This is a genomic window from Paenibacillus sp. GCM10027628 (assembly GCF_042676385.1).
In the GTDB taxonomy this organism is placed as follows: Bacteria; Bacillota; Bacilli; order Paenibacillales; family NBRC-103111; genus Paenibacillus_E.
The window spans coordinates 173,015-288,357 of record NZ_JBHTHA010000002.1; the positions used below are offsets into that span (position 1 = coordinate 173,015).

A 115,343-nucleotide genomic window follows, 5' to 3' on the forward strand; every position below is an offset into this window, starting at 1 on the left:
CTGTCCGCTTCCTCCAGATAGTGTGTCGTTAAAATGATCGTCCGGCCTTGAGCAGCCATCCCGCGAACTGTTTCCCAGAAGTGCTGCCGCGCCGTAATATCCATCCCTACGGTCGGCTCATCCAGGAATAAGACAGAAGGATCACCGGCCAGCGCTAAGGCAAAACCTAATCTGCGTTTTTGACCTCCGGATAGCGAGGAAGCCCGTTTGTTCTTCTCTGCTTCCAAGCCGGAAATCTGTATCAGTTTTTGTAAAGGCATCGGTTTGGAATAATAGCTGCGAAACAAATCTATTGTCTCTAATACGGACAAGCCTTCTATTACATTCACATCCTGCAGCATAGCGCCCATGCGATCGCGTACGGATCGATCTTGGGGCTTGCCGCCAAGCAAGCTTATCGTTCCTTTAGTAGGCTGCAGCAGTCCGAGTATCATCGAGACCGTCGTCGTCTTGCCCGCTCCGTTCGGACCGAGAAGCGCAACGACGCTTCCCTCTTCGATCGATAAAGATAAGTTATCGACACCCAGCTTTCCTTTAAAATCTTTGCTTACATGATCTAATGCAATGATTGGTTTCAATCGTTCCACCCCATATCGATTTGTCATGCTTTTATCTTACCGCGTTTCGATTCCCATCGTAATTCACGCGTATCATCATTTCGAGATGACAAATGTCATATCCGTTTAATTCCAGTCAAAGAAGAGAATATTGTTAAGAAGGCTTGTCGAAAGGAGGGACTTCAGCATGTTTAAACAACTATTCGGCAAAAAATCATTGGCAAGGAAACTTCATGCTGCGACACAGCCCCCGTCCATCAGTCCGGAACAAAGTAAACCGTTGCTTCCTCAATTGCAGGAAAACCTGAACATGATTCAAACGTTGCTTCACCAACCGAGCGATCTGATCATCCGCCAGTTCATTATCGGAGAAGCCCAGTTTTCTTGCGCACTCATAAGCATTGACGGACTTGTCGATACGGCCCTTATTAATGAACAGCTGCTTAAACCGATGCTGCATTCCTTTGATTATTTGGTTGTTTCACCAGATGAACTGCTTACGACACTGGAACAGCAAGTTCTGACCGCGTATCAGGTGGAGTATCAACAACAACTTGATGAAGTCCTGCATGCGATCTTATCCGGCAACACCATATTCCTCGTCGGTGGAAGCATGCAGGCATTGGTCATTAGCAGCAATGGCTGGAAGTCGCGAGCCGTCGAGGAACCGCAGAATGAGTCTATCATACGTGGGCCAAGGGTTGGATTTACCGAAGATTTGCGCACCAATACAGCGATGCTCCGGCTAAGAATCAAAGAGCCTAATCTGGTTTTAGACACCTATAAACTCGGAACAAGGAGTAAAAAAGAAGTTATCGTCGCCTACGTCGAGGGGATTGTACACCCTGATCTAGTCCGAGAAGTTACCCGGCGTCTTCAATCCGTCAACATTGATGACATTGAAGGTTCCGGCCTGTTGGAGCAGTGGATTTCGGACAGCTTTCTCAGTCCCTTTCCGCTCATTTTAAATACAGAACGTCCTGATAAAGTATCAGGGGCGATCCTCCAGGGGCGAATTGCAATTCTCGTTGCCGGGGATCCCTTTGCACTCATCTTACCTATCACTTTCTCTTCGAGCTTACAATCGCCGGAAGATTATTATCAGCACTGGTTGATCTCAACGCTTACACGCATTTTGCGTTTGTTAGCAGCTTTCATCGCCACGTTTTTGCCGGCGCTTTATATCGCTTTACTTGAATTTCATCATGGGATGATCCCATCCAAGCTTGCTTTTTCCATTGCGGGAGCGCGCGAAGGCGTTCCTTTTCCAGCGGTGGTGGAAGCTTTCGTGATGGAAGTCACCCTGGAAATGCTAAGGGAAGCTGGACTACGCTTGCCTAAACCGATTGGCCAGACGATCGGCATCGTAGGCGGTTTAGTTATCGGCGAAGCGGCTGTTTCCGCGGGAATTGTAAGTCCGGTTATGGTTATCGTCGTAGCCGTAACGGCGATATCTTCTTTTGCGTTGCCGTCATACTCGTTTGCGATCTCACTGCGGATGATTCGTTTCGCCATCATGATTGCGGCGGCCTTTTTTGGCTTGTACGGGGTCATTTTGGCCTATATCATGATCAACATACATCTGGTAAACCTGATGAGTTTCGGCATCCCTTATTCAACGCCATTTGCACCGCTTTTCATCAGTGATTGGAAAGATTTGGTTCTGCGCTCGCCGATTATGTTTGCGAAAAAACGTCCTCAAATGATGCAAACAATAAATCAGGACAAAATGAAAAAAGGAGGTCGGTGATCCCATGAAGTTATTTGAATATGCGGATCGAGAAATTGGCATGATGGATATAGCCATCACCATCGCTTCGATGATCATTGGTGTCGGTGTGCTTAATTTGCCTAGAGACCTTGCCAAATCGACCGAATCTTCGGATGGTTGGATTTCCATGACCGCGGCAGGTCTTCTTGCAATTGGAACTGCTTGGATTCTTGCAAAAATTGCAACTCATTTTAGCCAACAAGGTTTTTTTGCCTATACGTCCGCTGCCGTCACAAAACCAATTGCTTATGTAGTGACAACAGCGCTGGCTGTTTATTTTCTTTCTTTTGTTGCTTATGAAGTGCGAGCCATTGCGAATATCTCCAAACAGTACTTGTTTGAGCGCACCCCTGTCGAAGCCATCTCGCTCTCCTTCTTGCTGGTGGTTGTTTATGCGGTTGCAGGGAGCCGTGTTGGCATTATTCGGCTTAACATATTATTTTTACCGTTTATTATCATGATCACGCTCATCGTCCTAGCTTTCAGTATGGGGAAATTAAGCATTGAAGATCTGAAACCGGTTCTCATCACGGACTGGAAGCATTTAGCCCTTGGCATGAAGGATAGCGTCTTCTCACTGCTTGGTTTCGAAGTCATTTTATTCTACATAACGCTCATGAATAAGCCCAAGGATGCTCCAAAGGCTGCGATTATCGGGGTAGCGATTCCGCTGGTTCTATATATAGCTATTTATCTCGTATGTGTAGGCGTCTTCTCTCAATTCGCCTTGCAAGAAATTACGTATCCGGCGGTAGAATTAGCCAAAGAAATGCAAATTCCAGGGGAATTTTTCGAGCGCTTCGAATCCATTTTTTTCACGATTTGGATTATGACCGTTTTCACCACAACATTCATGGCACTCGATTGCACCATTTATGCATTAAAGTCGATGATGACAAAAATCAGCCATATCACATGGGTGTTTATGTTAAGTCCCGTGACCTATCTACTTTGCATGTTTCCCAGAAATTTGACTGACTTTGCCAAGATGGGCGAACTAATCAGTTATACAGGACTAGTTGTAGCGATAATAATCCCAATCCTTATTCATATGGTGGCTAGACTTCGCAAGGTGAAAAGCGATGCGTCTTAGAAATGTAGGCGTTGTGTTGTCTTTAAGCTGTTTCATACTCTTTGCAACAGGCTGCTGGGATCGGGTGGAAATCGATCAGCGAGGCTTTGTCGTTGGAGTCGCCATCGATCTCGCGCTGCCAAATTCAAAGCATAAATATTTCGGCACCTATCAGATTGTCGTTCCCGGCGGTTTGAAACAAACCACTAGCGGCCCGGCCGGTGGCGGTGGCAGCACTTCCGGCAAAGCTTACTTTAACATCTCGACAACGGAAAACTCGATGCCGGCACTCGCGGGAAGGATATCCACAAAAACGAGCCGTTCCCCCTATTTCGAACATTTAAAAATGATCGTCATTTCACAAGAAGTCGCCAAAAGTAATGCTAATTTTGCCGATTTACTGGATTTTTTCTTACGAAACAGCGAGATGCGCAGAGGTGTGCAAATTATAATTTCAGAAGGCAGAGCAGCCGATGTTTTCAAAATCCAAGCCAATAACGAAAACATGCCGGTTGATTACATCACGTCGATTGCCAAAAACACGAGAAAAACCAATTTTATACTGCCGCAATCCCGGATCGGAGACGTTCACGAATTTCTCGTCAAACACCAGAGTTTTGCCATTCAAAAAATAAAGATCGAAAAAGATCAGGGTATAACACTGGCTGGAAGTGCGATATTCGCCGGAGATACGAAAAAGATGGTAGGTATTCTGACAGGTTCAGAAACGCAAGGATATAACTTTTTGACCAATCAGATCCAAGGCGGCATTGTCGAGGCGAAATTCGGCGGGTCTCGGATTGATTTTCTTGTCGAACGCTCCAAACGGAAATTTGTGCTGCAAGTTCAAGACCGGAGCCGCTTAAAATTTATCATTCGGTTGGAAACTGAAGGAAGTCTCGATAAATCGATAGCCAATTTAGATCCATCAAAAGATCAGGCCGTAAAGTCATTAGAGAAGAGAATAGCAGCAATTATCGAAAGCAATTCCAATAAGGCCATCCAAAAATTGCAAAAGTCATATAAAAAAGATGCGATTGGACTTGGAGCTTTTTTGTACCAAAATCATTACAAAGTTTGGAAACCATTAGAAGGTAATTGGGATGAAGGATCTAACCATTTTTCGCAGGTCGAAATTGAAGTCCAAGCTTCGGTCATTGTCCGGCGAATCGGTAACATCAATGAAACAACAAAGGGGTAGAGACTTATGTTGACTTCGTTTCTAGGCAGAATTCCCTCCGGGATGGTTCTCTTTTGTACGTTCCTGGCTTTTGTTATTCCTTACAGTGTGTATTGGGTTAACAAAAAATTGCATAAATACGGCGATCCTCCTTGGAAAGCGCAAGAGACTAATATGGAAGAACAAAAAAAACCGCAGCAGAATAGCCCTTGAAAGGCATTCTGTTGTGGATCTGCACCTATAGCCTTGTTCTCGAGGAAATGACCCCTTGACGTACTTCAAATTGAACCTCGCCCATCTCATCCGTCCGAAATACCTGTACCCCCGCCTGTTGTAACCGCAGCACAACATCTGGAGCAGGATGACCATAAGAATTGGCCGCCCCGACCGAAATAACAGCAAGCTGCGGTTTCCAATAATCCAACCACGGCCTCGTGGTTGATGTTTTGCTGCCATGATGTGCAACCTTCAACACGTCAATCTTAGGCTGATTCATTGACTTTTCTTTGAAGATTTCAAGTAAAGCCGATTCCGTTTCTTTCTCCATATCCCCTGTAAACAGCCATCGTGTCCCCTGTAACTCTAATAGAAAAACAATCGATTGACCGTTCTGCTCCCGCAGCAGCTCCACCTCCTTGGACGGATTGCCAAAAGGATAGAGAACCTGAAGTCTTGTTTCCGAATCGATGCCGATCCATTCGCTTGTCTGTGCGGGCACAAGAGGTATATGGCGATTCAAAGCAGTGGTGAATAATTTCTCTATACCGGCATTGGGTTTCAAGGTTCCATTAAAAAGGAACTGTTTGACCGGTACTTGTTCTACTACCGCCTGCAATCCCCCGCTATGATCTGAATCCTCATGCGTCAGAACAAGCAGATCAATCGCATGAACACCTCTCTTTTTGAGCAGCGGCACCAGCATCTTGCGACCGATCTCGTAAGGATCTTTGCGACGCTTCCATTCCTCCCCGCGTTTCTCAAAAGTTAGCGTTCCTCCTCCATCGATAAGAATATGTTTGCCTTGAGGTGTGCGGATCAACATACTATCGCCTTGTCCAACATCGATAAATTGCACTAAACCGGAACGGTCGAAGCGGTTGGGCGAATATCCGGTCAACAGCAAGACGGCAAAACAGGCAATACTTAGAAAGATCATAGTTCTATGCGTTTTCTCACTCTTGTATAATAGCGATTGCATAAGGAACGGATTATCTGATTTTCGGAATTGTTGCCGTTTATGTAAAAGTACATAGATACAAACTAGCAATAAGTAAAAAGCGGCAATCCACGTCAAGCTCGGTGATGGCCAAATCATTTTGAACATATTCAGTTGTTGTAATTTGTCCGTCACCCAGAAAACACCTGCGTTCAACCAAGAAAGGAGCCATCCAACTCCCGCACCCGCAGGCATGTACAGTAGTCCCAAAGTTAATGCTAGAAGTCCCGCCGGAAAGACAACCATACTGATCACAGGGACTAATACGGCGTTGGCAAGCCATGACAGTAAAGAGAACTGGTTAAAATAATAGATCGAGACCGGAAATGAGATGAATTGGGATACGATGGTGATGGAGGCAGTGTTCCGAAGCACCTGAGAAGGGATAACTTCTTCCAGCAGATCGTTCACTCTTTGTACACCGATAATGAGTCCTAATGTGACCAAAAAGGAAAGCTGAAAACTGACGTCCAGAATATAGTAAGGGTCCCAAATCAGCATCAGCCAGGCGACGATCGTCATAATATGAAGCACATCTTTTAGCAGCCCCCGTCTGGCAGCGTATAAGGTGATTATGGCCATGAGACCCGCACGAACAATGGACGGTGAAGCGCCTGTTAACAAAATATAAAAGGGCAGCAGCAGCATGGATATCAGGAGATAGGTTTCTTTGGCCAGTTTCAATCTGCGCATAACCCACATGCAAACACCAAGAAAAACAGCTACGTTGAGACCGGATATGGCTAAAATATGGGTCAGTCCCAGCTCCGAAAATTGCTGGAACCTTTCCGGATCGAGATCGTCCTGCATGCCGATCAGCATGCTTTTCATAAATCCCGCTTGTGATGCGGGGAAGATCCGATCCATCCGCCTGCCGAGGGCGTCGCGCAGCTCGTCGTTCCAGCGCAGCAGCTGAACGACGCTTAAGCGGAGCGCCGCAGGCTCGACCTGCGCCTGATCCGCACCTTTGGCTGTGAGCAGCCAATGGGTGTGGTGAAAGCGCAAGTATCGGCGGTAATCGAAACCGCCGAAATTGCGGGCTGGCGTCGGGCTGCGCAGCGTCCCGTGCAGCGTCAGGGCGTCGCCCCGGCGCCAGCCCGCCGCCTGCGCCTGCTGCTCCTGCCGGAGCAGGCGCAGCGAAACCTGCACGCTTTCCCCGCCGAGCGGGAAAGCGTCGGATTCGTGGAAGCGGATGGACTCCGCTTCCACGGCAAAGCTGGCCCTGTCGCCGTCTACGGTGACAGGGCTCGAGATCCGGCCGAGCAGCGCAGCCTCGCTGCCGTCCAGGTTTTGCTGCTGCTGCTGCGTCAGCGGCAGCAGCGCGGACACATTCCGCTGGTCGTTCCAATGGTAGTAGCCGTAGGCTACACCGACCAGCAACAGAGCGCCTAGCTGCATTCTGCCCGGCAGCCGGAGCGCAAAGAGCAACGTGAGCGCGATCAGCAGCACCGCGCTCACGGTAAGGGATAACCAAGGCAGCTCAGCATAAAGCGCGAGCGCATATCCGGTTATCCACAGACAGCATCCTAGAACAACGGGTCGTTTCATTTGGTCCTCCATTCTTATTTATGATTTCTTATACCCACTATCCCCTCCACTCAGTTGATTCGTTGTTCACAATTTAGAAGGTACAGTGAATTTCTGAGCAATGGGGATAACTACGATAGCATGAAGCCTAGCCTGAGCTACAGGGATAGCGACGATAGTACAGCCAGGCCTGAGCTACGGGGTTAGTGCTCCAATAGCAAAAAGCTAGTCAATGAGCTACTGGGATTGGCCCGTAACTCGCCGCTTGGCTCGGGTTATGGGCGACGCCAACATCAATACGAAAGACCATGAGCCATTGGGGATAGCATCGTGATAACACGAATTCCGATTCCTCACCAAAGGCAATATGTCACAGCTTACGTCCCCAACAAAAAAAGAAAAACCTCTTCTCACAGCGGCGCATGGCCGATGCAGCAAGAGGTTCTTCCCCGTTTTTTTCAATCCTTTTAATTAATTACTTCCGATATTGTGCCTGCAGGAGGTTCATATGCTTCCATTTTGCGGAAGGTGATGCCTCTTGCGTTCATAAGGCTGCTTACTTTTTCGTGATCTTTCGGGTAGCCTCTGTGAAACACAATCTCGGTTACACCGCTGTTCGCCAGCATATTGGCACAAGTCCAACATGGCTGGTCTGTTACATAGACGGTTGAGCCCTCGCGATCTTCCCTATCCGTGAACAGCAAGAGGTTCTGTTCGGCGTGGATAGTGCGGATGCAGCGCTGTTTGCGCACAACTTCCTCTCTGTGCTCGATCACTTTAAGCTCGATCTCCTCTACGAGCATACATCCCGCTTCGCTGCAATCGGGAACGCCCATCGGGGCTCCGTTATAGGCGGTGCCCAGCAGCTTTTTCCCTTGAACCAGTACAGCTCCAACGTGTCTGCGGTTGCATTGCGAACGCGTTGATGCCATATAGGCGATATCCATAAAATAGGTGTCCCAGTCCTTCCGATTGCTCATATCTACTCTCTCTGGCTCCTTCTAAATCTGACTGGCTTTGATCGCTTGATCCAAATCATGAATAATATCGTCGATACCTTCCGTCCCGATGGACAGACGAATCATGCCGGGCGAAACGCCTGCCGATACTTGTTCTTCTTCTCCAAGTTGTTGATGGGTCGTACTAGCCGGATGAATAATGAGCGACTTGGAATCGCCCACGTTGGCCAAATGGGAAAATAATTGAACCGCATCGATGACTTTGCGTCCTGCAGCAAGACCGCCCTTAATGCCGAATGTGAGAATCGCCCCTTGCCCTTTCGCCAAATATTTTTGCGCGAGGTCATAGGAGGGATGGCTAGGTAGACCTGCGTAGTTAACCCATTCCACGGCTTCATGAGCCTCAAGAAATTGTGCCACTTTCAAAGCGTTAGAACTATGGCGTTCCATCCGAAGATGTAGTGTTTCCAGCCCTTGCAGAAGCATAAAGGAGTTGAAAGGCGATATCGCCGCCCCCATATCACGCAACAGTTGGACTCTCGCTTTAATAATGTATGCAATCGACCCAACAGCCGCTGTATAGACAACACCGTGATAGCTGGGATCCGGCTCCGTCAATCCTGGGAATTTGCCGCTTGCCTGCCAATCGAATTTCCCTCCGTCTACGATAACGCCGCCTATGGACGTTCCATGTCCACCGATAAACTTGGTGGCGGAATGAACGACGATATCGGCTCCATGCTCGATAGGGCGCAGCAAGTAAGGGCTAGGGAATGTATTGTCTACAATAAGCGGAATGCCATGTTCGTGTGCAATAGCGGCAACAGCTTCGATATCGAGCACATCCCCTTTCGGGTTGCCGATCGTTTCCGCGTACAAAGCCTTCGTTTTCTCCGTTATCGCAGCTCTGAAGTTTTCAGGATTGCTCGGATCTACAAATGATACATGAATGCCTAATTTAGGCAAAGTTGTTGAGAATAAATTATAAGTGCCGCCATATAAACTCGAAGCTGATACGATTTCATCACCGGCTCCGGCAATATTAAGGATGGAATATGTAATAGCCGCTTGACCCGAAGCAGTCGCAAGTGCAGCCGGTGCGCCTTCAAGAGCGGCAATCCGCTTTTCAAAAACATCCGTCGTCGGATTCATCAAACGGGTATAGATGTTGCCGAACTCCTTTAGAGCAAATAAATTTGCGGCGTGATCGGTATCACGGAAGCCATAGGACGTAGTTTGATACAAGGGAACAGCTCTGGATAATGTGGTCGGGTCAATTTCCTGACCTGCGTGTACGGCTAATGTTTCGATGGACAATTTACGGTCTGTGGACATTTGTATTCATTCCTCCTTAGTGTTATCGCCAATATTTCCCTATTATTCTCTCATACTTCCTAGCAAATTAAAAGAATGACTAGGACCCGGGCACATAAATGTGCGGTTTCAACTTCTCCAACATTTTCTCGCCGATTCCTTTGACTTCCATCAGCTCTTCGATTCGGCTGAACCGCCCCTTTTGATTGCGATAATCGATGATGGCTTTAGCTTTACTCGCCCCGATACCGGGCAATTGATCTAATTCTTCTAACGTAGCCGTGTTCAAATCAAGTTGATGACCAGAGGATTTTCCGGGAGCTGCCGGCATTGTTTTTGAAGTAGCGGATGGTTTGGAAGCTGGGACCGTGGAAGACTTGACCGATGAAAACGAATCCGAAGGATTTCCGGTTGGTATTGTGGTTGAGGGTGCTGAAAGTTCAGTCGCTGATGGAGGAACTGCGGTAGAGGAAGGTGGCGACTTTCGCTCTGCTTCCGTTTTCGAAGGCGCTTGGGTTTGTTCTGCATTTTGAGCGATGAGCCGCTGCATTTGATCATTGACCGGCCGGAATTCCGTTCGAATCAAGGAGCGTCCGCCGCTGGCAAACTGCCAAATTATCGTTCCAAATAAACAGACGGATACAGCAGATAATGCGATCCAGCCCTTTTTACCAAATAAGTCCACAAATTCCCTCCATTCCTATCATAAATGTTTGTGACTTGGCATATAGATGAAAAAGCATCAAAGTGGAATAAAAAGCATGGGCCCAGTTCTAACCAACTGTATGAGGCACAACTAGGGTGACTGAACTTTATTGGGAGGGATTACTAGATGAAAGCAGGATTCATCGGTACTGGGAGTATGGGAAGTGTTCTGATCGAAGCGTTCATTCATTCGGGTGCATTTAATCCGGAGCAAATCATCGCGGCTAATCGTACAATCAGCAAAGTGGAGCATCTCGCACAGACATATCCGGGACTGCAGGTGGCCCGATCTAATAGTGAAGTTGTGACTCAAAGCGATCTCATTTTTCTGTGTGTGAAGCCATCCGAGTTCAAAAATGTTATTGATGAAATCAAAGAGGACGTGCTACCTTCGCATATGGTCGTATCGATCACCAGTCCAGTATTGATCAAGCATTTGGAAGGGCATCTGCCGGCGAAAGTCAGCAAAATCATCCCAAGTATTACCAACTATGTACTTAGCGGTGCGACCCTCTGCATTCATGGCGATCGCATGCAGCCGGAGGACATGGAATGGCTGGAAAATTTACTCGCACATATCTCCTCGCCAGTTCGTGTTTCCGAAAATTTCACGCGTATTTCTTCCGATCTGTCTAGCTGCGGACCGGCATTCCTGGCTTACTTCCTTCAATCATTCATTGACGCCGCTGTGGAGGAAACCGGGATTTCCAAAGAAGAAGCTACGCTTCTTATCAGCGAAATGACACTGGGCACCGGAAAGCTTCTCACGACCGGAGGATTTGATCCTGCAACTTTGCAGAAGCGTGTAGCCGTACCGGGCGGTATTACAGCGGAAGGCTTGAGGATCATGGACAATGAACTGATCGGCATGTTCCAGCAAATCATACATGCTACGCATACGAAATACGAAGAAGACCTTGAGAAGGTTGAGCAACAATTTTCTTTGAAGCAGCAACCTTCTCAATAGCCAACTAAGCTTATTATCCTACAACGATATTAACAAGCTTGCCTTTGACGACAATCAACTTGCGAACGGCCTTTCCGGCGGTCGCTTCTTTGACTTTGTCGAGATTCATAGCCAAATCTTGCATCGCTGCTTCTTCCATGTCTTTGGAAATGAGCACACGCTCGACAATTTTACCGTTAACTTGCACAACGATTTCAATCTCATTATCCACGGTCCAAGCCTCATCATAGGTCGGCCAAGGCGCATAGGTAATCGATTCTGTGCCGCCAAGCTTCTCCCACAGCTCTTCAGCTATATGCGGTGCGATCGGGGACAGCATTTGGACGAAATTTTTCATCGCTTCCAGCGGGAGGCGTTCTGTTTTGTAGGCTTCATTAACAAAAATCATCAATTGGCTGATCGCCGTATTGAACCGCAGGGCTTCCAAGTCCTCGGTTATTTTTTTGATCGTACGGTGCCATGTGCGTTTGAATGTATCGCTGCCGAGCGTTTCATCCGCACTGATTTTGGCGTTAATCGAGCCATTGTCGTCAACAAAAAGTCTCCAAACACGGCTCAAATAGCGGTAAATGCCATCCACGCCCGTTGTATTCCAAGGCTTCGTCGCTTCAAGCGGGCCCATGAACATTTCGTACATGCGCAGCGTATCGGCACCTTGTTCGCTCACGATATCGTCAGGATTTACGACGTTGCCGCGGGATTTACTCATTTTCTCCATATTCTCGCCCAGGATCATGCCTTGGTTTACGAGCTTGTGGAATGGCTCTTTGGTATGAACAACACCGAGATCATACAACACCTTGTGCCAGAAGCGCGCGTACAAAAGATGAAGTACGGCATGTTCCGCGCCGCCGATGTAAAGATCTACCGGCAGCCATTGCTGCTGCAGATCGTGCGAGCAAAGCTCCTTGTCATTACGCGGGTCGATGAAGCGCAGGTAGTACCAGCAGCTGCCGGCCCACTGAGGCATCGTATTCGTCTCGCGGCGGGCTTTCATGCCCGTCTCCGGATCGATCGTATTCACCCAATCGGAAACGTTGGCCAGCGGTGATTCTCCGGTACCGGACGGTTTGATCTCGTCGACTTGCGGAAGCAGCAGAGGCAATTGGTCCTCAGGCACAGGCTTCATCGTGCCGTCTTCAAGATGGAGAATCGGAATCGGCTCTCCCCAATAACGTTGACGGCTGAACAACCAGTCCCTCAAACGGTACGTAACTTTGCCGCGGCCTTTGCCGTTCTGCTCCAGCCACTCAATCATGCGGCTGATGCCCTGCTCATTGTTCAAGCCGTTAAGCAGTTCCGAATTAACGTGAATGCCATCGCCAGCGTAGGCTTCTTTCTGTACATCGCCGCCCTGCACGACTTCAATAATCGGCAGATCGAATTGCTTCGCGAATTCCCAGTCGCGTTGGTCGTGTCCAGGAACTGCCATGATCGCGCCGGTTCCATAACCGCCAAGCACATAATCGGCGATCCAAATCGGCGCTTTCGCGCCGTTCACCGGGTTAATTGCGTAAGCCCCCGTGAAAACGCCTGTTTTATCTTTGGCCAGGTCTGTTCGCTCAAGGTCGCTCTTGCGTGCCGCCTTTTCCTGGTATTCCTGGATTGCAGCCGATTGCGCTTCAGTCGTAATAGCTGCAACAAGCTCATGTTCCGGCGCAAGGACGCAGTAGGTGGCTCCGAATAAGGTGTCCGGGCGCGTTGTAAACACCGTCAAGCTTTTCTCAGCGTGTCCGTCAATCGCGAATTGCACTTCGGCGCCTTTCGATTTACCGATCCAGTTGCGCTGCATATCTTTGATGCTTTCAGACCAATCAAGCTCCTCAAGGTCCTCGAGCAGGCGCTCCGCATACTCAGTGATTTTCAGAATCCACTGGCGCATCGGCTTGCGAATAACCGGGTGGCCCCCACGCTCGCTCAAGCCGTCGATGACCTCTTCGTTCGCCAGAACGGTTCCGAGTGCCGGGCACCAGTTCACCGGTACTTCATCTACATAAGCGAGACCTTTTTTATAAAGCTGGATAAAAATCCACTGCGTCCATTTGTAATACTCCGGATCCGTCGTGCTGATTTCACGATCCCAATCGTAGGAGAATCCGAGCGACTTGATTTGACGACGGAACGTATCGATGTTCTTGTTCGTAAAATCGCGCGGGTCATTGCCCGTATCCAGCGCATACTGCTCGGCCGGCAGACCGAAAGCATCCCAACCCATCGGATGCAGCACATTGTAGCCTCTCATCCGCTTAAAACGGGAAACGATATCTGTTGCCGTATAACCTTCCGGATGGCCGACATGCAACCCTGCTCCGGATGGGTATGGGAACATATCCAGCGCATAAAATTTCGGTTTATCCGAGTTTTCCAGCACCTTGAATGTTTTCTTTTCATCCCAATACTTTTGCCATTTTGGCTCGATCGCTTGCGGATTGTAGCCAAGCTGCTCGCGTGTTTCTTTAACTTCCTGTGACATATGCAAGATCCTCCCTGATGTATGACGATCGCCATACTTAATTCAATAAAGCGCTAATCATGGCCGTTTTGAAAACCCATTATGAAGCGCCAAAAAAACCCCTCATCCCTAGCGGATATCGCTAGGGACGAGAGGTTATATTCCCGTGGTACCACCCTAGTTAACACGCGGCATACTTTGCCTGTGTTCACTCTGCCCCTTAACGCGGGTGAAACGATCCGGCTAGCACCGCTGATAACGACGGTGTTCACCTTCTGGCTCAGAGGCGAGTTCGCTTGGCTGACATCTGCCGGCTTTCACCTGTTTCCCGGCTCTCTGCAAGATGCTGCGCACAGCTACTATTCCTCTTCAAAGCTTTAAAATCTTCTGATTAGCTTTGATTATATGTAAAATAATGCCGCACTGTCAAGCCGCGAATCGACTTTACCCTATTATTTGCGTGCTATGAAGAAAGCACGTTCCGTTGATACCGTCGGTGATTCCCATGAAAAGTCTGCAGCTAACCGCACTTCAGTGAAGTCGGCCGCGAGAAGCTGCTGTTCCAACCATCTCAGAGGATATGCTCGCTGGATGTGAACCTCATCGATCCGCCGAAACATCTCCGTAGGGCCTTCTTGAACAAAGATCGTTAAGTCGTGTTCGATCTGAACACGTTCTTCATCCAGCTCACTTGTCCAAATGTAGGAAACATCTTCCTCATTGAGAAAAAATGGCTGTGAATCGGCATATGCAAACAACTGCTCAGGAGTGTGCACATCAAACAGGAAAATGCCGCCCTGCTTCAAACCCGCATATGTTTGCCGGAATGTTTGGATGATGTCCTCTTCTTCCAGCAAATAGTTGATGCAGTCACAAAATGAAATAGCAGCATCCACCTGTTCGCCGAGATCCCATTCCCGCAAATCCTGCTGCACCCAGCGCAATGAACCCTTGCCAAGCAATGTGCCTCGCTGCTCAGCCTTTTGTTCGGCTACTGCGAGCATGTCCTCAGACAAATCGATGCCTGTCACTCGGTACCCTTCAAGCGCAAGGGGAATCGCAAGCGTACCGGTTCCACAGCCTAAATCTGCGATTGTCACAGGCTGAATGTTGAACCGTTCGAAGCTCTCTCTAGCAAATCGGAGCCACTCGCCATACGGCATACTTTCCATTAGACGATCGTATGTATAGGCAAATCGTTCGTAGCTCATCCTAGCCCTGCGTCTCCTCTTGTTTCAAATAGGTCCAGTTCTCTTTCTGGTAGACGAGACCTTCCTTCATCAACTTGCCCATTGCGCGTTTGAAAGCCGCTTTACTCATCCCGAATCGATCGCTGATCATATCGGCGCTTGTTTGATCCGAGTAAGGCATCGCACCATTCGGACGTTCCTTGAGCACGCTCAAGATGCGCTCGGCATCTTCGTCGCGCCCTTTTTCCTTCGGCAGCCTCATAGATACATTCACGCGCCCGTCTTCTTCTCTCACAAAGACGATTCTAACCTTCACTATCTCTCCTACGCGTAGCAAGCGAGTCCGTTCAGGCGCTGCGATGAGCCCGATTATGCCGAAGCCGAGAACGCCTGCATCGCAAACGACGAATGTTCCCATTTGAAGAGGCTTGTACACGCGGGCCTCGACCCATTGGTTTTTCCAGCTGGACGGGGCCCTTACACTGAGCGGAGCCAGATCCTCCTCCGTCGCCAGCTTCGCAATCAGTCGCCCTTGCCGGTCATGTGCAAGCGTTACAAAAATCTTATCGCCAACTTGCGGGCGCAGTGTCTCAAGTTCAGGCACATGTTTGTAAGGAAGCAGCAAATTTCGGCCAAGTCCCATTTCCAGAAAATAACCGAATCGCGGATGAATGTCCACGACTTCTAAGAGGCCGACTTCACCCAAAATCAGCATCGGGCGCCTCATTGTCGCCATGATTCGATCCTGGGTGTCGTGGAACAGAAATACTTCTGCACGTTCACCAGGTTTAATGGTACCCACGATTTCTCCGTAAGGCAGAAGTACATCCTGAGAACCGTCAGTCAGAAAATAGCCGTTCGGTGGAACTTCTCTCGCCACTTCCAAGCTGACGAGTGTTCCCGCTTCCATTCTCATACGCGTTCCACAACTTTGGCGTCGGACCAAAGCCTCTCAATATTGTAATACTCGCGATCATCGCGATGGAACACGTGAAGAACAACATCTCCCAGATCCAGGAGCACCCATCTTGCGGTATCGACGCCTTCATAACCGCGAATTCGCACGCCGTGCTCCTGCGCTTTTTTTCTGGCTTCGGTGGCGATTGCCTGCACCTGTGTTTCTGAATTCCCGTGACAAATCACGAAATAATCGGCGACTAAAGAAATTCCCTGCAAATTCAGCGCCACCACGTTCATCGCTTTTTTGTCCTCTGCCGCGTCCACCACGAGAGCCATAATTGCTTCTGGGGTCATGCTCATTCAATCATCCTCCTATTTGTTCTATTAAATAATTCCGTGTCAATACGGTTAGCGGGTAAATCCGCTTCCCTTTGGAAAGCAAAAAGCTGATCGTAGAGTCAAAGCCGGCAATAAGAGCCTTCTCAAGACTATGTTCAGCGATTTCACGAATATTATGCACGCCCGGAAAATCACGCCCCGGCTCCATATAATCAGCCAAGCAGACGACTTTATCCAGGAGAGTCATGTTTTCGCGACCGGATGTATGGTACCGGATCGCATCCAAAATCTCCTCATCTTCAATGCCAAACTTCGTTTGGGCTATATACGCACCTGCGTGTGAATGCCACAGCTCTTTGTCATAATCGAGTAAATCCTGCGGCAGACCGTTATCGCGAATTATGTTCGCCTGCTCCTGAATCGGCCAATATTTGCAATAATCATGCAGAATGGCCGCCAGATCCGCTTTAACGGGATTAGCCCCAAAACGGTTCGCCAGGATGACCGATGTCTCCATAACGCCTAGCGTGTGCAGCCAACGTTTTTCCGGCATTTGTTCTTTCACGGCGGCAATCAGTTGCTCACGATTCATACAAATGATTCACCTCCATGTAATTATGCACAGCGTCGGTTACCAAGTAGCGGATAGACCCGCCCTTCAGTCTTTCTTCACGGATAGTTGTGGAAGAAATTTCAATGAGAGGCATTGCCACTATCGATACGCGGGAACGAATGTGTGCCGGCAGCGCGTCCATCTCGAGTTCATAACCGGGTCTTGCCAACCCAATAAAGCGGATCAGCCGGACAATGTCTTCAATACGGTGCCATTGCGGCAAGTATTGCACCATATCCGCACCGATAATGTAGGTAAAATCGATTTCTGGATGTCGGCTGCAAAGAAGCTCAATCGTGTCGATACTATATGATACGCCGCCTCTTCCGATTTCGATATCGAGCGGACGAAAAAAAGTGTTCCCCTCAGCAGCAAGGCAAACCATGTCCCAACGCTGCTGTGCCGTTGCTTTTGGCGCATTCGGCTTATGCGGCGGCACGTTAGCCGGCATCAGCCATACTTCATCCAGTCCTGCTTCCACCCGCGCCCGTTCCGCCGCGATCAAATGACCGGTGTGAATCGGGTCGAAGGTGCCTCCCATGATTCCGACCAGCATACTTCCACCTCTTTAATGCGTGTTCAACATCCGCTTAATGCGGCAGTTCGATTTTTTTCTTGTCGCGCGATTCCTTGTAGAGCACGACGATTTTGCCGATAACCTGCACAAGTTCTGCACCGGATTTTTCCGATAACTCAGCGCCAACTTCGTCGCGGTCTTCACCGCTGTTGTTCAGCACGGTAATTTTGATTAATTCACGCACTTCCAGCGCTTCTTGAATGTGACGAATCAAATGATCGTTCACGCCGCCCTTCCCTACCTGGAAGATCGGATCAAGATGATGCGCCAAAGAGCGCAGATAACGTTTTTGCTTGCCTGTTAACATGTAAGTCCCTCAATTCTTATTCAGCTAATGACTGTTCTACGACCTGTCTCATCGCCGCAACGGGCGCTGGGGTTCCAGTCCAATATTCAAATGCATAGGCTCCTTGATAAATAAACATGCCAAGTCCGCCGTGAATGCGTGCGCCTTTCGCCTTGGCCTCAACCAGGTAACGAGTAATCCTCGGGTTATAAATTAAATCGCTGGCCAAATGGTGCGGGCGCAGCAGATCGACGGACATCGGGAGCTCGTCCACGCCCGGATGCATGCCCGCTGAGGTGGTATTGACGACAAGCTCCGCTTCATCCACGACACCCTCCAGCTCATCCAAGCCGAGTCCGATGGCCTTCGTATATGCGGAGATCGTCGCAGCCAGCTCTACTGCTCGCTCTTTCGTACGGTTAGCGATGTAAATACAAGCCGCTCCCTCTTTGGCAAGCGCATAAGCAACGCCTCGGGCAGCGCCACCGGCACCTAGCAGCAGCACGGTTTTACCCTGCAGCAGGATGCCCGTTTCTTCCTTTAGCGATCGCACATAGCCGATACCATCCGTATTGTAGCCTATGAGGCGGCCTGCCTCATTCACAATCGTATTGACGGCTCCGATGACCTGCGCTCCCTCATCGATTTCATCCAAATACTGCATGACTTCCACTTTGTGCGGAATCGTGACGTTTACACCGCGATAGCCCAGTGCTCTGATGCCGCGAATCGCATCGCCCAAACCTTGCGGACTCACGTGAAAAGCCGCATAAGCGGCATTCAGCCCCGTCTCTTGAAAAGCCCGATTCAACATAATCGGCGAACGCGAATGCCTTATCGGGTCTCCAAATACGCCATATAGAATGGTATGGCTGTCTAGCGTCCGGTTGTTCTCCATAGTCTCTGGCTCCCCCTCATCAACCTAGATCAGCGACTCCCTCGCGATCACTTTGATCCCTTTCGGTGCATGAACCGCCAGCTCCGCCCCTGCTTCGCTGTTTACTTTGATCCAGCCCAGTCCCGAGATCAGCACATCCATCCGCTTCCCCTTCGGAATGTGAATCGGGTGTTTGACCAGCTTCGGCAGCTCGTCCAAATCCGCTTTGGCCGGAGGCGCGAGCATCTCGCCTTTGTGCCCTTCATACAGATCGTCTGCCCGCTCAAGCTTCGTACGATGGATTTGGATCGCATTCGAGGTATAGCATGTAAAGGATTGGTGCTCGCCTTTGATAAAATCAAATCGAGCCATCGCGCCAAAGAAAAGCGTTTGTTCTTCGTTGAGCTGGAATACGATCGGTTTCAGCGGTTTATCAGGCATAATCCGCGACAAATCACGCTTAGTGACGACTTCCGTCAAGCGGTGCGAGTAGACGATGCCCGGCGTATCGACGATAAATCGGCCGTCATCCAGCGGTATTTTCACCAAATCAAGCGTCGTTCCTGGATATTGAGATGTAGTCAGCTCCGCTTCCAAATCGCTGTAATCGCTGATCAAACGGTTGATGAGCGTCGATTTGCCGACATTTGTCGCACCGACCACATACACATCGCGGTTGCCGCGATGTTCCGATACCGCAGAGATGACGCGGTCAAAACCTATATTCTTTTTCGCGCTGCACAGCACGATATCCACAACACGAAGACTTTGCTCTTTGGCTCTGCGCTGAACCCAGTTAATAATTTTGTTCGGATTCGTCACTTTGGGCAAAAGATCGATTTTATTCACAACGAGAAGGATCGGATTGTTACCGACAAATCTTGCCAACGAGCTGATCATACTGCCTTCGAAGTCGAAAATATCAACAATATTGACGACTAACGCCTTTGTTTGGCCTACATGGCCGAGAAGCTTCAAGAAATCGTCCTGTTTCAGCGTAATGCTTGACGATTCATTGTAATGCTTGATGCGATAGCAGCGCTGACAGATGATCGGTTCTTTTTGAAAAGCTTCTACAGGCACATAACCAAGCTTTCCCTGCTCTTCAATCTGCAGCTCTACGCCGCAGCCGGCGCAGTGCATAATTTCGTCTTGACTCATGAATCTAAAATCCCCCTAAGAGCTTTCCATAAGAAAGCTAACTTCGTAAGCAGCTTTATTTCTTCATCATCGACTGCGCCAGTTTCTCAATACGGCGATTGATTTTTGTAAAAAAACCTTCATCCCGGATGGAAATCGGCTGAACGAGGATCGTGTAGAGACCCATGCGATTGCCTCCCAAGACATCGGTCAACATTTGATCGCCAATCACAGCCGTTTGTCTGGCATTCGTCCCAAGCAGCTGCATCGCTTTATGGAACGAAACGTTCGTCGGTTTTTTCGCTCGGTAAATGAAAGGAATGCCTAACGGCTCCGCAAAGGCCGATACGCGTCCACGACGATTGTTGGATACAATCACAACTTTGAAACCCAATTGCTGTACGCGTTTCAGCCACTCGATCAGCTCTGGTGTCGCATGAGGATCGCGCGCCCCTACAAGCGTATTATCAAGGTCTGTAATGATGCCGCGAACGCCGAATCCCCATAGATGGTCGATATCGATATCATAAATCGTGTGCACGGATTGTCTGGGCACGAGCTTTTTCAGCAAACCAATTCCCTCCAACTTATTCCTCGACATATACGTGAAACTATACCATAGTGATCCGCTTGTTGCAAAAGCAAAAGAACATATTTTCCCATTAGGTTTCCGGACTAGGAACGGGATGGCAGAGGCAGCCATTGCAGCACATTTTGAATTTTCCGGTCCCAATAGCCCCACTCATGATCCCCCGGCTCTTCCTCATAGGTTAAACCGATCGATAACTTCCGCAGATGATCACGGAAACGGACATTATCTGCATATAAAAAATCTTCTGTTCCGCAGCATTGATACAGTAGCGGGGTTTCCGCTTTCTTAGCCGCTAACCGGTCGGCCAAATGAAACAAGTCATTATCGCTGCCTTCAATCCGGTTCAAATCGCCATAAATGAGCTTAAAGTCCTTGTCTCTTACTTGCTCTCTGGCAAAACGGCCAACATCCAGTGCACCGGACAAGCTGGCCGCAGCGGCAAATCGGTCGGGGTGCGTAAGCGCCAGCTTCATAGCGCCGTATCCGCCCATCGACAAACCAGCCACATAATTCATTTCTCTCTCCTCAGCGAGCGGAAAGAAAGATCTGGCTAGTGCCGGCAATTCTTCACTGATAAATGTCCAATATGCATAACCGTACGCCATATCCGTATAAAAGCTGCGATTAACGGCTGGCATGACGACTGCTATCCCTAATTGCGATGCATAGCGCTCAATCGAAGTACGGCGAAGCCATATCGTGTGGTCATCCGACAAGCCGTGTAGCAGATACAAGGTGGGGTGCTTTTTACCATGGGTTTTCGAATCCATACCGATTTGACTTTGCGTAACTTGCGGTAGGACGACGTACATCGATGCGGAAACACCGAGCGCCTCCGAATAAAAGTGACAATCCATAAATGCCATATTTTATTGCTCCTCTCACAGGCAAAACCACCCCCTTGAACGTGAGTGGTTTGTGTGCCTATTTCATTTGTTCTTTTAGTTTGATAATCGATTGTGAAACCTGCAAATAATCCTGCTCCGTAGAGTTCGCTTGACTATACTTCGCGCGCTCGAAAAGCAAAAGAACCGTCTCCAGCTCTTGCTTCATCCACTTGCTTTGCACCGACCAGCGGATCGCAGCCTCGCGCATCGTTTCATGCTCAAGTCGTGTATAGCCTTTGCGTCTGCCCATGCGAAGCAGCTTTTCAAATTCAACAATAATTTTTTGGTTAAAATTAATGGCTTGCGCCTGCTTTCGGCGCATACGCCATGCTTGAAACGACACGCTTTTGAAAAGCAGAAGCAATCCAGCTGCAATAATAGCAAGAATGACGACTCCAGCTGCGCTTAACCACAACCACATGTAATTGGAGCCTGCATTCGTATCGGGTGTGCTAGTTACAGGTTCGCTATCCGTGGGAAGGTCAGTTGGCAGTACGGCCTCTTCCGGGAAAACATTAGGCAGTCTGAAGCCGGATGTAGGCTCGAATGAAATCCAACCATATCCGTCAAAATAAACTTCCACCCAAGAATGAGCATCGGAATTTCTGACGGTATAGGTTCCAGGCCCATTGGGATCGATGTCTTCACCAAATTGGCTTCTGACGCCAAAGTCCCTGATTTGTTCCGGAACCGGAGAAGTCCCAGACGAGTAACCTTTGACCCAACGGGCCGGGAGCCCTATGGATCGGGCCAGAACGGTCATTGACGTTGAGTAGTAATCGCAATAGCCTTGTTTAACTTCGAACAAGAAGCGATCTACAAAGTCCTTGCTCTTGCCTTTGCTTTCGTCTGGCGTATTTGTATAAGGATAGTGCTCGGACAAATATTTTTCGATCAGCCTTGCTTTGTCGTAAGAATTGGTGCCTGTTTTAGTGATGTCTATCGCCAATTGCTTAACGCGTTCAGGCAGTTCGGCGGGAAGCTGCAAATATTCGTTCCATTCCGGCTTCTGTGCGTAATCCGAAGTTACTTGCCGGAGTCCCGGCTCATCCAGAATCGGCTCTTGGGTAACGATTTTATAATCTTTGGGATAGTTGCTCTTTTCAATAAATCGCAATTCACTTTGCCTTGGAGCCCAAAGAAGTTGCTGATACGGGTTTTCACCCTTGTTGATCTCTTCAACCTTCTGAATAGCAAAGCCGCCGAAAAAGACGGGAAAGACCTCTTCCCGATTCATAACAATGCTCTGAGTCACTTCTTTCGTTTTCAGAAGCGAAACATTAAACCTGGGATCCGTCTGCAGGGAACTACTTCCATTAACCCGCGTTAATTGTACCTTCTTTTCCGTAGCGCTTAGCTCCCAGCCTTTCCCATCGTATAAGGATCTCGTTTCGCCGCGAAAGTAGGTACGTTTCGTCGTATCGACGGTCATCACCGGCGTATAGTCGTAACGGAACCCGCCGCCAAGCTTGCTGTCATCCCGGCTATAACCAGATGAAGCATCCCCTGTAGAGGCAGCTGTACTAATTCCTTTGCCAAGTAAAGGGACGGACTCCCCGCGGCTGACTTTCCAGGCTGTATAAGGATCCGTCAGAACGGGGTCAACCGTAGGCGCGATCGCACCAATAAAAAGAGTCATAATAACGATAAGTACAACCGGGATTCCAATAGATGCCGGATATTCAAGGATACTTTCCCAAATAACCGGCGCCTGCTGCTTCAATTGGGTAAAATGACGAAGCATGAGCAATGTGAAACCGCAAAACAGCACGACTGCCACTTGCTGCCACAAAAAAATGACGCTAAACGAATCGCGAATTGCGAAAAATAATACACTGACCAAAATTAATACAAAAATACGCAATTTGGATTGAACTGACCACATGGCGAACAAATAAATGATCCAAGCGGTTAAGCTGAACCAAATAAACGGGCTGATCTGACCAACGTTCAAATTCAGCCACTTTAAGACGTCTTTCCATGCATGAAGCTTGACGATCGTAAAATGATAACTGAAAGCAACGCCATGCATACTAATGATGAGTACAAGTTGAAGCACGGCTCGCCAAAATGGATGTAACCGCGGTATCAGATAGGTGAGAACGATAATCCCTAACGTTCCGCTTACAAGTGATACCGTCTCTGGAAGCCATAATCCGTCTTCCTTCTGAATCCACAACACAAATTGAAACAGAAACAATCCGGTGATAATCGCTGTCATACGCTGCGGCCAATCTGCAAGCAGCATTCTTTTCCATAAACGATCATGCATAGCGCTTCGCCCCTCCTAACAAGCTAGGAAGTTCAGCCAATTGACTAACCTCATAACCCATAATCCCTTGGGAACGAATTTGTTTGATCCAATTCTCCTGCAGGCTTGACGGTTCAGCGGTTTGTAACTTGAATGCGTCAGTTGCTGAGCCATGTATCCAAATATGACAAGGGTTCATCTGGAGATGCTCAAGGTGATGCAGCGCCTGCATCATGGCGGATCCCTTTTGCGGAGAAATCAGTACGAAGAAACAGCCGGCCGGTATTTGTCGGGAACGGTCTTTAATTACCTGGATTAGCGAATGGTATCCGTCCGCCTCCACGCCAACCAAGTGGTTCATAATATGTTTATGGTGGTGCTGGGTTTGCCTAGGCTCCATATAGGTAGCTTCCTTGCCGACAGACAGCAAGCCTAGAGCCAGATCGCGGCCGGACGCATACCTGAACAACGAAGCGGCAACTGACACGGCGAGCTCAAACTCGGCTGCGTCGCGATAAGCGCGACTCGTGCGATCGAGCAAGATAATCGTTTTCGGCAGCGATTCACGCTCAAATTCTTTCGATTTCCACGTACCTGTTTTCGCGGTTGCATTCCAGTGGATGCGAGACAAGCGATCCCCGTAAATATATTCGCGGACACCGTTAATTTGCGTCGTTTCTCGGTGCGCGCGCGTTGTCGTGGAGTGATGTTGCATGCCTTTTAACATTTGATGAAACTGAGCCCATTCCCCAATCACCACGGTCTGCGGATAAACTGTCACCTGCTCTTGCAGCTCTAAGCGACCCTTATGTTGAAAAAAGCCGAAGATGTCCTCCGTTAAACATTCCGTCGCACCAAATCGATACAGCCCTCTTCTTAGCGGTGGCGTGCTGTAATGCAGTTCGCCGCGGCGTTTCCAATCGGGAACAAGGGATCCCTCGAATACGGCTGACTCGCCGGTTTCACTGTTCAGTCGGATAAGCTGATCTTTAATCATGATGTAGGGAATCGGCCAAAACCCCGGAATTTGCACGCCAATACGAATCTGAAGGGATTGCCCCGCTTCAAGATTAGCCTCTTGTCCAACGTTCGTCAGCTTGCGTACGCCCATTGTGCGTTTGACCCCGCTCCAATGGCCGAGAAGCAGATATACGGACAAGAGAATGACGATCATGAACAGCATCGAAGCCAGCTTTCCTCCTTGAAACAAAAGGAAGAAAAGACTGCCTGTCACACAGGAAACAAGTACCCACAAAGCTGCCGGAAACCGGGGGCGTTCCCCAAATCGCTTCGAAACCGGTCGATTCATGGGCTCACTTCTCCAATCGTACCGGCACTCTCACCTGTTCAAAAATAGATGCCAGAACAGAGGTGACGGTTGCTCCGTCCATACGAGCTTCAGAATGAAGAATCATTCGATGGCCGAGGACATACGGAGCCAGATATTTAATATCATCAGGAATAACATAATCCCTTCCGTTCATCAACGCATAGGCTTTGGCGGCTAGTACAAGCGAGAGCGTCGCTCTCGGACTGGCTCCAAGGAATACGTATTTATGATCCCGTGTTTTTCGTGAGATCGCAACCAGATAGTCGGCAACAGCTTCATCCATATGTACGCTGCGGACTTGATCTTGAATCTGCAGCACTTGATCCGTAGTCATAACTGCATGCAGAGACTCTATCGGATGTGCTTTACTCTGGGTGGCTATCATTTGCTTCTCAGCAGCTTCATTCGGATACCCGAGACTTAGCTTGATCATAAATCGGTCCAGCTGCGCTTCCGGCAGCGTATAAGTGCCTTCGAAATCAATCGGGTTCTGCGTAGCGAGCATAAGGAAAGGAGAAGGCAGCTCGTGTAAATCGCCATCTACCGTGATATGCTGCTCCTCCATCGCTTCCAGCAAGGCGGATTGTGTTTTGGTCGTAGCCCGGTTAATCTCATCCACAAGCAAAATATTCGTCATAATGGGTCCGGAGCGGAACAGAAATTTCTCTTCTTTAGGATGATATATGGAAACACCAGTAATATCGGAAGGCAATAAATCAGGATTACATTGAATACGGCGAAATTGGCCGTCAATGGAACGCGCCAGCGCCTTGATAAGCACCGTTTTACCCGTACCCGGCACATCCTCCAACAAAATATGCCCGCCGGCCAGCATCGCGGTGAGCAACAATTCGATCTCGGGACTCTTGCCAAGAATGCAGGATTCCAAATTCGCTTTCAACTTCGCTAGCACTTCCACGTGATGTTGGGTGGCAGTTTCCATGTCTGATCCTCCTCGAGTTTATGTAGGCAAAGCATTCATCGAAAGCGTTTGCCGTAGAAGCTGAAAACCATCGCTATGAGTCGTTATCCTTAGAAAATACAGGTAAACCAGCGTAAATCTAGTTTACAGGAAAGTATTTAGTCCGTATACTTGTAATTTCTCTAAAATTATTTGTAAAAAATAACCATCTAGTCCACTGCTCTAAGCAGTCGGACTGCTTTAAAAGATTTGCCTAGCATTTCATACCATATTTGACCTAAATATAGGCCGTTTGGTTCAATTGCTGTTAGGGAAAAATGGGGGTTGGACGCAGAGAAGGCCGACGTCCAACAGATTAGCGAATATGGGTCGTTATTAGCGCACCTTTTGGACGCAAATTGTTTGGAGACATGCTCCAAACAGGTCTCGAACGAACAAAAGTCTTTAATGAGAGAACCATGTTCGCTATTTATGGTCATTCGTTCTTTAATCGACTCCTAGATGGGGATTCCTCAACTTTTAGCGTCTCTGAGGACTCTATTAGAGAACATTCGTTCTAATTTTGCCCCCTGATCAGTCGTCCCTTCTAATACGAGAATTAGTTTGGCAGCACCACACATACATATCTGGTTGCAAATCTGCATCTTACCTAATTTCCTATACAACAAATGAAAAGTGTCCAAGCCGGTTATCAACAACCTGCTTGGACACTTTTCATTTACAAGAGAGTCACCCCTTGGGCTTGACGACTACCGCGGCCAAGAACGAAAAAATGATCGCTGCCGATATGCCGGCGCTCGTCACTTTAAAGATACCGGTTATGATACCGATATAACCGTCTTTTTGCAGTTCCTCGAGCGCGCCGTGCACAAGCGCGTTGCCAAAGCTTGTAATTGGCACCGTCGCTCCGGCACCGGCAAATTCGATAAACGGATCGTAAAGGCCGCAGCCGTCCGCAATAGCGCCAAGAACAACGAGGGTGCTCATCGTGTGAGCAGGGGGCAGCTTACCAACATCCATAAGAAGCTGACCGAATACGCAAATTGCGCCGCCAATGAGAAAAGCCCATACAAAATTCATGCGTATAACCCTCCAGATTCAATTGAAACTGCATGTGCAATGCAAGGAATGCTCTCGCCTTGTTGGAACGAAAGCGGCGACAATAGCGCCCCCGTCGCGACCACAAGGATACGTTTCAATTCCCCGCTTTTGATCCGTTTCAGCAAATGGGCGTATGTGACGGTTGCCGAACACGCACAGCCGCTTCCGCCTGCTTGAACGGCTTGTTTGTCCACATCATATATAATTAAGCCGCAATCCATATATTGGGTCTGTTCAATAGGGAATTGATGCTTCTTAAACAGCTCATTCGCAATACTGTAGCCTACTGTGGCGAGATCCCCTGTCACGATCAGGTCATAATAACCAGGCTCCCTGCCTAAGTCCCGGCAGTGAGCCTGGATAGTGTCTACGGCCGCCGGTGCCATGGCGGCCCCCATATTGAAAGGATCCTTGATCCCCATATCAACGATCCGCCCGATAGTAGCTGAGGTGACGACCGGGCCGTCACCCGAACTTCCAAGTACGGCGACGCCTGCGCCGGTCACCGTGTATTGCGCCGTCGGCGGCTTCTGCGAGCCGTATTCCGTCGGATAACGGAACTGCTTCTCCGCCGTGCAGTTATGGCTGCAAGTGCCGCTCATCGCGTAGCGAGCGGCTCTGGAATCAATCAGCTGCGCGGCGATCGCAAGCCCTTCCATCGACGTCGAGCAGGCGCCAAAGACGCCGAGATAGGGCATGTTCAGCGTGCGCGCAGCAAACGTATTCGAGATGATCTGATTCATCAGATCGCCTCCTATATAAAACTGCACCTGACCGCCGGTAAGTCCGGCGTTGTCCAGCGCGCGCTGCGCGGCTTCTTCGAGCAGCGCCTTCTCCGCCTTCTCCCAGGTCTTCTGGCCAACGGTCAGATCACCGTGCACAATATCGAAATCCTCGCTGATGGGACCCTGCCCCTCATCAGGTCCTACCACAGTCCCCGTCGCCAGAATTACGGGCCGATTTTTAAAGATCCAGCTTTGATGTCCCTTCAGCATGCGCCTTAGCTCCCCCCCATAAAAATCAGATGCACGATGCCGACGACAAAAGCGGCAACCGTTCCAAAGACGATCACAGACCCTGCGAGCTTAAACATATTACCCCCGACCCCAAGGACAAGTCCTTCGGCACGGTGTTCGATTGCGGCAGAACATAATGAGTTGGCAAACCCGGTTACAGGAACGGCTGAACCTGCCCCGGCCCATTGAGCGATTTTATCGTAAACACCGAAGCTGGTAAGGATAACTGAGATAAAAATCAGCACAGCAACCGTCGGATTTCCCGCCGTTTTCTCTGAAAAGCCAAACCATTTGATGAACCCTTGCATGAGACATTCACCGATCAAGCAAATAAAACCACCAACCAGAAAAGCGCGAATGCAGTTTTGCAGAACCGGCCTTTTAGGTTCCTTGGCCTTGGCCAGCTTCTGGTATTCCTGCTGTGTCATCGTCATGTTTTTCTTCTTATTGTTGGCCATACTTTTGCCTCCTAGGTTCTCAGAATCGTTTCGAGCTCGCTTATGATCTTCTTCATCTTCTCAGAACACTCGGTATACATCTGTTTCGCTGCGGGGTGACGTGTGGTTAGGGCGAACAGTTCCAGATCCGCTTCACTTTTTTTCAAAATGGACAGCAGCAACGGCTTCCTGCTCGGTTCCGGCACTTTGAGCTTATCGTCGTATAAATCGACCGTTAACTCCCCATGTGTATCGACTTGTCCGAGAAATACATTTTCTTTGGTTACCCCTATCTTATCCAGCTCCATATGAAGCCATCCTCTGCTTTTGCCGGCGGTAGCCAGAGGCTCATCTTGAATGACACCATCCATAATAACCGCTTGGGCAGGCTTGTCCACGACAAGTTTCATACCGATATGCTTCGGCGTTAGCGGCTGATTTTCACTTTTAAGCAGCACGCTCACATCACCGCTCGGTTCCAGCATGGCGAACTCAACATCAGCCACTTTGAACACGCTTTTGGTACGCAGCTGCTCCAGTAGCTCGTCCACGGTATAACGTTCTTTTTTAAGATTGTCTTCGAGAATTTTCCCGTCTTTGATGAAAACAGTGCTTTTGCCTTCAAACCACACGCGCAGCGTTTTGCTTTTCAGCGTCACCAATTCCAGTAGCAAAGGCACAAAAAACCAGACGGCTATCGCAATAATTCCATGTCCATAGTTGCTTTCCACATCGGTCGAAATAACCCCGGCCAAGTCTCCAAGCGTAATCCCGACGACATATTCGAAAAAGGTGAGTTGAGATATTTGTTTTTTTCCAAGAATCCTCGTTAACACAAACAGCGTAATTAGCGTTACTAAGGATCTGACGATAATATGTAACCAATCCGGCACTCGTTTTCCCTCCCTAAGGCTTTAAGTACAAAGTTGACCAATGCCAATGTAAGTTCGTCATATCTTTTTCGAATCGCTCCGAACAAAGTCATTATGTGCGTTTTGAAGGGCAACTATCATCATTTTCAAGTGGATTTATTTGGCAATTATGGAGATCGAAAGAACGGGAATATTAAAAATCGTCCATAAGGAGGTGATCATCTATGACTGTAGCATCTCAAGTAAAATCAACACTCGCTTCTTTAAAAAGCGCTCAAGCAAGCCTGGAAAGCTTCGCGCTCAGCACGCAAAATCAAGAAGCTAAACATCTTTTTGAAAATGCGGCTACTGCGACCCAACAAATCGTAGATCAAGTGTCCTCCCGCGTTCAACAACTGGAAACTGAAGAGCCGCAATACAAAGGCTTTTAAGCAAAAATGAAAAACAGCCTGCTGCGAAACTCATCGCATCGGGCTGTTTGCCTTTTATACCCATAATAATAAAATCAGGCTTAGCAGCACAAATAAAACCAAAACTAGCAGTGTCAGATTTTCTTTTGGCATTACAGCCGCCTCTCAATCTTAAGTTGTTGTCGTTGTTACTCCTCCGGCTGCCCGGAAGCTTTTCGCAGTTCGTTCGCCAGTCGGTGAAACTCAGCTCTCGCTTCAGGATCCTGTGTCGCATTGTAAGCTGCAGATAAAAAAGCAATGATCTTATTCGCATCTTCTGCGCTTAGCATCGGTTCATCACCTCCCGGTCCAATAGTCAAAGGTTAGCCCAGAGTTCTTGAAAAATGAATATGGCAAGTAGCAATAACCGTTATCCCCCCAAGCTTTGCCCCATGAATTACGCACGATGACCGTTCCTTGTCCCTTTTGCTTACCGTCTTTATACCCGACCGCCAGCAGCGCATGACCGCCAAGCAATTGTTCCTTTTTCCGGTTCGGATAAGGAATTCGCCCTGTCCTGGATGCTTGCGGACCCTCGAATGACTCGTAAATCCAGATTCCGAACACGACAGGTTGGCCATCGGCTAGTGCTGCCTTAATTCCCGCTAGATCATGAATGCGGTGGTAGGCATGGATGCGGTACGCACCGGCAGTAGATTCGGCGGAAATATCGGGCTTCGTTTTAAAATTCGCTACCTGGTAGGGCCACTCGGATTCAGTACAAACGCCGATCTTCTGGAGCACCTTCATACCGTCGCGGACGGTTGCCCCAGAATCCCGGTTCACCGAGCTTTCCAATTCACGCTCGTGCCAATAGTGGAACAATCGCGACAACCGTGTCGTAGACCGCGACTCTTGGCGGAGCCAATACTCACGCAACCCGCTGACGATGGCATTGGACGTGCAGGAACCCAAATTGCCTTGGTTTACGATTGGGGAAAGCTTATCACGCAAATCGATCGTACGGGGTAATTGCGATTCGCGTATATAATTGGCACTTCGATAATAGAGATCGCGAAAGTCACGTTGATCGCGCTTCACCGTATATTTTCTCATGGTGTTCCTCCCTAAAACGTATGCATGGTGCTTTTCTGGACTACACTATTGTATTCACCCATGGGCAGGAGCGTGCGAAGGAAGAGGGAAAGTTGCGGAATGTGAAAAAGCGTGTCTCCCTCGATAGGAAAAACACGCTTTCTTGAATTTGTAAATATTTCGAAGTCATTTTCGCCGTAGTAAACCGCTCTATGACTTAATTTTCTACTTGAAGTGTGACAGCCTCTTTTGTGCAAATAAGTAAAACAAGGTCAAGGAAATAGCCGGGCTGGACTCATCCTTGTCCGGCTATCTGTAATTTCCGCTCCCTGGTTACCACCTTTCCCGCGCGCCAGCGAATTAAGGCGAACTGCAACGATGGTTTCCACCGTTGCAGTAGTAGGATCAACATCGTAGCGTAGCCGCAACGATGTTTTACATCGCTGTGCGGGAGAGTTCCCGCGCGCCAGCGAAAGATCAACCTCTATATGCGGTTAAAGATGCGCTTTTATTTTGATAAAAAGCTCTGAGAGAGTCGTCTGCTCTTCAGAAGTTAATGCTTGGGTAATACGCTGGACGAAACAATCGCAATGCTGCGGAAAATGCGCCATCAATTGATGCGCTTTCTCTGTTGGAGAAATAACAAAGCTTCTGCGGTCGCAAGGATCAAGTTTGCGTTCGATGTAGCTTTTCTGCTCAAGGCTGTCCAGCAGCCGTGTCAACGTGCTAAGTGATACTGCAGGAATTTGCTGCGCAATTTCTTTAACGACAATGGGCCCCCGCAGCCGAAGCACATAGAGCACATTGAATTCATGCCGGGAGAGATCGGCGCTGCACGCAAAGCTGTATTGATATTGCTGCAAGGACTGCCCCATCGTGATGAGGAATTCTCTAATGATTTCAGCTTGCTGTTGTTCTGTTCGCAGCGACATAAGGACAGCCCTTTCTTTCCCTTGTTTGAATTCCAAATTACTAGAAGTTGTTGGATAAGTCAATGGGGAAAGTCGAAAGTTCATCTTCATCAACTGATATGATAGAATACGTGAAAGAAGACTTGGAGAGGAATGTCTATTATGATAAAAGTGCTGGACATATTGAAGCAGCGTAGAGCTGTACGAAACTACGAACCACGAGAAGTGGAAGATAGCAAATTAACAACGCTGCTAGAAGCGGCCGTATGGGCGCCTAATGATCGTCTGCGGGAACCATGGCATTTTTACGTCATTCGCGGTGCCGCCAAAACCAGATACGAGCAGTTAGCACGGCAATTTCTTGAAGAACGCTTTCCGACTAAGCCCCATCTGGTGAAAGAATCGCTCCTTGTACTCGAGAACACACCGCTTGTCATCGTCGTTACGGCTGATGTCATTCCCGGTGACGATGCTTCCTCAGAGGACAATGAGTATGCCGCAGCATGCGCCATTCATTCCATGTGGATCACTGCTCAGGAACTTGGCCTGGGTTTGGTATGGCGAACTCGCGGCATCGGTCTGGTTCGTGACGAAAGGCTTCATCAATTCCTTGGTGCTCCGGAAAACAAAAAAATTATCGGAACTGTATTCGTGGGATACCCGTCGGCTGAAACGCCCGCAACCAACCGAACATCTTATCAGGACAAAACGACTTATTTGTGAAAAATACGACGCTTCCCTGGATCCAACTTCAGGAATACGTCAATCACCTTGACATGCAATAAAAGCGATGATACCATCTTTTTATACCCGATTGGGATTATTGGAATTATCGAATATGAACCTCTACCGGTTAACCGGAGACATACCTTCACTGTGCTTTAGCACTTTGAAGCTATGTCTTTTTTCTTTTATATGCATCCATTTGACCCTTGTGAGGTGATCCACATCGCTGCAACCCCTATGCATAAACAAATGCATCTCAATATTTTCTTAACAGGTGTAGGGCATCATGAAGCCGCATGGCGCCATCCAAGCTCGGATAGCAGCCAAGTTCATCAATTTGCTTATTATGAAAAGATTGCCCGGAAAGCGGAAGCCGCTAAGCTGGATTCCATTTTTATCGCGGATCGCTACTCGACGACACCTGACGCAGTCCAATATGGTGCGCTCGGCGGTTTCGAGCCTCTTACACTCCTCTCCGCACTTGCTGTGGTGACGAGCCGAATCGGGCTTATCGCCACCGTATCGACCAGTTTTGATGAGCCCTTTCACGTGGCCCGCCGATTCGCTTCTCTGGATCATTTGAGCCAAGGACGAGCCGGCTGGAATATCATCACCTCAGGGACGGATAGCGAAGCACAAAATTTCAGCTTCGAACATATTCCTGCACACTTCGAGCGGTATGAACGCGCTCAGGAATTCGTTGACGTGGCCGTGAAACTTTGGGAAAGCTGGGACGAAGACGCTCTGGTTCGCGATCAACAGGCCGGCCTATATGCGGATCGCAGCAAGGTGCACGAGCTGCACCATCGCGGAAAGCATTTCTCGGTGCGCGGCCCGCTCAATATCGCGCGATCCCCGCAAGGCAGGCCTGTGCTTGTACAGGCGGGTTCCTCCGAAGACGGCCGCGCGTTTGCTGCGCAATGGGCGGAGGCCATCTTTACGGCGCAACAGACATTAGGCGATGCGCAGGCATTCTACGCTGATATGAAGTCACGCGTGCGTTCGTATGATCGTGCGCCCGAGCAGGTGATCATATTGCCGGGCATCTGCCCGATTATCGGTCGAACGGAATCGGAAGCGAAGGAAAAGGAAGCCGAGCTGCAGGAGCTGACGAACCCGGCGTACAGCCTCCTCCAGCTGTCGAACCGCATCGGCTACGACTTAAGCGGCTACCCGCTGGACGAACCGCTCCCGGCGCTGCCGGAGGCGAGCCAAATCGCGGGCCATCAAAGCCGAACGCAGCTCATTCAGAAGCTCGCCGGCCGCGAAAAGCTGACGATACGGCAGCTGCTCCTCCGCTTAGCCGGCGGGCGTGGGCATCGAACGATTACCGGAACCGCCCGGCAAATCGCCGATGAGCTCGAAGCCTGGTTCGTGGGAGGCGCAGCCGACGGCTTCAACATCATGCCGCAGCTGATGAGCGAAGGGCTTGACGACTTTGTGGAACAAGTCGTACCTGAACTGCAGCGGCGCGGGCTGTTCCGCACCGAATATGGAGGAACGACGCTTCGGGATCATTATGGGCTGACGAAGCAACACGATAAAGGTTCGCAAGCTTGAGAGTACCTGAAAACCTCTCGTTAACAGCTTCAATTTTCAAGTTCCAAAATAAATCCTCATTACCCACAAAACAATATCTTGAAAGGTTTCCAATATCTCAAACAGACAGGTCTAAGTCAGAAATCGACTCAAACCTGTCTGCTCGGGTTTATTATTAATTCAAATAGAGGGACAAATCTGAATTCCGTCGTCATCGCTCTCGACTCCCTACCAATCTTTGCGATTTAATAAGGATGACAAGAATGTAAGCCCGAGTCCTTGTCCCCATCCTTGAATTCGCTTATACGGAACGCCTTTGTATCCGTTGATATCCCGCATGACCGCGGTACCCGCCGATACATGCGTAACGGTACCGTCTTCCGTGATTCGCGAGAGAATGCCTTGAATCGATTTATTCGTGTATTTGTTATAGAGTGCGCCTACGCTCAACAATGCGGCCGCAATGCCTGCTGAGCCGGACGTCTCCAGATAGGAATCAGGATCCGTCAGTACGGTGTGCCACAGCCCGCTCTCATCCTGCAAACGAACAAGAGCGCTTAACTGATCGCGGAGCGAGCCTTCCAATATCATAAAGGAAGGGTGCGTCACGTGGACTAGCGTGAGCGCGCGGGCCATCGTGATGGCCGCCCATGAATTGCCGCGGGCCCAGAAGATGCCCGACATGTGATTTTGCGCCAAATGATCCCAACCATGGTAGTACAAATTCGTCGCAGGATCCTGCAAATAATTCTCATGTCCGTGATACTGTTTTAACCCGTCTTCGAAATAATCTTCACGGCTTAGCATGGAACCGATGCGCAGCAGGAAGTATCCGGCCATGAACATCGTATCCACCCAAGCCTGCTGGGGGAAGTTATACGTCTCGGAGTTGACCGTATGCTGGAAAATCCCTTCGCCGAAACGCTCCGCGTCATGCTTGAGAAACTCCGCCATCTGCGTGGCGATTTCGATGTATCGCTCATCGCCTGTCGTTTTGTACAGCGTCAAAAGCGAATGACCGATGGAGATTCCATTGACGGACAGTTTTGGCAAACCATCCTCCAGTTTCTCATCCACCCATTCCTTCAACAGATGAAGATACTCCTCATTGCCTGTCGCTTCGTAAGCTTCCGTCACGCCGTAAAAGGCTACGCCCCCCGGCCAATCCCAATTAAAGTCCATGCGAAACGTCCGCCGGACGACGCGATCTATGAGTTGACGAATTTCTTCCGGATCAAATTGTATGGCTGGCATTTCATTAATTCCTCCCTGTGGCTGATTATTTTCTTTTCCATCCATCATGGCTGCACTATCCCTTCAAACCGCTGGTGCTGATCCCTTCCACGATATACTTTTGAAATAAAAGAAAGACAATAAATATAGGAACAAGAGACAGTGTCGACATCGCGAACATACCGCCCCAGTTATTCACAGATTCGCTATCCAGAAACAGCTTGAGCGCCAAAGAAACCGGGTATAATTTAGGATCATTCAAATAAAGCAGCGGTGTGTAGAAATCGTCCCATCTCCAGTAAAAAGAGAAAATGGCGGATGTCACTAACGCCGGAACAATCAAAGGCACTATAATTTTGAAGAAAATGCTGTACTTCGAGCAGCCATCCATCTTAGCGGCCTCATCCAGCTCGGCAGGAATCGTCCGAATAAACTGCATGATGAGGAAGATGAAAAATGGGATCCCGAAAAATTGCGGGACGATAATGGGTTTAAAAGTGGACAACCAGCCGAATTTTGCAAATAAGACATACTGGGAAATAATCGTAACGTCCTGCGGCAGCAAGAGCGTTAACATGACGGCTGAGAACCAGAGCTTGCTTCCGGCAAAGCGGATGCGCGCGAATCCGTAAGCTACCAGGGCAGATGAAGCAACCGCTCCGATCGTAGAAATAATGACGATGATAAATGAATTTTTCATAAATGTTGTGAAGGTCGTGCCGGCGAAGCCTTTCCAACCTGAAAGGTAATTTCCCCACTCCAGGCGGCTTGGAATCAAACTTGTAGCTGTCGTATAAATCTCTTCATTGGGTTTCAGAGAACTCGCAACCAACCATAAGATCGGATAGATTGCAGCAACGGCTATGACGCAAACAATCAGATGGTACAGCATCGACTTCATATTTTTTACTCGTATGACCATGTCCGATCTCCTCCTAGCTTTCGTAATGAACCCAGTATTTGGATGTTTTGAAAATGACCAGTGTAATGATTCCGATCAAGAGCAGCATGAGCCACGCCATCGCGGACGCATAGCCCATTTCAAAAAATACGAAAGCGCGATGGAACAAATAAAGCGAATATAACAGCGTATTGTTCAGCGGTCCACCCTCTCCATTGGATATGATATAAGCCGGCGTGAAGGTCAGAAATCCGGAGATGGTTTGCAAAATCAAGTTAAACAAAATGATTGGACTTAACAGTGGAAGCGTTATGTTAAAAAATTTGTTCAGCGGCCCCGCTCCATCCACGCTCGCCGCTTCGTAATATGAGGCCGGAATATTCTTAAGCCCTGCGAGGAAGATGAGCATGGACGAACCGAACTGCCACACTGACAACAGCACCAAGGTGCCGAGCGCCGTCGCCGGATAGCCGATCCATGACGTGTGCGTTTCGATCCCGATCGCGCCAAGGAGCGCGTTGATGAGCCCTTTGTCTCCAAAAATTTGCCGCCACATAATGGACACGGCCACGCTGCCGCCAATCAAGGAAGGCAAATAATAGGTCGCCCGGTACAAGCCAATGCCACGAGCAACTCTGTTCAGCAGTATGGCAACAAGCAAAGCGATGATGAGCCGCATAGGAACCGATGTCAGCACATAAATCAGCGTGACGCGAATGGAATCCATAATCTTGTTATCATCGGTGAACATCTTCTCATAGTTAGCCAAACCGACCCAACGCGGAGCAGAAAGCAGATCATACTCTGTGAAAGAGAAGTATAAGGATGATAGCATCGGAAATAGAGTAAAAATCAGAAATCCTAAAACAAATGGCGAGATAAACACATATCCGACTATGTGATTATTTTCACGTAGTTTCATAGTTTCACTCCCTGTCTGTGTCCATTTCTGTATATGTGAAGGGCGACTCATCGGCCGCCCTCCTGCTTCAACCTTAGCGAATCGTAGATTACGCTATTTCTCATTTTTGGCCAGGATGGCATTCGCACCATTTTGAAATTTGGCTGCAGCTTCTTCGATGGAAATTTTATTATATAAAATTTGTTCCTGCATATCTTTAAGCAGCTTGCTCACTTCCGCTGCGCCCGTAGGATCCGGCGGTTCCATGGTACTGCTGTTTTGCTCGGCCCAGGCAACATATTCATAGACTTGCTGTTCTTCCGGGCGGAGTGTCGGTTTCAATCCTTCTTTCACTTTGCTCGAGATCGGAATCCCCCGGTCCCCTTTAATTAATTTGTTCGCCTCCAAATCATTGATGAACCAGGAGATGAATTTGGCCGCCTCTTCTTTCTGCTTCGAGCTCTTCGGAATCGAAAACAACATCGTTGGTTTCAAATAAAGCCCCTGCTTCTGGTTCGGGCCAGGCGGTCCCGTGATTTGCAATGATTTTCTGGACGCTTGCTGCAGTGTGACGAATTGATTCGACCAGGCCATCGTCATAAAGCCGTCGCCCAAGGCGATTGGATTCTCTTCAGGCGTTAATTTCGATAATACTTCTTTATCCCAGGATCGCATGTAACCGGCGTCATACCATTTTTTGTACATCTTGTAATAGTCGATAAAGTATTCAGGATCCGTATAACCAAGACTAGTACCGTCGCTGCTAAAATAATGCTGACCTTGCGTCCGTAAATAATAGGGAAAAAATTGATCGAACCGAAGGTGATCCAACACTTTGCCCTGCTGTTTCATTTTCTCATTGATTTGCTCCAAAACCGACCAATTCCAATTGCGGTCTATGGATGGAATGCCCACTTGCTTCATCAGTTCGGCATCATAAATGGTGCCTAAAGCATTGATACCAAGAGGAATCCCGTACAGCTTGCCGTCTACTCGTCCGGTATTGATCGTATCCGATGTGGCGGCGCTGATGTCCAAAACTCCGCTTTTCGCAAGCGGCGTTAAATCTTCCAGCAGCTCTTTGCTGCCATATTGGCCCAAATACGAAATGTCCATTTGAATAATATCCGGAAGCTGGTTAGCCGCCGCTTGCGGAGCCAGCTTTTTCCAATAATCATCAAATCCCGCATATTCCGTGTCGATTTTCACATGAGGATGTTCCTGTTGATACCGTTCGATCAATTTTAATGTGTAATCGTGTCTAACCTGGCCTCCCCACCAAGCGATCCGAAGCTTGACATCTCCTTGCTTCGTCTCAGCTGTCGTCCTAGGTGTCACTGTTTCACCTGACATTAAGTGCACAGCGCTGCTGCAGCCGGTCAGGGCCAGAAGCAGTGCCGCCGAGAGCAAAAAAGGCAACGGTTTGCGTTTCATAGATAGCTTCCTCCCTATGAGTCACTCATGCTCTACAATTCCTATTATCTGCTTGTAACGGTTAAAGATGAATGCAATAAACCGCGATAAATGTTCAAAAAACAGTGAAGTGCGGCCTCACAGGGTTAGTTTCTTGTACTCCGAAGGCGCACAGCCGGCTATTTTTTTAAACACTTGACTGAAATATTGCGGGTTGTCCCCAAAACCGAATTGTTCCGCTAATTCAAATACTTTCACATCATCCTGATGCTTGATGAGTTCCATCGCCTTCGTGACTCTGACCGTGACCACGTAGTTAGAAAACCGCTCACCAGTTTCTTTCTTGAAAAGCTTGCCGAGGTAGTCCGGGTTCATATAAAGCATCTGATGCGCGACCCAGTTAAGCGAAAGCTCCGGATTGCCGACTTGCTCGTCTACAATATCGATTACCTTCTGGATAATCGCCGAATGCTTCTTTTTATTTTGTTGAAAATTCAAACTTGTGATCTCTTGCGCCGTTCTTTTCAAATAGGCCTTGCCCGATTGCATGGTATCCATTTGCGTCAGTTGAACTAATTGCCCCATATACATGTTCATCTGCTCTTCCGCGCACAGCCGGGTCATGGACATATAAAGTTGAAGCACATAGGTTTTCGTTGCCTGAATACCCAGTCTTGAGCCCGCCAATTGTTCATAGAAAGCATCGATTTCATGCTCCGCTTCCTGCCAGTTTCCGGCCCGTATCGGGAATACAATCCGATTTTCGTCATAAACGAAATCACCATCCAGTGCCGCAGATGCATCCGAAATATCGCGAGCCATAATAAGCCCGCCTTCTCCCAGGTAAAAGCGATGCCCTAAACAGTCAAGCGCTTGCGCATATAAACGCCTGGCCTCAACGATATCTCCGGCTTCGCTTAATGCGATGGTCGTGTCTATTTTGTAATATAGAGCGAATATGCGCTGAATCTCACTGATCTGCCCTTGCAACCGCTCCAAATCATCATAATCCTCGATGACGATGAGCACTTGCTCGGAGACGGTCGAACTTAGAAGCGGTTGATCCAGCATATCCTCCGCAATATTTTTCACGGCAAAAAGATGTTCGTACTCGAACTTGCCCTCAAGCTGGAAAAGAAGCAGCCTTACGTGCTTATGAATAGCCCGAAGACCAAAAAGATCCTGATAATAGTCCCAATCGCGGCCGCCGTAAGACTTATTGGTAACAAACTCTTTGAGGAACTGCTCTTTGACATGAGGAAGCATTTTGCTCATATTCGTTTTCATCGATTGAATAAAAGCCTCTTTGCCGGCTTCCAGTTGAAACTCGGCAACGAGCTCGCCGAGTGCGCTGAGGATGCTGTTCTCATTGCACGGTTTCAATAAATAGTGCTTCACGCCGTGCTGCATGGCGATTTGGGCATACTCGAACTCATCAAACCCGGAAAGCATAATAAACCGGATCTGCGGATGGGTTTCTTTCACTTTAGCGACAAGTCCCAAACCATCCATTCCCGGCATACGGATATCGCTAATAATAATGTCCGGAGCATGTTCACAAACAAAAGCATACGCCTCGACGCCATTCCGCGCCGTCCCCATTAACACGGTATCGACCGATTGCCAATCGACAATGGATGAAATTCCTTCCAGAATCATACGTTCATCATCAACAAGAAGCACATTATACATTCGCATTTAACCTCTCTTTATCAACGGAATTCGAATCGTAGCCTTGGTGCCGCCGCTTTCCCGATTCTCCACCTGAATGCCAAACGCTTCGCCGAAGGATAACTTGATCCGTTCGTCGATATTTTTCAAGCCGATGCCGGTACCTTTCGTTTGCCGCTCGCCTTTCATGATCTGCTCCAAATACGGTTGATCGATGCCCGGACCATTATCTTCAACTACCAGCTCTACGGCATCTTCCGTTGCTCTGCCCGAAATTTGAATCGTACACGGCTCCAGCATTACTTCTACCGCATATTTGATCGCATTTTCAAGCAGTGGCTGCAAGGTCAGCTTCGGAATTCTGTGACTGGCTAATGACTCGGGGACATTCAGCCGAAAATCGAGCCGCTCCTCAAAGCGAACTTTTTGAATCGTAATGTAATGCTGAACAAGCTGAAGTTCTTCCCCAACAGAGATAATATCCTGTTTCAAACTGATGGATGATCTTAGCAGATAGCCAAGCGCTTCAACCATCCGAGATACTTGTTTCTGGCCGTTCATCTTTGAGATCCAGTTGATCGACTCCAGTGTATTGTAGAGAAAATGCGGATTAATCTGTGCCTGCAGCGAGCGAAACTCCGTTTCTTTAATAATGAGCTGTTTGGTGTAATTTTCTTTGATCAGCTCTTGAATACGGACAATCATCATCCGATACGTCCGCTGCAGCAGTCCCACCTCATCCATCTGTGCGGAGGGCAGTGCGATCGCATAGAGATCGGAGCTTTCCAAATCGCCGATTTGCAAGCCTCTCATATTTGTAATCAAGCCTTCTATCGGCCTGGTAATACTTCGGGCAACCGCCATGCTAAACCCGACGAGCAGAAAAAAACTGATCAGAAAGGCGGCAATCATCCAATTTTTCATCAGAATGATGTTATGGAAAATGGTTTGAAAAGGAAGGGTATTGTAGTACGTCCAGCCTAAATTGTCAGAATGAATGTGCGAAACAAAATAGCTCTCTCCATCTTGTTCGATGATGCGGTAGCCTTTCGCAGCGTCTAGCGGACTTCCATCATTGATTAACGCCTTCAAGCTTACCGTTCGCGGATAGATTAAGTTATTTCCCGAAACAATGAGCAGTTCGCCCTCTCTCGTAACTGCTTCTCTTGCGTAAACGTTTACGATCTTGTCCAGATTGACCTGCAGCGCCAGACTGCCAAGCTTTTTCATATCCAAATTATCAAAAGAGCGAATTTGCCTGGCGGCTATCAAGCTGTAATCCTGAGCATCCGGAAAAACCCAGCCCAAGCTGCCGTCGCCCCGATCGGCCGTCGTTTGAATCCATCGCTGTCGCTCATTTGATAGCGCTGTCAAATTGCCGCTGGAATAACTGTCGCCATGCAAGTCCGTAATGTTGGCAGCGATAATATATGTTTCTGAATTGATATATTGAACAAGTCGATCCACCAGCTTCGCACGCGATTGGATACGAACGTAGTCATTGTCACTCGTATTTAAGACAACCAGGTTTTGCTGGATTTGTTCGTCAGACATGATGCTGAATGTGAGCCGTTCCACTTTGTTCAATTCATTCTCAATCATCGACGATGAAAGATTCAGCACTTGCGAAGACTTCTCGTAAATTTGTTGGTCGTACATCGAATAAGCAATTTGCAGGCCTACTAATGAAATGCACGAGCTGACCGCCATGCTGATGGTGATAAGAAGGAAGAGTTTACCCTTAATCCGGAGATTCCGAATTTCCTTGAGCCAAAGGAGAAACCCTGGTTTCATGAGACGAACACCACATTTCTTTTCGGATAATCACTATGTAGTTGGAATGGTTCGCGAAGGAAGGTCCATTTTCCTTTATAGGATCGAAAACCTGTGCAAGAAAAACTTGGAAGATTTTCAGGTTCTTGTCTATCCTCCATCTATTCTTCTGGAAAGATGAAAAATATCGTTAGAGGCACGGCTTCATTTCAACTCGGGCACTGTAATGATGTAAAACACTTTTCCAGCATCGCTCAGCGTACAAAGCTGCTTTTTTGCTCGTCTGGAAAGATGAAAAGCATCGTTTCAGACACGATTGCAGCATCCCCATATGTCAGTAACGATGAAAAACACCTCTGCAGCTGTACACCCACTATTTCTCGTTCTACGATTTGCAACTTCCATAGCGGATAGCGCCTTATCCAGAGGGCATCTGTAAAGAATTTAAACATGCTTAACCGTTGAAAAAAGGATGTTGGGAACAATTTCCCAGCATCCTTTTTCAAAATTTTCCATGTTCATCACTTGCTGCGTTTCAAAATCCGGACACCATAGGGCGGCAACTCAAGGCTTTCCAGCGCCGAAACTTGATTGCCCGATAATATCTCCGTGTATGAGTTGTCATCCATGCGGATCATCTGCTCGCTACTGCTGAAATTCATAACAAATACGTACTCGTACTCTCCGTCCGACCGTAATTGAACCGTCACTTCCGAAGGAAGCTCTGTCTGGAGAGCGCTAACGATTCCAGCTTCCGAGAAGATCCGCTTGTAAAATACGCGATGGAAGGAATCCTGCCCGCGAGCAGCGAGATAATACGCTTTCCCCTTGCCAAAACGGTTAACGGTAATCGCCGGCCGGCCTTCATAGAAGTCTCCGCCGTATACGGCAAGCGTTTCAGCGCCTTCCGTATGGATCAGATCACAAAGCTCCCGCACTTCAAACTCGCCTGATAAATTCAGGGAGTTATCCTCGGTACAAACGATATGATTCACATCATGATCGTGAAGCCCATCGATCTCCTCCGACCAAATACCGAGTGTCTTGCGCAATGGACCCGGGAATCCACCTTGGAAGCAAAGATCATTCTCGTCAACAATGCCTGACCAATAGGTAGTCACAAAGGTCCCGCCAGCAGCAACAAACTCTTCGATCCGCTCTCCTACACCTGGACGAACCAAATACAACATAGGCGCAACAATTAGCTTATATTTGTTAAAATCGCCGTCCATATCGATGACATCCACAGGAACGCCTTGATCCCAGAACGCCCGGTAATGACGAAGGACCGTTTCTTCATATTTGATGCCCATATTGCGCGGGCCCTGAGAATCCTTTACCGCCCAGCGGTTCTCCCAATCAAATATGAGTGCCGCTTCTGCCGGAACCCAGGTTCCGAGTACTTCCGTTAATTTCTCCAAAATGCCGCCAACGGCAGCCACATCTTGGAATACGCGCGTATGTTCATGTCCCACGTGATCGATCACGGCTCCGTGCAGCTTTTCGCTTGCGCCCCTGCTTTTGCGCCACTGAAAATACTGGACCGAATCCGCGCCGTGCGCCACCGCCTGCAGAGAAGCCAGCATATGCATGCCCGGACGTTTCAGCTTGCTGACGGGCTGCCAGTTCGTCAAGCTTGGCGTGCTCTCCATCAGCAGGAAAGGTTGGCCGCCCTTAATCGAACGGAACATATCATGGTTCATGGCAAACCACGCAGCCAAATCGCTTTGATCCGCAGCGTCATGCCATGTCGGGTAGGCGTCCCATGACACGACGTCCAATACGTCCGCAAACTTCCAATAATTCAATCCCTCATAGGCGTCCATCAGATTGGTAGTGACCGGCAGATTCGAATTGACGTCTTTCAGAGGTGAAATTTCATGACGGCAAAAATCAACGGTTTGGTCGGTCACGAATCTTTTCCAATCCAGATTCATCGCATGAACCAAATTTTCGCCATGCGGCGCCGGAGATTCGATTTGCGACCAGCTTGTATAGGTATGACTCCAAAATGCCGTCCACCATGCCATGTTTAGAGCGTCTAATGTTTCGTACTTACGCTGCAGCCATCCGCGAAACGCATGCTGACAATAATCGCAATGACATTCTCCTCCATACTCATTGGAGATGTGCCAACCGACAACTGCCGGATGGTGCGCATAGCGGTCGGCCAGCTTTTTGTTCATAATGGCTACTTTCTCCCGGTACACGGGAGACGAATAGCAATGATTATGCCGCGCGCCGAACAAGTTCCGCACGCGGTTGCTGCCCACGCGCAGCACTTCCGGGTATTGCTCGGCCATCCAGGCCGGTCTTGCGCCGCTCGGCGTTGCCAGCCATGCATAGATTCCGTTCGCTGCGAACGTGTCCAGCACGCGGTCCAACCATTCGAAGGTAAAAATTCCTTCTTGCGGCTCTAAAGCGGACCAGGCAAAAATGCCGATCGCCATCACATTGCACTTGGCCAGCTTCATCATGCGTATATCTTCTTCCAGCACATGGGGATCATGCTGCCATTGATCGGGGTTGTAATCGGCTCCGTGCATAAAAACAGGAAGCTTCGGACTTATAGGCGGATATTTGTGGGACATGCTGATCACCTCAAGGTTATAAATGGGGTACGCTTGGACATCATGATGCCATTTTCAACATCAGTGTAACAGCATAAAACCCACAAAAATACCCGCTAAAATATCGATTACCTGTAAATTCTTCAGATGGAACCTTGAAGCAGCTTCTCAGTAATCAACTGTAGATCGGATTGATTGACGATCCCGTCATTATTGAGATCAGCGGCCTTAGCGTTATCCCAATCGGCCGAAGCTGAAGTTGCTTGAAGATAATACACAGCCAAAGCCAAATCGGCTACATTTATCTGCTGGTCCCCGTTCAAATCAGCTGATTTAAGCGTTATTGCAACTTTGGCCACAGCTGGAATTTCCGAGCCTTGAACCATCCCATTGACCTGAAACGTGCCTGTTTGAGCATACTTCGCTTCATTCACCGGTTCCCAAGTCACCGGAACAGCAGCATAAGAATGATCGTCCATGTATACAGCCTTTACGACTGAAGGCAGCTCGGGAGCCATATGGACTAAGGCGCTGACATTCACGGGCTCCATAAATAATGGCGAAGGCGTACCTTCGATATCGCCTATCCGGGTAAATACGATATCGTCAAATGAACCCCAATTACCCGCATTTCCCTCCACATAAAAACCAATAGTGCATTGACCGTTCGTGACATTAATATTAATGTGCGTCAGCTGAGGATTGTTCCATTGATTGTAGCCATTGTTGTGAAAATCCGCATTCAACTGCGTACCGCCGTAATCCTTGGCGAAAAGTTTTGAAACTTTTTCACCCCCGCCTCCCTGGGACCAAGCCGATAAGCTGTATCTTCCATCCGCTAACCCCACAAGGGTCTGAGACACGGTGAACTGAAAGTCAGATGCCGACCAATAGGCGGCAGAATGAGATCCGTCCGGCGTATGATTGTCTTTAGCTTGAATACTTACTGCAGAAGTCGTGCCCGTAATGACCCACGGCGACAGATTCGGAGCCTCGAAACCGGGATTGACAACCAAATTATTATTTGTATCCGCTGCTGTCGCTCCCGCTGTGCTTGCCAAAGGGATGCTGGCTAGAAGCAATAACGCTGCAATCATGCTTGTTATTATTACTTTTCTGATCCTCATACAGTTGACCTCCTTTGACTTTGATTTATGGCTGCAAGGATCTATAAATGATAACCGCTGCTTCCGCCCTCGTTGTTTCAGCCTGAGGTGCAATGCCATTCACATTTCCATCAATGACCCCTTTTTTCACCAGAGCGGCAACCGCTGAAGCGGCGTAGTCTGAGATCTCGGATTGATCGTTAAATCGACTTAAGATGGAAACATCATCTTTCGAATTGAACTTTTTGGAATGCTGAAGCGCTCTTGCGGTAAGAACCATTACATCCTCCCGAGAAATGGGTGCTTCAGGATGGAATCGGTTGTCTCCGCCGCCTTCTGCAATGCCTAAGGCTTTGGCCACGGCTAAGACCTCAAAGTAATCATCTGAAGGATGAACGTCGATAAAATTCGCGCCCGTTTTCGCCGTCAAGCCAAGCGCTCTGGTCAGCATCACTAGATATTCAGCACGAGACACAGGTCTCTCTGGACTAAATGAAATAGCAGAAGTGCCGTTAGTTACGCCTTTGGATGCAAGCGACTCGACAGCTTTCCTCGCCCATTCGTAATTGGCAAGATCACCAAAGGATGCTTTGACGAAGGCGACTGCATATGAACTAAAGTGGGTCGTGGTGAATACAACACTGCCTGAAGCAGAATCGTAATGAGCGTTAGGTACAGCTACGGCATGACCCGCGCCATCCAGATAGTAAACGGTGAGATGGTCTGGTGATTGCAGTTCTTCAGCTGTCGGCGAATAAGGAATGGATACTGTCACCGGTGCGCCGGGATTGTTCCAAGGAATGCGTTCAGCCCCTGACTTTACAATCAGCTCGACGACGGGTTTGCCGCCAATTTCCTTTTTCAATGCTTCAGATATAGCATCCGGCTTCACGGTTTCCATATACAAACTGACATCGTCCGTTGTACCAAGGTTAGAAGCGTTCAACATCTGACTTGATGCAGACACGGTTCCAAGAGGCGTTTTGATTTCAATTTGCTGATCGGCTTGAAGCGCAGTTAAAATTGATCTTGGCAGCTTTTGCTCGTAGGATACGGCTCCTTCTACTTTGGAAATTTCGAGCACGATTTTTCCTTGATTTCCTTGGTCAGCGCCGGCACGTTCCATCATTTGTTTCCAGCGCTCTGCTGACAATGATGCGACAGCCGTTTGATTGACATTCATTGCGGCTTTTTGAACGATCATCACGGATCCGTCCGCTCCAAGTTGTATGGGATCATCCGAACTCGCCTGGCTTGCCGTTTGGCTGTATCCTGGAGCCGAGTCATGCGAATCTCCACTGCTAGCGTTCGTCAGCAAGATTCTGGCCGAGCCGAATGATGCCGGCACAATAACAGCACCCGCAGGCGCAGTTCCCCATTCAGCTTTCTCGATTGCAATCGTGCCGTCTGCCGCGTTCGTATTTGTCTTTGCTGTAAAAGTTAGGTTCACCGAATTCATATTCATCGATTTCCCGCCGACATGAGCGATAAGAAGTCTTATACGGCCAGGAGCGCTATGATCCGCTTGAAGTAGAACCGTCTGGGGATCTGAGCTTTGTGCGGTCTGGTAATCAAATTTATCGGCATCGTATTTCGCAGTGACATCTTCCGCGTAGATCGTATCCACCAACCCCCCGTTACCGATACCTACCGTAAAACCGGATCCTTTCTTCACTTGTACCGGAGCATTCAAATTCTCCGCAGAGCTGTCCGTATAAAACTCAAAATCATCGATATTTCCCCAGTTGCCGGCGTTACCGTCCGCTTTAACCCCAATCGTGGCTTGACCATTCGTGACTTGAATGTCCATAACAATGGGATGTTTCCATTGCAGCCAGCCCGTGTTCTGAATGTCAGCGGTCTTCTCTTCTCCGCCATAATTGCCGGCAAATAACTTGAGACTGTTCTCTCCGCCGCCTCCATGCGACCAAACCTTCAGTGTATAGGAGCCGTTAGGCAAGCCCGTAATCGTTTGCGTTGCCATAAACGGCATGGCTTGGGGCAGCGAATAGTGCAGCGCATAGCTGCTGGCGTGAGCATTGGCGCTATCAGCCGTGACTTTCACAGCACTGTTATCGCCAGTGATCGTCCAATTGCTGTTGTCGCCGCTCTCAAAGCCCGGGTTTTTCACCAAATTGGCAGCCCCTTGTACAAGGATCGTGCCCGAAGCTTTGATGGCAACGCCTGTTACCGTGCCTTGGAGCGTTACTGTTCCAGGGTGATTCAGCGCATCCGCCCCCAATTGGTCCCACGTGACCGGCATTTCTCTGATCGAATCGTCCGTATATGTAACCTTGACTCTATTCGGAAGCAGCAGTGTTCCTCCTACTGTGACATGAACGTCTACCGGTTGGATGAAAGTCGGTGCAGCTACAAAAGGATCTCCGTTTACAGGAGTGGATACGCGATTAAATACATCCAGCGACGGCAATGCATTGCCGTTGAAATCGAACATCGCCTGATTTTCCCAGCCGTTGCCCTCGCCTTCCTTCGAGCTCCATTCCGCGCCTTTGACCGGAATCCAGTCGGGCTCCCAATAAAATACGCCCAGTCCTCTATGATCCGATACTTGAACAACCGCGTTCATGACATCTCTTACTTCTTGCGCTTGCCCCTGCACAGTTGCCTTATATCCCCCAAGCTGCTCTTGACCGGGACCAAAATTGTTTGAAAAATGATCCGCATCATCGAGTGTATAAGCGTAAGCGTTCTCAGCAACGAGCACTTCTTTGTTGTACCTCTTGGAGATGTCCTCCATATTTTGTTGAAGCTGATTCATTGGGCCATGCCAATAGGGATAATAAGAAAAGCCGATAACATCGTAATCCACTCCGCGAGCCTGCAATTGATCGAAATTTCTGCGAAAAAGTTCGTTATTTCCGCCATCTGCCAAATGAATCATAATTTTCGTTTTTTTCGCAGGATCACTGTTGTTGGGATCGTGATCCCGAACTGCTTGGACGCCCTTCTTAACGAGGTTAGCCCAGCCCTCATACCCCCCGCTCCCTGTCGTTTGCCCATCCGGCCAAACCATCCCAGTATTCGTTTCGTTGCCGATCTGTACCATTTCAGGCATAGCGCCTTCGGCAACCAGACTATGGATGACATCGGCCGTGTAGTCGTAGAGAGCTTGCTGAAGCTCTTCCGTATTTTTGCCCTCCCATTCAGCAGGCTTGTTCTGTTTGGAAGGATCTGCCCAAAAATCGCTGTAGTGAAAATCTAGAAGTACCTTAAGGCCAAGAGCCTTTGCTCTTTTTGCGATCTCTACCGTCCTTGCCTTATCGTTGTTGCCTCCGCCAAGCGGGTTGCCATCTTTATCAAAAGGATGATTCCAAATTCGGAGCCGTACCCAATTTACGCCGTGATCTTTCAAGATTTGCAGCGCTTCTTTTTCAACACCTTGATCGTAAAACTTGCCTCCGCTTTGCTCAATTTGTTTGAGCATCGAGACGTCGGCGCCCTTAATAAAATCAGGAGAAATTCCCTGAATCGGATTAATCTTGATGCTCTGTGAAACGGACTCATCAGCAAAAGCCGCCGGAATAGAGCCGGATGCCAATACGATGCCCAGTGCGATTGCCAAACTCTTTTTCATCTTGTCATTCCTTTCTTCGTTATGTTGGTAGCGCTTACCAAGATCAATTCCATGTTAGCAAGTTCGCTGACTGGAAATAACCCTTCAAATTATCGATTACCTGTGTATTCTATCGGTAAAAAAACCGCCTCCCAAGACCGTGAGGCCCGGGAGACGGATTCGTGTTTGATTTATTTTTTCGCAATAAGCGGGTTGGCTTGGTTCTGCATTTCGGCAATGATTTTCTCAATTCCGGCTTGCTTCAGCTTGTCGTTGAATATTTTTAAGCCATGGGCCGCATCATCCGGATCAACAAGACCATAGAACAACGGTTTACCGTAAGTTTCCATCACGTTGCTAACAGCGGCCACCTCATTCTTTACTTTCGTATCGTCAAAAGTGAAAGTTTCCAGCGGATGGTTCACGGTAACAGTCTTCTTCCAATCTTCCGTAAACTTCTGCGTTTCAGCAGCTACTGTAGAGTCTAGACGCTCATGCAGAGAGTTCCAGCCCCAAGGATCCGTTCCTGACGGCGGAAAGTCGGCGGAAGCTGCCAATGGTTTGAATTGGTCGCTGCCAACAGCTTCATAGTGCTTTCCTTTAATCCCGTAGTTTGTCAAATCGTGAATTTCAGGATCGTAACGGAGCAAGTCAATAGCCATTAGCGCGCGCTCGGCATTTTTGGAGCCTGCGTGTACGGACATGCCGTTGTTGATGAATGGGTTAGATAGACGTTTTTTGTCGGCGCTTAGATCGTAGAGCTCCACTTTCCAATCCGGATGAGTCGTTTGCATTTCGGATTTAGCACGAAGCAGTGTACCTAAGTTCCACTCGACAGCTGCCAATTTGCCGTCTTTAAACGCTTGTGTTTTGTCGACTTTATTAGCAATAGCGTCTCTCGACCAAGCTCCTGTTTTTTGCGTGTCAAACATTTTCTTCGAGAAAGTTGCGAATTCAGGCGTATCCGCATAGTTGAACAGTTTACCGGAAGCATCGGTCACTTTGTATACAACAGGCAGTTGCGGCACGACAAAGTTCCATTCATTCGGCTGTACCAATTCGATCGCATTGAATTCACTGGCTCCGATACTCGGTTTAAAATCTTTCTCTTTCTCAGCAACCGTTTTCAAAAATGTGACATAATCGTCGTAGTTTTTCAGCTCCGGCAAATTATATTTTTGGCGCAAGTCGCCGCGAATGCCTACCATGTGGTAGCTGTACTCGAAATTATTTTGCGGCACCATGTAGATTTTGCCGTTGATTTTGGCTTGATCCCATGCGACTTTCGGCTCTTCTGCCCACGTCTTCGGCGCATATTTTTTCAGCATATCTTCCGTCAGTTCCATGAATCCGTTTTTCGTAGCCTGCTGAGCGTAGTAAGACCAAGTTGCCGAAAATACGAGATCGAAATCCTCATTCGCTGCAAACATCAGCGGATATTTCTGTTGGTACTCTCCCCAATCCAGGAAGCTGACGTCAAGGGTCGCGTTAATTTTTTGTTTCATCAATTTATTCACTTCACCGTAGACTTCATCAAAAGCTTTCGGCTTGGAGCCGAGCAAAACCATCTTCAGTTTCACTTCTTTACTGGTGTCGATACCATTGCTTGCCGTCGCTGAAGCGCTTGCTTGAGGCGCCGCTGAAGTGCTTGAAGAAGGACTAGCGTCTTTGCTGCCGCAAGCCGAAAGGACAGTACCCATCACAAAGAGCGATGCAAGACCCAGCTTGGCTAATTTCTTGGAGTTTGCCATTTTTTTCTCCCCTTATAAACATGATAAATGATTTATGATAACCGGGAACGGTATTTCCCGGGGTTACCCTTTCACAGCGCCGACGGTCAAGCCTTGGACGAAGTACCGCTGGACGAACGGATACAAAAAGATAATCGGACCCGTTACCAGAATGGCCAATGCCATTTTCAAGCTTTCTCCCGGCAAATCGGCGACATGCATCCCGGAAATTTCCATCACCTTGCGAATCCCCTCGAGATTGCCAAGCATTTTATAGAGCAAATATTGCAGGGTATACAGTTTCTCATTCTGTACAAACAGCAGAGAGTTAAACCAGTCGTTCCAATAATTGAGTGCTGTGAAAAGGCCGATGGTCGCCAGGCCCGGCTTGGCCAAAGGCAGAATTAATCGGATGAAGATCGTAAAATCTCCGGCTCCGTCGATTTTGGCCGATTCGGTAATTGCATCCGGGATGCTCCGCAAAAACGTTCGCAGAATCAAAATATAGAACACATTGAGCAGCGGAGGCAACAGCAGCGACCAAAATGTGTTTTTCATGTGCAAATAGTTAACCATCAAAATGTACCATGGCACCAGTCCGCCATTAAATAGCGTTGTGAAGTAAAAGAAGAAGGAAAATCCTCCGCGCCACTCAAAATCTTGACGCTGCAACACATAGGCCGCCATAGCTGAAATGAACAATCCCACAACTGTACCTGTTACCGTTAAGGCGATCGTCAACAAATAAGAGCTGACAAATTGCTGCGGATGCTTGAGCGCAAAGGCGTAGGCATCCCAGGAGAACTCCTTGGGCCATAACCGGAATCCTTCGCTTGTTATCGACGATTCACTGGTCAGAGAACCGCTGATAATGAGGAGGAATGGGACCAGACAGGCCAAGCAAATGAGGCTGATCAGCACATAACCGATCACATCCAGCAAGCGCTGATCCAAGTGGTTTTTTTTCACAGTAGTCGTACTCATAGGTTCACCCCACTTTAAAATAATGCGTTATCTTTGTCCGATCTGCGCACCAGAAAATTCGTGATCATGATCGTCACAAAGCACAGAATGGATTGATAAAAGCCAATTGCCGAAGACATGCCGATCTCATTGTTCACTAGAAGCGAACGGTATACGTAGGTATCTATCACATCCGTCGTCTGATAAAGAAGTCCATTGTTGCCTACAAGCTGGTAGAACAGCCCGAAATCTCCGCGGAAAATGCCGCCGATGGCGAGCAGCACCAAGATCGTAATCGTCGGGCGCAAGGACGGGAGCGTGATGCGCATGATGCGCTGAAACACATTCGCACCGTCGATTTCTGCAGCCTCATACGTTTCCCGGTCAATACTGAGGATAGAGGCCATATAAAAGACCGCGCCGTAACCGACAGCTTTCCAGGCTGAGAAAAAGACCAAGATATACTTCCAATATTCAGGCGTCGTATAGATGTCCAGCTCCGGAATGTGCAGCGAGCGTAGAATCGTATTTACCGTACCATGCTCGTAATTAAAGAGATTATAAGCAACTGCGCCGACAACAACCCAGGATAAAAAATACGGCAAAAACATGAGCGTCTGCGCCGTTTTGCGGAACAGCTTGCTGCCGATCTCCGCCATCAGAATGGCGACGACGATTTGCAGCGCATTGTTGACGAGAATAAATACTGCGTTGTAAAGCATCGTATTTCGCGTCACCCTGAACGCATCGCCCGTCATGAAGAAAAACTTAAAATTATCCAAACCCACCCAGGGCGAGTTAAAAATGCCCAAATCATACCTGTACTGCTTGAACGCCAGTACAATGCCGGCCATCGGCAAATAACTGAAGAGCAAGAAGTAAATCACCGCCGGAGCAATCATCAGCAGCATTGTTTTTTTGGTTTTGATGCGATATAAGAGTCCAGTTCTCATCTCTATTCCTTCCCCCATCCGGTTCTAGTTGTCTCTCCTGTATATTAAATTAACAGGTTCGATAACGCCGGATAACCCGACAAAATATCGATTGCCTGTAAGTTTTGCAGATGACTCCCAAAGACAGTAGCGTTGGTTCTTTTTATGCGTTACTCTAGAGCTACATCTTGGTTGTACACGTACGTAAAAGGGGGAAGTCTGCTTGAAACTTCTTTTCGCAGAGGATGAAAAATTCACGAGAGAAGGTATTCGCAAATCAATCCATTGGGAGGATCTCGGGATTACCGAGATTGCCGAGGCGGTAGATGGCTTGGAGGCTGTGGCCCTTTGTGAGCAATTCCAGCCCGATATCGTGCTCTCCGATATTCGCATGCCGCGGATGGATGGCATCGAGCTCGCCTTTCACCTGCGCAGAAAGTATCCGCAGTGCAAGATTGTTTTTATGAGCGGTTACGCGGACAAGGAATATTTGAAAGCGGCGATTTCGTTGAAAGCGGTTAGCTATGTAGAGAAGCCCATCGATATTGAAGAACTGGAAGAAGCGATCCGCGGTGCCGTTGCCATCTGCCGGGATGAACAACGGCATCAAGCGAATGACGCAGTAGCCAGGGAAAATAAAGACTATATCAAGCAGGAAGCAGCTCTTCAGCTCATTCGTGGCGCCTTCGATGAGGATCAGCTGCAGCACAGGCTCCTTGCGGCCGGGTTTGAGGGGCAGCTGAACGGGCCGGCCACAACAGTCCTGGTTAAGCTCGTCACGCCTCCGATTACCAAGGAGGACATTGCGAAATTGCTTGGCGAGGTCCCTGCGCTGCTTGAAATTCCTTATTTATTTGCTTTGAAAGATGACAACCACATCATTCTTCACTTATGTTCAAGGCAACAAAATCCTGTAGATCACTCAACCTTGCATCACCTGTGTTACGAGCTTTCAGCTGTTCTTAAAAAGCAATTCAAACCATTTTCCATTGCCGCCGGAAACATCGTGCCTACGGCAAAACGGTTGATCGAATCTTATACGGGCGCCGTTCTTCGTCTTCAGGAAGCTTTTTTTCATAAGCCATGCTCGATCAACATACATGACAGCTACGGCAGCGAGGCTCATGCGCAGCATTATCAAGCCTCTCCTCAGCTGCTGAACCGGTTCCAGGAAGCATTGGCCGAGGAAGATTTCGACGAGTCGACGCGACTTCTCGGCGCAGTCACATCCGATATACGACAATACCCGGGAACAATGATCATCAGCGTCAAAGAGCTATATTACCGCTTCATGCTGGACATGGATAAATTTGCCGCAAGCCGCAACGTCGTCTTGTTCCAGACAACGAAAGAAAGAGATTTGCCGTGGAAGCTCATTTTGGAATGTCATTATCTCGATGATATTCATCAAGCCGTGCTGCTGAAGCTCGATGAGCTGAAGCAAGCCCTCAGAGAACGAGGTAACGGAACGAATGCCTCCACAAGCTCGAGAATAATCCGCTACATTCATCAGCATTTTGCCGAGGACGACTTGTCCGTCCAGGAAGTGAGCGAGCATATGCAGATGACGGCTTCGCATCTGATTTCTATTTTCAAAGAGGCTACGGGTAAAACGATCAAGCAATACGTGACGGAATATCGCATGGAAAAAGCAAAAGATTTGCTGAGGGGCGACCGGTTAAAAGTATTGGATATCGCCTTCCAGGTAGGCTTCAAGGACGGAGAGCATTTTGCCAAAAGCTTCCGCAAATATACGGGAATGACCCCAACGGAATATCGGGAGCGATGTCAATCATGATATTCTCATTCATCCAAATCTTCCGTAAATGGCTGTACAACACCAAATTGCGGCATAAAATCATGTACAGCTACTTGCTGCTCATTATTTTGCCGCTCGGCTTCTATCAGTTCATCGCTTCGGATAAAATGTCTGCGATTATTATCAATCACGTGACGTATTCGGCCAAACAAGGATTTGATCAGACGTATTCGTTTTTAAGCTACCGTGTGCAGCGGATCGCGGAAACGACCAATGTCCTGGTGTCAAACTCGACGGTCTCCGGTATTTTGATGGACGTGAATGTCGGACAGGATATTAACCACGAGCTGCAGGATTACAGCAGTCTGAAGCAATTGCTCAGGTCGATGCAGGACAGTCTCGATATCTCTCGGGTGCTGCTCTATGTACCCAAGGCATTTATATTTTCCAATGAATTGGAAAACTTCTTACCCTTGGACCAAACCGTAAACAGCTCCTGTTTCAATAAGTTAAACGAGCAGCACGCCAAGTACATGTGGTGCACATCTGCCGAACTCGGCGCTAATGCGACACATGATGAAGATTCTCTGTATGTGGTCAGAAGCATCCTCGACCCGAACAACTACTCCGTCCCCATCGGGCAGCTTCGGGTTGATGTACAGGGGGAGACACTGCGAACGATGCTGAAAAAAGCGAATGTGGTGAAGAAGAGCGAGACATTCCTCGTTGATCAAAACCACCAAATCGTTCTTGCATCGGACCCCGTCGATTTCGCGGGGATGCAGCTACCTGATACAGAGAGCGATGCCGTTACGCTGGATTGGCAGAGCAATAACAACTACTATTTGTATCGGCAGCTTCCCTCGAATTGGGGTATGGTTACAGTTATCCCGCTCAACGAAGTCGTTCAGCAGAGCCATCAACTGCGCAATGATTTGCTAGTTTTGCTGCTCATCGTCACCGCAGTCGCTTATTTGCTGGCTTATTTATTTTCCTACTCCGTCACCCGCCGCATCACACAGCTGACAAGCCGGTTGCGCGACGTTCAGAAGGGGAATCTGATCGCTCTCGCTCAAACGCAGGGGAAGGACGAAATCGGCGAGCTCATTCAGACCTATAACTATATGGTTGAACAGATCCGCTCGATGAACAAGGAACAGTATCGGCTGGGCCAAGAGGTTAAGAACGCGGAGTTGAAGGCGCTGCAATCGCAGATTAACCCGCATTTTCTATATAACACGCTCGATCTCATTAATTGGATGGCAGACAGCGGGCTCAACACAGACATCAAGAAAGTCGTCAAGGCGTTAGCGCGATTCTATAAAGTCAGCTTAAGCAATGGCAAAGACATCATTACCTTGCGTGAAGAACTGCAGCATGTTTCATTTTATGTGCAAATTCAGAACATCCGGTTCGAGAACAAAATCGATTTCCAGATTCAGGTGCCTGAAGAGCTGCTCGATCATGCGATTCCGAAAATTACGCTTCAGCCTATCGTAGAAAACGCGATTCTTCACGGCATCTTGGGGCGCACTACTCGCGAGGGGACGATCACAATTAGCGCAAAACGGACAGATGGGAGCATCCGCCTTGTGGTTCAAGATAATGGCGTCGGTATGCGCCAGAACCAAGTCGACGACATCATGGCCGGAACAAGCCGCAGCAAAATAAGCGGCAGCGGGTACGGCGTGAAGAATGTCATTGAGCGCATCCGCCATTATTTCGGAGAGCCCTACAACTTGACGTATCGCAGCGCCCTTGGTGAGGGCACGGAGGTTGAGATTGTGATTCCGGTGATGGTGGGGGTCGAGGGGTAAGTAAACGTGTGGTTAGATGTAACAACATGTTTGACCTATGGCTCATGGGTCATACCCCATAAATGAACTTGATCGCGCTCATGGATCACGTCTCGTATTGCAAGAACCTAATTGCGCACATTGAGCAAGCCTCTTAGTACAAGAACCTAATTATGCTCATAGAGCAAGCCCCATTGCTCATGAACCTTATCGCGTTCATAGAGCAAGCACCATAGCTCATGAACCTTATCACGTTCTTAGACCACGTCCCATTGCCTGTGAACCTTATCGCGCTCATAGATCACGTGCGATAGCCTGTGAACCTAATAATACCAACCCGGTTGCAACATGTTTAAACATTTCCAACTCTCTCATGTACTTCCAGTTTTCTGGGATCCATGCTATACTTATCTCAAACGGTTGTGAAGCACACGCCGCTTTCCTAGTTCAGCATTTGTAGCTGCTCTAGGAGAGCGGCTTATTTGTTTTCTGGGGAGTGAATTAGTGTACATATGGATTCGTTCGAAAAATTGCACGGGGTATTCTTGCAACAACATCTCTCTTTTAGAAAAAGGCGAGCGATTAAGAAGACTTAAAGAAGGGCATGGCCATGCGGAGAAATTATTCCTCCAACAAGTGTGGTGGAAGGCTTTTGACGACTTTCAGGATCTGCATCCTGAATATGAAGTGAGGGACTTTCGTGATGGGTACAGGTATATCGACTTTGCTTTTATACGCCACTCTCTGCGGCTTGCCATTGAGATCGATGGTTATGGCACCCACTCGGCCCATATCAGCCGTTCGCAGTTTTCAGACCAGTGGATGCGTCAGAATCACTTAATCATTGATGGTTGGAAAGTCCTGCGCTTTACCTATGATGATGTAAAAGATCGCCCGCGAATGTGTGAGCAAATTCTGCAGCAATTTATGGGACGCTATTTCGGAGACACGCAGCAGCAAGTTGTTGAGATGAACTACATTGAAAAAGAAATCTGCCGGTTCACTCAGACCATCGACCGATTTCTTACACCTCGTGACGTATGCGAAAAGTTTGGTTTCGGACAAAAGAAGGCTCGTCGTATCTTGCTGGCGATGGCGGAGAAAAGACTGCTGCTGCCTGCAGGCGCTGGGCAAAAGCGCATCAAGTGCTACAAGCTTCACCCTGCTGTTGCGGCAAAGCTTGTTAACAGCTAGAAACTGCACTTTTCCCGCCAATGGACCGGGAGCCGACGCTGTAAAGGCCTTTTTAGGCCTTTCAGTCACAGCCCCCAGGCCATTCGCCCCTGTAGCGCCCAAAAGGGGCGCTACAGAGCGCTTTTCCCGCCAATCGCGCGGGAGCAGACGCTGTAAAGGCCTTTTGGGGCCTTTCAGACGCAGCCCCCAGGCTATTCGCCACTGTAGCGCCCAAAAAGGGCGCTACAGAGCGCTTTTCCCGCTAATGGCGCGGGAGCCGACGCTGTAAAGGCCTTTGGGGCCTTTCAGACGCAGCCCCCAGGCTATTCGCCACTGTAGCGCCCAAAAGGGGCGCTACAGAGCGCCTTTCCCGCCAATGGCGCGGGATCCAGCGCTGTAAAGGCCCTTTTGGGCCTTTCAGACGCAGCCCCCAGGCTATTCGCCCCTGTAGCGCCCAAAAGGGGCGCTAGCACCTCTGAATATTTCTGAAACGAGATCAGTCCTACAACAAGCAGCGGGATGACGACCAGCATCGCCGAATAGACGAGCAGCTTCACCGCCAGCGTCCCCGATCACGTAAAAACAAGCTTCGGTAAAACCAAATCCACGCTTTTCGTCCCCTTCTACTACGGCCAAAGTTGCACCCCTTCACGTATGTAAATGCACTCATTTCCCTCACAAAAAAAACCAGCTGCAAACGCAACTGGAACAGGTAACAGACTTTATCGTTTCACGAGATCTTCTCTTATCGGTGTGAAGACATCCAGCAGGGCTGAGGCTTCAAGTGCAGTGACGCCATGTTGAGCTCCGCTTGGGATGTAAATCGTTTGCCCTTGCTCGATCGTTGTTTTTTCGCCATTTATCGTAAACTCGATTTTGCCTTTTAAGCAATATGACATTTGTTCATGAACATGACTATGCTGATAGCCGACAGCTCCAGGTTCGAAATGAACCTCCATCATCATCAATCCCACTTCGGCTTTCAATATGCAGCGTTTCACGCCTGGTTCTGCCGGTTCCCATACGCCAATATTAGACATTCAAGCTTCCCCTTTCGCAATCAAACGGTTGGATGAAAAACGAAAAAGGACCAAGCGGTCCTCCCTCGCTTGCTCCTTCATTATAACGGATAAGAACCCATATGAACATACTTGAATGCAAATGAACCATCAGGAACTAACGGCGGCCCGGTCTTTTCCCTTATCGGCTTCGCCCGCATTTTTGTTCGCGGCTTCACGATCCTGCTGCATTTCTTCCACGGTTTTTACCTTCATGCGTGCGGCACCTTCGTAATCCCGTGTAGGCAGCAAATTGCCGGATGCAAGGCGCTTCTTCGCTTCCGCAATCGCAGTCCCGTACTGTGGCAGCCACTGTTCTCCTGCGACCAGCATTTCGTCGACCATTTGCCATATTTCTTTCGGATTACATACCGCCCCGACAAGCGGATCCATCATAAAAGCTTGGCGCAGCAGCTTGTCGTCGCCATGAACCGCAGCTTCCACAGCAAGACGCTGCACGGAAATGCTGACATTGCATACAGCAGCAGGTCCTAGGGGCAGGTCACCAACATGCGGCATTGAGATGCCGTTGCGATCGACATAGCCAGGCGCTTCAATGACCGCATCGTTCGGCAGGTTAGCGATAACACCATTGTTCACCATGTTGAAGTGACCGCGATACAACCGCCCCGTCTCCAGGCCTTCGATGATGTAGGAACCGTGCTCTTGGCTGCGTTTCTCTTTCACATAAGCAAAAGCCGGATCCTTCATCCAGTTCGGGAAATCCGTTTCGAACCAGCTGCGTCCTTCCGTGCATACTCGCAGGTAGCCGCCTGTCTCCCCATTGATCCAGCTGCCCATATCGATCCATTCCTGAATCTCACTCGGACGCTTGCGGTACCAAGGCACATACTCGCTTAAGTGACCGTTCGATTCTGTGCTGTAGTAACCGAAGCGGCGCAGCATGTCGATGCGTACTTTTTCCGTGCGGGCAAATTCCGGATGGTTTTCGAACGCTTCCAGCAGCTTGCCCGTCAAATCTTCCCCGTTGTGTCGAACCTGCACATACCAAGTTTGATGATTAATGCCGGCGCATATAATGTCCACTTCTTCCTGTTTCAGACCGAACGCTTCGGCAATTTGATGATGACCGTGCTGAACGCCGTGGCACAGCCCGATGGTGCGGACGCCTCCGTACTTGTTGCAAGCCCATGTCAGCATCGCCATCGGATTGGCATAATTCAGCAGCAATACATCAGGTGCAGCGACTTCGCGAATGTCACGGCAAATGTTCAGCATCTCGGCAATGCCTCGCTGCCCGTACATAATGCCACCGGCACACAACGTGTCACCGACACATTGGTCGACGCCGTATTTTAGCGGAATATCCACATCTGTCGCAAAAGCTTCCAATCCGCCCACACGTATCGTACATAGCACGTACTTGGCGTCTTGCAGCGCTTCTCGGCGATCCGTCGTTGCTTGTATGTCTATCGACAAACCATTTTCCCGGATATCGCGTTGACACAGCTCCGTCACCATCTCCAAATTATGCGGATTGATGTCTGTAAAAGCCACTTGAATATCGTGAAATTCAGGTACGGCCAACAAATCACGCAATAGTCCGCGAGTGAATCCAATACTTCCAGCACCAACGAAAACAACTTTAAATGACACGGCACTCTTCCTCTCTGTCGTTACTTTCCCAATTCCAATTGTAGCAAGCGACAATGAGAGAGCGTTACCAAATTCCTCACCAATATCCTTTGAGAATGTCAAAGATTCTAACTTTCTTCCGGATAGTCCCATCTTTGAGCCGAGACCGATTTGCGAAATTCGAGCGGTGTTTGGTTCGTGTACATTTTGAAAAGCATATGAAAATATTGACGGCTGCCCACACCGACATAATCGCAAATTTCCGTAATGGGCACATCGGTTTCGACCAGCAGCATTTTAGCCTTTTCCATACGGATCATCGTTAAATATTCCATCAGCGTTTGTTTCGTTTGTGTTTTGAATATACGCTGTAAATAGCCCGGATGAAGATTGACAGCTCCTGCAATGTCCTTCACCTGGATCTCACGATCATAATTCTGGTGGAGATAATCGATGCTCTGTTTGACATACCATTCACCTTGCGGAAGTCCGCTGTTGTCTGCTTCTGCTCGAAGTCTTGCGATTCGAATAAGCAGCTGAGCAATGAGCAGCTGCACCATGGTTTCGCTTTTTATCCCCGGTTTATCGAGCTCCAGTACGAGACTTTTCATAATGTGATAGACCTCGTCCGGGTCGCGTAGTACCAAGAAAGAAGACTGAGTCTTCAACAGGCTCGATAGCACGACTTCATCCGAAGCTAGCTGTCTGATCGATGGAAAAACACCTTTACAATCTACAAACCGAAACTCGACATTGAGCATTCGGCAAGGATTCGCCTCATCGACAATCAGGCGGTGCGGCACGTTCGCATCCAAAATAATGAATTCGCCCTTTTTCAGGCTCACGCTATCCAGACCGGCTTGCCCAGCTTGAATTTCAACTTCGCAAGAGCCTTGAATTGTATACATAATTTCAGTAGCGTCATGGCGGTGAAAAGGCATGTGAAAGCCATTCCATTGCTTAAAATAATAGGCGAGCACCTGCGGATGAAAGTCCTGCTCCGTTAATGTCGGTTGGAATAAGCGACGGCTCATCTTTTAATAATCCTCTTCTTCTTCTGTTCCAAGCGAATCCAGGGAGTTTCTTAACAATCGTTTAGCTTCGTGCCGGTCAGCAACTTCAAGCTTATTCAAAATATTCGTGACGTGGTTAGCGACGGTCTTCACGCTGAGTTGGAGACGGGCCGCAATTTGTCCATTCGTATGGCCGCTCGCAATTAGCTCCAATATCTCCATTTCGCGGCCGGTCAGCTCGGCAAGTGCAGGATTCTGCGGTTCCGCCTGCTGAGGCAGTGAAAAATAATGCATCATTCGTTCCGCAATATCCGAGCTGAAGACGGCTCCGCCGCTTCCGACCATGCGTATGGATTGCAACAGCTCCATTTCTCCCGCGTCCTTCAGCACGTAGCCTCTTGCTCCCATCTGCATCGCCTTAAAGACAGACTTGTCATTTTGGAGCATCGTGACAATTAATATTTTCATGTGCGGTAGTTTGTCTCGGATGAATTTGGTCGCTTCAATTCCGTTAATGCCAGGCATGCGAATGTCCATCACAATAACATCCGGCTGTAGGGCAACTGCCATTTCAATAGCTTCTTCCCCGGTAGCTGCTTCTCCGATTACTTTCAAATCTTCTGTGGTTTGAATTAAATTTCGCACACCGCCACGAAATAACGGATGGTCGTCAGCAAGCAGGACTCTCATGTTTTATTCCACCTCCAGTGAAAATGGCAGCCGCGCTTTCACTCTAGTGCCGCCTGCTTCCATTCTTTCAATTATGCATTGGCCGCCCAGCTCTGCCGCCCTGTCACGGATGGAGGTTATGCCGATTCCCCCATTACCGTAAGGCTTGATACGGCTGGGCAAGCCGACTCCATTATCAATGACTTCAATAATCAGCTCATTGGTCGGATCGATCTGAATATGTACATCGCAAAGTGTTGCCTTTGCATGCCTCACCACGTTGACGAGCGACTCCGTAACGATCCGGTAAGCGGCTACCTCCACCGCCGCAGGCAACGCGGGTAGCCCTCCCGGAGCATGCAAGTTCACACGCAGGGGGGCCACTTGCAGTGAAGAAGATGCTTGCATGGAGGTCTTTAAAATTTCATCAAGCCGCGCTTGGATGGAGCCGAGCAAACCGAACTCGTCAAGTGTGGGCGGCCGCATATCGTGAACCATCGTACGAATTTCATCGACGGTTGAACGAATGGTCTTCCTAAGTTCGCCAAGCAACTCGATGGCTGTGTCCGGACTTTTTTTAATATACTGCTCGGCGGCTGCAACGTTAAATGCTAATGACATCAAGCGTGGAGCGAGATCATCATGCAGATTACGGCGAATTTGCCGCCTCTCTTCTTCTCTGGCCAGAATGAGCCGTTCACTCGATTCTTGCAGATCCTTCGCCAGCAGCTTATTGCCGACCGTCATAATAACGTTCTGGACAATCGGCCCTGCCTGACGCAGCAGCACATTCAACAATTTGTGATCCTCTGCGCTGAACGCTTCACCTGGCGAACGGCTGGATAAATGGAGTGATCCAAGGTCGTCTCCGCCATGAATAATAGGGAATTCATGCAATTCATATTTATGCTTTCCGCTCTCAGCTGCCAGTCTTTCTTTTCCGTTCAATTTGATGAAAATTCCTACGTAAGGAAGCCTGAGCGCATCTTGAATTGAACCTGCAACGACATCTAACATTGCATCCGGGTCAACCGGTTTAGTAAGCTGATCGCCGAGCTCGACTAGAACCGAATAGGGATCATCATGTCTTCCTTTTAACATACGATTCACCATTCGCTGCAGCCGCTCTTTGATCGGGACAAATAGAACCGCCACAACGGAAGTCGCCGTCAAAGAGATGAAATAGTTCCCTTCTGTCCGGAACATACGGCTTAAATAAAGAACTGACAACGAGTAGATCAGAACGATAGCAAGCGATAACGCCCCATACACCAGCGTTCGGTTGACCAGCGGGTCAATATCCCATAGCCTGTGCCTCAGCACTGCGAACGTCAGTGTGAACGGAATGACTGCGACAAAAACGTGCAACGCGCTATTTAAGTACAAATAAGTAACCGGAATATCAGCTAATGCCGGATATACGAACAATGCACTTATACCGATAAAACCGACAAACGAAATCGAGACACCGTAAACGACCCATTTGGTTTGCTGTCTTTGCTCGGCGCTGGAAATTTTCCTATAGCGGTAAAACTGCGAGAAAATCATAAGCCCGATAGCAACGATGTAAACGGCTATTCTTGCCGTACCTGACCATTGGTGTAAATCCACCATGGAGCCCGGGAACATAAGGCCGAATATGTGGATGAGGCAAAACGGTATGAAGAAAGCATACGTCCAGGAGGGAGAGAACCGCCAGGTCGGAAAAAGCAGGAAAAATAAGAAAAGCGCCATCCAGCCGACCGCCCCGACGATATTGTTCCAAGTATCCAACCATGGCTTCCCTTCTGAGGCGATGAAGACCAAAGCAGGAAAGGTTGTGCCGTATGAAACCAAAGCAAGGATGGCAAGAACGGCCATGAGCTCACCTTTGCATTTCCAAAAAATAATTCCCGCAGCAGCATAAAAAATAAAAGCTAGTGCGCAATCGATCACAACAAAGGCGATAGCATAAGTATCGGGCGTGAGATGGTATTGCTCCAATGCCTTAATGGTTGTCGGCGGAGCCGGCGCCAAGCTTCCGCAAGCTTGCAAAATACATTCAGTGCGAAGGGTCTCGAAGTAACTTGCTATGCTGCCAATAAAAAATAGAATCGTTACGAGGCTGAATACGATAACAAAAAGTTGAAAGAACTTGACAAGATGACTTCCATTTTGCCTGTAAAAGTCGCCTTGAATGCTCAGCTTCGGTGATGTCATTTCCACTACCTGCCTTCCTGGACCAAAGACATATAGGAAAATTATAGCCGACCCCTAAAAATCTGTATATCACCTCAAATGCTTTTCCCGAAAATCACTATCAAATTTCCCGAGTCCAATAGGTAGAAGGTACTCTCGCGGGCAGGAATGTTCCTTTGATATGATTCATTTCAGAAAGTAAACACGTCAAACGGAGGCTGAATGAAATGACAGCGGAAAAGGTAGTGAAATGGCTTGGTTTTCTATGTATGTTGGCGGGAATTATAAGAATGGGGATGACACCGTCTTCTTTCTTGTGGGGGGACGACAGCACGCCAGAGGTGATCTGCGGCTATGCGGCCTGCATCTTAATGACCGTCTGTTCCATCGCACTCTATATGGCACAATCCCGTGAAACCGGGGTGCTCGGATTTATCACGGCTCTATTGATTATGATCGGGAACTTAATGATCGCCTCCAATTTCTACGGTTTGTTTGCGTACGGTTTCTATGCAAAAGAAGGTGCGTTTGCAGGCGTAACGGGCGCCGTATCCGGTATGGGCTTATTGCTGGGTACCATTCTGCTGGCGATAATGACCTTCCGCGCCAAAGTATTCCCCCGCTGGACCGTTATTATGATCGTCATCATGATTATTTCGTTCGGGCTTCCCGGGTTGGAACGATGGTTCGCCTTTTTTTGGGGCGCAACTTATGTCGCAATGGGTTATCTCATTTGGATGGGAAAGCTCAATAAGACCATCCACGCTGCTGCCGGCAGTCCCTCGCTGGCAGCAGTAACGGATCAGCCCGTTTCGAAATAAAACACTCACACAAACGGAGTGCCCACCGCCTCCACCTCGTAATACACTCCCCGTTTCAAAAGAAAGAGAGGCTGACCTTCAGTAGCTAAGCTACTTAGGGTTCAGCCTCTTTCATGTTCATCTCAAAGCGAACGCTCGTCCTGCTCGTTACCGGTGAACGCCTGCTTAATATTGTCCATGATTTCTTCAATCGCTTCACTTACCATATCGGTCGGCGTCGTCGCCTCTTCATCAGGCTGCGTCGGAATCGTATCGTTGCAAATGTGATCGAAATAATGATTTTTATCCATTTTGAATCCCTCCTGCGTACAAATCATGAATCCATTGCTGTCATTGTTTGCCAAATGAAAGGCAATTATTCATATTGCCCGGTCATCTACGGAATCATTAAAATTCTCACTTGCCTAATTCACACATTTGGAGTAACTTAAACCTATATGAACTTATATAAACTATTTTGAACAACCAAAGGAGAGATTGAACATGGAAATGGATATCCGTTACGCTTCACACCCAAGAGAAGTGAAAAATTTTGATACTAGTCGTTTACGCGAAGAATTTTTAATTAACACCTTGTTCACACCTAACGAAGTGAAAACCGTATACTCGCATGTGGATCGTTTTATTGTCGGCGGCATCGTGCCGGTTAACGGCCCTCTTCAATTAGAAGCCAATAAAAAAGACATGGCGGCCGACTATTTCCTGGAGCGTCGTGAAATCGGCATCATCAACATCGGCGCCAGAGGAACCGTAACTGTGGACGGAACTGTGTACACGATGGATAACAAGGACGGGCTCTACATCGGCCGCGGCGCAAAAGAAATTACGTTTGCAAGCGACAACGCCGCCGATCCGGCGAAGTTCTACTTCAATTCCACGCCTGCTCATGCCACTCATCCTACGGTAAAAATCGCCATCAGCGAAGCATCTCCCAATCATTTGGGCAGCATCACGAACTCGAATGAGCGCACGATCTACCGCTACATCCACACTGGTGGCGTGCAAAGCTGTCAACTTGTTATGGGAATGACATTGCTGAAACCAGGCAACATGTGGAACACCATGCCATCCCATACCCATAACCGCCGTTCCGAAGTTTACTTGTATTTCGATATGCCGGAAGACGGTGTTGTTTTTCATATGATGGGCGAACCGCAGGAAACTCGCCATGTGGTCATGCGCAATGAGCAGGCTGTCATTTCCCCAAGCTGGTCCATTCACAGCGGCGTAGGCACCAGCAACTATACCTTCATCTGGGGCATGGCCGGCGAAAATCAAATTTTCGAAGATATGGACGCCGTTGCTATGAAAGATTTAAAATAATCCGTATACCTCATTTAGAAATGGAACGGATGCATACAGATGAACCCTTTACGCAGATATGAAACCATTATGGAAATATTGCTGGCACAGAAAGAAGTGACAGTGAGCGAGCTTAGCGAGCGCCTCTCGGTCACGGGCAAAACCATTCGCGAAGACTTGGCGAAGCTCGAGGAAAAAGGGCTGCTCCTGCGGATCCATGGCGGTGCCATGCTCGCACAGAGCGACCAGCTCGGCATTCTTTCGGCGAAAGAACCGATCGTCAAGCATGCGGACGAGAAGATTGAAATCGCCGAAATCGCGCTGCGCTACATCCAGCCGCACGATATTATCGCGCTGGATGGCGGCAGTACGACGCTCGAAATTGCCAGGCGGCTCGATAACCAGCCGCTAACGGTCGTAACCAACGACTTGTACATCATCTCTGAGCTTGTGCATAAAGCTGAAATCCGACTTGTCGTTCCCGGAGGCCATCGAATCCGCAATATGCTCGCAGGCCCGGAAGCCGCCGCCTATGTCAGCAAGCTCAACATACAGAAGTCGTTTCTCTCCGCCACAGGCGTGCACTTGCAGCAAGGTTTCACCATTTATACAAGCGATCTCGTCGACTACAAACGAGCATTGATCCAGTCAAGTGCAACCATTTATGTCGTCGCGGATCATTATAAATTCGGACAATGCGCGTTAAGAACTTTTGCCGCACTGTCGGAAATATCGGTCATTCTTACCGACAGCGCGCTTCCTGCGGAAACGGCGGAGCAATTCCGTCAGGCTGGAGTTCACGTCGAAACTCAATAAGTAGGTAAAAGGAGTGCCACTCATGCGTTTATTTGATTTGACAGATAAATTCGCCCTCGTTACGGGCGCTTCCGGCGGCCTCGGTCAAGCGATGGCCATCGGGCTTGCGGAAGCAGGGGCTAAAGTGATTGCCGTTTCTTCTTCAGAAAGCGTGCAAACTGTAGAGGCGATTCGCGCATTTGGCGGTCAGGCTGAGCTCATTACCGCTGACCTCAGTAATGAAGACCTTCTAGACGATGTCGTGAGCAAAGCTGTAGGCATTTATGGCAGCATCGACATCCTTGTCAATAATGCAGGCATCATTCGCCGCACGCCTGCAGTCGATCATGCCCGACAGGATTGGCATGATGTGATTGATTTAAACCTGAATTCCGCTTTCTTCCTCTGCCAGCTTGTTGGCCGTCATATGTTGGAGCGCGGCAGCGGCAAGATCATTAACATCGCCTCTATGCTCACCTATCAAGGCGGTATCAATGTGCCTGGCTACACGGCAAGCAAGCACGCCATAGCCGGCATTACCAAAGCGTTGGCAAACGAATGGGCTGGAAAAGGTATCCAGATCAACGCGATCGCACCCGGTTACATGACAACGAATAATACTGCACCGATTCTCAAGGATGAAAAGCGTACACAATCCATCACGGAGCGTATCCCGGCCGGACGTTGGGGCACGCCGGAAGACTTGAAGGGTCCGGTTGTATTCTTGGCCTCCTCGGCCTCCGACTATATGAACGGCCACGTGGTATGCGTCGACGGCGGATGGATGGCCAGATAGATGGGCATCGGCACACTCGCTCATGCCGTCGGACAGCTGCCGCTTCGTCAATTGACCGCCAAATTAAGCGGGCGCGGGATCGATTTCGTTCAGCTTGCACTTAGCAAAGCGATTAGCGATATCGATACGAGCCATGGCAAGCTAAGCCCGGGTCTCGCCAATCACATCGGCGAGCAGTTCGCCGGTTCCGGCCTGCGGATTGGCGTTCTTGGTTGCTACATCAACCCGGTACATCCGGATCGCGAGCAGCGACGCCTTGAAATCGACCGCTTCAAGGAGCATCTACGCTTTGCGCGGGATTTCGGAACTTCGATTGTTGCGACGGAAACCGGCGATCTGCAAACATATTTCGCTCAAGACCTTAAGCGCTACGAAGAGATCGGATGGGCAACGCTGAAGCAAACCGTCGAGGAACTCGCCGAGGAAGCAGAGCGATGGGGCGTTTTTATCGGATTGGAGCCAGTATTCACTCATACCCTTTCCAGCTCGGAAAAGATGGCAAGAATCCTGGAAGAAGTCCCATCCAGCAATTTGGGCGTCGTCTTCGATCCTGTGAATTTGCTCTCGCCGGAATCGTTCTTGGATCAGGATGCTTTCTTGGATGAAGCCTTCGCCGCATTCGGCAGCCGTATCGTCCTTACGCATTTAAAGGACGTATTGTTACAGGGCGATAAACTGGAACAAGTACGCTCTGGAGCAGGCATATTCCAAACCAAATCGTTCCTCGACAAGCTGCACCAGCATAAGCCAGGCATCGATATCTCCTTAGAGATGCTTGCCGATGATACGATTGATATGACGGTACAGTACGTCAGAGGCCTTTTGCCATAAAAATAAAAAGCCCCCGATACCTCCATGAAAGAGGAATTCGGGGGTTTGCTTTTGCTATCTCCTACAAAATACGCGCTGTGAACATCGATCTCGCAACACGGGTACCGTTCGTCACAATTTCCATATCAATCTTGCAAAATCTGCGGCTCATCTCGACAATGGACGGAACAATCTCAATCACGTCATCAATTTGCAAAGGAATCAAAAAATAGCATGAGGAACTATCCAGAATGAGATCGCCCTTCTTTTGCTCCTGAACCGTTCGATAGGCCGCACGAATCATGATGGTGGTCAGCACGCCTTCAGACACCAGTCCTTCAAAATTGGTCATTTGCGGTGTGACAACCCCCTTGAAGTACAACTTGCCTTCGGCATCCCGCAGCTCGTCGATGCCCGCATAAATTTGCACCTCGAACGTCTCTGCATTTTGCGGTTGTCGTTGCATGTACTGCATCGCCTTCATGACATCTTTACGGGAAATAACGCCGACCATTCTGCGATTCGCATCAATGACAGGCAGCAGCTCAATCCCTTCCCACACCATCGTATGACCGGCTGACGCTACGGATGTTTTCAAGGAGATCATGAGCGGATTCGGCGTCATCAACGTTTCGATCCGCTGAGTAGGCGCTGCGCCGATAATATCTTTAGTCGTGATCATGCCGACCGGCATATGATGTTCATCGATGACCGGATATCGGGTATGTGTCGTTTCCTCGACCAGCTTTTGCATATCCTTCACCGTGTTCGTGGCCAGCAGCGAGTAAACCGGACTGTCTTGTCGAACGATATCTTCAACGATCATAATTTTTTTCTTGATAAGCCGATCCTCCATGGCTCTATTAATCATGGTAGCGACCGTAAACGTATCATACGAGCTGCCAATAATCGGAAGATTCAATTCATCGGCCAGTTCTTTCACTTCGGGCGTCGTATCGAATCCGCCTGTAATCAAGACCCCTGCGCCTTGGCTTAACGCGCACATATGCGCTTGCACTCGATTACCGACAATGAGCAAATTGCCCGTTTCAATGTACTTGAGCATCGCTTCCAATTGCATGGCGCCGATCACGAATTTGTTCAGCGTTTTATGGATCCCCGTTGCACCGCCTAAAACGACACCTTCTACCACATTCACGATTTCAGCGAAAGTAAGTTTATCAATAACCGGCTCTTCTTTCTTCTCCATCCGAATCGTGCCAATTCGCCTTTTCGTGCTAACCAGCCCGATATTCTCCGCTTCCTTAATGGCCCGATAAGCCGTTCCCTCGCTCACATCAAGGTCCTGGGCGATTTGCCTGACAGACAATTTCGTGCCGACAGGCAAAGATTCTATGTACTTCGTAATTTGTTCGTGCTTCGTATGGAGCTCCGAATGTCCCGTGTTCATTGTTCACACCTCGCTGAACTGTTCTATAACATTGAAACAATTATATTACAGCTCAGCGAAAAAAGACAGGAGCCTTCACGAAGGCCCTGTCCAATCTCTATAAATGTCGATACCCTTGCTCGGTTAAAAAGGATTCGAATTCCGGCGAAACCGTCATCTGCGTAAAAAGCGCACTTGCCAGATCAAACTTTCTATGCTGAAGCGCTTCTTCACCAATGGTTGATTTAATCTTTTCCAATTCTTCATATTGAATCTGCTGGAACAGATCCGCCGTTACATCGCGACCGTCATCGAGAATCCCCTTCGGATGATGAATCCATTGCCATAACTGGGCGCGGGATATTTCCGCGGTAGCGACGTCTTCCATCAAATTATTGATGGGAACGGCGCCATACCCCCGAAGCCATGCTTCCAAGTATTGAATGCCGACGCTGACGTTGGTCCGAATCCCTTTCTCCGTGATCCGCCCTTGAGGCACCTCAAGCAGTTGTTCAGCTGTAATCCGGATGTCAGTCAACTGCCGATCCATCTGGTTAGACGTAGGCATATGTTCATCAAAAACAGCTTTCGCAACAGGTACCAGTCCAGGATGGGCCACCCAAGTACCGTCATGACCGTTCGTCACCTCGCGAAGTTTATCCGCCTTTACTTTGGCCATCGCTTCATCATTCGCTTGCGGATCGTTCTTCACCGGAATCTGCGCAGCCATCCCGCCAATACAAGGGGCTTGGCGCTTATGGCACGTCTGAATCGCTAGCAGCGAGTAGGCTTTCATAAATGGCGATTCCATCGTGACCAGCGCCCGGTCAGGGACGATGACATGAGGCTGCTTCCGCAGCTTTTTAATATAGCTGAAGATGTAATCCCATCGCCCGCAGTTCAGCCCTGCGCTATGTTCTCGAAGTTCATACAAAATTTCATCCATTTCAAAAGCGGCGACGATCGTCTCGATCAGCACGGTTGCTTTAATCGTACCTTGCGGAATTCCCAGTTGCTGCTGGGCAAAGACGAAGACATCATTCCAAAGGCGCGCCTCCTGATGGCTCTCCAGCTTGGGCAAGTAAAAATAAGGCCCGCTGCCTTGCCGGATTAATTCGTGCGCATTATGGAAAAAGAAAAGTCCAAAATCAAAAAGCGATCCGGAAACGGCGTTCCCGTCAACGTACATATGCTTCTCTTCAAGATGCCAGCCGCGTGGACGAACTTTCAACACAGCGGTACGATCCTGCAACCGGTAAGTTTTTCCATCGGGACTCGTAAAGCTAATATTTCGAAGCACCGCATCCCTCAAATTCACTTGACCGTCGATCGTGTTCTCCCAAGTTGGTGAGTTGGCGTCTTCGAAGTCGGCCATATATACGTATGCGCCCGAATTGAACGCATTAATGACCATCTTCCGGTCGCCTGCCGGACCTGTGATCTCAACTCGGCGGTCTTGAAGATCCGCAGGAATCGGCGCAACCGTCCACTCACTGCCGCGAACCGTTGCTGTAACTTCCTGGAAATCCGGCAATTCACCTGCGTCAATACGGCTTTGCCTCAGATTCCGCTGTTCCAGCAGCTCACGCCTTTTTGCTCCAAAGGTACGCTCCAGAGTAGCTACGAACTCCAGCGCTTCCGGTGTGAGAATTTTCTCCCGCTCCCCCCTGCTTACGGAGTTGTGGAGGAGATCAATACCCGTTGGTAATGTTTGATCGATCAATAGTCTCATCTCCTTTGATTTCCGGCATCAATGGGCAAATTGTTCCGCTTCCGTCGATCCGGAGAGCGCAGTTGTAGAAGACGTTCCGCTCGTAATGACTTGCGACACTTCATCAAAATACCCGGTTCCTACCTCACGCTGATGGCGAGTCGCTTCATAACCTCTCGATTCGCTAGCAAATTCGGTCTGTTGGAACTGAGAGTACGCTGCCATGCCGCGATCTTTATAATCGTGAGCCAGCTCAAACATGCTGTGGTTCAACGCATGGAAGCCAGCCAATGTCACGAACTGGAACTTATAGCCCATTTTGCCGAGTTCTTGCTGGAATTTGGCGATGGTAGGCTCATCCAGCTTCTTCTTCCAGTTAAACGATGGCGAGCAGTTGTAAGCGAGCAGCTTGCCCGGAAACTTTGCATGAATCGCCTCAGCAAAACGTCTTGCCTCCTCCAAGTTCGGCTCGGACGTTTCACACCAAACCAAATCCGCGAATGGCGCATAAGCAAGACCGCGGGAAATCGCTTGATCCAGTCCGGCGTTTACATAGAAGAAACCTTCAGGTGAGCGCTCGCCGGTGACGAAAGGCTTATCATTGTCGTCGATATCGCTCGTGAGCAGACTTGCTGCGTTCGCGTCCGTCCGTGCGATCAGCACTGTCTCCACACCCATCACGTCTGCAGCGAGCCTTGCAGCGATCAAGTTTCTTACAGCTTGCTGCGTCGGCAGCAGCACTTTGCCGCCCAAATGACCGCATTTCTTTTCGGAAGATAATTGATCCTCAAAATGGACAGCAGCCGCACCCGCTTCAATCATACTCTTCATCAGCTCGAACACATTAAGCGGTCCGCCGAATCCAGCTTCTGCATCAGCCACGATTGGAAGGTAAAAATCGATACCGCCCTTGCCTTCTGCATGTTGGATTTGATCCGCGCGCTGCAGCGCCTGATTAATTCTTTTCACCACACTCGGTACGCTATTGGCTGGGTAAAGACTTTGATCGGGATACATATGACCGGATAAATTCGCGTCTGCGGCAACTTGCCAACCGCTTAAATAAATGGCTTTTAATCCTGCTTTAGCTTGCTGTACGGCTTGATTACCGGTAAGAGCCCCAAGTGCGGGTACAAAATCCTCTTCATTAACCCGCTGCCAAAACTTACGAGCCCCCTGCTCGGCTAACGTCTGCTCGATCATCACAGAACCTCGCAGTCGAAGTACATCTTCAATTGAATAAGGGCGAGTCACTCCATTAAATCGCTTGGAACTCCAGCTTGCTTGCAGTTGTTCTCTTTGACGTTGCTCGGTTTGACGTTGTTGGCTCATGATTATTGCACTCCTTTAAGTGGGTTTGTTTGATTAAAAAGATACGTCCAGAAAACCGCTGCCACCGCAAACCGGGCAAGTATTCGGCCACAACACCCGATCATGACCGAAAGTGATGCAAGCCCCTTCTTTTTGAAGCTGCTCATCTGTGCTTCTCATTTCTTCCAAATCCCCATTACCTTGACATGTCGGACAATCCATTGTTGTCTCCTCCTCTGAATGTATTAATACAATTTGTTGTTGTTAATATAATATATAACACATGAACGTAATATGTTCAATACTGTTTTATAAAATTATAATAATTTTATTTATTATATAATACAGATTGTTTGTTTATTTCTTTTCGGCCCCCCTTATCGCCACTATCCCTTACACTCAGAATCACCAAACCTCCGAATAACCATGAAGGCAATAAAACTCTAAATCCCGACTTATATAAGTTACAAACGTCTGATAAAGACACAATCATAAAGGCACCATTATCACCTCCGTAATCATGTCCATCACATTCGCCCGAACTTCTCTGAGACATGGGGATAGTGCGCTGAGGTGTTCTTCAAACGCAGTCTGAGCCTCGGGGATAGTGCGCTGAGGTGTTCTTCAAACGCAGCCTGAGCCATGGGGATAGTGCGATGAGGGTTCCTTCAACGTACCACTGAGCAACGGGGATAGTGCGATGATCTGTTCCTTCAGCGCATCTCTGAGCCGCGGGGATAGTGCGCCGATCTGTTCTTTCAGCGCACACCTGAGCCGCGAGGATAGTGCGCTGAGGTGTTTCTTCAGCGCACCTCTGAACCATGGGGAGATTCGCTGAGGTGTTCCTTTAACGCTCATCTGAGCTGTGGGGATAATGCGATGATGTGTTACATCAGCTCACCTCTGAGCCACGAGGATAGTGCGATGATGTATTGCTTCTGCGCACCTCTGAGCCACGGGGATAGTGAGCCGATGTGTTCCTTTAACGCACACCTGAGTCATGGGGAGAATGCCATGGTACAAAGAAAAAGCCTACCGAATAACGGCAGGCTTTACATGTGATTGTATGGGCATTGCCCGGATTTATCCAATTTCCGTTTCATAATCAAAAGCAAAATACAGCGTCAAAGACAAAGGAGACAATGGATATAAGGCAGTTTCCCCGCATTCATCGTGTTCGTTACATTTCACACGACCTGATACCGGACTCGTAAAATCATAAGGGCTAAGTCTTTCAAACTTTCTTCTTTCGAACTCCATCGATGATGCCAGGCTACCCATAATCATCTCTCCCCTCAACATTTCGTTGCAATTGTATTACTACAGCATTTGATTATTATTTATATTATATATCTTTAATCATTGAATATGCAATAATAATTTAAATATAATTTTAATATTATATAACAAAGAAAAACCGTCAAGGTCTTCCCGGGCTTCCGGTTTTCCCAAACGGTTCTTTTGCGTGTATATCCATACATTTGCGAATTAGGATGAAATTAGGCATGGCATCTACCCTCTTCAAATCAGTAACGATGAAAACGAGGCTGTCGATTAACTGTTCATACCTTCGGAAATCTGCGGGGACCACAAAATGTATGCGAAAAATCATACAAAATGAGCGGCGCACACATCGAATCAGTCGATTCTATTCGAAATTTCATACACAAAACGCGATTTGGGCCCTGATTCTGTAAATGAATACGAAAAATCATATACATTCTCTGCATGTTTCCGTTCACGTCAAAACTATCTCCAATAAATCGATAGCCTCAAAACCATCGCTATTGCTTCGCTCTGACTCACCATACTGCCTTTTTCTACTCTGTAATGCTGAAAAACATCGCTATTCACTCGTTTCCATTTACTTTTTACGTCTCTAACGCTGAATAACATCGTTCCAGCTTCGATCAGCGCTCCATATCGTCGATCTCGCTTAGAAAGGTGAGCCCCACGTCCTCCCCTGATCAAAAGAAAGCCAAAGAGCTTAAACCTCTCCGGCTTTCTTTCCATAACTTGTATTTTATTTTTATATCGATAACCCGCCATTCACTTCCAGAACGGTTCCATTTACGTAATCGGCCTCAGACGATGCCAAGAACAAATAAGCGCTGGCAATGTCCGAAGGCTTGCCGAGTCTGCGCAATGGTACCTTTTCCAGCATTCCTTGAAGCACTTTTTCGGGCACGGTTGCTACCATTCCTGTCTCCACATAGCCAGGCGCTACCGCGTTAACGTTAATCCCTTTGAAACCAAGTTCTTTTGCCCACGTCTTCGTGATGCCAATGACTCCGGCTTTCGCTGCCGCATAATTCGTTTGACCGAGGTTGCCTTGAACGCCTACGATAGAGGAGGTATTGATGATCTTGCCGCTGCCTTGTTTAACCATATGCGGAGCCACCGTACGCGTGCAGTAAAACACGCCGTTCAGGTTGACGTTCAGGACTCGGTGCCACTGTTCAAGTGTCATTTTGGATAACATTGCGTCCTGCGTGATTCCCGCATTATTGATCAGAATATCGATATGGCTGAATTGCTCGAGTGTTTGAGCCACCATGCGCTCAACGCTGTCCAAGTCTGATACATCCGTTTGTATACTCATCGCTTCGCCGCCTGCTGCTCGGATCCAAGCGGCCGTTTCTTGCCCGGCCTGCTCGTTATACTCAGCAACGATCACTTTTGCTCCTTCACGTGCAAACAATTGGCACGCTTCTTTCCCAATTCCGCTGCCGCCGCCTGTAATGATTGCAACTTTCCCAGCTAAACGCAATTTGTACTCATCTCCTTCAATTACGACAGAACGAATTGGGAAATATGACGTGCGAGCCATTCTGTATCATCGATTTGCGGCGCATGTCCGAAGCCTTGGCCTTCTACCAGCTTCAATCTGTCACCCAAATCTTGCACTAATTCCTCTGTCATTTGCCGGGTGATGACCAGATCATCCGTTCCTTGAATGCAGAGAACAGGACAGCTCACACGATTCAGAGCGCCTGTACCCAGCGAGCTTGCATGCGGCTCATTCGTCATGTTGAATACATTGAGCGCATGGTACACATCTACTAGATTGCGCTGCAGCAGCATTTCATCCAGATAGGCTTCGTACCTTTCTTCCGTCGGCTTCCCATACGTAAATACGGCGGCATCGAAGACGGCACGTAAAAAAGCTTTGTCGCCCCGTTCAATGGCTCCCGCCATCACCTGAGATTTCTCTTGTGCAGCTATTTCCTCCCGAGTCGTTAGCCGCTGTGGCGGAGATCCTGTCTCATCAGACTCTGGACCGTAGAAAGGATAGCCTCTCGTCGACATCGATGCCATTAAAATTACAGAACGAACACGATCAGGGATCATCGAGGCTAAATGAAGCGCCGCCCCCCCACCGGTCGACCAGCCAAGAATGGAAAATTCATGTAACCCTACTGCATCCGCAAACAACAGTAAGTCATCGGAAAAATCCTCGATCCGGCGAATCGGAGTCTTGTAAGTAGAAAGCCCAAACCCACGTAAGTCAACGGCAACCACTTGAAATCTGGCATCCAAGCTTTCAAAAAGCACATCAAAAAACAACGATGATGACATATTTCCATGTACGAGCAGGAGCGGTTCTTCCCCGCCGGATCGAACCCGATAAGCTAATGTTTCCCCATTACTCAGTTCTACGGATTTCAGTTCGACATTGTTCATTCCATCTACCCCCATCTCAAAGTAGTTGCACCCCATGCGTAGCCGATCCCTGCACTGACAAGAACGACGACGGAACCAGGCTTGATTTGACCTGATTGAATAGCCAGTTCCAGCGATAAGATTTGATCGATCTGCCCCATATGCCCGTAGTCGCTCAAATAGATCGATTGATCCTCACGAAGACCGAGCTCGTTTAAAACGTAGTCATGGGCAGATTTTTTCATATGCAAAATGCCGATATAATCGATGTCTTGCTCGGTGTACCCGCTGTGCTGCAGCGAAGAACGCACGACGGCCAGAAAGTTGGCCATCGACTTCTGTTCCAGCCGTTCCTTCATGCCTTCAGGATCAGGTACATCAAAACAACCCGAGGCGAATCGCTCTGACTGACCCGCGCCAATGCTTTTCGTTCCGCCACCTGGAATAATGACATCCTCGGAGAAAGACCCATCCGTGATTAATGCACTCTCCATTAAAAGATTCCGGTTCAGCCCTTTACGCAGCAGAATCGCCCCGCCGCCCGCCGATAAGTTAAACATGAACCGAGTACGCGGATTGCGGTAATCGATAAGATCGCCGTTGCGATAACCGCCGGCAAGGAGCACGGTTTGGATCGCGGGATCTCCCCGCATCATACTCTGCGCTACCTTCAGCGCCATTACGGTCGTGCTGCAGCGCAAAGCCGCATCGAACCCCCATGCGTTAAATGCGCCTATCTCATGCTGCAGCTTCAAGGCTGCCGTCCAAACAGGATACTCCTTATACTCCTCGCCGATGTAAATCACGAGATCGATTTCTGCCGGGTCTACTCCTGTTTTCGTGAGTGCAGCTTGAGCGGCCCGGATGCCCATTGCACAGCTGTGGTCTTCTTCACTGGGTACCGGCTTTTGCGTGATCCCCATCTTAGTCCGGACGATATGCTCCGGGACACCGGAGATTTCGGCGATCTCTCCGGCTGTTATAACCTGATCAGGGATGTAAATCCCGGTACCGAGTATGCCAATTTTCAAATCTGCATTAGTCTTCATCCTTACTATCCACGCTCCAATATTTGTTCCATCAGTTCACACAGCTCTTCCATCGAAGCTACGGTCATTTCCTCCTGTCCTTGCACATGTGTCACCCGAATGCGCCACCGTTTCGACTCCGGATGCTCTTCCTGCCCCATCGGGCTAAACCGCACTACAAAAGACGTCACTTGTTGATTGTCAGCCATCTCTATTTAGCCCTCCCGTCGCTCGATATTTTTTCCCGCCGATTGTCCCTCCACTGCCGGACTGTACCGACAATACCTTTAGGGAACAACATGACCACCAGGATGTAAAGCAACCCGAAAAAGATGATCCACCGCTCAAAGATCCAATGCACTTTGGCTAAACTGGTCAATTGTTCATGTGCAAGCTCAATAATCGCCGCGCCTAGTATGCCGCCAAACAACGTACCCACGCCCCCGATAATTGTCATCAGCAAGGCATCGACGTTTAAATCAAAGGACAATACGGTGGTATTGACGAATCGCAATGTCACGACATACAAGGCACCGCTCACGGATGCAGCTACTCCGGCCACCATGCTGGCAATGACTTTGTAGTGAACAATTTCGTAACCGAGCGATTGGGTGCGCTGTTCATTTTCCCGGATCGATTGGAGCACCCGGCCTAGCGGAGACAATGTGAATCTGCGCAGCATCAGGAATACGACGATCATGACGATGAACGCTACGTAATAGAACGTAAGTCGATCTTTCAAGAGGTCGGGGATGGAAAAAGTAAACCCATCGTTGCCCTTGGTCAATGAGCGCCATTTTTCAGCGAAAACGAGGAATAGCCCTGAAAAAGCAAGCGTCAGCATCGCATAATAATGGCTTTTTAGCCTAAGCGACAGCATACCGACAAAATAGCTAAGTATAGCCGATAAAACAGCGCCAACGGCTACAGCCAGCAGCAGGGCAGGAATGGTCGCACCGAGTTTTTGCATCACAATCGCCACACTGTACGCGCCCAGCCCGAAAAACATGACATGCCCAAAAGAAACGATTCCCGTATAACCAAGCAATAGGTCGTAACTCATCGCAAACACGGCCAGAATGAAAATATGAGTGATGACGATCATAGTCGCCCGTTCATTATGAATGAGCGGGAAAACCGCAAGGAGCAAGGCGATGAAGATAAAAACAAGCAAGGATCGGTTCGATAGCGCTCTTAACATTCTTTCGTTTACCCCCTTGCTCCGAATAACCCGGATGGTTTGAGAAGCAGCACTGCCACCATGATGAGCATATTGACGGCCAGCGACAGCTCCGGCACAAAATAGGCCATGAATGCTCCCGATAGTCCGACTAGAATCGAGGCGAATAACGTACCGCTCATCCTTCCCATGCCGCCGATAACGACGACGATGAACGCCAAAATCGCGAACTGCATGCCCATTTCAGCATGAATCACGCCGGAATAGGGAGCGATGAATACACCGGCCATTGCAGCCAGCGCCGCACCGAGCATAAAAACCATGGTGAACACTCGCTTAATATTGACGCCCAAAGCCTCGACCATCTCTTTATTGATCACTCCGGCTCTCACGATCAACCCCAGTCGGGTTCGATTCAACAGCACTTGCAGACCCGAGAATACGAGAAGTCCGGCAACAATTAAGAACAATCGGTATTTGATGAAAATGACGCCGGCGATTTGCCAGCTGCCATCGAGATAGCTTGGAACAGGCACGTTAATCGGGTTCGGCCCCCATACGACCTTCAACATCTCGCTTAACACGAGCATGACGCCAAGCGTGACTAGAATTTGGGTGACATGATTGCCGTAAACCGGGCGAACAATCCATTTTTCCATTAAAAATCCAAGACCCAAACCGGTCACAATCGCACCTAAAATGGCGATCATAAAGCTGCCCGAGAACATATAAAACCAGATCCCTGAGTAAGCGCCCCACGCAAATAATCCGCCATGGCTGAAATTCAGCACGTCCATAAGCCCGAAGATCAGCGTCAGGCCAGCCGCCAGCAGAAAAAGCAGCATGCCTGTCGCAAGCCCGTTAATCGCAAGGTTTAAAAGTACATCCAAGCAGTGTCCCTCCTTCGCAAATCCATCACGCGATGCCCAAATATTTGCGTCTAAGTTCGGCGTCGCCTTTCATCTCAGGCATGGCGCCTCCGCGTACGATGCGTCCCTCTTCTACGATATAGAATCGGTCGCCGATCGAGCTCGCCATCCTATAGTTCTGCTCCACGAGGACTACCGTTGTTTTCTTTTTCATTTCCAAAATTGACTGCATAAGCTTTTCGACCATAATCGGCGCCAGCCCCTTGCTCGGTTCGTCGATCAAAAGCAGCTGAATGTCATTGACATAAGCTCTTGCGATCGAAAGCATCTGCTTTTGCCCGCCGCTGAGAAAGCCGGCTTTTTTGTGCCAGAACGTTTTGAGATCGGGGAATAAATTCAAAATCCACTCCTGCCGCTCCAGGGAAGCGTCGTCACGCCTCTGCATGGCTACTTTCATATTTTCTTCAACAGTCAGATCGCCGAAAATACCTTGATCCTCAGGGACACAGCCAATCCCTTTGCGTGATATCGCATAGGTCGGCATATTGCCGATTGAATCTCCTTGATAGTGGATGGCTCCACTACGGATCGGCACCATACCCATAATCGAACGTAGGGTTGTGGTTTTGCCGGCTCCGTTCCTGCCGAATAGAACCGTAATCTCGCCTTCGTTTACTTCAAAGGATAGCCCTTGCAAAATGTGATACTGGTCGATATATGAATGGATGTTCTGTACATTAAGAAGCGTCATCGTACAGCCCTCCCAAGTATGCAGACTGCACAATTTCGTTCTGCATAATGTCCGCTACCGGACCGTCGGCCAGAAACTTGCCGTTGAATAGCACCAGGATGGAATCCGACAAATCGAGCACCATGTCCATCTTATGCTCAATGAGAATGATCGTTTTATTGCCTTGCTGCTTGATCTTATGAATCACTTCAAGGATCGCAGGCACTTCCTCCAGCGACATGCCGGCGGTAGGTTCGTCTAACAAAAGCACTTCGGACTCAAGCGCAAGAAGCATCGCGATTTCCAGCTTCCTTTTTTCCCCGTGGGCGAGGTTTTTGGCGAGCGCTTCGGCTTTGCCATTCAGCAGCACCGTTTGCAGCAGATCGTAGGCTCGCTCCTCCAGGTGACTGAATTTGCGAAAATGCGCAAACATGTTGTAGCGGATGCCCGCCTGTGCCTGAACGGCGAGTCTGACGTTCTCAAGCACCGTCAAGTTCGGAAACACGTTCGTCAGTTGAAAAGAACGTCCAATGCCAAGCCTCGCCCGTTCGGTCGGGGATAAACGGGTGATGTCCCTGCCCTTATAATAAATAGATCCCGATGAAGGCTTCAGCTGTCCGCTAAGCAGGTTGAAAAACGTCGTCTTGCCGGCGCCATTAGGACCGATGATCGATTTAAAATGGTGGGGCGGCATTTGAAAATGAACGTCACTCACCGCAGTATGGCCGCCGAAAGTAATCGACAATCCTTTCGTTTCCAGAATCGGTACCATGGGTTGACCCCTTCCTGCACGAAATACATAGGAATCGGAGGAGGGCGAATCCGTTATCGCGTCTCCTCCGTGTGCTGCGTAGGCTTATTTTTTGTTTTGGATCGGCGGTGTCGTTTCATCGGCCGTCATCTCGCGGATGAGTACAGGCACCGGATAATCGAACCCGTCTTTTTTCTCAAGTCTTACCGCATACAAAGGCTGCAGCGCTTGATGATCTTCCTTGCGGAAGGTCATTTTGCCCTTCGGCGTATCGAATGACATGCCCTCCATGGCAGGAATCAGCTTGTCGGCGGAGGAATCTCCGTTCGTTTTTTTGAGCGATTCGACCGCTGCAAGTGCGGCAGACATGCCGCCTGGTGTGAACAGGTCCGGCACCTCGTTGTTGAAGCGCTTCTTGTGCTCATCCACGAGCCATTTGTTAATGTCGTTTTGTGGAAGCGTATAATAATAGACCGAGAAGCCTTCCATGCCGATCAGGTCATTCATCGTTTTCAGCGCAGCAATGTCCGGGGCGCCGGTTGAAATTTTGATGCCTTGCTGCTGTACTTTCATATCTTGGAACTGCTTCCAAGGTGAATTCGCACCCGCCCAGACAACGAATAAGTAGTCCGGCTTCGCGCTGACAACTTTCTGGATGTTTGCCGTGTAGTCCGTTGCCTTCGGATCCGCATACTGCTCGGTAACAATCGTCGCTCCGAGCTTCAAAGCCGCGGTTTTGAAAGCGGCTATGCCATCCCGGCCAAAAGAGCTGTCCGGTGCAAACGTGGCGATTTTGACGTCTTTTTTGGCAATCGCGGCCGCTCCGGCGACGGCATCCTGCGAGGAATTGCGCGCCGTACGGAAAATGTACTTGTTCCAGTTCGCGCCTGTGATGCTGTCGGCGACCGCAGGTTCGACGATCATCACCTTTTTGTACTCTTCGGCGAGAGGAAGTACGGCGAGGGTATCGCCTGAGCTGGAGGAGCCTACCAGCAGGTCCACTTTATCTTTTTCCAGCAGCTTCGTCGCTTTCTGAACCGCTACATCCGGCTTCGTTTCCGTATCTTCCACGATGATTTCAATAGGCCGGCCGGCAATTTCTTTCGTTCCTTTGGTCGCATATTCGATGCCAAGCTGGAAGCCGCGCTCGGTCTGTTTGCCGTAGCTTTCCAGTGCGCCCGTTTTGGATGCCAGCAGGCCGATTTTGATCGGCGTTTTATTTAAACCGGCGGCAGGGGCGTTCGTTGAAGCGCTTACAGTCGCGGCAGGCGTCGTGCTTGCATTGGACGTTGAGCTTGCAGTTCCGTTACTCCCTTGGCTGCAGCCTGTTAATGCAACTGCAGCCCCTATCATCGATATAGCGCCAATACGCGTTAACTTTCTAACTAACATGGTTAAGCCCCCTCAGTGGATAATGGATCTTACGTATTTTCATTGTATCCATGCGGGGTTACAAATCAGTTACATGCGTCTGCATAACGGTATCGTACATCATCTTCGTGCGATCCATCGGCGTTACGCCAAGCTCGCGGTCCAGTTCTTTACAGCAGCGGTAATACCATTTGAGCGCCTGGTTGCGATTGTTCTGCTTGTAATGGCAGTACATCAACAAACGGTACGCTTCCTCCCAGCAGGCATCGGTCTGTACGATTCGCTCACACCAATGAATAGCTCGGTCGTACTGCCCGGAGTGGGTGTTCAACTGTGCCATGCGCTCCAATGATCTGAGGAATAACACCTGTATCCGTTCCCGCTCCTCAATACACCAGTCGTCATAGCGCCGGTCCGGCATGTAATCGCCATGGTACAGCTGCAATCCTTTTTCCAACAGCACCGCTGTGCGCTCTCCGCTTGCTTCTTCCAAGGCGGATTTGGCATACGCCTCAAACTCGACGACGTCCAGAATAAGTCCGGACGCCAAATTCAAGCCGTACGAATTGCCATGCCGCTGCACAAAGAACGGATTCGAACGCGCCTGTCGTCCAGGTTCAAGCGCGGAATGAAGGGCGTTCAGGGCGACTTTAAAATCCCGAACCGCCGCTTTTTCATCCAAATCCGGGTAGAGCAGCGTCAGCATTTCTTCTTTTGGCATCAACTGCTTCCTTTTGACGACTAATAATTGAAAAAGCTCCTTCGCCTTTCCACGCTGCCAATCTTTATCCGTGAGCTCTCTGTCACCCAGGAAAACCTTGAATTCGCCCAGCGTTTGAACGCGGAGCGTGTAGCCAGGGTGATAGGCCGCTTGTTCCAAGCCTAGGCCGGACAAAAGAAAAGAAGCGTAATGACTGACGGTCGGGCAGCTTTGCGCCGCAATCAGCATCGGGACCAATTGCTGTATGTCCTTCGGCCCGTAAAGCGTTCGCTTTTGAACCAGATATTCGTAATCGCCATTCTGCATGAGGATAAGGAATCGTTCGAGGTGTTCGTGGAACTCCCGTTCCCTATCACGCCCGGATTGAAAAGCGATCCAAGTTCGCCATAGCATTGCGATTGTTAAACCGTAACTGTCCCCGCACTCGCCAAAAAGCAGTTCTACCCCGGCCATCAATTCGTCAGATTCAGATAGCTTGCCATGATAGATGTGCGCAACCGCAATGCTTAGCCGAATCCATGCGGAAAGCCAGCTATCACTAACCTGCTCGGTTTCCTGCAGCGCCAACTTGCCGTATTGCAGTGCCGACTCGAACGAGCCCGCCCGGCCGTGAAGCAAGCACAGGCCCATCAGCGGCTCGGCTTTGCCTCGCGAAACTTCGAGGCCTTCCATCATCTCCTGCGCGGTGCGATAACAGTTCAGCACCACATCAAACTGCACGCTGGGCAGCAGCTGTGCGGCATGACCCATGCGCATCCAGCCGCACGCTTCGACGAAAGGCGATTCGGTGCGGATGCCCTGCAGCATCCCCTCCTGGGCGGCAGCTTTCGCTTTATCGGGGTTGCCGATCATCGACTCCATCAAGGAAGCGAGGATGTTCAGCTCGCGATGGGAGCGAGAAAGGACGATGCCGCCCTTGACGGTCTCCTCCTGCTTCAGCTTCTCCAATTGACGCAGCGCCGCCATCAGCTTCCCGCTTCGGAGGTTCATGCGAATTTCCAGCACGTCGTCCTTAAAACCGGGATCCAGCTCACGACAGCGAACGACCCATTGCCGGGCTTCTGCGGCCCGGCCGGAATTGACCAGATTTTCTGCAAGGAGGCTGAAGAGACGTAAATTAGCTTCATTGGACCCTCTAGCCGGTTCATCCAGGCTTTCAATAAGCTCCAAGGACTCTTTGAGTAAGGCGTCGGCCTTTTTCGGTTGGATCGTATCGAGGAAAATGCGTGCTTGCCCTTCCAGCGCAGACGCCCTGATTAAGATGCCTCCATCGTTCTCACGTCCGGCATTCACCCATTGTCCAGCCAAATCCTTGGCCCGCTCATAGCAAATATGCGCTTTATCATACAAACAGCGGTAACGGTACGCTTCACCTTGATAAACCCATAACCAAGGATAGTCGTCGAGGAGGTGATCCGGCAAAGTTTGGGTTAGCTCCAGCAGTTTGCTGAGCCTCCCGGTTTTGACCAGTATCTCCCCATATTCATGCAAAATAGAAGCAATTCCCTGTTGGTTTCCTATGATTTGGTAATGATAAAGCGCCGCCTCCGGCTGCTGATACTCGATATAATACTGCGCAGCGCGTTCATGTAAGGCGTGGAAGCGAGTCTCATCGCTTTTCAAACGCTGCACCAGAAATTCACGAAACATGGCATGATACCTGTATTGACGCTCTCCTGTCTGGAAAAGAAATAAGCGCAGGCCGCATATCCGATCCAGCATTAAATGGGAATCGCTCCAACCGTAAAGCTTGTTGCACAGCGAGGCATGGAAATCATCGAAGATGCAGGTAAGGAGAAGCGCCTCGCGAATCTCTTCCGTCTGTTTGCTGAACACCTCCATGGCCAGAAAGCGGAATAAATCGTCCATCGACCGCCCGTCATGTTCGAGAATTTGTGCCAGATTTCTGCCCAGCGTCAACTGCTGCCATATCATTTGGACGGCCATGACCCAGCCTTCCGTCTTCCGGTAAATGGCGTGAACATCCGCCTCTCCGAGCGGGAGTTCATAATAGTCGGTGAACAGGACATCAATTTCCTCAGCCGAGAAAATGAGATCCGATTCACCCAGTTCGAGCAGCTCCGCTTTTACTTTCATAGCAGTTAGTGAATCCCAGCGAGGCTTGGTTCGCACGGAGATGACAAGGTGTACCTGCTGAGGAAGATGCCGAACCATATATTCCAAGCTTTTGCTAACAGGCACGCAATGTTCTACAAGGTGGAAATCATCGATAACGACGACGACTTCGTCGCTGATTTGCGTCAATTCATTCATGAGCGTATCGCTTAGCACATACAGATCCTGCTCATCCGAGCCGTAGGCACCCTCGACCAGGGAAGCCATTAATTGCTCGCCGAAACCGGGATACTGCTTGCGTATCGCATGAACCAAATATTGATAAAACGGCACCAGATCGTCCTCGCGCTCGCCGCAGCTGTACCAGCACACCGCAATTCGTTCCATGCGGAAAAATGAGGATAACGCGGTGCTTTTTCCGTAGCCGGGTCCGCTCTGCACGATGGTGAGCGGATATTCGAACACCTGCTTGAGCCGTTTGTTCAGCGACTGCCGCTGCAGCGTATTCTTTTTCAGCTGAGGCGGCGTAATCTTGGTGACCAAGATCGACTTGGCTGGTCTCATGTCCATCTCCTTGAAAACGCTTTTTTCACTTATTTTACCATAGGTTAACCGAAAGAAAACCAATTCGTGGAACGTACTAAGCATCATTTTACAAGGAGCTAGCAGCTGCCCCCGGGAAATAACGGGAAAATCTCTTTTTCCATGAAGAGTAACCTTTTAGCCCCGGAAAAACTTGGCCAATCGAACATTGGATAACGTTTATTCTGAAACGATCTGTTTGTTATTTAGGTGATCTCCATCTAAGCCCTGCTCACTGAACGCGGTTACGAGGCTGTTTTTATCAATCTTCCCAACGGGTGTCTTAGGTAGTGTTGCGACGAACAGAATTTTTTTCGGCACCTTATATTTGCCGATTTGTAAAGCGCAGTAAGCCTGCAGCTCTTCGCCGGTGACATGACTGCCATGCCGCAGTGTGATGACGGCGGTGACAAGCTCGCCCCATTTGGCATGGGGCAAACCGATCACAGCCGCCTCGGCAACGGCCGGATGTTGCTGCAGCAGATGCTCGACCTCGAGCGGGTATACATTCTCGCCGCCGGTGATGATCATTTCTTTCTTGCGGCCTACAATAAAGTAAAATCCTTCATCATCCCGGCGTCCTAGATCGCCGGTATGGAACCAGCCATCCGAGCATGCGTCAGCCGTAGCTTGCGGATTATTCCAATAAGCTTCGAACAGGTGCTGTCCGCTTATTTGAATCTCTCCCACTTCGCCCGCAGCCGCCTCTATGCCTTGCTCGTTCATGATGCGTATGCGGTTGCAAATCATCGGTCGCCCGACGGATCCTCTTTTGCGCGCTGCATCGGCCGGAGTGAGGTAGAAATTATTGGGCCCAGCTTCCGTCATTCCGTACCCTTCTTTGAACGGCAAGCCCTTATCCGCAAAAGCGTCGTAAATGGTCAACGGGCAAGGCGCGCCACCGGATATGAACGAACGCATATGAGGAAATTGTGCATGATAAAAGGACTCCGTCTGCACAAGAAGATGATACATGGTCGGCACCATCAGGACGACCGAGCAGCATGCAGACACAAGGAGCATTACTGCTCGTTCCGGCTCAAACTCACGCTCGACGACGACTGTGCCGCCTGCTAATAGAACAGGCAATGAAAGTGCGTTAATTCCACCTGTATGAAACATAGGCAGGTAGGTGATGGTGACATCCTGATCGGTCAGCCCCCAGCTTAATACCGTATTCGAAGCGTTCGCATAAACCGACCGGTGGGATAAAACAACACCCTTCGGCTTCCCCGTTGTCCCGCCTGTATAGATCATCAGCAGCGGTTCCTTTGCCGCCAATGCTTGATATTGGGCGGTTGCTTGAACAGTTGTTCCAATCATTCCCTCCTCACCTGCGTTAGCATAGGATTCACTTTGCAAGCTTATGCGAAGCCCGGGCTCGACTGAATTTGCAAGTGCCTCCAATTCTTCATGATAGAAAACCAATTTATACGAGCAATCTTCTAAAATGTAGGCAAGCTCCACTGGCGAGAGCCGCCAGTTCATCGGTACCAAGACAGCTCCTGTCCGGGCGCATGCGAATAACAATTCAAAATAGTAAAGACCGTTTGGCGCAAGCAGCGCCACACGATCACCTTTCTTAATGCCCCATTGTCGCAGAGCCATTGCGAGACGTTCGGTCCGCTCTTGCAGCTGACGGTAACTCCAGTTCATCCCTGTTCTCCCATCAACGACAGCCGTCTTGTCCGGCGTCATGCGGCTTCTCCGCTCAAACCACTCCGTTTCCCAACTATTCACTCGCATTCCCTCCATGCTTCGCCACAGCTGCATCGTCTTCTCATTTATATGTACAACAAGACAGTTACAAATGGGTTACAGGGGCTGGCCAGGAGACAGAGTACGTTCAACTCTTGCTTATTTTTTTATATTCGGGTCCGTCATAACCTCGTAAGCAGAGCCTAAAAAGTCCCGGAGAGCCTTCAACGCCGCCACGCCGACGGATTTATCCTGCTCGCCGCTCCCGCCGCTTACCCCGATGCCGCCGATGACATTCCCGTTCACCACGATCGGAAATCCGCCAACGAAGATGGCAAATCTCCCTGGCATCATCGCATGAATGCCGAACGCCTCGCCTGTCGTCGTCGCCGGACCGCCCGGCTGGTTGAACAGATGCGTAGAACGTCTATGTCCGCTCGCAGTAAACGCCTTAGCTATTGCGAGCTCAGGGCTCGTATTGCGTGCGCCATTCATGCGTTCTAAGGCAATGAGATAGCCGCCGTCATCGACGATGCATATCGTCTCTAGCGCTTTGTCTTCTTCAGCCGCCCGGATTCCCGCAGCAACCATCACCCTCGCTTCTTCCAATTCAAGTTTTAAGGATGCTTTCATGATCGTCCTCCTTATGCCCATTTCTCTATGCTAAGAATATGCAACACCAAGGCAAATCATAATTTCCCGGGTCCAACTCGCTCAGAAAGGTGTGCCGCACGTCCTCCCCTGAAACGGCTCCAAAAAAAACGCCCTTATGAGCAATGGTGGCCGCAACGGCTCCTCTATCTCATAAAGGCGGTTCTTTGATTAATGTTGATTATTCATATACGCAATATCGGCTAAGATGATGTTCGCGAAGGCTGCATCTATCTTTTTGCCGGATTGCGCTCTGATCTCATTTTCCAGGGCGTTCAATCCGTTCAAAGTTTGCTTAGCGTCGCCTTGCTGCTTCTGGATGTTGTCGATCTTAGCCATCAAGCTGTTCAAAATGCCTGAATTCGTGATCCATCCCTTATCGAAAGCGAGTTGCACTTCTTCGTCAAGGTGCCCGATATCCATCATCACGTTTAGAACATAATGCTGTACGCTAATGTTACCCGCATTGTCCGTTGCAGTGACACCAATGTCGTGAACGCCTAACGCTAACGATAAAGGATCCGCCGTAACGTTTTGATTGACGACCGCGCCATCTAACGTAACCTTCGCATCAGCGACACCGCTTAGCGCATCCGTTATGACAATCGGAACACTGACCGCGTCCGTATGATACACCGAAACGGTGACCGTAGACGGGGTTACCGCCGTTGTCTGAATAACGGGAGCTGTCTTATCGATTTTCAGCTGGGTTGATTTCATTTGTTCCACATTGCCGGCAAGATCCTCGCTGTAGTACTTGATCGTATGAATACCCTCGTCGTTGATGACAATCGTCAGGCCTTTGGCAAATTCCCCGCCGTTAACGCTGTAGAAAGTATCCGCAACACCGCTGCCGGCATCCGTTGGCGTCAGATGAATCGTTTGCCCGGTGCGCTGCCACTCAGGCTTCGCGTCGTCGGTTGTGACCGGTGGTGTGCGGTCCACGATGACGGAAACGCTGGCATGAAACCCTCCTTCTTGGGTGGTAACCGTAAGAATCGCCTTGCCTTCCCCGACGGCCTTAACCACTCCGTTATTGTCAACGATTGCCACTTCCGGCGCGCTGCTGGACCATGACACCTTTTTGTTCGTGGCGTTCAAAGGAAGTACGGTTGCATGGATTTGAGCTGTCTCTTCTCCTTTGAGCACAACGGCCGTTGTGTCCAGTTGAATGCCCGTCACAGGAATTGTTTCCTGGATTTTATACACATTAAGCTCGGATGCAGACGCGAAGTTGCCTACCCCTGCAGTTGCTTCAAGCTTGATGTATGCGGCATCTATAGGAGCGAAATTCACTTCTTTCAGTGAATTGTTCGTCAGCCACGCGCCACTGGCCACTTTCGTGAACTGAACGCCATCATTACTAACGTAGACGTTATACGCAGAAATCGTCCCATTTCCGGCATCCGGACGCGGCAAATACTCGAGCTTGCTGATTTTATAAGTGCCGCCCAGATTTAGGACGATAGATTGGGGCAGCGGGTCGACGTTAAACCATTTGATGTGCCACCAAGTATTCGGATCGCCGTCCAGCGCAAGACCAGGCTCGTTGCCCGCTTGAAAGCTTGCAGCCGTCGCCGACATCTGGCTCTGCGGTATTTTAATCAGGTTTTGTTGACCCGTTACACTGACATCAGCAGTTGCTTTAAAACCGCCATCTTCCGTAGTTACGGTTACGACAGCATTCCCCTGTCCTTTAGGAGTGACGACTCCGTTCTCATCGACCATAGCGACGCCTGGGTCGCTGCTGCTCCATCTTACGGATGGGTTCGCTGCATTCGACGGCGAAACGGTTGCCTCAAGAGTGACAGGCGCGCCCAAAATGTTCAAGTTCAGCGACGATGGATTCAGCGTAACACCTGTAACCGGTGCCGTACCGATGATCGGCAAGCCGATCAGCTTGACTTCCATGATAGCCGCTTTGGTTCCGGCATCCGGCAGTCCGGTAATAGTAATTCTCGCATAACGGCCTTGGCTGCCGAACTCATTTTTGAGCACTTGACCTATTTCCGCGTTGGTCGTGCGATCAACGACTTGAATCCAATTGCTGCTGCCCGGTTCCCGGATTTCCAGCTTGTATTGGTATGCTTTGTCAGGATGTTCAAACGAGATTTCCAAGCCTTGGATTGAATACATTTTGCCCAAATCGACCGTCCAAGTATGGCCCGGATTTGCATCTTTGGCGGACCACATCGTTTCCGGCTTGCCGTCATTCGCGTTAGCCGCAGGGAAAGCCGGATCTTCACTATCCGCATTCGCAGGCTTTCCATCTGAAATGACGCCTAGAACAGGCGGTGCTGTAGGAGCCTCGTAGACGTCCAGCTCGGATGCCGATACGAATCCGCCGACTGCAGCCGTCGCTTCCAGCTTCACATATCTCGCTTTAACCGCAGCGAATTGCACATATTTCTTCTGGTTGTTTCTCACCCAGCTGCCGCTGCTTATTTTCGAATAATTTGTTCCATCCGCACTTACGTACAAGTTGTAAGCCGTTATCGTGCCATTGCCAGCATCGAGACGGGGAGCATAACGGAACTGACTGATCTCGCGCACTTTGCCAAGATCCAGCGTGATCGATTGCGGCAATTTATCCGATCCGTCCCACTTCGTATGCCACATGCTGTTCGAGTCGCCGTCAATCGCTTTCGCAGGTTCATTCCCCGATTGAAAGCTTTTGGCGCTAGCGGTCATTTGCGTTTTCGGAATCGGCAGCGGTATGGGAACGGAGCCGTCGCGATATACGTTCAGTTCTGCAGCTGCTGCAAAACCGCCTACGCCAGCGGTTGCTTCCAACCTCACATACTGCGCTTCCACTGTAGCGAACGTTACAGTTTTTTCCGACTTATCTGCGTTCCATGTGCCTGAGGCCACCTTCGTATAGTTGGTGCCGTCCGTACTCGCATAAACGTTATAAGCTGTGATGATACCGTTCGTACTCAAGTACTGGATCGGCAAATATTTCAATTTATTCACGGAAAACTTCGTTCCAAGATTTAGCGTGATCGACTGTGGCAATGGGTTACTGCCATCCAGTTTCGTGCTCCAAACCGTTTCATTGCTTCCGTCAAGTACGTTCGCCGCAGGAGCTGTTGCATCAGCGCTCGTCGCAGTGACCGCGATATCTCCTTGGGCGATCCTCGTCGGATCGTTATCCGGCTCCGGCAGCGGAATAACAGTTGCATCAATAAGCGGCGTCGTATCAGCCTCGAAGCCTGCCAGCTTCAGTTCAAATCCTTGACTGGTCGACATTTCCGGGGTTTTCACATATACGATGCCGCCCTTATCTGCCGCATCGAAGTACCAGCCGCTTGCTGCGGATGTCCATTCCGCTTTGCTGGCATATTCCGCATAAGCAGTGCCTCCTACAGACACGCCGGCCGGTTTCAAATGCATGTGGATTTGGAATTGGTTCACGCGTGCGGACAGTTTGCCGTTGTAATCCCCGACACTCGCGCCGACCTGGATTTTTAAATCGTCTGTTCCCGTTTGAGGGGCTATCGAAGTAATGATCGTCTTCGCGAATTTGCCGGTGCGGTGTTCTTTCGACACGCCGTCGTCCTCGTACATGGTGAAACTGGACGTTCCATACGGATAGATGTCATACGTAATCGGGTTCGGCGGCGTTTGACCGTCGTACAGGACGTCCGGATACATCGGAATGATCGCTCCGGCTTTAACGAGCAGCGGCAATCGGTTCAGCGGTGCGGCATATTCGTCCAGCATTTTGGATCCATAGTGCTCTGCGCCTGTCCAGTAGTCGATCCATTTGCCCTTCGGCAAATAAATACCGTTTCTCACAGCAGCGTCTTTGTACACAGGCGCAACGAGGAACGATTGCCCGGACATGAATTGGTACTGCGTCAATGTATTTTTCGTATTCGGGTCGTTCGGAAACTCGTACAACATACCTCTGACCAAAGGCGCTCCCGACTCGTACGCTTCATTCAAATAAGTGTAAAAATAAGGCGTCAAACGTTCTCTTAGTTTCAAATAGTCACGGTTATAGCTCGTATACGGCTCGCCCCAAACCCACGGCTGCTTATCTTTGGCTGCCCATCCGGACATATTCATCAGGATCGGGGTGAACGCCTTCCACTGCAGGTCACGCACATACGTCTGAGCGCTGCCCCCAAAGATGCCGTCTATATCTCCGGTTGCGTACGGAATCCCGGATAGCCCCGCGCCGATTAAGGTTGGGATATGATAACGGATATATTCCCAGCTTCCGGATTGATCGCCTGACCATACGGTCGAGTAGCGCTGCGTTCCGGCCCAGCCGCCTACGGACCATACATAACCGCGGTCGTTCGAGTTGTTCTCAATGCCCGTATACGCTTGACGGGTACCATCGAGCGCGAAGTCATAGCCGGGGCCGACCCATGCAACGTCCAGTTTGGCAAGCCTTGTGCCATCAACGCCTACTTCTTGCGCCATCTGGCTAACCCCGTTTTGCGTCCACAAACCGGTGTAAAACCCTAATTGATGAAGCTGCTGGACGGTACTGCCCAGCTGTACATATCCGCAGCCATAGCCGTCGTTGGGTAAAACCCAAGCACCTGGCATGTCATGGTCCCTGTAACCTTGAGCCACTTTCAACACATCCGGCGTCGTAAGCTTGCCGGGCTTGGGATTGCTGGTGTTGCTTGTGTTATAACAGTCCGAATCCCCTAGTCCCATCCCCCATCTCGGAATGAGAGCAGGTTTACCGGTCAAGTCTGTGTACCCGTTCAATATATCCTTGATCGATTCGCCATAGAAGTAATAAGCGTCAAAACGGTTCTCATTGTGCGTAAGCTGCGCAGGACTGCCGAAGTCATAGGTTCCGTCCTGAAACGTATTGCGCAGCACGCCATACCCGGCGGTGCTTAAATAAAACGGAGACGGATTGGACACGGTTCCGCTGCTCCAGTCGCCGTAATTTTTGGCGATGACGATTTTGCGGTCGCGATGGGAGAAAAATCCGTTCTGCATCCCCCCGCCGTAGTAGTATTCGTCGGCACCTCGAACGAGCTTTTGCGTCGTCGATGACGAGCTGTAAGTAAGCGGTGCGTCCTCCTGCCAAACGACGGTCGCGTTGTCGCTTTTGAACATCGCGAATTTCAACGGGCTTTTGTAAGCGCGAAGGACGAATTTGTCCGTCGCCATTTTATAATAACTGCCTTCATCGGACCAAGAGACGGTTACCGGACCGAAGTCGTCCTTAATGACAATCGGTTCCTTGGGCGTAGCCGAGCTTCTTCCGGAAGGACCTTGAAAGTTGCCGCCCACACCAAGCCAAATCCGTACCATGTCGCTGCGGTTAAAAATAACTTTAAACTGATCGGAGCCCGATGAAATGGTAAACGTCTTGTCGTCTGTTTTTTCAAATTTTGCGATGTCCCCGGCCGTTGCCGCATGAGCCTTTATCCCGCCAAAGAACAGCAGCATACCTACAAAAAGAATAGCAATCCAACCAAAATTACGTTTCAGCGATATCAATTTCGCACACTCTCCTTCGAGTTTTGCTTTAACAAGACTGACATCGGAAGCACGGTAATAACTATCCTTTTAATGCCCCGGCGGTAATCCCTCCGGTAATTTGCTTTTGAAAAATCGCGTAAAAAACAATCGTCGGACCCATCGAGATAATCAGCGCAGCAAAGAGCGGTCCCCACTCGGTCCGGTACTGCATTTCGCCCTGCATGACCGCTATGGCGACCGGTATCGTATATTTGGCCGGATCATTAACCAGAATCAGGGCGAAAACATACTCGTTCCAAATATTCAGCACGGTAATGATGGCTACTGACATCAGCCCCGGCTTGGCTAGCGGAAGCATAATGCGGAAAAAGATGCCGTAATGCGAAGCGCCGTCCATCGAAGCGGCTTCCTCCAGCTCGCTCGGCAATGTTTTAAAAAAACTGACCAGTACAAAAACCGCGAACGGTACGGCTGTGATCGCATACACCAAGATAAGACCGAACAAATTGTTCGTTAAATGAAGATCGTTCAGCAGAAAAAATAAAGGAATGATGCCAAGAAAGGTTGGAATCATCATGTAAGAAAGATACGAATAGTAAAGCAGCCCATTTCCTCTAAACGTAAAGCGGGCAATCACATATGCCGTCGTGGCCGATAAAAGCACACCTAATACCGTGCTTACCACGGTTACGACCAGAGAGTTCATAAAATTATGGCCAAAGTTATATTTACCCCACACATAGGAAAAATTGGCCCAAATCAGCGGGAGCTTAGGCAAAGCCCAGGGCTTGCCTACGAAAAATTGCTGATTATCTTTCAAAGAGCTTAAAATCGTCCAAATCAGCGGATACAGGACGCAGACGGACCAGACTACAAGACAGAAATTGAAAAACAGGCGAAACACCGGATTGCGGACACGCTGACTCATCACAATAACCCCTCTACGTTAATTCTATGGTTTCTCTCTTCATCAGTCTCTGCAGTGCTGCCGTGGTGATTAAAGAGAGTATCAGAATGAGGACGCCGATCGCAGACCCGTAGCTGAATTTGCCGAATTTGAATGCATTCATATACAAATAGGAACCCATAACCTGTGTAGCATGATCGACTCCGCCTTCGAAGGTCATAATCGTGACGATAACGAAGGAGCCGTTTAATGTCGTCATGACAATCCAAAGCACGGAAGTCTTGATCTGTTCCCACGTGAGGGGAAGGGTGATCTGCCAGAATTGACTCCACTGCGATGCGCCGTCGATATCAGCCGATTCGTATAATGAGGATGGAATACTAAGAATCCCGGCAACCAGCAAAATAATCGTAAAACCGATACCCGCCCAAATCGAGGGCGGCAACAGCGCGAATATCGACCATTTATCGCCTAACCAGGCAAAATCGTACGGTTTCGCCGTAAATAAGGAGATGAACGAATTTAAAAATCCGAGGTTCGGATTATACACGTAACGCCAGAGCACCCCGACGACAACAACGGAAAGCACATTGGGTATAAAAAAGATGATCCGGTAAAAGCCCGAGCCTTTGATATTAAACCTGGTAAGCGCGACGGCGAAAAACAGCGACATGATCATAAATCCAATCACTTTGCCGATGACCAAAATATAATCGTTGCGAATTGTTTTCAAAATCACTTCATCATGAAGCATCTCTTTGAAGTTTCCAAGTCCGATAAAATTGTACGTTTCAGAACCGCCCGACCAATCAAACAAACTCAAATAAATGCCTTTAAACATCGGGTACACAGTAAACACCAAATAGAGCAGCAGTGTTGGAAGGATGAAGGAAAGGAGAAATACATTACGCTTCATCTTCGCTGTGCCGCTTCTGTCTGCAATTTTTCGTTCCATTTTGGTGGTTGCGGCTGCTGTTTGGCTCTCTTTCATTACGATCCTCCGTTCTCAATAACGGTATGGTAATAAGGGACCTTCATGATAGGAAGCCCCTTATTACCGGTCAAATTCCGGTTAATCTGCTTATTTCTTTTCTTTGGCGCGAATTTTGTCCATCGCTTCTTCCATGCGATCCTGCCATTGCTGCGGCGTAATTTCGCCTTTAGTCAGGGCGACGGTAGCGTTGTTTCGGGCTGTTACCAGTTCTTCTGGAATGACGATCTCAGGTGCGACGACCGTATTCGGGGAATTATAAAATTTGGCGGCTTCTTTGGTAAGCGCCGGCGCATTCGTTCCTTCGAGATCCGCCTTAATGTTCGATGGCGCTTTGGAAAGTTCTGCCCATGCCTTGCTCTGTTTCTCTGTGAAAATAAATTGGATAAACGCCTTAGCCGCATCGGGGTTTTTCGCTTTTTTCGCAATGGCTACGGTCGAAGTATATGGGTTGGCTACGAATTTACCGCCTTTATCTTGACCGATGGAAGGCAAGAAACCGAATTCAAAACCTGCCGGAATGTCCTTCGCCATTTCGCTTTCCACCCAAATGCCGGTAGGGATGAACGCAGCTTTGTGCTGGAGCCATTGAGATTGGGAATCCGTATGATTCAGAGCAGGTGATCCTTTATCAATGAATCCTTTGTCTCTCATCTCGACAATTTTGGCCAGCGCTTTTGTAACCGGTTCGCTCTTCCATACGCCTTTTTCAAGGGAATTAATACGTTTAAAAATGGATGTATCGTAGTTGTTCATTGCGATGATCGTCGGGTCTAATAAGCTGCCGTTGATGTAATACGGGTATACGCCTGTGTGGATATATACGCTCATCTTGCCTTCCGCTTTAATCTTGTCGCCTAAGGCCATGAAGCTTGCAAAATCTGTAGGCGCATCCCAGCCTTTGCTTTTGAACATCGCTTTATCGTAGAAGGTTCCCCAGGAGCCGAAAACTAGAGGAATCGCAAAAGATTTTCCCGGTTTGTATTCTTCCGGTTGGGCGATCAGGAGATCGAGAATCTTTTTGCCGTCCGCGTTCTTCGCGTCCTTGAGCCAGTCGGTGATGTCCATCAACTGGTCGTCCGTCACCATTTGTCTGGTGTTGGAGCCGGCGCCGTCGATGTACACGAAATCAGGCGGATTGCCTTGCAGCCAGCGCGGTTTCATTTGATCGTTGATTTTCGGTCCGGCGGATTCCTTGATTTTCAAATCCGGATTTTGTTTCTGGAAATCGGCTATGGCCTGTTTCCACCATGCGTCGCCATATCCGCCAACAAAATATTGGATTTCAAAATCCCCGGTAAGCTTCGTTCCTGCTGGTTTGGCGCTGTCCGCAGGCTTGGCCGTTTCAGCCGCTTTGGTGCTTTCTGCAGGCTTGACCGACGCTCCGGCATTCGTTGAACTGCTGCCGCACCCCGACACCGCAAGCATCACGGTCGATAGAATCATGCCCCATGCCACTGCTTTTTTCGAATTCTTCATTGGTAATGACCTCCCTAACGATTGTGATATAAATTAGCTTCTCACACTTTTATCATAGGGAATGGGGGGAGAAACAACCATTGAATATCGTCCTGAGAATGGTTGAAATTGTTCTGTCTTTGGCCACCTATTGGCCGGCACAATGCCTTGGGTGCCACGGAAGGTCGGCATAACGCGGTTTTTCCGGCTTATCCGAGCTGGACTCGGCGTGACTGGCACTTTAAGGCGGCTTTTCCTCGTTAAAGTGCCAGCTATGCGGCGCTGAGCACCCTGAAGTCAGGTGTTAACGCGGTTTTTCCGGCTTATCCGAGCTGGACTCGGCGTGACTGGCACTTTTAGACGGTTTTTCCGCGTTAAAGTGAGCTATACGGTTGCTGAAAGGGTTACGTCAGTTATTGGGAATGATGGGGCCTCATAACGTTCCTCGTACGCTGCTTTAGTTGTTGCTTGGTTTCTTCCATCCCCCCCACTAACTCACCATTCCTAATTTAAGGCCCGCTGTTCTTTAATAAGGCACTCAAGTGACTCTAAATATTTGTGATTCAACCGCCAAAGGTAGCTTAGAGAACAAGAGTCCATGTATAGCGAATATCGTTCTTTAATTACGGACTTTTGTTCTATCGAGCTCGTTTTTAACCATTTTACATTTATTCTACGTCAAACTAGTACGCTATTAACGTCTCATGGTCTCTAATGCGTATCTTGCCTCATGTTCGCTGTTGCGAAACTTGCCTCAAGGCCTCTGTTGCATACCTTGACTCATGTTCGCTGTTTTGAAACTCGCTTCAAATATGACTAGACCCATTTATGCCATGATAATCGGAATGACGGATGCAATCAATTTTCCATCTTATCCGGACCAGACTCGCCATAGCGGTCTTTTCACTTTAAATGTGGGGACGTCTCAATAAAAAAGACCATCCCCCCCGCCATGTTCATGGCATTGGGACAGCCTTTTCCTCTTTATCCATTCAGCGGCTTTTGCTGATCGCGATTTGCTGAAGCCGATCCAGTGCTTGTTGCGGTGTCATCTGACCGAGCAAAACAGCCTGCCCCATATTACGGGTGGCGTTTAGCACGGCTGACCATGCGGGATGATGGATCGGATAAAATTTGGCCTGTTCAATCGAATCAAGATTCTGCCTCATGGAGAGGTCATTGGCTGCCAACTTATCGCCAACTGTCCTAATCGTAGGAATGAAGCCTTCCCGAAGTACGAACTCCTCATAGCGAGCATCCTCATAAATAAAGTCAAGAAATTTGGACAATGCCGCTTTATTCGTGTGATCCGTCCGAAAAGACATCCAAACATCCTGCACGCCAAGCACCAGCGGTGTCTGTCCCTCTTTAACCGGAATCGCCCCTTTCGCCCATTTGAGCCCGGGAAATTCGCGCGGTACGACTGCTTCAAAATAATTGCCGGAAATGAGCATGCCGAGCTTGCCGTTGCCTAGTATGCGTTGTTTTTCATCGCGTGTCGTGACCGTCGGTTCCGGATCCGTCAAACCTTTTTCATAAAGGTTCTTAAGGAATTGGATGCCTTCCACGTTTTCGGGGGAATTAATGGCCCATTCGCCATTCTTCATCCAACCTCCTCCGGCGCCGTAGAAAAAATAGGAAAGATAAGCCCAAATTTCGTTATCCGTCAGATCGACTCCAAAGCCGTCCACTTGTTTGTTATCCTTAATTTTGCGCGCAACGTCCTCCAGTTCCTTCCATGTTACTGGAGGATTGGTGATGCCTACCTCATTGAAAATGTCTTTGTTGTAGTATAATTCCCGGATGGTTGCTGCAAAAGGAACTGTATACGTCACGCCGTTCCATTTACTGCTTTCCGTTAAATACGGGTAAAACTTCTCCTTCAAACCTGGCGAAAGCAGCTCATCCATATTGTTCAGCAGCCCATCTTTCGCAAAATGCGCGTAAATGTTCGAAAGCAGCAAATCCGGAGGCTGATTGCGGCTGATCATCGTATTGTAGGCGCTGTCCAAAATATCCCAATTAATGACTTGCAGCTCGACCCTGATGTTAGGGTATTTCGTCTCGAAATCTTTCACCAGGTTTTCAAAAAATGGCCGGGTAGCCGTGCTGTATTCAGGAGCTACGAAGCTTATAAAAGCCTTCGCATCAGTGTCGGGAGAAATCGGCCTATGCTCATCCTCTTTCATGCAGCCGGCGAGCAAATTAGCTGTAAGTAGAAGCGGTACAAGTGAACATACAATTTTACATACTGGTGCAATATTCATCTAATCCCTCCTCCATATCGCTACCTTTCCACCAGTGGAAAGAGAAGCTCCTGATTTTCCTGGGTATACATGTTGTCTTTGGTAATGACAAGCGATTCAATGTTGATTTTCGGATTTACTTTTACCCCGGTTAAGACTTGTACAGCCGTTTCTACGGACAAATACCCCATATTAAACGGCTTTTGCACGATCGTAGCCTGTAAACTGCTTTCTTCCAGCAGCTTGACTTGATAAATCGAACTGTCGAAGCCGACGAGCCGGATGTTAGCCGACAGTTTTTTTTCTTTGACAGCCCTAGCCGCTCCTAACGTTGCCTGTTCATTCAAACCAGCAATACCCTGGATATCCGGATATAAGGACAACAATCTTTTCACCTGATCGTAGGCTGCGTCTTCCGTACCTTCAAAATAATAAGTACCTGCATTTTCAACGCCCGGATGACTCGCGATGGCTTCTTTAAATCCTTGCTCTCGATCCTTTTCCGCCATAGAGTTCTTCCTGTCGCTAATCGCCAGCACTTTCAATGGACCGTCTTTCCGGGGGCCTACCAAGGTCATTCCAATCTTTTTGCCAGCTTCAACATTGTCGGTTGCAATCAGACTCTCCCCCGCATCGCTGTGGATAGGCGTGTCGATCAAAATCAGCTTCACGCCGGACTGCTTAATTTGATCAGCGGAAGGAGCAAGCTTTTCGTAATCTGTCGCTGCGAGGATAACGGCATCGGGCTTTCGCGCAAGCGCATCGTTCAAATTGCGGATTTGTTCATCCGTGTCCGTTTCGGAGAGCGGTCCCGTGATGTCGATTTGGACATCGAATTCCTTGGCGGCCGCCTTCACACCCGCACTAACCATCTGCCAGTAGTCCGAGCGAATATTGTTCGTCTTCAGCACGACCGCAATCTCATACTTTTTTTGATTCGTAAAGCGCAGCATTTCCACACCGTATACGACAAATAATCCGATAACAAGAACGAGTATTACGGCCATTAGCACAGGTTTTTTATGCGCCATCTGCAGCTCCTTTCTGAGCATACATCGGAAGCGCGATCGTGACCTCGGTTCCTACCCATCGTTCGCTCGTAAAGCTAATGCCAAACGCATTGCCCAGCAGTTTAATTCGTTCGTTCACATTGCTGAGCCCAATGCCTTTCATGCTACCGTCCTTAGACTTCAAAATGTGATCCAGCTTTTCCGGTTCCATGCCAACTCCGTTGTCTGCAACGACAAACACGATCGTATCTCCATGCGCCTTTCCGGTTATTTGGATGAATCCAGGATCGAGTTTGTTTTTTATCCCGTGATAAATGGCGTTTTCTACAATGGGTTGCAAAATAATTTTAGGAATAAAACATTCCAGTATGCTCGGATCCACGTTAATTTCAAAGTCCAGCTTATCTTTGTATCTCAGCTTTTGTATCAGCAAGTAGTTGGTAATATGTTCAAGTTCTACACGGACAGGAACCGTTTCCTCATTTTTATGAATAATAGCGCGAAACAGCTTGGCCAGCGAAGAAGTCATCAGAACAACTTCCTCATGCTTCTTGCGTTCCGCCATCCATATGATCGAATCCAGCGTATTGTACAAAAAGTGAGGATTGATCTGCGCTTCTAGCAGCTTCATTTCGCTCTTTCGCTTGAATTCCTCATTCTGAATAAGTTGGCTCATCAAATCTTTAATTCTGCCCACCATAATATTGAACGTCCGCCCCAACTGGCCGATTTCGTTCTCGCTCCGAATATCCGAGCGAATGTCAAAGTCGCCTTTTTCCACCTGCTTCATGCTGCGCTGCAGCACTTTAATCGGTCTCGAAAGATGACGAGAGATATAAAATGAAAGGTACAAGGCAATCGCCAGCGCCAAAATCGTCCATAAAAAATAAGATAATTTGATTTGATACTGGTTGGCAATCAGCTCGCTGGCATAGGCAACCCCGACGATTTTCCATCCGAAATGGGTCTCCTGGATTGAGTAAATCCGTTTTTTGTTGCCTTCACCCGTTACGAAGCTGCCGCTGCCGGAATGTTTGACCTCATCAATTAATTCCGTTTTCAAATTGCTGTTAATCAGCTTTTGCTGGGGATGATACACAATGTTTCCATCCTTATCGACAATGAACACGTACCCCCTTTTTCCAAGGTTAATCTGATTGCAAATTTCGTTGATGACGCTCAAATTCAAATCGACCAGAAAAACACCGTCTCCCGTTATACCGTCAGCGCTTTTCAGTTCCCTGCTCAAAGAAACGACCCAACGGTACTCGTTTTGAATAATATTTTGAACATGAGGGGATGAGATGACGGATTTGCCGCCCTCAGCTTTCGCATTGCGATACCAAGGCTGTTCCTCCAGCTTGGCGTTCTCGTTCAAGCTTGTGATTCTACGATCCGATACGAACCGGCCGTTATAGCCAAAAACCATGATCGAGGCAATATCTTTGCGGGTAATTAAGATCGATTGAAACAGATCGGATATTCGTTTTTCATAGGGTCTTCGCTCCTCTTCGCTGATGAAACTCGTACCGGATATGTAATATTTCACATCTTTGTTTGTTAAAGCCAGCATGCCGATATCTTCCATATTCGTGACATAGGACTGGATGTTGATATTGACCTGTTGGATAATCTCTGAAATGTAATGTTCCGAATTCCCTTCAACCGCTTCAGCCGATAAATGATAAGAAATAAAGCTCGTGATCGCAATCGAACCTAAAATCAGGCATGAAAAAGCGACAGAAATGCTCGATTGGATACTTCTAAATTTGAAAAGATAGAACCCGGCATCCCGTCCTCTTCTCATTCCGCCCTCTCCCTTATCAACTTTTCCCGGAATTCCGTGGGGCTTGTCCCCGTATGTTTTTTGAAAATGACGCTGAAATATTGGGGATCACTGTAGCCGACTTTAGCGGCGATTTCGTAAAATTTCATCGGAGTATGCCGCAGCAAATCCTTGGCCTTGTCGATTCGGACACGCGTTACATATTCCATAATCGTTTGCTCCGTATGCTGCTTAAACACAGAGCTGAAATAACTTTTGCTCAAATGTACATGGCGGCAAAGGTCATGGATGGACAGGTTTTCGTCCTGATAGTGTTCCTCGATATAAGCGATTACGCTGCGAACCTGTATTTTCGTCAAATCATTTCTTTGCTCCGAAATATAGGAGATCGCTTCTTTGCATATCGTTAGCAGCCATTGCTCGATTTCATCCAGCGTTTTGAACTGATGAAGATCTTGTACAATCATGGCATGCCCTTTAAAGTGAACGCTTTCATCGCCGATCAATTCATGAATCGTATTCACGATCGCAATCAGGATGGATTGAATTTGCAGATAGCAAGCTCCGATCGGCATGAGCGAATCCTTCAAGCTGCCGATCAAGTGCTCCGTGAGGGCTTGAGCTTCTTTAAACGTTCCTGTTTTGATCATGGTAGCAAACCTGCGATTCCATTCCATGTCCAGCAGATGTATGGATTTGGGGGTACCTTCCATATCCTGAATGCTGATAACCCGATTCGTTCCAAGCAAAAAGCGATAATCCAGTGCGGATACCGCCCCTTTATAAGAAAGCGGCAGCTCGCCTAAGGTGCTGCATAGCGTACCGATGCCAACGGTCACTGTGAATTTCAAATATTTTTCCATGCAAAAACGTATCACTTCAGACAGATTGAATGCAGTTTCATACAGTCCCTCTTCAGACTCTCCATAGAAAACAACGATCATTCCTTCTTCCCTCGTTCGAAACACGATCGCCTCTTTGCCCTCCATGATTTCTTGAACAATATTAAAAGCTGCAGACCGGAGCAGTTCCGGATCGTTGTCCCACCTGCCTTTGGTGATCTCACCGAAATCGTCGATGTCAATTGCCGCAACCAGATAAGGCGGCGGCAGCTCGGGAAGTCGGAAATAGTGAAGCTTTTCTTGAATCTCCGCCGCTCTTAAAGTCCCGCTCACCAACTGCTCGAGGAACCGTTCCCGCAATAGCGGCAGACTTTGCTGAAGCTGCGACTTGAGATGGGTCAAATTCTCGCGGTGCTCCGCCTCCATATCCATATCTGCTCTCACTTTATCCAGCAAACCGCGAAGTTCCTGAGCCGTGATCGGCTTGACGATAAAGTCGTATACTTTTAGCCGCAGCGCCCTCTGAGCGTAATCAAATTCATCGTGTCCGGTAATGATAATCACTTTAATATACGGATATTTCATCTGAATGTACCGGGTCAACTCGATCCCATCCATAAAAGGCATACAAATATCGGACAACACGAGGTCCGGCCTGAGTTCTGAAATCGCTTCCAAAGCGTCATTGCCGTTCGCGTAATCGCCAACGAATTCAAACCCGTGCAGTTCCCACTCGATACTCTCCATTATGCCTTCCCGCACTTCAGATTCATCATCCACGATCATGATTTTGTACATGCTTAACACCTGCTTTACCAATATATGGACAGTGCTTTTATAAGATATATTACTCATTTGTTGCACATTGAACAACCTTAAATATGATCATGAGCTTATGAATTCCTTTACACTTGTCTTCGGGTCTGCTAAAATGACAACGATTGATTGTCAACCAAAATACAAAATTATTAGTTAACAATAAGATCTGATAGGAAAAGGATGGTTCTGATGCACATATATACAGCCGGAAAGGATTGGCCTTTAATTGCTCAAAAAGCACTTAATGGGGAATGTCTAACGCGAGAAGAAGGGCTTGCCGTACTTCAAGCCGATGACGATGAGGTATTGCCGCTCATGCACGCCGCATTTGCGGTGAGGAAACATTACTATGGCAAAAAAGTGAAGCTGAACATGATCATTAACGCCAAAAGCGGTTTGTGCCCCGAGGACTGCGGCTACTGTTCTCAATCCATCGTCTCGACGGCACCGGTCAAGAAATACACCTTGCTGGACAAAGAAACGCTCCTTGCAGGAGCGCGAGAAGCGATGGCGCGGAAAGCAGGCACCTACTGCATCGTAGCAGCTGGAACGGGACCGACGAATAAAGAATTGGATCAAGTCGTTGAAGCCGTCCAAGAAATTCGCAGCACGATGCCGCTGAAAATATGCGCATGCCTTGGCATTCTGAATGACGCTCAAGCCGAGCGCCTTGCGAATGCAGGTGTACATCGTTATAACCATAATTTGAATACAAGCAAAGCTAATTACCCGTCCATCACAACGACCCATACCTACGATCAGCGCGTTGAAACTGTACAAAAAGTAAAAAAACAGGGGATGTCTCCCTGCTCTGGTGTCATTATTGGAATGGGCGAGTCGAATGAGGAAATCGTCGAAATGGCTTTCGCGCTAAGGGAACTTGATGCCGATTCCATTCCGATCAATTTCTTGAATGCCATTCCCGGAACCCCGCTTGAGCATGCCGGACGAACTCCGGCCATGAAAGCGCTGAAGGTATTGGCCTTGTTCCGGTTCATTTGTCCCTCCAAAGAAATCCGCGTAGCGGGCGGCCGCGAGGTCAATCTGCGCACGCTGCAGCCGCTTTCGTTGTACGCTGCGAATTCACTCTTTGTGGGCGACTATTTGACAACGGAAGGACAAGATGTATCGGCTGATCATCAAATCATTGAGGATTTGGGCTTTGAAATTGAACAATGCGCCTTATAATGACTTCCTTGGATTCGCCAGACATCCGTCAGTCACCATAAATAAACCGCCCAACACTCGTTAGCTTCTCTTCGGACAGCGGGTCCGAGTTATCAAAATAGAGAATGGAATCTTCTGGAAGTCTCCATTTAACTTCTCGACGAGTCAAGGATAGACTAAAGTTGCTCCAGTTTTCCAGCTTCCATTCATCTAAAACGGAGCCCCTCTCTTGAATGCGCTGCTTATAAGCATCCGCATCAGGGAGAAAGACATACACAGCTTTAGCATCGACAACGCCATGCGCAGTACTCATTCGCGACAGCTCCTTTTCCAGCCATAAAGGGTCCTCTGTCTCTTTGGTAAAGGGGCCGACGACATAGGCATCAACACCGAGCTCCAAATTCTCCAGCGCTGCGTCCATCGTGATGCGATATCCCAAATCGCGACAGTGCTTTTTATATACAGCTGAATCCCGATCGTTCGGGTCAAGTCCTGAAAGCGTCATAATGGCTTCGGCGGCCGGCCTGAGCAGGGTGTCCATATCCAAATACGAGGCGCGCCGCTTTCTCGCTAGCGTTTTCGCAAGCGTTGTTTTTCCCGCTCCGGCAGGTCCTAAGAAAAAAACCAGCTTGGTCATGCCCGCGGGCCTCCCCAAGTTTCGTGAAAGACCAGATCATCGAGACTTCTTCTTTTTTCCCAATTCGCCGATTCAAGGATTGGTTTGGACGGGTAATGATCCGTGTAGCCAATGGACAACAAAGCGACCGGATCGATATGCGGAGGAATGCCTAATATATCGCGGACATCGGCTTTTTTATAAAAGCTGACCCAACCCAGGGCAAGCCCTTCGGCGCAAGCGGCAAGCCACATATTTTGAATCGCGCACGCCGTAGAGAGCACATCCGTCTCCGGTATGGAATTCCGCCCTAGTACATGGGAACCCCCGCGCGTCGGGTCGCACGTGACACAGATCGTTAGCGGCGCTTGTTTGATGCCCTCGATTTTGAGCCCAAGAAACTGATCTTGCCGGGTATCCTCATAATGAATGGCAAGCGCTCTTCTTTCTTTATCCGCTGCCCAGGCCAGCCGTTCCTTGATCGTTTCTTTCGTTACTAATATGAAGCTCCATGGCTGCATAAACCCAACCGATGGACCGTGATGCGCCGCCTCCAGTAATCGCTCGACAATTTCCTCGGGAATCGGGGTCGTTAAAAAAGTTCTGATATCTCTTCTTGCGTTAATGATCCTATATAATGCATCCTTATCTTGTTCGCTGAACATGTACATCCCTCCATGGAAAAGCCATTATCATTCGATCATTATACATAAAAATGAACCCATAACATAATCGCAGAAGCACTTATAGCCAAATACGCTATGGAAGTCGCAGATCGATTATGGTTGAAAACGAGTATCGTTTGGTACACTGGACATAGATCGGAGAGGAGTGGTACCATGCCTTATTTATCTTTAACCTCATGGAGTTTACACCGAAATCTTGGCCCCTTACGCTGGACCCGGTGGGACGATTATAACAAAATCACCTATACTGACGTTCAGGAACAACCCGAAACCCTATCCCTGCTCCAACTGCCTGCCGTACTTGCTCAAAAAGGATTCGCCGCCGCGGAAATTTGCCATTTTCATTTTCCGGATACCGGCGAAGCTTACCTGGCATCACTTCGAAGCGCTTTCAAAGAAGCAAGCATTCGCTTCTATACATTGCTGCTCGAGTATGGCGATATTTCAAGCGCCGACGATATACGCAGAAACTCGGACATCGCTTGGATCCGCAGTTGGATTGATATCGCTGCGGCATCAGGTGCGCAGCGGGTGCGGATCATCGCCGGTGACGCAGATCCTAAAGATGAAGCGGGCTTAAAACGCTCAGCTGAAGCATTGGACGAGTTGTGCGATTATGCCGCTGGTCAAGGAGTCAGAGTCGTTACGGAAAACTTTCATTCGTTAACATCCGTTTCGGCGAACTGCCTCGCTCTGCTCGACGCTTGCGGGGAGCGTCTGGGACTAACTTCCGACTTCGGTAATTTCAAAGGACCGGAGAAGTACGAAATGCTAACTCAAACGATCCCGCATAGCGAATCGATACATGCCAAATCACAGACCGATGAACAAGGAAAGCCTGATGCGACTGAGTTTGATCGCTGTATGCAAATTGTAAAACGAAGCGGATACGTTGGACCCATCACTGTAGTCTATGATGGCCCCGGCGATATGTGGGAAGGCATTGATCGTGTTCGGTCGCTTGTCATGCCTTACTTGGCATAACAAACAGATCAATCAAGCACGATACTTTCACCTGGAGCAAGCAACTCACCATTTATGCCGTGCTCTTCCAGCTTCTGAACGAATGCCGCTGCATCCTGCTCAATGACAGGGAAGCTGTTGTAATGTACCGGAATGACCAGCTTAGCCTGGTACCACTCGGCAGCTTGCAGCGCATCTTCAGGCCCCATCGTGTAGTGATCGCCGATCGGAATAAACGCCACATCGATTTGATGCCGCTCGCCGATCATCTTCATATCTCCGAAGAGTCCAGTATCTCCGGCATGAAGAATGGTTAGTCCCTCAGCTTGAATGATATATCCGGCGGGCATCCCGCCATAGAAAATGCGCTGCTCTTCGGCAATTACAATGCCCGAGCTGTGGAACGCCTGAATCATCTTCGCTTTGGCGAATCCAAGATCGATAGTGCCGCCGATGTTCATTTCCATCGTTTTGACACCTTTCCACGATATGAACGCCGCTAATTCCGGGTTTGCTACAATCGGAGCATCGTTTGCTTTGGCAATCGGTTCCGCATCCAGAATATGATCCATATGCGCATGTGTTAACAGGATGTAGTCGGTTTTAATAGCCTCAGGATTCGTCACTGCCAGTTGATTGCCACGCAAGAAAGGGTCAATAACGAGCGACTTGTCACCAACTACAATTTGCAAACAAGAGTGTCCATGATAAATAATTTCCATGAAAGTGCGCCTCCTAGACCAATAATTTTAGTTACGATTCCATCATCTAATATTTTGATTGTCAGGTCAAACAGCACGGTAATCGTAATATAAATCACTTAAGGAGCAACCTGGGGGGGCCGCTCCTCTTCTCGTTTAAATCAGATGGAAAGAATACATGAGAGGTATACCTAGACTTATGATCAGCAGCATGATGCGAATGCCGGTTTCAACAATGGAACCCGTTGTGATAGCCATCCATTTCGGGAGTACGCGAATTTTCAGCTTGATGGGCCAAAATAGTTGAACGCCTTTGTCGTTGAGCAGATCGATGAGCGGGTGCGATGCGTACGAAATGATAAACACCCAAAAAAACAAATTCGGTAATGGCGATGAGACTAGCATCAATAGGATAAGCAGCAGAATGGAATGCGTTACCGTTCGATGCTTTACTTGAAGAACCTTCAGCAGCGCAGACAAAGGAAATAATACCTTCGCCATCGTAGACCCCGGTTTGTCTACATCCGCCAAAGTACCTGCTAGGCAGCCTAACAGGAGCGCCCCAGCAGCTTCCCACGATAAAAAGCTTGCATGTTGATAGACGAGCACGAGCTCGGCAGAGACGAGTCCGGCGACGCTATGTGTTTTTTGAAGCATGATAAATCCCCTACTTATACGTGATGTAATATAACTTTATAGTATTCGGGGGAAGTTTTGGAAATGGGTCGTTGTGGAAAAATAAGCTGAGGATCGCGTCGGGAAAGCTACGACTACAACATCAACGTTTCTGTGTTCACGGCTCGAAACAAAGGAAACCGTGCAAGATACCGATTTATGGATAAATATACCAATCTGTTCGTCCGGAATGACCGCAAAAGCTCGAGTAGAGAAAAATAAAATGCCTAAACAGTCGGTAATGCCCTACATTTCTACAGTTCCCCCCTACCCGTCGTGGAAAGAACCAGGGTCGCTAATAGAGAACATTTTGACGCATTTGGTGGGTAAATGACCACCAATCAGGCTTCGAACGAATAAAAGTCCATAATTAGCGAAGATTGTTCTTTGTTTATGGACTTTTGTTCTTTCGAGCCCCGAAATAGCTATTTCTCCGAAATTTAGCGCCAAACTTGTTCACTAATAACGACCTTTATTCTTTATCAAGCGGGTGACCCGAAGGTTACCCCCTCATTTCTTTGAAAGTGGCCGTTGGTTGCATAATGCACATTCGAATCTGCGGAAGAGCGAGCCAAGTCATTTGTTCTCTTCATTCTCAGGAAACTATTCAGATTAAAGCGTCCAAAGCGTCGCTATTAACGCCCTATGTTCTGAAATCCTTTCTAATGCGCAAGCATTGGTAAGCTTCCAGCACCTGCTTCTTCCGGCTACTCCAAAAACAACGCAATTGAATCCCGAGCGCACGATCTGGCGCTGCATGGCGGCGATCAAACCCAATCCTGTGTCTGTAAACTGATCATCAGATCAGATGAAATGACCGTAATGTACTTATCATATCAGCTGCAATTTCGATCGACTCATTTTCCTTATTAAATTCATCCCTGAAAGAATCCCTGAATACCTTGTTAATGGCGTTACTAAGCGATATTGCGTCAATATCCTTAAGGTGTTTAGTTATATAAATCGTAATTGTCCGGGTTTCACCGTCATACTCATCTGCGGGACAATCCATTTCCAGGAGTTGAATAGGGTCCCAGTGATCAATATATCGCTTAACTATTTCTAGGTACGGTGTAGGATCATATTCTAAAGAGTTCAGATACTTAATTTCTCTATTAATTTCTTTTCTGACACTCCACAGCAGATAATTTAATTTCGTCTCATCGGATACTGCCTTAAATTTCATTTGCCTGTTCTCCTCGGTTGTTCATCGTCACGTATACTTAATCCCCACAAGGGTTCTAACTCTTCATTTTCATTATGATATCTTTCAATTGTAAAAACAACAGTGGCCGCCCAGCTGATCTTCAAAGATCTTAAGGGCGGCCACATGCACAAGCCGATTTATTGCAGCTCAAAAGCCTCCGCCAGAAGGCGGTAGGAATGAATGCGCGCTTCCACATTATGAATGGGCGAAACGACCATGATCTCGTCGGCGCGATAAGCTTCGTTCAGCTTCAGAATCTCTTCTTTCACCTGCTGCGGCGTGCCTACAATGCGCTTGTGGCGGCCTTCACGGATCATCGCGTAATCCATCTCGGTGTACGGATAGTTCATTGCCGTCTCCACCGAAGGGAACGACGGGAGCAGCATGCCGCGCATCAGCGAGAGGAAGAACAGATCCGTGCTCGTAGCGAGCAGGTTCGCTTCTTCCGCGGTTTCGGCGCAGATGACGAGTACCGCGGCCAAGGAGCGCGCCTTATCGTTCAGCCGCGACGGCTGGAAGTGCTCGCGGTAGATGCGCAGCGCCTCCGTGCAATCGGCGTTGCCGAAAAATTGCGCAAAGCCGAAGGCCGCTCCCTGGCGCGCAGCGATGCGCGCGCTCTCGTAAGACGAGCCGAGGAGCCACACCTCGGGCGCGGTGGGAATGACCGGCGCTGCGTGCAGCGCGGCGAACCGGTGGTCCGCCGGCAGGGCATCATACAGGTATCCGGTCAAATCCGCAACCTGCTGCGGATATTGGTCGACACCTGTATATTTCCCCTCCTGCAGAGCACGGGTTGAGATCGGCATGCCACCCGGCGCGCGGCCGAGCCCGACATCGATGCGCCCTGGATGCAGCGCTTCCAACAGGCGGAAGTTTTCCGCCACTTTATACGCGCTGTAATGCGGAAGCATGATGCCGCCCGAGCCTAGGCGAATGCGTGATGTCTTCGCCGCCAAATGAGCGATCAGCACCTCCGGGCTGGAATGCGCAAGCGCCTGCGATGCATGATGCTCGGAAACCCAATAGCGGGTATACCCCAGCTTATCTGCTTCCTGAGCTAACTGTGTCGTCTCCGCGAGCGTCTCCGCCGCGGTGCGACCTTCTCCTATTTGCGATTGGTCCAAAATGCCCAATTTAATCAACTTCATCACCTCTATTTTAACTGTAACATATTCGAGCACAGAATAGCAAAAAAATACAGCCGGGATATCTCCCGACTGCCACACAGCCTGTCATTGTGCTAGTTGCGTATGCTTAATCAAAGACTTTTTCAAAAATACGAGCGTATCCGATTCGCCTAATGCCCTTTCCGTAAAACGCACATAACCTTTTCGTTCATACATCGTAAGCAGCCACGGGTGCTTTTGCGAGGTCGCCAGAACGACCCCAGGAGCCAGCAGCGTATCACGAACTACGACTTCTTCGACATAGGTAAGGAGGCGGTTGCCGATACCTTGGTTTTTGAAAGACGGCAGCACCGCGAACCAATATAAAAATGGAAGATCCGTCAATTCCTCCAGATTTTTCAGCGAAATCGTAGCCGCAATCGAACCGTCAATTTCCAAGACGTAGCAAGCATTTTGACTAATATTTTCTTTGATCATATCCAAGTCTGCCGTAGCAGCTCTAAATGCAATCCCAAGCTCGCGAATCGACTCGTACGCCTGCACGATGACTTGAAATACCTCTTCCGCATCTTCAATCGTCGCTAGACGGTATATGTCCCCCATTCGGGTCACCTTCCTTTTTCAAATCGGTTACGAGGTATGCGCAGTCCGAAATGATCCCGAAGCGTCGTCCCCTCGTATTCGTGGCGAAACAGTCCTCTTTCCTGCAAAAGCGGCACGACAAATCGGACGAAATCCTGCAACCCGCCTGGCAGCAGCGGCGTCATTAGCATAAAGCCGTCCGCAGCACGCTGAGTAAACCACTGTTCAAGATGGTTCGCGACATGCTCCGGCGTTCCGATGAACGCATCGTCACTGTAAGAACCGGTGAGCAGCGAATACAGCTGGCGCAGCGTCGGGTTTTCTTTGGCAATGATGGCTTGAAATCTGCGAAATTCAAAGCGGACGTTCGGCAGCTCATGCAAACCGATATCCCTCGCAGAAGTGTCGAGCTTGTATCCGCTAAAATCATATCCGCCCAAATAATCGGTCAGAAATTGAATGCCCGTCTCCTCAGGAATCAGCGAGTCCAAATACTCGGACTTCTCTCTGGCGATCTGTGCCGTCTCACCGATAATGGGCGATACTCCCTGCAAAATATACACTTCATCCGGGTTGCGTCCAAACGCAGCAACTTTGCTTTTAAACGATTGATAAAAAGCTTGAGACTCTTCGATATGATTCTTATGCGAAAAGATAATTTCCGCCGTACGTGCGGCAAACTGCTGTCCCGGCTCTGACGAGCCCGCTTGCACGATAACGGGATGCCCCTGAGGCGACCTGGCAATATTGAGCGGCCCCTGGACCGAGAAAAAATCCCCTTTATGATCAATCCGGTGCAACTTGCTCCGATCAAAAAACACACCGCTCGCTTGATCCCGGATAAAGGCATCATCCTCCCATGAGTCCCAGAGCCCCTTCACCACATCGACGAATTCCTCCGCTCTTTGATAGCGGTAACTGTGCTCATAATGTTCCGCAGCGCTAAAATTCCGCGCCGTGTTACCTGACAAATCCCGCGTTGTGACGATGTTCCACCCGGCTCTCCCTTTGCTGATGTGATCGACGGACATGAACGATCTGGCCAGGTTGAAGGGCTCTGTATACGACGTAGACGCGGTGGCGACAACGCCGATTTTACTCGTTGCAGCCGCAATGGCTGTGATCAAGGTCAGCGGCTCGAACCGATTCAAAATGTTCGGATGGGACTGCTCATTGATCGCTAAACTGTCGGCGATAAAAGCGATATCGAACTTTCCCCGCTCGGCCAATTGCGCGAGCTTCTGATAATAGCCGATATCGATGCTCGAATCGACTTGCGCGCCCGGATGCCGCCACGATGCCACATGCATGCCCGTACCTACCAAGTAGGCCGATAATTTGATCTGCCTTTTTCCCGCCAACATCATCGCCTCCTTCTACACAGCTTCGCCAATTAGAATGCCGGTACGACGGCTACGCCGTATTTATCTTGGATGAATTTTTTCACATCCGGCGACGTCAGTACTTCGCCCAGCTTCTTGATTTCCGGACGATTCTCGTCACCCTGACGGACAACGATCACGTTGGCATACGGAGAATTCGCATCTTCACGGAAAAGCGCCGAGTTCGGATCTATTTTTGCCTCGAGCACAAGATTAGTGTTAATAATCGCACCCTCAACGTCCGGAAGCACACGTGGCAGTTGTGCGGAATCCACCTCGCTGAACTTCAGTTTTTTCGGATTGTCGATAATATCTTTAGGCGTTGCGGAGTACGTTGTGATTCCATCTTTCAGCTTGATTAAGCCCTTCGCTTGAAGGAGTACCAAGGATCTGTACTCATTGGAGGGATTATTAGGAATCGCGATGGTCGCGCCATCTTTAAGCTCATCGATGGATTTCAACTTTTTCGAGTAAAATCCGATCGGCTCCACGTGCACTTTGGTCGAAACTGCGAATTTATATCCTTTTTCCTTGGAAATAGAGTCCAGGTACGGCACGTGTTGGAAGTAGTTCGCATCGATTTGTTTCTCGGCAAGCGATGGATTCAACTGGCCCTCATCGTCCAGCACCACGACATTCAGATCAATGCCTTGCTCCTTTAATTTCGGCTTTACGAAATTCAGGATTTCTGCGTGAGGTACGGCTGCCGCTCCGATTTTCAGCTTCACTTCAGCTTTGGGCTGAGCTGTTGCCGATGCCGTCGCCGCCGTTGTTGCAGCCGCTTGTGGGCTAGGCGCCGCACTTGTTTGCGGAGATGATGTGGAAGCGGTCTGGCTTGATGTCCCACAGCCGGATATTAGACCAATGGTCAACGCCAGGACGGATGTAAGTACGAACTTATAATTTATCATTTGATTTCTCTCTCCTTTTATTTTCTGGAACTATATCAGTTGAACGTATCATTTTGGGGGCTAATTTCTGTAGGCTCAACTTGAGGAACTGCTTTGATCCTCTGATGTGGAACGACAATCCCCTATTTTGAGAAAAGCACTATACAATTTGAAATGATGGAACGTGAGTGCGTTAACTGTGGAAAATACGGCTGTTCGAAGACTGAACAATAGAATAGAGGATCCTCGTTCCTCAAAGCTCAATAAATCAGGCGTTTTCGGCGATTAAGGCATTCACGTTCCTGTTAATGATCCCTTACAGTCGTTAAGTGCAGCAAAGCTAGTTCAAGCTATACAGATGAGTCAATGCGACATACATCATTAGAAGGAAAAGCTCCAGCTAATTTTCCTATAATTTGCAGCCGGCTTCACTTAACTGGAATTCCTCCCTCTAATTTGGCCGAAACGTAGATGTTGACTGCATTTGGGCAGTTTTATCAGGAGTTTTTCCAGTTAAGTTGCTAATAAATGACTTTGGAAGCAAATTAACGGGAGTTTTTCCTGCTAATACATCGTGTTAAGCTGATATGTTCAGCGAACCGAACAAGTTTATGTAAGCTTAATCGAACTTAAATCGTTTCCGGTTAATTCTTCTCGCTATGTAGTCTCCTAGCCATTGAATCAGTTGTACCAATGCGACGAGCAGCAAAACGGTTAAGAACAAAATATCCGTACGAAACCGCATATAGCCGAATCGTATTGCCAAGCTGCCCAATCCTCCGGAGCCAATGGCACCAGCCACGGCCGTGAAGCCAGTAATCGTAATAATCGATAGCGTGACGCCTCGAATGAGAGACGGAAGAGCTTCGGGAATAAGCACCCGTGTGATGATAAAATACGGCGTTGCCCCTACCGCTTGGGCCGCTTCGATTTTGCCGAAACTGACTTCTTTGATGCTGTTCTCGATAATCCTGGCCAAAAAAGGAGCCGAGCCGATCGCCAAGGGAACGACCGCAGCGGTAGCTCCCAGCGTTGTGCCCACAACGAAGCGAGATAAAGGGAGCAGCACGACGATCAAGATAATCGACGGAAACGAACGAATCATATTGACGATCGTGCTGAGCACCTTGTGAAACCTAGGAGCGGGAAGCAAGTTCCCTTTTTCCGTCACAACAAGCACGATGCCAAGCGGAAGCCCGATCAACAGCGCAAAAACCGAAGATAGGGCAACCATATAAACCGTTTCGCCGAGGCCTTGCAGCAAGATCCCGAATAGATCCTCACTCATACAAGGGCACCCACTTTCTGCTGCACGTTTCTTTTGCTTTGATAGCCTTCGATGATGCGGATGAAGCTGCGCGACGTTTCACTTTCCGGCTCCAAAAAAATCTTATCAACCGTGCCGCTCTCGACTATCCGCCCGTGCTCAATGACAGCCATGCGTCCGCAAATGTGTTGCAGCACATCAAGCTCATGGGTGATGAGCACGATCGTCAGCTTCAGCTTCCGATTGATTTCCTGCAGCAGCTCCAGAATGGCAAACGTCGTTTGCGGATCGAGCGCTGATGTCGCTTCATCGCAAAGCAGCACATCCGGTTCATTCGCCAGCGCTCTGGCAATGCCAACCCGCTGCTTCTGCCCACCGCTGAGCTGCTCTGGGTACGCATCTGCTTTATCGCTCAACTGGACAAGCTCCAGTATGGCCTCCACTCGCGGTTTGATCGATTTCGTCGGCACGCCGGCCGCTTCTAGGGGGAAGGCCACATTTTGGAATACCGTTCTCGCATCGAGCAGGTTGAACTGCTGAAAAATCATGCCGATTTTTCTCCGCGCCTCGCGCAGCTCCTTTTTAT

Annotated in this window: 96 protein-coding genes and 1 other annotated feature (2 of these 97 running past the window's edge); of the genes, 17 read left to right on the forward strand and 79 right to left on the reverse strand. The window is 48.9% G+C overall.

Annotated features, from left to right (window positions below; translation table 11 throughout):
* Nucleotides 1-578, reverse strand: the 5' portion of a protein-coding gene (locus ACFQZT_RS02065) for an ABC transporter ATP-binding protein (RefSeq protein WP_379296047.1). Its footprint begins 307 nt before the window's first position; only the first 578 of its 885 coding nucleotides appear in the window; its start codon is at nucleotides 576-578; its stop codon lies beyond the left edge, outside the window.
* 166 nt (nucleotides 579-744) lie between these two features.
* Between ACFQZT_RS02065 and ACFQZT_RS02070 the strand changes: the two genes are divergently transcribed.
* From ACFQZT_RS02070 to ACFQZT_RS02080, 3 genes are read left to right on the forward strand one after another with little or no spacing between them, the layout of a single operon-like run.
* Complete coding sequence (locus ACFQZT_RS02070) at nucleotides 745-2,307, forward strand: spore germination protein (protein ID WP_379296049.1); 1,563 nt, start codon at nucleotides 745-747, stop codon at nucleotides 2,305-2,307.
* Nucleotides 2,308-2,311: 4 nt separating this feature from the next.
* Entirely contained in the window at nucleotides 2,312-3,421 is a 1,110-nt protein-coding gene (locus ACFQZT_RS02075) for a GerAB/ArcD/ProY family transporter (RefSeq protein WP_379296051.1), read from the forward strand.
* Nucleotides 3,411-4,601: a Ger(x)C family spore germination protein gene (locus ACFQZT_RS02080; RefSeq protein WP_379296053.1), complete on the forward strand. Its 1,191-nt coding sequence runs from the start codon at nucleotides 3,411-3,413 to the stop codon at nucleotides 4,599-4,601. The genes ACFQZT_RS02075 and ACFQZT_RS02080 overlap by 11 nt, the downstream gene beginning before the upstream one ends.
* A gap of 217 nt (nucleotides 4,602-4,818) precedes the next feature.
* Here the strand turns inward: ACFQZT_RS02080 and ACFQZT_RS02085 are convergent, their stop codons facing one another.
* The 4 genes from ACFQZT_RS02085 to ACFQZT_RS02100 form a co-directional block, all read right to left on the reverse strand.
* Nucleotides 4,819-7,344: a DNA internalization-related competence protein ComEC/Rec2 gene (locus ACFQZT_RS02085; RefSeq protein ID WP_379296055.1), complete on the reverse strand. Its 2,526-nt coding sequence runs from the start codon at nucleotides 7,342-7,344 to the stop codon at nucleotides 4,819-4,821.
* Nucleotides 7,345-7,790: 446 nt separating this feature from the next.
* Entirely contained in the window at nucleotides 7,791-8,303 is a 513-nt protein-coding gene (locus ACFQZT_RS02090; RefSeq protein ID WP_379296057.1) for a deoxycytidylate deaminase, read from the reverse strand.
* A 21-nt stretch (nucleotides 8,304-8,324) separates the two neighbouring features.
* A complete protein-coding gene (locus ACFQZT_RS02095) occupies nucleotides 8,325-9,617 on the reverse strand; it encodes a homocysteine synthase (protein WP_379296059.1) in 1,293 nt (430 codons plus the stop codon).
* A gap of 79 nt (nucleotides 9,618-9,696) precedes the next feature.
* Nucleotides 9,697-10,281: a helix-hairpin-helix domain-containing protein gene (locus ACFQZT_RS02100; RefSeq protein WP_379296061.1), complete on the reverse strand. Its 585-nt coding sequence runs from the start codon at nucleotides 10,279-10,281 to the stop codon at nucleotides 9,697-9,699.
* Nucleotides 10,282-10,428: 147 nt separating this feature from the next.
* On the opposite strand from ACFQZT_RS02100, the gene comER reads away from it, so the two are divergent.
* Complete coding sequence (gene comER / locus ACFQZT_RS02105) at nucleotides 10,429-11,268, forward strand: late competence protein ComER (protein ID WP_379296063.1); 840 nt, start codon at nucleotides 10,429-10,431, stop codon at nucleotides 11,266-11,268.
* A gap of 13 nt (nucleotides 11,269-11,281) precedes the next feature.
* Here the strand turns inward: comER and leuS are convergent, their stop codons facing one another.
* The 18 genes from leuS to ACFQZT_RS02195 all read right to left on the reverse strand — a co-directional run bounded on the left by leuS (nucleotide 11,282) and on the right by ACFQZT_RS02195 (nucleotide 29,071).
* The gene (leuS, locus tag ACFQZT_RS02110; protein ID WP_379296065.1) at nucleotides 11,282-13,741 is read right to left on the reverse strand and encodes a leucine--tRNA ligase; all 2,460 of its coding nucleotides are present in this window, start codon (nucleotides 13,739-13,741) and stop codon (nucleotides 11,282-11,284) included.
* Nucleotides 13,742-13,861: 120 nt separating this feature from the next.
* Nucleotides 13,862-14,102 (reverse strand) — a binding site (T-box leader).
* 70 nt (nucleotides 14,103-14,172) lie between these two features.
* Nucleotides 14,173-14,931, reverse strand: a complete 759-nt coding sequence (locus ACFQZT_RS02115; protein ID WP_379296067.1) for a class I SAM-dependent DNA methyltransferase — start codon at nucleotides 14,929-14,931, stop codon at nucleotides 14,173-14,175.
* Nucleotide 14,932: 1 nt separating this feature from the next.
* Nucleotides 14,933-15,826 (reverse strand): CvfB family protein, encoded by an 894-nt coding sequence (locus ACFQZT_RS02120; protein WP_379296069.1) that lies wholly within the window; start codon nucleotides 15,824-15,826, stop codon nucleotides 14,933-14,935.
* Nucleotides 15,823-16,170, reverse strand: a complete 348-nt coding sequence (gene rsfS, locus ACFQZT_RS02125) for a ribosome silencing factor (protein ID WP_379296071.1) — start codon at nucleotides 16,168-16,170, stop codon at nucleotides 15,823-15,825. The genes ACFQZT_RS02120 and rsfS overlap by 4 nt, the downstream gene beginning before the upstream one ends.
* Before the next feature lie 4 nt (nucleotides 16,171-16,174).
* Entirely contained in the window at nucleotides 16,175-16,741 is a 567-nt protein-coding gene (yqeK, locus tag ACFQZT_RS02130) for a bis(5'-nucleosyl)-tetraphosphatase (symmetrical) YqeK (protein WP_379296073.1), read from the reverse strand.
* Complete coding sequence (locus ACFQZT_RS02135) at nucleotides 16,731-17,318, reverse strand: nicotinate-nucleotide adenylyltransferase (RefSeq protein WP_379296075.1); 588 nt, start codon at nucleotides 17,316-17,318, stop codon at nucleotides 16,731-16,733. The genes yqeK and ACFQZT_RS02135 overlap by 11 nt, the downstream gene beginning before the upstream one ends.
* A 34-nt stretch (nucleotides 17,319-17,352) precedes the next feature.
* Nucleotides 17,353-17,646, reverse strand: coding sequence for a ribosome assembly RNA-binding protein YhbY (gene yhbY / locus ACFQZT_RS02140; protein WP_379296077.1), 294 nt, complete (start codon nucleotides 17,644-17,646; stop codon nucleotides 17,353-17,355).
* Nucleotides 17,647-17,662: 16 nt separating this feature from the next.
* Complete coding sequence (gene aroE / locus ACFQZT_RS02145) at nucleotides 17,663-18,523, reverse strand: shikimate dehydrogenase (RefSeq protein WP_379296079.1); 861 nt, start codon at nucleotides 18,521-18,523, stop codon at nucleotides 17,663-17,665.
* A 24-nt stretch (nucleotides 18,524-18,547) separates the two neighbouring features.
* Nucleotides 18,548-19,663, reverse strand: a complete 1,116-nt coding sequence (yqeH, locus tag ACFQZT_RS02150) for a ribosome biogenesis GTPase YqeH (protein WP_379296081.1) — start codon at nucleotides 19,661-19,663, stop codon at nucleotides 18,548-18,550.
* 55 nt (nucleotides 19,664-19,718) lie between these two features.
* Nucleotides 19,719-20,213: a YqeG family HAD IIIA-type phosphatase gene (locus ACFQZT_RS02155; RefSeq protein ID WP_379296084.1), complete on the reverse strand. Its 495-nt coding sequence runs from the start codon at nucleotides 20,211-20,213 to the stop codon at nucleotides 19,719-19,721.
* 104 nt (nucleotides 20,214-20,317) lie between these two features.
* Nucleotides 20,318-21,100, reverse strand: coding sequence for an alpha/beta hydrolase (locus ACFQZT_RS02160; RefSeq protein WP_379296086.1), 783 nt, complete (start codon nucleotides 21,098-21,100; stop codon nucleotides 20,318-20,320).
* 58 nt (nucleotides 21,101-21,158) lie between these two features.
* Nucleotides 21,159-23,393: a transglutaminase TgpA family protein gene (locus ACFQZT_RS02165; RefSeq protein WP_379296088.1), complete on the reverse strand. Its 2,235-nt coding sequence runs from the start codon at nucleotides 23,391-23,393 to the stop codon at nucleotides 21,159-21,161.
* Nucleotides 23,386-24,681, reverse strand: coding sequence for a DUF58 domain-containing protein (locus ACFQZT_RS02170; RefSeq protein ID WP_379296090.1), 1,296 nt, complete (start codon nucleotides 24,679-24,681; stop codon nucleotides 23,386-23,388). Before ACFQZT_RS02170 ends, ACFQZT_RS02165 begins: the two co-directional genes overlap by 8 nt.
* Before the next feature lie 4 nt (nucleotides 24,682-24,685).
* Nucleotides 24,686-25,645 carry an AAA family ATPase gene (locus tag ACFQZT_RS02175; RefSeq protein ID WP_379296092.1) on the reverse strand — a complete coding sequence of 320 codons (960 nt, stop codon included), beginning with the start codon at nucleotides 25,643-25,645 and terminating at the stop codon, nucleotides 24,686-24,688.
* A 708-nt stretch (nucleotides 25,646-26,353) separates the two neighbouring features.
* Nucleotides 26,354-26,704, reverse strand: coding sequence for a stage V sporulation protein AE (gene spoVAE / locus ACFQZT_RS02180; RefSeq protein ID WP_379296094.1), 351 nt, complete (start codon nucleotides 26,702-26,704; stop codon nucleotides 26,354-26,356).
* A complete protein-coding gene (gene spoVAD, locus ACFQZT_RS02185; RefSeq protein ID WP_379296096.1) occupies nucleotides 26,701-27,720 on the reverse strand; it encodes a stage V sporulation protein AD in 1,020 nt (339 codons plus the stop codon). The genes spoVAE and spoVAD overlap by 4 nt, the downstream gene beginning before the upstream one ends.
* 5 nt (nucleotides 27,721-27,725) lie before the next feature.
* Nucleotides 27,726-28,199 carry a stage V sporulation protein AC gene (gene spoVAC / locus ACFQZT_RS02190; protein ID WP_379296098.1) on the reverse strand — a complete coding sequence of 158 codons (474 nt, stop codon included), beginning with the start codon at nucleotides 28,197-28,199 and terminating at the stop codon, nucleotides 27,726-27,728.
* 11 nt (nucleotides 28,200-28,210) lie between these two features.
* Entirely contained in the window at nucleotides 28,211-29,071 is an 861-nt protein-coding gene (locus tag ACFQZT_RS02195) for a DUF421 domain-containing protein (protein WP_379296100.1), read from the reverse strand.
* Nucleotides 29,072-29,274: 203 nt separating this feature from the next.
* Here ACFQZT_RS02195 and ACFQZT_RS02200 point away from each other — a divergent pair, with 203 nt between their 5' ends.
* Nucleotides 29,275-29,481 carry a DUF1657 domain-containing protein gene (locus ACFQZT_RS02200; protein WP_379296102.1) on the forward strand — a complete coding sequence of 69 codons (207 nt, stop codon included), beginning with the start codon at nucleotides 29,275-29,277 and terminating at the stop codon, nucleotides 29,479-29,481.
* 167 nt (nucleotides 29,482-29,648) lie between these two features.
* Here ACFQZT_RS02200 and ACFQZT_RS02205 read toward each other — a convergent pair whose 3' ends face one another.
* From ACFQZT_RS02205 to ACFQZT_RS02215, 3 genes are all read right to left on the reverse strand, one after another.
* Complete coding sequence (locus ACFQZT_RS02205; protein ID WP_379296104.1) at nucleotides 29,649-29,789, reverse strand: N-acetylmuramoyl-L-alanine amidase; 141 nt, start codon at nucleotides 29,787-29,789, stop codon at nucleotides 29,649-29,651.
* 7 nt (nucleotides 29,790-29,796) lie between these two features.
* Complete coding sequence (locus ACFQZT_RS02210; RefSeq protein ID WP_379296106.1) at nucleotides 29,797-30,555, reverse strand: C1 family peptidase; 759 nt, start codon at nucleotides 30,553-30,555, stop codon at nucleotides 29,797-29,799.
* A 473-nt stretch (nucleotides 30,556-31,028) separates the two neighbouring features.
* Nucleotides 31,029-31,466: a MarR family winged helix-turn-helix transcriptional regulator gene (locus ACFQZT_RS02215; RefSeq protein ID WP_379296108.1), complete on the reverse strand. Its 438-nt coding sequence runs from the start codon at nucleotides 31,464-31,466 to the stop codon at nucleotides 31,029-31,031.
* Between the two features lie 141 nt (nucleotides 31,467-31,607).
* On the opposite strand from ACFQZT_RS02215, the gene ACFQZT_RS02220 reads away from it, so the two are divergent.
* On the forward strand, nucleotides 31,608-32,168 hold the full coding sequence (locus ACFQZT_RS02220; RefSeq protein ID WP_379296110.1) for a nitroreductase family protein: 561 nt from the start codon (nucleotides 31,608-31,610) through the stop codon (nucleotides 32,166-32,168).
* Nucleotides 32,169-32,408: 240 nt separating this feature from the next.
* Nucleotides 32,409-33,731, forward strand: coding sequence for an LLM class flavin-dependent oxidoreductase (locus tag ACFQZT_RS02225; RefSeq protein WP_379296112.1), 1,323 nt, complete (start codon nucleotides 32,409-32,411; stop codon nucleotides 33,729-33,731).
* 207 nt (nucleotides 33,732-33,938) lie between these two features.
* On the opposite strand, the gene ACFQZT_RS02230 is transcribed toward ACFQZT_RS02225, so the two are convergent.
* From ACFQZT_RS02230 to ACFQZT_RS02285, 12 genes are all read right to left on the reverse strand, one after another.
* Entirely contained in the window at nucleotides 33,939-34,964 is a 1,026-nt protein-coding gene (locus ACFQZT_RS02230; protein ID WP_379296114.1) for a glycoside hydrolase family 88/105 protein, read from the reverse strand.
* Nucleotides 34,965-35,019: 55 nt separating this feature from the next.
* Nucleotides 35,020-35,844: a carbohydrate ABC transporter permease gene (locus ACFQZT_RS02235; protein WP_379297905.1), complete on the reverse strand. Its 825-nt coding sequence runs from the start codon at nucleotides 35,842-35,844 to the stop codon at nucleotides 35,020-35,022.
* Between the two features lie 34 nt (nucleotides 35,845-35,878).
* Complete coding sequence (locus ACFQZT_RS02240; protein WP_379296116.1) at nucleotides 35,879-36,766, reverse strand: carbohydrate ABC transporter permease; 888 nt, start codon at nucleotides 36,764-36,766, stop codon at nucleotides 35,879-35,881.
* 93 nt (nucleotides 36,767-36,859) lie between these two features.
* Nucleotides 36,860-38,179, reverse strand: a complete 1,320-nt coding sequence (locus ACFQZT_RS02245; protein WP_379296118.1) for an ABC transporter substrate-binding protein — start codon at nucleotides 38,177-38,179, stop codon at nucleotides 36,860-36,862.
* A gap of 117 nt (nucleotides 38,180-38,296) precedes the next feature.
* On the reverse strand, nucleotides 38,297-39,850 hold the full coding sequence (locus ACFQZT_RS02250) for a response regulator transcription factor (RefSeq protein ID WP_379296120.1): 1,554 nt from the start codon (nucleotides 39,848-39,850) through the stop codon (nucleotides 38,297-38,299).
* Between the two features lie 6 nt (nucleotides 39,851-39,856).
* Nucleotides 39,857-41,623: a cache domain-containing sensor histidine kinase gene (locus ACFQZT_RS02255; protein WP_379296122.1), complete on the reverse strand. Its 1,767-nt coding sequence runs from the start codon at nucleotides 41,621-41,623 to the stop codon at nucleotides 39,857-39,859.
* A gap of 500 nt (nucleotides 41,624-42,123) precedes the next feature.
* Nucleotides 42,124-44,193, reverse strand: coding sequence for a beta-galactosidase (locus tag ACFQZT_RS02260; RefSeq protein WP_379296124.1), 2,070 nt, complete (start codon nucleotides 44,191-44,193; stop codon nucleotides 42,124-42,126).
* A 122-nt stretch (nucleotides 44,194-44,315) separates the two neighbouring features.
* Nucleotides 44,316-45,299, reverse strand: a complete 984-nt coding sequence (locus ACFQZT_RS02265; protein WP_379296126.1) for an Ig-like domain-containing protein — start codon at nucleotides 45,297-45,299, stop codon at nucleotides 44,316-44,318.
* Between the two features lie 25 nt (nucleotides 45,300-45,324).
* On the reverse strand, nucleotides 45,325-48,873 hold the full coding sequence (locus ACFQZT_RS02270; protein WP_379296128.1) for a glycosyl hydrolase 53 family protein: 3,549 nt from the start codon (nucleotides 48,871-48,873) through the stop codon (nucleotides 45,325-45,327).
* Between the two features lie 170 nt (nucleotides 48,874-49,043).
* Nucleotides 49,044-50,603: an ABC transporter substrate-binding protein gene (locus ACFQZT_RS02275; RefSeq protein ID WP_379296130.1), complete on the reverse strand. Its 1,560-nt coding sequence runs from the start codon at nucleotides 50,601-50,603 to the stop codon at nucleotides 49,044-49,046.
* Nucleotides 50,604-50,666: 63 nt separating this feature from the next.
* On the reverse strand, nucleotides 50,667-51,566 hold the full coding sequence (locus tag ACFQZT_RS02280; RefSeq protein WP_379296132.1) for a carbohydrate ABC transporter permease: 900 nt from the start codon (nucleotides 51,564-51,566) through the stop codon (nucleotides 50,667-50,669).
* Nucleotides 51,567-51,580: 14 nt separating this feature from the next.
* Complete coding sequence (locus ACFQZT_RS02285; protein ID WP_379296134.1) at nucleotides 51,581-52,498, reverse strand: ABC transporter permease; 918 nt, start codon at nucleotides 52,496-52,498, stop codon at nucleotides 51,581-51,583.
* A gap of 202 nt (nucleotides 52,499-52,700) precedes the next feature.
* Between ACFQZT_RS02285 and ACFQZT_RS02290 the strand changes: the two genes are divergently transcribed.
* The 3 genes from ACFQZT_RS02290 to ACFQZT_RS02300 all read left to right on the forward strand — a co-directional run bounded on the left by ACFQZT_RS02290 (nucleotide 52,701) and on the right by ACFQZT_RS02300 (nucleotide 57,226).
* The gene (locus tag ACFQZT_RS02290; protein ID WP_379296136.1) at nucleotides 52,701-54,275 is read left to right on the forward strand and encodes a response regulator; all 1,575 of its coding nucleotides are present in this window, start codon (nucleotides 52,701-52,703) and stop codon (nucleotides 54,273-54,275) included.
* Nucleotides 54,272-56,053 (forward strand): sensor histidine kinase, encoded by a 1,782-nt coding sequence (locus ACFQZT_RS02295; protein WP_379296138.1) that lies wholly within the window; start codon nucleotides 54,272-54,274, stop codon nucleotides 56,051-56,053. The genes ACFQZT_RS02290 and ACFQZT_RS02295 overlap by 4 nt, the downstream gene beginning before the upstream one ends.
* A gap of 483 nt (nucleotides 56,054-56,536) precedes the next feature.
* A complete protein-coding gene (locus ACFQZT_RS02300; RefSeq protein ID WP_379296140.1) occupies nucleotides 56,537-57,226 on the forward strand; it encodes an endonuclease domain-containing protein in 690 nt (229 codons plus the stop codon).
* A gap of 701 nt (nucleotides 57,227-57,927) precedes the next feature.
* Here ACFQZT_RS02300 and ACFQZT_RS02305 read toward each other — a convergent pair.
* The 5 genes from ACFQZT_RS02305 to ACFQZT_RS02325 all read right to left on the reverse strand — a co-directional run bounded on the left by ACFQZT_RS02305 (nucleotide 57,928) and on the right by ACFQZT_RS02325 (nucleotide 63,740).
* Nucleotides 57,928-58,245, reverse strand: a complete 318-nt coding sequence (locus ACFQZT_RS02305; RefSeq protein ID WP_188172802.1) for a cupin domain-containing protein — start codon at nucleotides 58,243-58,245, stop codon at nucleotides 57,928-57,930.
* Nucleotides 58,246-58,374: 129 nt separating this feature from the next.
* Nucleotides 58,375-59,880, reverse strand: a complete 1,506-nt coding sequence (melA, locus tag ACFQZT_RS02310; protein WP_379296142.1) for an alpha-glucosidase/alpha-galactosidase — start codon at nucleotides 59,878-59,880, stop codon at nucleotides 58,375-58,377.
* Nucleotides 59,881-59,987: 107 nt separating this feature from the next.
* Entirely contained in the window at nucleotides 59,988-60,893 is a 906-nt protein-coding gene (locus ACFQZT_RS02315; protein WP_379296144.1) for an AraC family transcriptional regulator, read from the reverse strand.
* Nucleotides 60,894-60,896: 3 nt separating this feature from the next.
* Nucleotides 60,897-61,562 (reverse strand): response regulator, encoded by a 666-nt coding sequence (locus ACFQZT_RS02320; RefSeq protein ID WP_379296146.1) that lies wholly within the window; start codon nucleotides 61,560-61,562, stop codon nucleotides 60,897-60,899.
* Between the two features lie 3 nt (nucleotides 61,563-61,565).
* Complete coding sequence (locus ACFQZT_RS02325; RefSeq protein WP_379297908.1) at nucleotides 61,566-63,740, reverse strand: sensor histidine kinase; 2,175 nt, start codon at nucleotides 63,738-63,740, stop codon at nucleotides 61,566-61,568.
* Nucleotides 63,741-63,946: 206 nt separating this feature from the next.
* On the opposite strand from ACFQZT_RS02325, the gene ACFQZT_RS02330 reads away from it, so the two are divergent.
* A complete protein-coding gene (locus ACFQZT_RS02330; protein WP_379296148.1) occupies nucleotides 63,947-64,540 on the forward strand; it encodes a hypothetical protein in 594 nt (197 codons plus the stop codon).
* A 122-nt stretch (nucleotides 64,541-64,662) separates the two neighbouring features.
* Here the strand turns inward: ACFQZT_RS02330 and ACFQZT_RS02335 are convergent, their stop codons facing one another.
* Complete coding sequence (locus ACFQZT_RS02335) at nucleotides 64,663-64,830, reverse strand: hypothetical protein (protein WP_379296150.1); 168 nt, start codon at nucleotides 64,828-64,830, stop codon at nucleotides 64,663-64,665.
* Nucleotides 64,831-65,029: 199 nt separating this feature from the next.
* On the opposite strand from ACFQZT_RS02335, the gene kduI reads away from it, so the two are divergent.
* The 4 genes from kduI to ACFQZT_RS02355 are packed head-to-tail and all read left to right on the forward strand — an operon-like array spanning nucleotide 65,030 to nucleotide 68,264.
* Nucleotides 65,030-65,863 carry a 5-dehydro-4-deoxy-D-glucuronate isomerase gene (kduI, locus tag ACFQZT_RS02340; protein WP_379297910.1) on the forward strand — a complete coding sequence of 278 codons (834 nt, stop codon included), beginning with the start codon at nucleotides 65,030-65,032 and terminating at the stop codon, nucleotides 65,861-65,863.
* A gap of 39 nt (nucleotides 65,864-65,902) precedes the next feature.
* A complete protein-coding gene (locus ACFQZT_RS02345) occupies nucleotides 65,903-66,658 on the forward strand; it encodes a DeoR/GlpR family DNA-binding transcription regulator (RefSeq protein WP_379296152.1) in 756 nt (251 codons plus the stop codon).
* 22 nt (nucleotides 66,659-66,680) lie between these two features.
* A complete protein-coding gene (gene kduD, locus ACFQZT_RS02350; RefSeq protein ID WP_379296154.1) occupies nucleotides 66,681-67,433 on the forward strand; it encodes a 2-dehydro-3-deoxy-D-gluconate 5-dehydrogenase KduD in 753 nt (250 codons plus the stop codon).
* Entirely contained in the window at nucleotides 67,434-68,264 is an 831-nt protein-coding gene (locus ACFQZT_RS02355) for a sugar phosphate isomerase/epimerase family protein (RefSeq protein WP_379296156.1), read from the forward strand.
* Between the two features lie 61 nt (nucleotides 68,265-68,325).
* On the opposite strand, the gene ACFQZT_RS02360 is transcribed toward ACFQZT_RS02355, so the two are convergent.
* The 24 genes from ACFQZT_RS02360 to ACFQZT_RS02475 form a co-directional block, all read right to left on the reverse strand.
* Complete coding sequence (locus ACFQZT_RS02360) at nucleotides 68,326-69,654, reverse strand: DRTGG domain-containing protein (RefSeq protein WP_379296158.1); 1,329 nt, start codon at nucleotides 69,652-69,654, stop codon at nucleotides 68,326-68,328.
* Between the two features lie 97 nt (nucleotides 69,655-69,751).
* On the reverse strand, nucleotides 69,752-71,365 hold the full coding sequence (aceB, locus tag ACFQZT_RS02365; protein ID WP_460871441.1) for a malate synthase A: 1,614 nt from the start codon (nucleotides 71,363-71,365) through the stop codon (nucleotides 69,752-69,754).
* A gap of 18 nt (nucleotides 71,366-71,383) precedes the next feature.
* Nucleotides 71,384-72,676 (reverse strand): isocitrate lyase, encoded by a 1,293-nt coding sequence (gene aceA, locus ACFQZT_RS02370; RefSeq protein ID WP_379296160.1) that lies wholly within the window; start codon nucleotides 72,674-72,676, stop codon nucleotides 71,384-71,386.
* A gap of 33 nt (nucleotides 72,677-72,709) precedes the next feature.
* Nucleotides 72,710-72,877, reverse strand: a complete 168-nt coding sequence (locus tag ACFQZT_RS02375) for a hypothetical protein (protein WP_379296162.1) — start codon at nucleotides 72,875-72,877, stop codon at nucleotides 72,710-72,712.
* 1,807 nt (nucleotides 72,878-74,684) lie between these two features.
* Nucleotides 74,685-75,425: a 3-oxoacyl-ACP reductase FabG gene (fabG, locus tag ACFQZT_RS02380; protein WP_379296164.1), complete on the reverse strand. Its 741-nt coding sequence runs from the start codon at nucleotides 75,423-75,425 to the stop codon at nucleotides 74,685-74,687.
* A gap of 20 nt (nucleotides 75,426-75,445) precedes the next feature.
* Nucleotides 75,446-76,339, reverse strand: coding sequence for an intracellular short-chain-length polyhydroxyalkanoate depolymerase (gene phaZ / locus ACFQZT_RS02385; protein WP_379296166.1), 894 nt, complete (start codon nucleotides 76,337-76,339; stop codon nucleotides 75,446-75,448).
* Between the two features lie 5 nt (nucleotides 76,340-76,344).
* On the reverse strand, nucleotides 76,345-77,367 hold the full coding sequence (locus ACFQZT_RS02390) for a 3-oxoacyl-ACP synthase (protein WP_379296168.1): 1,023 nt from the start codon (nucleotides 77,365-77,367) through the stop codon (nucleotides 76,345-76,347).
* A 5-nt stretch (nucleotides 77,368-77,372) separates the two neighbouring features.
* Nucleotides 77,373-77,555, reverse strand: coding sequence for a hypothetical protein (locus tag ACFQZT_RS02395; RefSeq protein ID WP_379296170.1), 183 nt, complete (start codon nucleotides 77,553-77,555; stop codon nucleotides 77,373-77,375).
* Between the two features lie 2 nt (nucleotides 77,556-77,557).
* Complete coding sequence (locus ACFQZT_RS02400) at nucleotides 77,558-78,547, reverse strand: branched-chain amino acid ABC transporter permease (protein ID WP_379296172.1); 990 nt, start codon at nucleotides 78,545-78,547, stop codon at nucleotides 77,558-77,560.
* An 8-nt stretch (nucleotides 78,548-78,555) separates the two neighbouring features.
* Nucleotides 78,556-79,416 (reverse strand): branched-chain amino acid ABC transporter permease, encoded by an 861-nt coding sequence (locus ACFQZT_RS02405; protein ID WP_379296174.1) that lies wholly within the window; start codon nucleotides 79,414-79,416, stop codon nucleotides 78,556-78,558.
* A 25-nt stretch (nucleotides 79,417-79,441) separates the two neighbouring features.
* Nucleotides 79,442-80,146 carry an ABC transporter ATP-binding protein gene (locus tag ACFQZT_RS02410; RefSeq protein ID WP_379296176.1) on the reverse strand — a complete coding sequence of 235 codons (705 nt, stop codon included), beginning with the start codon at nucleotides 80,144-80,146 and terminating at the stop codon, nucleotides 79,442-79,444.
* A complete protein-coding gene (locus ACFQZT_RS02415; RefSeq protein ID WP_379296178.1) occupies nucleotides 80,133-80,897 on the reverse strand; it encodes an ABC transporter ATP-binding protein in 765 nt (254 codons plus the stop codon). The genes ACFQZT_RS02410 and ACFQZT_RS02415 overlap by 14 nt, the downstream gene beginning before the upstream one ends.
* Before the next feature lie 84 nt (nucleotides 80,898-80,981).
* Nucleotides 80,982-82,229: a substrate-binding domain-containing protein gene (locus ACFQZT_RS02420; protein ID WP_379297914.1), complete on the reverse strand. Its 1,248-nt coding sequence runs from the start codon at nucleotides 82,227-82,229 to the stop codon at nucleotides 80,982-80,984.
* Nucleotides 82,230-82,326: 97 nt separating this feature from the next.
* Nucleotides 82,327-85,608: an AfsR/SARP family transcriptional regulator gene (locus ACFQZT_RS02425; protein WP_379296180.1), complete on the reverse strand. Its 3,282-nt coding sequence runs from the start codon at nucleotides 85,606-85,608 to the stop codon at nucleotides 82,327-82,329.
* Nucleotides 85,609-85,806: 198 nt separating this feature from the next.
* A complete protein-coding gene (locus tag ACFQZT_RS02430; protein ID WP_379296182.1) occupies nucleotides 85,807-87,366 on the reverse strand; it encodes an acyl-CoA synthetase in 1,560 nt (519 codons plus the stop codon).
* 117 nt (nucleotides 87,367-87,483) lie between these two features.
* Nucleotides 87,484-87,957 (reverse strand): GlcG/HbpS family heme-binding protein, encoded by a 474-nt coding sequence (locus ACFQZT_RS02435; RefSeq protein WP_379296184.1) that lies wholly within the window; start codon nucleotides 87,955-87,957, stop codon nucleotides 87,484-87,486.
* A gap of 189 nt (nucleotides 87,958-88,146) precedes the next feature.
* Nucleotides 88,147-93,453, reverse strand: coding sequence for a discoidin domain-containing protein (locus ACFQZT_RS02440; protein WP_379296186.1), 5,307 nt, complete (start codon nucleotides 93,451-93,453; stop codon nucleotides 88,147-88,149).
* A 61-nt stretch (nucleotides 93,454-93,514) separates the two neighbouring features.
* Complete coding sequence (locus ACFQZT_RS02445; protein ID WP_379296188.1) at nucleotides 93,515-94,363, reverse strand: carbohydrate ABC transporter permease; 849 nt, start codon at nucleotides 94,361-94,363, stop codon at nucleotides 93,515-93,517.
* A gap of 13 nt (nucleotides 94,364-94,376) precedes the next feature.
* Nucleotides 94,377-95,297 carry a carbohydrate ABC transporter permease gene (locus tag ACFQZT_RS02450; protein WP_379297916.1) on the reverse strand — a complete coding sequence of 307 codons (921 nt, stop codon included), beginning with the start codon at nucleotides 95,295-95,297 and terminating at the stop codon, nucleotides 94,377-94,379.
* A gap of 126 nt (nucleotides 95,298-95,423) precedes the next feature.
* Nucleotides 95,424-96,812, reverse strand: a complete 1,389-nt coding sequence (locus tag ACFQZT_RS02455) for an ABC transporter substrate-binding protein (protein WP_379296190.1) — start codon at nucleotides 96,810-96,812, stop codon at nucleotides 95,424-95,426.
* Nucleotides 96,813-97,783: 971 nt separating this feature from the next.
* The gene (locus tag ACFQZT_RS02460) at nucleotides 97,784-99,058 is read right to left on the reverse strand and encodes an ABC transporter substrate-binding protein (protein ID WP_379296192.1); all 1,275 of its coding nucleotides are present in this window, start codon (nucleotides 99,056-99,058) and stop codon (nucleotides 97,784-97,786) included.
* Nucleotides 99,059-99,078: 20 nt separating this feature from the next.
* Nucleotides 99,079-100,068, reverse strand: coding sequence for a substrate-binding domain-containing protein (locus tag ACFQZT_RS02465; RefSeq protein WP_379296194.1), 990 nt, complete (start codon nucleotides 100,066-100,068; stop codon nucleotides 99,079-99,081).
* Nucleotides 100,058-101,854 carry a cache domain-containing sensor histidine kinase gene (locus ACFQZT_RS02470; RefSeq protein WP_379296196.1) on the reverse strand — a complete coding sequence of 599 codons (1,797 nt, stop codon included), beginning with the start codon at nucleotides 101,852-101,854 and terminating at the stop codon, nucleotides 100,058-100,060. Before ACFQZT_RS02470 ends, ACFQZT_RS02465 begins: the two co-directional genes overlap by 11 nt.
* Nucleotides 101,851-103,473: a response regulator gene (locus ACFQZT_RS02475; protein ID WP_379296198.1), complete on the reverse strand. Its 1,623-nt coding sequence runs from the start codon at nucleotides 103,471-103,473 to the stop codon at nucleotides 101,851-101,853. Before ACFQZT_RS02475 ends, ACFQZT_RS02470 begins: the two co-directional genes overlap by 4 nt.
* Before the next feature lie 210 nt (nucleotides 103,474-103,683).
* Between ACFQZT_RS02475 and bioB the strand changes: the two genes are divergently transcribed.
* A complete protein-coding gene (bioB, locus tag ACFQZT_RS02480; protein ID WP_379296200.1) occupies nucleotides 103,684-104,682 on the forward strand; it encodes a biotin synthase BioB in 999 nt (332 codons plus the stop codon).
* A gap of 28 nt (nucleotides 104,683-104,710) precedes the next feature.
* Here the strand turns inward: bioB and ACFQZT_RS02485 are convergent, their stop codons facing one another.
* Nucleotides 104,711-105,298: a P-loop nucleotide/nucleoside kinase family protein gene (locus tag ACFQZT_RS02485; RefSeq protein WP_379296202.1), complete on the reverse strand. Its 588-nt coding sequence runs from the start codon at nucleotides 105,296-105,298 to the stop codon at nucleotides 104,711-104,713.
* The gene (bluB, locus tag ACFQZT_RS02490) at nucleotides 105,295-105,942 is read right to left on the reverse strand and encodes a 5,6-dimethylbenzimidazole synthase (RefSeq protein ID WP_379296204.1); all 648 of its coding nucleotides are present in this window, start codon (nucleotides 105,940-105,942) and stop codon (nucleotides 105,295-105,297) included. The genes ACFQZT_RS02485 and bluB overlap by 4 nt, the downstream gene beginning before the upstream one ends.
* 174 nt (nucleotides 105,943-106,116) lie before the next feature.
* On the opposite strand from bluB, the gene ACFQZT_RS02495 reads away from it, so the two are divergent.
* On the forward strand, nucleotides 106,117-106,947 hold the full coding sequence (locus ACFQZT_RS02495) for a sugar phosphate isomerase/epimerase family protein (protein WP_379296206.1): 831 nt from the start codon (nucleotides 106,117-106,119) through the stop codon (nucleotides 106,945-106,947).
* Between the two features lie 8 nt (nucleotides 106,948-106,955).
* Here ACFQZT_RS02495 and ACFQZT_RS02500 read toward each other — a convergent pair whose 3' ends face one another.
* From ACFQZT_RS02500 to ACFQZT_RS02540, 9 genes are all read right to left on the reverse strand, one after another.
* Complete coding sequence (locus ACFQZT_RS02500) at nucleotides 106,956-107,648, reverse strand: metal-dependent hydrolase (RefSeq protein WP_379296208.1); 693 nt, start codon at nucleotides 107,646-107,648, stop codon at nucleotides 106,956-106,958.
* Between the two features lie 135 nt (nucleotides 107,649-107,783).
* A complete protein-coding gene (locus ACFQZT_RS02505; protein WP_379296210.1) occupies nucleotides 107,784-108,284 on the reverse strand; it encodes a metal-dependent hydrolase in 501 nt (166 codons plus the stop codon).
* Nucleotides 108,285-109,101: 817 nt separating this feature from the next.
* Complete coding sequence (locus ACFQZT_RS02510; RefSeq protein WP_379296212.1) at nucleotides 109,102-109,488, reverse strand: hypothetical protein; 387 nt, start codon at nucleotides 109,486-109,488, stop codon at nucleotides 109,102-109,104.
* A gap of 158 nt (nucleotides 109,489-109,646) precedes the next feature.
* Nucleotides 109,647-110,651 (reverse strand): LLM class flavin-dependent oxidoreductase, encoded by a 1,005-nt coding sequence (locus ACFQZT_RS02515; RefSeq protein ID WP_379296214.1) that lies wholly within the window; start codon nucleotides 110,649-110,651, stop codon nucleotides 109,647-109,649.
* A 90-nt stretch (nucleotides 110,652-110,741) separates the two neighbouring features.
* A complete protein-coding gene (locus ACFQZT_RS02520) occupies nucleotides 110,742-111,239 on the reverse strand; it encodes a GNAT family N-acetyltransferase (protein ID WP_379296216.1) in 498 nt (165 codons plus the stop codon).
* 5 nt (nucleotides 111,240-111,244) lie between these two features.
* Nucleotides 111,245-112,579 carry an LLM class flavin-dependent oxidoreductase gene (locus ACFQZT_RS02525; RefSeq protein WP_379297918.1) on the reverse strand — a complete coding sequence of 445 codons (1,335 nt, stop codon included), beginning with the start codon at nucleotides 112,577-112,579 and terminating at the stop codon, nucleotides 111,245-111,247.
* 32 nt (nucleotides 112,580-112,611) lie between these two features.
* Nucleotides 112,612-113,511, reverse strand: a complete 900-nt coding sequence (locus tag ACFQZT_RS02530) for a MetQ/NlpA family ABC transporter substrate-binding protein (protein ID WP_379296218.1) — start codon at nucleotides 113,509-113,511, stop codon at nucleotides 112,612-112,614.
* A gap of 598 nt (nucleotides 113,512-114,109) precedes the next feature.
* Entirely contained in the window at nucleotides 114,110-114,778 is a 669-nt protein-coding gene (locus ACFQZT_RS02535) for a methionine ABC transporter permease (RefSeq protein WP_379296220.1), read from the reverse strand.
* Nucleotides 114,775-115,343, reverse strand: partial view of a methionine ABC transporter ATP-binding protein gene (locus ACFQZT_RS02540; RefSeq protein WP_379296222.1) — the 3' portion only. Its footprint extends 217 nt past the window's final position; the window shows 569 of its 786 coding nt (coding positions 218-786); its start codon lies beyond the right edge, outside the window; it ends in the stop codon at nucleotides 114,775-114,777. The genes ACFQZT_RS02535 and ACFQZT_RS02540 overlap by 4 nt, the downstream gene beginning before the upstream one ends.

Excerpts from the sequence above, each read along its gene's own strand:
- ACFQZT_RS02070 (WP_379296049.1), top strand. The coding sequence starts at position 745 with ATGTTTAAACAACTATTCGGCAAAAAATCATTGGCAAGGAAACTTCAT.
- ACFQZT_RS02075 (WP_379296051.1), top strand. The coding sequence starts at position 2,312 with ATGAAGTTATTTGAATATGCGGATCGAGAAATTGGCATGATGGATATA.
- ACFQZT_RS02080 (WP_379296053.1), top strand. The coding sequence starts at position 3,411 with ATGCGTCTTAGAAATGTAGGCGTTGTGTTGTCTTTAAGCTGTTTCATA.
- ACFQZT_RS02085 (WP_379296055.1), bottom strand. The coding sequence starts at position 7,344 with ATGAAACGACCCGTTGTTCTAGGATGCTGTCTGTGGATAACCGGATAT.
- ACFQZT_RS02090 (WP_379296057.1), bottom strand. The coding sequence starts at position 8,303 with ATGAGCAATCGGAAGGACTGGGACACCTATTTTATGGATATCGCCTAT.
- ACFQZT_RS02095 (WP_379296059.1), bottom strand. The coding sequence starts at position 9,617 with ATGTCCACAGACCGTAAATTGTCCATCGAAACATTAGCCGTACACGCA.
- comER (WP_379296063.1), top strand. The coding sequence starts at position 10,429 with ATGAAAGCAGGATTCATCGGTACTGGGAGTATGGGAAGTGTTCTGATC.
- leuS (WP_379296065.1), bottom strand. The coding sequence starts at position 13,741 with ATGTCACAGGAAGTTAAAGAAACACGCGAGCAGCTTGGCTACAATCCG.
- ACFQZT_RS02115 (WP_379296067.1), bottom strand. The coding sequence starts at position 14,931 with ATGAGCTACGAACGATTTGCCTATACATACGATCGTCTAATGGAAAGT.
- ACFQZT_RS02120 (WP_379296069.1), bottom strand. The coding sequence starts at position 15,826 with ATGAGAATGGAAGCGGGAACACTCGTCAGCTTGGAAGTGGCGAGAGAA.
- rsfS (WP_379296071.1), bottom strand. The coding sequence starts at position 16,170 with ATGAGCATGACCCCAGAAGCAATTATGGCTCTCGTGGTGGACGCGGCA.
- yqeK (WP_379296073.1), bottom strand. The coding sequence starts at position 16,741 with ATGAATCGTGAGCAACTGATTGCCGCCGTGAAAGAACAAATGCCGGAA.
- ACFQZT_RS02135 (WP_379296075.1), bottom strand. The coding sequence starts at position 17,318 with ATGCTGGTCGGAATCATGGGAGGCACCTTCGACCCGATTCACACCGGT.
- yhbY (WP_379296077.1), bottom strand. The coding sequence starts at position 17,646 with ATGTTAACAGGCAAGCAAAAACGTTATCTGCGCTCTTTGGCGCATCAT.
- aroE (WP_379296079.1), bottom strand. The coding sequence starts at position 18,523 with ATGGAGAACAACCGGACGCTAGACAGCCATACCATTCTATATGGCGTA.
- yqeH (WP_379296081.1), bottom strand. The coding sequence starts at position 19,663 with ATGAGTCAAGACGAAATTATGCACTGCGCCGGCTGCGGCGTAGAGCTG.
- ACFQZT_RS02160 (WP_379296086.1), bottom strand. The coding sequence starts at position 21,100 with ATGGCATTTATGGATTGTCACTTTTATTCGGAGGCGCTCGGTGTTTCC.
- ACFQZT_RS02165 (WP_379296088.1), bottom strand. The coding sequence starts at position 23,393 with ATGCATGATCGTTTATGGAAAAGAATGCTGCTTGCAGATTGGCCGCAG.
- ACFQZT_RS02170 (WP_379296090.1), bottom strand. The coding sequence starts at position 24,681 with ATGAATCGACCGGTTTCGAAGCGATTTGGGGAACGCCCCCGGTTTCCG.
- ACFQZT_RS02175 (WP_379296092.1), bottom strand. The coding sequence starts at position 25,645 with ATGGAAACTGCCACCCAACATCACGTGGAAGTGCTAGCGAAGTTGAAA.
- spoVAE (WP_379296094.1), bottom strand. The coding sequence starts at position 26,704 with ATGAATTTTGTATGGGCTTTTCTCATTGGCGGCGCAATTTGCGTATTC.
- spoVAD (WP_379296096.1), bottom strand. The coding sequence starts at position 27,720 with ATGCTGAAGGGACATCAAAGCTGGATCTTTAAAAATCGGCCCGTAATT.
- spoVAC (WP_379296098.1), bottom strand. The coding sequence starts at position 28,199 with ATGGCCAACAATAAGAAGAAAAACATGACGATGACACAGCAGGAATAC.
- ACFQZT_RS02200 (WP_379296102.1), top strand. The coding sequence starts at position 29,275 with ATGACTGTAGCATCTCAAGTAAAATCAACACTCGCTTCTTTAAAAAGC.
- ACFQZT_RS02205 (WP_379296104.1), bottom strand. The coding sequence starts at position 29,789 with ATGCTAAGCGCAGAAGATGCGAATAAGATCATTGCTTTTTTATCTGCA.
- ACFQZT_RS02210 (WP_379296106.1), bottom strand. The coding sequence starts at position 30,555 with ATGAGAAAATATACGGTGAAGCGCGATCAACGTGACTTTCGCGATCTC.
- ACFQZT_RS02215 (WP_379296108.1), bottom strand. The coding sequence starts at position 31,466 with ATGTCGCTGCGAACAGAACAACAGCAAGCTGAAATCATTAGAGAATTC.
- ACFQZT_RS02220 (WP_379296110.1), top strand. The coding sequence starts at position 31,608 with ATGATAAAAGTGCTGGACATATTGAAGCAGCGTAGAGCTGTACGAAAC.
- ACFQZT_RS02225 (WP_379296112.1), top strand. The coding sequence starts at position 32,409 with ATGCATAAACAAATGCATCTCAATATTTTCTTAACAGGTGTAGGGCAT.
- ACFQZT_RS02230 (WP_379296114.1), bottom strand. The coding sequence starts at position 34,964 with ATGCCAGCCATACAATTTGATCCGGAAGAAATTCGTCAACTCATAGAT.
- ACFQZT_RS02235 (WP_379297905.1), bottom strand. The coding sequence starts at position 35,844 with ATGAAGTCGATGCTGTACCATCTGATTGTTTGCGTCATAGCCGTTGCT.
- ACFQZT_RS02240 (WP_379296116.1), bottom strand. The coding sequence starts at position 36,766 with ATGAAACTACGTGAAAATAATCACATAGTCGGATATGTGTTTATCTCG.
- ACFQZT_RS02245 (WP_379296118.1), bottom strand. The coding sequence starts at position 38,179 with ATGAAACGCAAACCGTTGCCTTTTTTGCTCTCGGCGGCACTGCTTCTG.
- ACFQZT_RS02250 (WP_379296120.1), bottom strand. The coding sequence starts at position 39,850 with ATGTATAATGTGCTTCTTGTTGATGATGAACGTATGATTCTGGAAGGA.
- ACFQZT_RS02255 (WP_379296122.1), bottom strand. The coding sequence starts at position 41,623 with ATGAAACCAGGGTTTCTCCTTTGGCTCAAGGAAATTCGGAATCTCCGG.
- ACFQZT_RS02260 (WP_379296124.1), bottom strand. The coding sequence starts at position 44,193 with ATGTCCCACAAATATCCGCCTATAAGTCCGAAGCTTCCTGTTTTTATG.
- ACFQZT_RS02265 (WP_379296126.1), bottom strand. The coding sequence starts at position 45,299 with ATGAGGATCAGAAAAGTAATAATAACAAGCATGATTGCAGCGTTATTG.
- ACFQZT_RS02270 (WP_379296128.1), bottom strand. The coding sequence starts at position 48,873 with ATGAAAAAGAGTTTGGCAATCGCACTGGGCATCGTATTGGCATCCGGC.
- ACFQZT_RS02275 (WP_379296130.1), bottom strand. The coding sequence starts at position 50,603 with ATGGCAAACTCCAAGAAATTAGCCAAGCTGGGTCTTGCATCGCTCTTT.
- ACFQZT_RS02280 (WP_379296132.1), bottom strand. The coding sequence starts at position 51,566 with ATGAGTACGACTACTGTGAAAAAAAACCACTTGGATCAGCGCTTGCTG.
- ACFQZT_RS02285 (WP_379296134.1), bottom strand. The coding sequence starts at position 52,498 with ATGAGAACTGGACTCTTATATCGCATCAAAACCAAAAAAACAATGCTG.
- ACFQZT_RS02295 (WP_379296138.1), top strand. The coding sequence starts at position 54,272 with ATGATATTCTCATTCATCCAAATCTTCCGTAAATGGCTGTACAACACC.
- ACFQZT_RS02305 (WP_188172802.1), bottom strand. The coding sequence starts at position 58,245 with ATGTCTAATATTGGCGTATGGGAACCGGCAGAACCAGGCGTGAAACGC.
- ACFQZT_RS02315 (WP_379296144.1), bottom strand. The coding sequence starts at position 60,893 with ATGAGCCGTCGCTTATTCCAACCGACATTAACGGAGCAGGACTTTCAT.
- ACFQZT_RS02320 (WP_379296146.1), bottom strand. The coding sequence starts at position 61,562 with ATGAGAGTCCTGCTTGCTGACGACCATCCGTTATTTCGTGGCGGTGTG.
- ACFQZT_RS02325 (WP_379297908.1), bottom strand. The coding sequence starts at position 63,740 with ATGACATCACCGAAGCTGAGCATTCAAGGCGACTTTTACAGGCAAAAT.
- ACFQZT_RS02330 (WP_379296148.1), top strand. The coding sequence starts at position 63,947 with ATGACAGCGGAAAAGGTAGTGAAATGGCTTGGTTTTCTATGTATGTTG.
- ACFQZT_RS02335 (WP_379296150.1), bottom strand. The coding sequence starts at position 64,830 with ATGGATAAAAATCATTATTTCGATCACATTTGCAACGATACGATTCCG.
- kduI (WP_379297910.1), top strand. The coding sequence starts at position 65,030 with ATGGATATCCGTTACGCTTCACACCCAAGAGAAGTGAAAAATTTTGAT.
- ACFQZT_RS02345 (WP_379296152.1), top strand. The coding sequence starts at position 65,903 with ATGAACCCTTTACGCAGATATGAAACCATTATGGAAATATTGCTGGCA.
- kduD (WP_379296154.1), top strand. The coding sequence starts at position 66,681 with ATGCGTTTATTTGATTTGACAGATAAATTCGCCCTCGTTACGGGCGCT.
- ACFQZT_RS02355 (WP_379296156.1), top strand. The coding sequence starts at position 67,434 with ATGGGCATCGGCACACTCGCTCATGCCGTCGGACAGCTGCCGCTTCGT.
- ACFQZT_RS02360 (WP_379296158.1), bottom strand. The coding sequence starts at position 69,654 with ATGAACACGGGACATTCGGAGCTCCATACGAAGCACGAACAAATTACG.
- aceB (WP_460871441.1), bottom strand. The coding sequence starts at position 71,365 with ATGAGACTATTGATCGATCAAACATTACCAACGGGTATTGATCTCCTC.
- aceA (WP_379296160.1), bottom strand. The coding sequence starts at position 72,676 with ATGAGCCAACAACGTCAAACCGAGCAACGTCAAAGAGAACAACTGCAA.
- ACFQZT_RS02375 (WP_379296162.1), bottom strand. The coding sequence starts at position 72,877 with ATGGATTGTCCGACATGTCAAGGTAATGGGGATTTGGAAGAAATGAGA.
- phaZ (WP_379296166.1), bottom strand. The coding sequence starts at position 76,339 with ATGAACAATGTCGAACTGAAATCCGTAGAACTGAGTAATGGGGAAACA.
- ACFQZT_RS02390 (WP_379296168.1), bottom strand. The coding sequence starts at position 77,367 with ATGAAGACTAATGCAGATTTGAAAATTGGCATACTCGGTACCGGGATT.
- ACFQZT_RS02395 (WP_379296170.1), bottom strand. The coding sequence starts at position 77,555 with ATGGCTGACAATCAACAAGTGACGTCTTTTGTAGTGCGGTTTAGCCCG.
- ACFQZT_RS02400 (WP_379296172.1), bottom strand. The coding sequence starts at position 78,547 with ATGTTAAGAGCGCTATCGAACCGATCCTTGCTTGTTTTTATCTTCATC.
- ACFQZT_RS02410 (WP_379296176.1), bottom strand. The coding sequence starts at position 80,146 with ATGACGCTTCTTAATGTACAGAACATCCATTCATATATCGACCAGTAT.
- ACFQZT_RS02415 (WP_379296178.1), bottom strand. The coding sequence starts at position 80,897 with ATGGTACCGATTCTGGAAACGAAAGGATTGTCGATTACTTTCGGCGGC.
- ACFQZT_RS02420 (WP_379297914.1), bottom strand. The coding sequence starts at position 82,229 with ATGATAGGGGCTGCAGTTGCATTAACAGGCTGCAGCCAAGGGAGTAAC.
- ACFQZT_RS02425 (WP_379296180.1), bottom strand. The coding sequence starts at position 85,608 with ATGAGACCAGCCAAGTCGATCTTGGTCACCAAGATTACGCCGCCTCAG.
- ACFQZT_RS02435 (WP_379296184.1), bottom strand. The coding sequence starts at position 87,957 with ATGAAAGCATCCTTAAAACTTGAATTGGAAGAAGCGAGGGTGATGGTT.
- ACFQZT_RS02445 (WP_379296188.1), bottom strand. The coding sequence starts at position 94,363 with ATGAGTCAGCGTGTCCGCAATCCGGTGTTTCGCCTGTTTTTCAATTTC.
- ACFQZT_RS02450 (WP_379297916.1), bottom strand. The coding sequence starts at position 95,297 with ATGGAACGAAAAATTGCAGACAGAAGCGGCACAGCGAAGATGAAGCGT.
- ACFQZT_RS02455 (WP_379296190.1), bottom strand. The coding sequence starts at position 96,812 with ATGAAGAATTCGAAAAAAGCAGTGGCATGGGGCATGATTCTATCGACC.
- ACFQZT_RS02460 (WP_379296192.1), bottom strand. The coding sequence starts at position 99,058 with ATGAATATTGCACCAGTATGTAAAATTGTATGTTCACTTGTACCGCTT.
- ACFQZT_RS02465 (WP_379296194.1), bottom strand. The coding sequence starts at position 100,068 with ATGGCGCATAAAAAACCTGTGCTAATGGCCGTAATACTCGTTCTTGTT.
- ACFQZT_RS02470 (WP_379296196.1), bottom strand. The coding sequence starts at position 101,854 with ATGAGAAGAGGACGGGATGCCGGGTTCTATCTTTTCAAATTTAGAAGT.
- ACFQZT_RS02475 (WP_379296198.1), bottom strand. The coding sequence starts at position 103,473 with ATGTACAAAATCATGATCGTGGATGATGAATCTGAAGTGCGGGAAGGC.
- bioB (WP_379296200.1), top strand. The coding sequence starts at position 103,684 with ATGCACATATATACAGCCGGAAAGGATTGGCCTTTAATTGCTCAAAAA.
- ACFQZT_RS02485 (WP_379296202.1), bottom strand. The coding sequence starts at position 105,298 with ATGACCAAGCTGGTTTTTTTCTTAGGACCTGCCGGAGCGGGAAAAACA.
- bluB (WP_379296204.1), bottom strand. The coding sequence starts at position 105,942 with ATGTTCAGCGAACAAGATAAGGATGCATTATATAGGATCATTAACGCA.
- ACFQZT_RS02495 (WP_379296206.1), top strand. The coding sequence starts at position 106,117 with ATGCCTTATTTATCTTTAACCTCATGGAGTTTACACCGAAATCTTGGC.
- ACFQZT_RS02500 (WP_379296208.1), bottom strand. The coding sequence starts at position 107,648 with ATGGAAATTATTTATCATGGACACTCTTGTTTGCAAATTGTAGTTGGT.
- ACFQZT_RS02505 (WP_379296210.1), bottom strand. The coding sequence starts at position 108,284 with ATGCTTCAAAAAACACATAGCGTCGCCGGACTCGTCTCTGCCGAGCTC.
- ACFQZT_RS02510 (WP_379296212.1), bottom strand. The coding sequence starts at position 109,488 with ATGAAATTTAAGGCAGTATCCGATGAGACGAAATTAAATTATCTGCTG.
- ACFQZT_RS02520 (WP_379296216.1), bottom strand. The coding sequence starts at position 111,239 with ATGGGGGACATATACCGTCTAGCGACGATTGAAGATGCGGAAGAGGTA.
- ACFQZT_RS02530 (WP_379296218.1), bottom strand. The coding sequence starts at position 113,511 with ATGATAAATTATAAGTTCGTACTTACATCCGTCCTGGCGTTGACCATT.
- ACFQZT_RS02535 (WP_379296220.1), bottom strand. The coding sequence starts at position 114,778 with ATGAGTGAGGATCTATTCGGGATCTTGCTGCAAGGCCTCGGCGAAACG.